This window comes from Pseudacidovorax sp. NFM-22 (assembly GCF_021401245.1).
In the GTDB taxonomy this organism is placed as follows: Bacteria; Pseudomonadota; Gammaproteobacteria; order Burkholderiales; family Burkholderiaceae_C; genus Xenophilus.
On record NZ_JACBFY010000013.1, the window covers coordinates 1 to 86,002 of the forward strand.

74 protein-coding genes and 2 tRNA genes are annotated in these 86,002 nt (G+C 70.6%); 29 read left to right on the plus strand and 47 right to left on the minus strand.

Going from position 1 to position 86,002, the window contains the following annotated elements; genetic code table 11:
* Positions 1-707 precede the first annotated feature (707 nt).
* The 5 genes from L0984_RS28925 (at position 708) to L0984_RS28945 (ending at position 7,716) form a co-directional block, all read left to right on the plus strand.
* Complete coding sequence (locus tag L0984_RS28925; protein WP_234197874.1) at positions 708-2,609, plus strand: ATP-binding cassette domain-containing protein; 1,902 nt, start codon at positions 708-710, stop codon at positions 2,607-2,609.
* Positions 2,610-2,775: 166 nt separating this feature from the next.
* A complete protein-coding gene (locus L0984_RS28930) occupies positions 2,776-4,536 on the plus strand; it encodes a phospholipase D-like domain-containing protein (RefSeq protein ID WP_370646229.1) in 1,761 nt (586 codons plus the stop codon).
* Between the two features lie 205 nt (positions 4,537-4,741).
* Complete coding sequence (locus L0984_RS28935; protein WP_234197876.1) at positions 4,742-5,962, plus strand: serine hydrolase; 1,221 nt, start codon at positions 4,742-4,744, stop codon at positions 5,960-5,962.
* The gene (locus L0984_RS28940) at positions 5,892-6,944 is read left to right on the plus strand and encodes a serine hydrolase (protein WP_234197877.1); all 1,053 of its coding nucleotides are present in this window, start codon (positions 5,892-5,894) and stop codon (positions 6,942-6,944) included. The genes L0984_RS28935 and L0984_RS28940 overlap by 71 nt, the downstream gene beginning before the upstream one ends.
* 55 nt (positions 6,945-6,999) lie before the next feature.
* On the plus strand, positions 7,000-7,716 hold the full coding sequence (locus tag L0984_RS28945) for an MgtC/SapB family protein (protein WP_234197878.1): 717 nt from the start codon (positions 7,000-7,002) through the stop codon (positions 7,714-7,716).
* On the opposite strand, the gene L0984_RS28950 is transcribed toward L0984_RS28945, so the two are convergent.
* Positions 7,717-9,153, minus strand: coding sequence for an aminotransferase-like domain-containing protein (locus tag L0984_RS28950; protein ID WP_234197879.1), 1,437 nt, complete (start codon positions 9,151-9,153; stop codon positions 7,717-7,719).
* Positions 9,154-9,245: 92 nt separating this feature from the next.
* Here L0984_RS28950 and L0984_RS28955 point away from each other — a divergent pair, with 92 nt between their 5' ends.
* From L0984_RS28955 to L0984_RS29000, 10 genes are all read left to right on the plus strand, one after another.
* Complete coding sequence (locus tag L0984_RS28955; protein WP_234197880.1) at positions 9,246-9,845, plus strand: LysE family translocator; 600 nt, start codon at positions 9,246-9,248, stop codon at positions 9,843-9,845.
* A gap of 202 nt (positions 9,846-10,047) precedes the next feature.
* The gene (locus L0984_RS28960) at positions 10,048-10,995 is read left to right on the plus strand and encodes a DMT family transporter (RefSeq protein WP_234197881.1); all 948 of its coding nucleotides are present in this window, start codon (positions 10,048-10,050) and stop codon (positions 10,993-10,995) included.
* Between the two features lie 68 nt (positions 10,996-11,063).
* The gene (locus L0984_RS28965; RefSeq protein ID WP_234197882.1) at positions 11,064-12,305 is read left to right on the plus strand and encodes an aminotransferase-like domain-containing protein; all 1,242 of its coding nucleotides are present in this window, start codon (positions 11,064-11,066) and stop codon (positions 12,303-12,305) included.
* A gap of 24 nt (positions 12,306-12,329) precedes the next feature.
* Positions 12,330-12,947 carry a DJ-1/PfpI family protein gene (locus L0984_RS28970; RefSeq protein ID WP_234197883.1) on the plus strand — a complete coding sequence of 206 codons (618 nt, stop codon included), beginning with the start codon at positions 12,330-12,332 and terminating at the stop codon, positions 12,945-12,947.
* 25 nt (positions 12,948-12,972) lie between these two features.
* Positions 12,973-13,614, plus strand: coding sequence for a glutathione S-transferase family protein (locus L0984_RS28975; RefSeq protein WP_234197884.1), 642 nt, complete (start codon positions 12,973-12,975; stop codon positions 13,612-13,614).
* A gap of 106 nt (positions 13,615-13,720) precedes the next feature.
* Complete coding sequence (locus L0984_RS28980) at positions 13,721-14,671, plus strand: PhzF family phenazine biosynthesis protein (RefSeq protein ID WP_234197885.1); 951 nt, start codon at positions 13,721-13,723, stop codon at positions 14,669-14,671.
* Positions 14,672-14,747: 76 nt separating this feature from the next.
* Positions 14,748-15,443, plus strand: coding sequence for a VOC family protein (locus L0984_RS28985; protein WP_234197886.1), 696 nt, complete (start codon positions 14,748-14,750; stop codon positions 15,441-15,443).
* Complete coding sequence (locus L0984_RS28990) at positions 15,443-16,075, plus strand: LysE family translocator (protein WP_234197887.1); 633 nt, start codon at positions 15,443-15,445, stop codon at positions 16,073-16,075. The genes L0984_RS28985 and L0984_RS28990 overlap by 1 nt, the downstream gene beginning before the upstream one ends.
* A 23-nt stretch (positions 16,076-16,098) precedes the next feature.
* On the plus strand, positions 16,099-17,082 hold the full coding sequence (locus tag L0984_RS28995; protein WP_234197888.1) for a threonine dehydratase: 984 nt from the start codon (positions 16,099-16,101) through the stop codon (positions 17,080-17,082).
* A gap of 123 nt (positions 17,083-17,205) precedes the next feature.
* Entirely contained in the window at positions 17,206-17,880 is a 675-nt protein-coding gene (locus L0984_RS29000; protein ID WP_114802098.1) for a histidine phosphatase family protein, read from the plus strand.
* Here the strand turns inward: L0984_RS29000 and cutA are convergent, their stop codons facing one another.
* From cutA to L0984_RS29015, 3 genes are read right to left on the minus strand one after another with little or no spacing between them, the layout of a single operon-like run.
* On the minus strand, positions 17,881-18,216 hold the full coding sequence (cutA, locus tag L0984_RS29005) for a divalent-cation tolerance protein CutA (RefSeq protein WP_234197889.1): 336 nt from the start codon (positions 18,214-18,216) through the stop codon (positions 17,881-17,883).
* Between the two features lie 4 nt (positions 18,217-18,220).
* Entirely contained in the window at positions 18,221-18,472 is a 252-nt protein-coding gene (locus L0984_RS29010; protein ID WP_234197890.1) for a GlsB/YeaQ/YmgE family stress response membrane protein, read from the minus strand.
* A gap of 50 nt (positions 18,473-18,522) precedes the next feature.
* The gene (locus L0984_RS29015; RefSeq protein ID WP_234197891.1) at positions 18,523-20,217 is read right to left on the minus strand and encodes a response regulator; all 1,695 of its coding nucleotides are present in this window, start codon (positions 20,215-20,217) and stop codon (positions 18,523-18,525) included.
* Between the two features lie 204 nt (positions 20,218-20,421).
* On the opposite strand from L0984_RS29015, the gene L0984_RS29020 reads away from it, so the two are divergent.
* The gene (locus tag L0984_RS29020; protein WP_234197892.1) at positions 20,422-21,042 is read left to right on the plus strand and encodes a YbhB/YbcL family Raf kinase inhibitor-like protein; all 621 of its coding nucleotides are present in this window, start codon (positions 20,422-20,424) and stop codon (positions 21,040-21,042) included.
* 67 nt (positions 21,043-21,109) lie between these two features.
* Here the strand turns inward: L0984_RS29020 and L0984_RS29025 are convergent, their stop codons facing one another.
* A complete protein-coding gene (locus tag L0984_RS29025) occupies positions 21,110-21,958 on the minus strand; it encodes a creatininase family protein (RefSeq protein ID WP_234197893.1) in 849 nt (282 codons plus the stop codon).
* The gene (locus L0984_RS29030) at positions 21,955-22,935 is read right to left on the minus strand and encodes a LysR family transcriptional regulator (RefSeq protein ID WP_234197894.1); all 981 of its coding nucleotides are present in this window, start codon (positions 22,933-22,935) and stop codon (positions 21,955-21,957) included. Before L0984_RS29030 ends, L0984_RS29025 begins: the two co-directional genes overlap by 4 nt.
* A gap of 91 nt (positions 22,936-23,026) precedes the next feature.
* On the opposite strand from L0984_RS29030, the gene L0984_RS29035 reads away from it, so the two are divergent.
* A complete protein-coding gene (locus L0984_RS29035; protein WP_234197895.1) occupies positions 23,027-24,037 on the plus strand; it encodes a zinc-binding alcohol dehydrogenase family protein in 1,011 nt (336 codons plus the stop codon).
* Between the two features lie 54 nt (positions 24,038-24,091).
* Here the strand turns inward: L0984_RS29035 and L0984_RS29040 are convergent, their stop codons facing one another.
* From L0984_RS29040 to L0984_RS29075, 8 genes are read right to left on the minus strand one after another with little or no spacing between them, the layout of a single operon-like run.
* A complete protein-coding gene (locus tag L0984_RS29040; protein ID WP_234197896.1) occupies positions 24,092-24,967 on the minus strand; it encodes an isocitrate lyase/PEP mutase family protein in 876 nt (291 codons plus the stop codon).
* A 21-nt stretch (positions 24,968-24,988) separates the two neighbouring features.
* Positions 24,989-26,197 (minus strand): ABC transporter substrate-binding protein, encoded by a 1,209-nt coding sequence (locus tag L0984_RS29045; protein WP_234197897.1) that lies wholly within the window; start codon positions 26,195-26,197, stop codon positions 24,989-24,991.
* A 58-nt stretch (positions 26,198-26,255) separates the two neighbouring features.
* A complete protein-coding gene (locus tag L0984_RS29050) occupies positions 26,256-26,999 on the minus strand; it encodes an ABC transporter ATP-binding protein (protein ID WP_017759436.1) in 744 nt (247 codons plus the stop codon).
* The gene (locus L0984_RS29055) at positions 26,983-27,840 is read right to left on the minus strand and encodes an ABC transporter ATP-binding protein (RefSeq protein WP_234197898.1); all 858 of its coding nucleotides are present in this window, start codon (positions 27,838-27,840) and stop codon (positions 26,983-26,985) included. Before L0984_RS29055 ends, L0984_RS29050 begins: the two co-directional genes overlap by 17 nt.
* Positions 27,837-28,814 (minus strand): branched-chain amino acid ABC transporter permease, encoded by a 978-nt coding sequence (locus tag L0984_RS29060; RefSeq protein ID WP_234197899.1) that lies wholly within the window; start codon positions 28,812-28,814, stop codon positions 27,837-27,839. Before L0984_RS29060 ends, L0984_RS29055 begins: the two co-directional genes overlap by 4 nt.
* Before the next feature lie 7 nt (positions 28,815-28,821).
* Positions 28,822-29,685 carry a branched-chain amino acid ABC transporter permease gene (locus tag L0984_RS29065; protein WP_076511697.1) on the minus strand — a complete coding sequence of 288 codons (864 nt, stop codon included), beginning with the start codon at positions 29,683-29,685 and terminating at the stop codon, positions 28,822-28,824.
* 11 nt (positions 29,686-29,696) lie between these two features.
* The gene (locus L0984_RS29070) at positions 29,697-30,266 is read right to left on the minus strand and encodes a 3-isopropylmalate dehydratase (protein ID WP_234197900.1); all 570 of its coding nucleotides are present in this window, start codon (positions 30,264-30,266) and stop codon (positions 29,697-29,699) included.
* Positions 30,263-31,549 carry a 3-isopropylmalate dehydratase large subunit gene (locus tag L0984_RS29075; protein ID WP_234197901.1) on the minus strand — a complete coding sequence of 429 codons (1,287 nt, stop codon included), beginning with the start codon at positions 31,547-31,549 and terminating at the stop codon, positions 30,263-30,265. Before L0984_RS29075 ends, L0984_RS29070 begins: the two co-directional genes overlap by 4 nt.
* Positions 31,550-31,684: 135 nt before the next feature.
* Here L0984_RS29075 and L0984_RS29080 point away from each other — a divergent pair, with 135 nt between their 5' ends.
* Positions 31,685-32,530, plus strand: a complete 846-nt coding sequence (locus L0984_RS29080) for an IclR family transcriptional regulator (RefSeq protein WP_234197902.1) — start codon at positions 31,685-31,687, stop codon at positions 32,528-32,530.
* A gap of 19 nt (positions 32,531-32,549) precedes the next feature.
* Here the strand turns inward: L0984_RS29080 and L0984_RS29085 are convergent, their stop codons facing one another.
* On the minus strand, positions 32,550-33,878 hold the full coding sequence (locus L0984_RS29085; protein ID WP_234197903.1) for a PQQ-dependent sugar dehydrogenase: 1,329 nt from the start codon (positions 33,876-33,878) through the stop codon (positions 32,550-32,552).
* 119 nt (positions 33,879-33,997) lie between these two features.
* Here L0984_RS29085 and L0984_RS29090 point away from each other — a divergent pair, with 119 nt between their 5' ends.
* Positions 33,998-34,816 (plus strand): alanyl-tRNA editing protein, encoded by an 819-nt coding sequence (locus tag L0984_RS29090; protein WP_234197904.1) that lies wholly within the window; start codon positions 33,998-34,000, stop codon positions 34,814-34,816.
* 188 nt (positions 34,817-35,004) lie between these two features.
* Complete coding sequence (locus L0984_RS29095; protein ID WP_234197935.1) at positions 35,005-37,224, plus strand: protein-disulfide reductase DsbD family protein; 2,220 nt, start codon at positions 35,005-35,007, stop codon at positions 37,222-37,224.
* Positions 37,225-37,377: 153 nt separating this feature from the next.
* Here the strand turns inward: L0984_RS29095 and L0984_RS29100 are convergent, their stop codons facing one another.
* The 6 genes from L0984_RS29100 to L0984_RS29125 form a co-directional block, all read right to left on the minus strand.
* Positions 37,378-38,061, minus strand: coding sequence for an HAD family hydrolase (locus L0984_RS29100; protein ID WP_234197905.1), 684 nt, complete (start codon positions 38,059-38,061; stop codon positions 37,378-37,380).
* A complete protein-coding gene (gene ptsP, locus L0984_RS29105) occupies positions 38,058-40,019 on the minus strand; it encodes a phosphoenolpyruvate--protein phosphotransferase (protein WP_234197906.1) in 1,962 nt (653 codons plus the stop codon). Before ptsP ends, L0984_RS29100 begins: the two co-directional genes overlap by 4 nt.
* A gap of 134 nt (positions 40,020-40,153) precedes the next feature.
* Positions 40,154-40,531: a PTS glucitol/sorbitol transporter subunit IIA gene (locus L0984_RS29110; RefSeq protein ID WP_017761672.1), complete on the minus strand. Its 378-nt coding sequence runs from the start codon at positions 40,529-40,531 to the stop codon at positions 40,154-40,156.
* 26 nt (positions 40,532-40,557) lie between these two features.
* Entirely contained in the window at positions 40,558-41,580 is a 1,023-nt protein-coding gene (gene srlE, locus L0984_RS29115) for a PTS glucitol/sorbitol transporter subunit IIB (protein WP_234197907.1), read from the minus strand.
* Positions 41,581-41,648: 68 nt separating this feature from the next.
* On the minus strand, positions 41,649-42,203 hold the full coding sequence (gene srlA / locus L0984_RS29120) for a PTS glucitol/sorbitol transporter subunit IIC (RefSeq protein WP_234197908.1): 555 nt from the start codon (positions 42,201-42,203) through the stop codon (positions 41,649-41,651).
* A gap of 87 nt (positions 42,204-42,290) precedes the next feature.
* Positions 42,291-42,755 (minus strand): transcriptional regulator GutM, encoded by a 465-nt coding sequence (locus L0984_RS29125; protein ID WP_234197909.1) that lies wholly within the window; start codon positions 42,753-42,755, stop codon positions 42,291-42,293.
* Between the two features lie 171 nt (positions 42,756-42,926).
* Between L0984_RS29125 and L0984_RS29130 the strand changes: the two genes are divergently transcribed.
* A complete protein-coding gene (locus L0984_RS29130) occupies positions 42,927-43,499 on the plus strand; it encodes a hypothetical protein (protein ID WP_234197910.1) in 573 nt (190 codons plus the stop codon).
* Between the two features lie 920 nt (positions 43,500-44,419).
* On the opposite strand, the gene L0984_RS29135 is transcribed toward L0984_RS29130, so the two are convergent.
* The 5 genes from L0984_RS29135 to L0984_RS29155 form a co-directional block, all read right to left on the minus strand.
* On the minus strand, positions 44,420-45,727 hold the full coding sequence (locus L0984_RS29135; RefSeq protein ID WP_234197911.1) for an acetoin dehydrogenase dihydrolipoyllysine-residue acetyltransferase subunit: 1,308 nt from the start codon (positions 45,725-45,727) through the stop codon (positions 44,420-44,422).
* Between the two features lie 2 nt (positions 45,728-45,729).
* The gene (locus L0984_RS29140) at positions 45,730-46,728 is read right to left on the minus strand and encodes an alpha-ketoacid dehydrogenase subunit beta (RefSeq protein ID WP_234197912.1); all 999 of its coding nucleotides are present in this window, start codon (positions 46,726-46,728) and stop codon (positions 45,730-45,732) included.
* Entirely contained in the window at positions 46,718-47,767 is a 1,050-nt protein-coding gene (locus L0984_RS29145; protein WP_234197913.1) for a thiamine pyrophosphate-dependent dehydrogenase E1 component subunit alpha, read from the minus strand. Before L0984_RS29145 ends, L0984_RS29140 begins: the two co-directional genes overlap by 11 nt.
* Complete coding sequence (locus tag L0984_RS29150; protein ID WP_017758324.1) at positions 47,764-49,095, minus strand: NAD(P)H-dependent oxidoreductase; 1,332 nt, start codon at positions 49,093-49,095, stop codon at positions 47,764-47,766. The genes L0984_RS29145 and L0984_RS29150 overlap by 4 nt, the downstream gene beginning before the upstream one ends.
* Positions 49,096-49,308: 213 nt before the next feature.
* The gene (locus L0984_RS29155) at positions 49,309-50,322 is read right to left on the minus strand and encodes a sugar-binding transcriptional regulator (protein WP_234197914.1); all 1,014 of its coding nucleotides are present in this window, start codon (positions 50,320-50,322) and stop codon (positions 49,309-49,311) included.
* Positions 50,323-50,406: 84 nt separating this feature from the next.
* Here L0984_RS29155 and L0984_RS29160 point away from each other — a divergent pair, with 84 nt between their 5' ends.
* The 4 genes from L0984_RS29160 to priA all read left to right on the plus strand — a co-directional run bounded on the left by L0984_RS29160 (position 50,407) and on the right by priA (position 55,784).
* Positions 50,407-51,213: a hypothetical protein gene (locus L0984_RS29160; protein WP_234197915.1), complete on the plus strand. Its 807-nt coding sequence runs from the start codon at positions 50,407-50,409 to the stop codon at positions 51,211-51,213.
* A gap of 182 nt (positions 51,214-51,395) precedes the next feature.
* Positions 51,396-52,106 carry a thioredoxin family protein gene (locus L0984_RS29165; RefSeq protein ID WP_234197916.1) on the plus strand — a complete coding sequence of 237 codons (711 nt, stop codon included), beginning with the start codon at positions 51,396-51,398 and terminating at the stop codon, positions 52,104-52,106.
* Between the two features lie 82 nt (positions 52,107-52,188).
* The gene (gene hemE / locus L0984_RS29170) at positions 52,189-53,298 is read left to right on the plus strand and encodes a uroporphyrinogen decarboxylase (protein WP_234197917.1); all 1,110 of its coding nucleotides are present in this window, start codon (positions 52,189-52,191) and stop codon (positions 53,296-53,298) included.
* Positions 53,299-53,657: 359 nt separating this feature from the next.
* A complete protein-coding gene (priA, locus tag L0984_RS29175) occupies positions 53,658-55,784 on the plus strand; it encodes a replication restart helicase PriA (RefSeq protein WP_234197918.1) in 2,127 nt (708 codons plus the stop codon).
* 73 nt (positions 55,785-55,857) lie between these two features.
* Here the strand turns inward: priA and L0984_RS29180 are convergent, their stop codons facing one another.
* Together L0984_RS29180 and L0984_RS29185 are read right to left on the minus strand one after the other, a co-directional pair.
* Positions 55,858-56,085, minus strand: a complete 228-nt coding sequence (locus L0984_RS29180) for a hypothetical protein (RefSeq protein WP_234197919.1) — start codon at positions 56,083-56,085, stop codon at positions 55,858-55,860.
* A gap of 116 nt (positions 56,086-56,201) precedes the next feature.
* Entirely contained in the window at positions 56,202-57,176 is a 975-nt protein-coding gene (locus L0984_RS29185; RefSeq protein ID WP_234197920.1) for an AEC family transporter, read from the minus strand.
* A 101-nt stretch (positions 57,177-57,277) separates the two neighbouring features.
* On the opposite strand from L0984_RS29185, the gene L0984_RS29190 reads away from it, so the two are divergent.
* From L0984_RS29190 to L0984_RS29205, 4 genes are read left to right on the plus strand one after another with little or no spacing between them, the layout of a single operon-like run.
* Entirely contained in the window at positions 57,278-59,350 is a 2,073-nt protein-coding gene (locus L0984_RS29190; protein WP_234197921.1) for an ATP-dependent helicase, read from the plus strand.
* Positions 59,351-59,370: 20 nt separating this feature from the next.
* Positions 59,371-59,796, plus strand: a complete 426-nt coding sequence (locus tag L0984_RS29195; protein ID WP_234197922.1) for a hypothetical protein — start codon at positions 59,371-59,373, stop codon at positions 59,794-59,796.
* Positions 59,733-60,980, plus strand: a complete 1,248-nt coding sequence (locus L0984_RS29200; RefSeq protein ID WP_234197923.1) for a phospholipase A — start codon at positions 59,733-59,735, stop codon at positions 60,978-60,980. Before L0984_RS29195 ends, L0984_RS29200 begins: the two co-directional genes overlap by 64 nt.
* A complete protein-coding gene (locus L0984_RS29205; protein ID WP_234197924.1) occupies positions 60,980-61,924 on the plus strand; it encodes a patatin-like phospholipase family protein in 945 nt (314 codons plus the stop codon). The genes L0984_RS29200 and L0984_RS29205 overlap by 1 nt, the downstream gene beginning before the upstream one ends.
* Before the next feature lie 151 nt (positions 61,925-62,075).
* Here the strand turns inward: L0984_RS29205 and L0984_RS29210 are convergent, their stop codons facing one another.
* From L0984_RS29210 to L0984_RS29300, 19 genes are all read right to left on the minus strand, one after another.
* Complete coding sequence (locus tag L0984_RS29210) at positions 62,076-64,106, minus strand: hybrid sensor histidine kinase/response regulator (protein WP_234197925.1); 2,031 nt, start codon at positions 64,104-64,106, stop codon at positions 62,076-62,078.
* Complete coding sequence (locus tag L0984_RS29215; RefSeq protein ID WP_017758603.1) at positions 64,099-64,557, minus strand: response regulator; 459 nt, start codon at positions 64,555-64,557, stop codon at positions 64,099-64,101. Before L0984_RS29215 ends, L0984_RS29210 begins: the two co-directional genes overlap by 8 nt.
* Positions 64,550-66,796 carry an ATP-binding protein gene (locus L0984_RS29220; RefSeq protein ID WP_234197926.1) on the minus strand — a complete coding sequence of 749 codons (2,247 nt, stop codon included), beginning with the start codon at positions 66,794-66,796 and terminating at the stop codon, positions 64,550-64,552. Before L0984_RS29220 ends, L0984_RS29215 begins: the two co-directional genes overlap by 8 nt.
* A gap of 736 nt (positions 66,797-67,532) precedes the next feature.
* Positions 67,533-67,608: transfer RNA gene (locus L0984_RS29225), tRNA-Phe, on the minus strand.
* 42 nt (positions 67,609-67,650) lie between these two features.
* Positions 67,651-68,349 carry a response regulator gene (locus tag L0984_RS29230; protein ID WP_234197927.1) on the minus strand — a complete coding sequence of 233 codons (699 nt, stop codon included), beginning with the start codon at positions 68,347-68,349 and terminating at the stop codon, positions 67,651-67,653.
* Positions 68,350-68,389: 40 nt separating this feature from the next.
* The gene (locus L0984_RS29235) at positions 68,390-70,702 is read right to left on the minus strand and encodes a sensor histidine kinase (protein WP_234197928.1); all 2,313 of its coding nucleotides are present in this window, start codon (positions 70,700-70,702) and stop codon (positions 68,390-68,392) included.
* The gene (locus L0984_RS29240) at positions 70,699-71,319 is read right to left on the minus strand and encodes a DUF4390 domain-containing protein (protein WP_234197929.1); all 621 of its coding nucleotides are present in this window, start codon (positions 71,317-71,319) and stop codon (positions 70,699-70,701) included. The genes L0984_RS29235 and L0984_RS29240 overlap by 4 nt, the downstream gene beginning before the upstream one ends.
* Positions 71,300-72,658 (minus strand): 16S rRNA (cytosine(967)-C(5))-methyltransferase RsmB, encoded by a 1,359-nt coding sequence (gene rsmB, locus L0984_RS29245; RefSeq protein ID WP_234197930.1) that lies wholly within the window; start codon positions 72,656-72,658, stop codon positions 71,300-71,302. The genes L0984_RS29240 and rsmB overlap by 20 nt, the downstream gene beginning before the upstream one ends.
* 97 nt (positions 72,659-72,755) lie before the next feature.
* Positions 72,756-73,310, minus strand: a complete 555-nt coding sequence (locus L0984_RS29250; protein ID WP_234197931.1) for a LemA family protein — start codon at positions 73,308-73,310, stop codon at positions 72,756-72,758.
* A 139-nt stretch (positions 73,311-73,449) separates the two neighbouring features.
* Entirely contained in the window at positions 73,450-77,685 is a 4,236-nt protein-coding gene (rpoC, locus tag L0984_RS29255; protein WP_234197932.1) for a DNA-directed RNA polymerase subunit beta', read from the minus strand.
* Positions 77,686-77,704: 19 nt separating this feature from the next.
* Positions 77,705-81,829 (minus strand): DNA-directed RNA polymerase subunit beta, encoded by a 4,125-nt coding sequence (rpoB, locus tag L0984_RS29260; RefSeq protein ID WP_234197933.1) that lies wholly within the window; start codon positions 81,827-81,829, stop codon positions 77,705-77,707.
* A 252-nt stretch (positions 81,830-82,081) separates the two neighbouring features.
* On the minus strand, positions 82,082-82,456 hold the full coding sequence (rplL, locus tag L0984_RS29265) for a 50S ribosomal protein L7/L12 (RefSeq protein WP_017762045.1): 375 nt from the start codon (positions 82,454-82,456) through the stop codon (positions 82,082-82,084).
* Positions 82,457-82,503: 47 nt separating this feature from the next.
* A complete protein-coding gene (gene rplJ / locus L0984_RS29270) occupies positions 82,504-83,031 on the minus strand; it encodes a 50S ribosomal protein L10 (RefSeq protein WP_043118149.1) in 528 nt (175 codons plus the stop codon).
* Between the two features lie 258 nt (positions 83,032-83,289).
* Positions 83,290-83,988, minus strand: coding sequence for a 50S ribosomal protein L1 (gene rplA / locus L0984_RS29275; protein WP_017762043.1), 699 nt, complete (start codon positions 83,986-83,988; stop codon positions 83,290-83,292).
* Position 83,989: 1 nt separating this feature from the next.
* Positions 83,990-84,421, minus strand: a complete 432-nt coding sequence (gene rplK, locus L0984_RS29280) for a 50S ribosomal protein L11 (RefSeq protein WP_017762042.1) — start codon at positions 84,419-84,421, stop codon at positions 83,990-83,992.
* A 146-nt stretch (positions 84,422-84,567) separates the two neighbouring features.
* Positions 84,568-85,152 carry a transcription termination/antitermination protein NusG gene (nusG, locus tag L0984_RS29285; RefSeq protein WP_234197934.1) on the minus strand — a complete coding sequence of 195 codons (585 nt, stop codon included), beginning with the start codon at positions 85,150-85,152 and terminating at the stop codon, positions 84,568-84,570.
* Positions 85,152-85,535: a preprotein translocase subunit SecE gene (gene secE / locus L0984_RS29290; protein WP_017762040.1), complete on the minus strand. Its 384-nt coding sequence runs from the start codon at positions 85,533-85,535 to the stop codon at positions 85,152-85,154. Before secE ends, nusG begins: the two co-directional genes overlap by 1 nt.
* A gap of 159 nt (positions 85,536-85,694) precedes the next feature.
* Positions 85,695-85,770, minus strand: a tRNA-Trp gene (locus tag L0984_RS29295).
* 59 nt (positions 85,771-85,829) lie between these two features.
* Positions 85,830-86,002: elongation factor Tu (locus tag L0984_RS29300; RefSeq protein WP_234197590.1), on the minus strand; the 173-nt coding region annotated here is incomplete at its 5' end.

The following is an 86,002-nucleotide window of genomic DNA, read 5'->3' on the forward strand; positions in this document are numbered from 1 at the left end:
ACACGCTTTTTTCTAAAAGCGCAACTTCTTTTTTCCAGAAGCTGCCGTCATTCTCTCAAACCCCTCACCAGCCAAACTCACAACAAAGATGCGTGTCAGTCAGCGAGCCCGCCAGTATACGGCGCTGACTGACAGGAATGCAAGTCCCGTGTGACAAGAAATCGCATCTCACCTCGGGTGCCCTGTGCGTGGCTCATGGCTGCAGCTTCGCCCCGGGGCCTGGAGGCTCTTTCTGGATGGTCTTAGTTGGCGGACGGGTTGGGCACCCGAACCTGTGACCAACACACGCAGCGCTCGGCATCCTGCGCGTATGCCCGCGCCACACAGCTGACGGGGCGCTGCGCGCCGCCCGTGCGTACGTCAGCAGGGGGATGAACAACCTCTTTTCGGGCCCGTTCTTCGTCAAAGTGGGTCGCCTACTTCCGCGTGGCGCCGCCGTGCAGGGCAAGTGACAAGCGCCATGGGTGCCCGAGTCTCATGGGCGTGCTGGTCGCTGTGCGCCACTGCTGCCGCTGCGCCATCCCGCGTAACGCGCAAAGTGGGCGGCCCACTGAGTACCTATATAGAGAGAGTCACGAGGGATGGATAAAGCGCCTCCGGTAGGTCAAGGGTGAGCGGGCTCTGCATCCACTCCACCCAATGGGCCGAGACACCTCCTACCCCGGCGCCCGGGCACCGCTGCGGCGCGCTTCGATAATCCGCGCCCAATGGCACTCATCACCTTACTGAACGCACAGTTGGCCTTCGGCCATGTGCCGCTTCTCGACCACGCCGATTTCTCGCTGCAGACGCAGGAGCGCGTCGGCCTGATCGGCCGCAATGGCGCAGGCAAGTCGTCGCTGCTCAAGATCCTCGGTGGGCTGGAGAAGACCGACGACGGCACGATGCAGGTGCAGCAGGGGCTGCGCGTGGCCTATGTGGCGCAGGAGCCGGTGCTCGACGCCGGCCACAGCGTGTTCGACGCCGTCAGCCACGGCCTGGCCGAGATCGTGAGCCTGCGCGCCCGCTACCTCGCGGGCGGCGAGGGCGAGGACCTCGACGCCCTCCAGTCCCAGATCGAGGCCCAGGCAGGCTGGAACTGGGAACAGCGTGTCGACGAGACCCTGCACCGCCTGAATCTGGCGCCCGACGCACGCATCGGCGCGCTCTCCGGCGGCATGCGCAAGCGCGTCGCCCTGGCCCAGGCCCTGGTGGCGGCGCCCGATGTGCTGCTGCTCGACGAACCCACCAACCACCTGGACCTCGAAGCCATCGAATGGCTCGAGCAGCTGCTGCTCGCCTTCAAAGGCAGCGTGGTCACGATCACCCACGACCGTGCATTCCTCGACGCCGTGGCCACGCGCATCGTCGAGCTGGACCGCGGCCAGCTGCGCAGCTATCCCGGCAACTTCGCGCGCTACCAGGTGCAGAAGGAAGAGCAGCTCGCCCAGGAAGCCGTGATCAACGCCAAGGCCGACAAGCTGCTCGCGCAGGAGGAGGTGTGGATCCGCAAGGGTGTCGAGGCCCGCCGCACGCGCAGCCAGAGCCGCATCGGCCGACTCGAGACGCTGCGCAGCCGCCGCACCAGCCGGCGCGAGGCGCTGGGCCGTGTGAAGATGGACGTGGCCAGCGGCCTGCCCAGCGGCAAGATCGTGGCCGAACTCACCGAGGTGACCAAGCGCTACGGCGAGCGCGCCGTGGTGCGCGACTTCTCGGCCACCATCCTGCGCGGTGACAAGGTGGGGCTGATCGGCCCCAACGGCGCCGGCAAGACCACGCTGCTCAAGCTGATCCTGGGCGAGATCGCCCCCGACGCCGGCCGGCTGCGCCAGGGCGCCAACCTGGAGGTCGCCTACTTCGACCAGATGCGCGACGCGCTGGACCTGGACGCCACGCTGGAGGACTTCATCAGCCCGGGCAGCGAGTGGATCGAGATCGGCAAGCAGCGCAAGCACGTCAAGAGCTACCTGTCCGACTTCCTCTTCTCCCCGGCCCGCTCGCAGTCGCCTGTGCGTTCGCTCAGCGGGGGCGAACGCAACCGGCTGCTGCTGGCCCGCCTGTTCGCGCGGCCCGCCAACGTGCTCGTGCTGGACGAGCCGACGAACGACCTGGACATCGACACCCTCGAACTGCTGGAAGAGCTGCTGCAGGACTACGAAGGCACCGTGTTTCTGGTGAGCCACGACCGCGCCTTCCTGGACAACGTGGTGACCAGCACCATCGCCGCCGAGGGCGATGGCCGCTGGCGCGAGTACGAAGGTGGCGTGCAGGACTGGCTGATCCAGTCGCGGCGCGCGCGCGAAATCGCGGCCGCATCGGCCGCCGCGACAACGTCGAGCGCCCCCGCGGCGGCGCCAGCTACGGCAACGCCGCCTGTCGCCGACGCCACCACGGCGGCCCCGCGCCGCAAGCTCAGCTACAAGGAGCAGCGCGAACTCGACGCGCTGCCCGCGCGCATCGCGGCCCTGGAAGCCGAGCAGAAGACGGTGCAGGCCGAACTCGAACGCGGCGGCGGCGCCATCTACGGCACCGACCCTGGACGGGGCGCCGAGCTGGCGCAACGCTTCGCGCAGATCGAGGAAGAACTGCTGGAAGCGCTGGAGCGCTGGGAAGTGCTCGAGGCCCGCTGAGCGCCGGAGACCGCGCCCAGGGCGCGATAAGCGGCAAGAGCGCGCTCGGCCACCCTGCGCCCCTCAGAAAAAGGCGCCTTCCGTCGCACGAAGCGCCCCCTTGTCCGACACGGCGACGCACCACCCCGGGCTATACCGCGGGCACCATGCCTGCCAGCCCCGTGCAATGCCACCTTCATTGACCCTTCGTCGCCGGACATTGCGCCGCGGCGTCGGTGCCGCCCTGCTCGCCGCGGCCGCCCTGCTGGGCGCCACCGTGGGGGGCTGCACCAGCCTGCCGGAGAACGTGGACCGGCCCGTTTCCAAGGCGCTGCCTCCGGCGACGAACGGCCCACTCGCTGCGTTCATCCAGCAGAACGGGTCGGACAAGCCGGCTGCCTCCGTCGCCGCGCCGCGCACCACCTCCGGCTTCATGCTCATCGACGGCCCGCAGGCCGCCTATTCCAGCCGGCTCGCTCTCGCCGAACAGGCCCAGCGCAGTCTGGACCTGCAGTACTACGCCATCCACGCCGACGCCAGCACCGGCCGCCTGATGCGTGCCGTGCAGGACGCCGCCCGGCGCGGCGTGCGGGTGCGCATCCTGATCGACGACTTCCACAGCGCCGGCCGCAATGCGCTGGTGCTGGGCCTGGCCGACACGCCCAATGTGCAGATCCGGCTGTTCAACCCGCTCGCTGGCGCACGCGCCTCGTCCATCGGCCGCATCGTCGTCTCCCTGGGCGACATGGGCCGCATCCAGCAGCGCATGCACAACAAGCTCTTCATCGCGGACAACACGCTGGGCATCACCGGCGGGCGCAACCTGGGCGATGCCTACTTCGGCCTGGGCGGCGACGCCGGCAACTTCGTCGACTTGGACGTGCTGGCCGCCGGCCCCATCGTGCAGCAGATGTCCAAGAGCTTCGACCAGTACTGGAACGACGAGCGCGCCTATCCCGTCGAGTCGCTGGTGGACCGCAAGGAGATGGACCGCATCCGCGAGAAGGCGGCCGAAAGCGGGCGTTCGGGCGCCAGCGGGGGCGCGCAAGGCACGCCCTCCCCGCCCGACGGCGAGCCGCGCCCGGATGCGCAAAGCGCCGCCGCCTTCGGCGACAGCAAGGCTGCCCAGCGCCCGGGCTGGGACGAGCAGCCCATGGACCTGAAGGCGGTGAAGTTCACGTGGGCGCCCGCGCTGCTGCTGGTCGACCGGCCCGGGAAGATCCCCGCCGACGATCAGGCCAAGGAAGGCCCCGCGCCCGCCAAGCCCGATGCGCCGCACGGCGAGATGCCGGCGGGCGAGACGGTGGTCGAGGGCGTGCTGCCCCTGATCGCCCAGGCCAGGCAGGACCTGGTCATCGTCTCGCCCTATTTCGTGCCGGGCGACGAGATCCGCAACGCCTTCGCCAAGGCCCGCGAGCGGGGCGTGCGCATCCGCGTGCTGACCAACTCGCTGGCGTCCAACGATGCGCCGGTGGCCCATGTGGGCTATGCGCGCCACCGCACCGACCTGCTGGACATGGGCGTGGAGCTCTACGAGATGCGTGCCGACCAGGCCGGCCTTCGCCAGGCGCTGGGCACGGGCAGCGGCGTGACGGGCAGCATGGGCGAATCCAAGGCCATGCTGCATTCCAAGTTCATCGTGCGCGACGGCCGGCTGCTGGCCATCGGTTCGATGAACCTCGATTTGCGCTCGCAGAAGCAGAACACCGAGATCGCGCTGGTGGTGCGCAGCCCCGAGCTGTCCGCCGAGGCCACGTCCATCGTCGAGAAGAGCCTCAAGGAAGGCGCCTGGAAGGTGGAGCGCGATCCATCGGCCGGCGGCGCCCTCGTCTGGCGGGCGCCGGCCGGCAGCGGTCTGCAGGATGCCCACACGGAGCCCGACACCAGCGCCAGCCTGCGCGCCCTGCTGTGGCTGATCGGCCCCCTCGCGCCCGACTCGATGTTGTGACCTGTCGCCAATGCCCGCGCCCGTCCAGTCGGCGCGTCGGGCCAGGCACCCCTTTCCGGCGCGAGCCGACAAGCTCACCCACCGCGCAAACCACCCTCGCCGACGCAATCCTGCTTCCGACTTCCGCCACCGACTCCCCACCGCCACCTTCGCGCAACCCGACGACCCGATGCGACCTTCCGTCCTCCATCGCCTGTGCCGCCTCATGCGCCTGCCCGGTGCCCCGGCCATTCTGCTTTCGCTGTGCGCAGCCGCGACCGCCCAGGTGCAGCCGCTCGCGCCGGCGCCCGTCACCGTGCCCGGCACGCCGTCCCATGTGGCGCCGGTGCCGTCGGTCGCGCCGGCCCTCCCTCCGACGTCGAGCACGGGCGCGGACTGGCGGGCCCGCATGGCCAGCGCCATGCAGCAGCTGGACGGAGGGCCACAGACCGGCATTGGCGTGTACGTGCTGGACCTCGCCAGCGGCCAGTCCTTCGGCCACCGGGCGGACGAGCGCTGGTACCTGGCCTCCATGGTCAAGGTGCCGGTGGCCATCGCCGTGCTGCAGGCCGTCGAGCGCGGCGAGATCACGCTGGACACCACCGTCACCTTCCGCGCCGGAGACCGCGTGGACGGCGCGGGCGCGACGCTGCGTCAGCCGCTGGGCAGTGCGCTCAGCGTGCGCTGGCTCATGGGCCAGATGATTATCTACAGCGACAACACGGCCACCGACATGCTGATCGACCTGGTCGGCCTGCAGGCCGTGAACGGCGTGGTGCGGGCGCTGGCGCCGAACGGCATCGCGCGCATCACGCCGCTGGCCGAGGTACGGCGCCAGGTCTATGGCCAGCTCACGCCCGCGGCCAGCCACCTGTCGGGCAGCGACCTGCTGGCCCTGCACCGCGCGGGCAGCGATGCGGCGAAGCGCCGCCAGCTCGCCGAGCTGCTGGCCCTGCCTCCGGGCCAGCTCAAGGCCGGCTCCCTCGATCCCGCCTACGACGCCTACTACGCCGAAGGCCTCAACAGCGGCCGGCTGGATGCCTATGCCCAGATCCTCGTCGCGCTGGCCGAGGGCCGCGCCCTGGGCGCCGAGGCCACGCAGACGCTGCTCAAGCTGATGGAAGACGTCGCCACCGGCCCGCAGCGGCTGCGCGCCGGCCTGCCGCCGCAGGCGCGCTTCGCCCACAAGACCGGCACCCAGCGCCGCCGCATCTGCGATGCCGGCCTGGTGCGCATGCCCGGCACCGATGCACGGCACCCGGTGGTGCTGGTGGCCTGCGTGCGCGACGCACCCAGCCTGACCCGCGCCGAACATCTTCTGGCCCAGACCGCCGCCGCCCTCTGCCGATCCGGATTGCTCACGCAAGGAACTCCCGATGCGCCCACCTGCCCTGCTTTCATGCCTGACGATCGCCACGGCGCTGCTGCTGCCGGCGTGGCGCGCTGAGGCCGCCGACGACGGCGCCTGGTCGCAGCGCCTGGCCGAGCGCATCGCGCGCATCGACCAGCAGACGCCCGGGCGCCTGGGCGTCTACGTCAAGCGCCTTTCGGACGGCAGCGAGATGAACCACGGCGCCGACCAGCGCTGGTACCTCGCCTCCATGGCCAAGGTGCCGGTGGCGCTGGCCGTGCTGCGCCAGGTGCAGGACGGCCGTCGCACGCTGGACGACGAACTGGCGCTGGAAGACGGCGACCGCATCGACGTCGGCAACATCGTCTGGAACGACACCGGCACCCGCTACAGCCTGCGAACGCTGGTCGAGCGCATGCTGCTGGAGAGCGACAACACGGCCGCCAACATGCTGATCCGCACGGTGACCGTGCAGACGCTCAACGACGGCACGCGCCAGGCCATGGGCACGCCCAACGTCACGCTGACCACCTTCGCGCAGGTGCGGCGCGACGTGTATGCCGAGGTGCATCCGAAGGCGCGCGACCTGGACAACCGCACGCTGGTGCGCATCGCCTCGGCGCGCAACGGGCCGGCGCGGGTGGAGGCCATCCGCCGCGCCGTCGACGCGCAGCGCGCCGACCTTGCCACCACGAGCATGGACGAGGCCTACGACCGCTATTACCGCCGCGACCTGAACACCACCACGCTGATCGCCTACGGCGCCATGCTGGAGCGGCTGGTGCGTGGGCAGGTGCTGCCCGATGGCCCGCCACGGGCCCTGCTCTACAAGGCGATGAAGCACGACATCTACACCGGCTACCGCCTGCAGGCCGGCCTGCCGCGCGACCATGCTTTCATCCACAAGACGGGCACCCAGCACCGGCGCGCCTGCCATGCCGGGGTGCTCGACCCGGACGACCTGCAGAAGGCACTGGTGATCGTGGCCTGCACGGCCGACCTGGACGAGCAGAAGCAGGCCGGGCCGGTGCTGGAATCGGTGGGGCGGGCGATCCGGCAGGTGGCGCTGGGCCGCTGAGCGCCGCCGTCACAGGGATGGGGGATGATGCGCGCCCACACGCCGCGTCCTCCCCATGCAAGCCCTCCAGAACTTCAACCTTCCGTCGCTGCTCGACACGCTCGTGAGCATCGGCTCGGCCTTCCTGCTGGGCGGCATGATCGGGCTGGAGCGGCAGATCCGGCAGCGCACCGCCGGCCTGCGCACCAACACGCTGGTGGCCGTGGGCGCGGCGGTGTTCGTGGACATGGCCAACCGCCTGCATGGCAGCGACGGCGCGGTGCACGTGGTGGCCTACGTGGTGTCGGGCATCGGCTTCCTGGGCGCGGGCGCGATCATGAAGGAAGGCGCCAACATCAGCGGGCTCAACACGGCGGCCACGCTGTGGGGCTCGGCGGCGGTGGGCGCATGCGCCGGCGCCGACCTGCTGGGCGAGGCCATCGTTGCGGCCCTGTTCGTGCTGGCCAGCAACACGCTGCTGCGGCCGGTGGTCAACCGCATCAACCGCCAGCCGGTGGTGGAAGAGATCACCGAGGCCGCGTACTCGGTCTACGTGATCTGCGCGCGCGCCGTGCAGGCGCAGATGCGCGAGGAACTGGTGGAGCGCCTGGCCGCCGCGAGCTACCCGGTGCGCGAGATCGACCAGCATCCCTTCGGCCAGGGCGATGCGGAGATCGAGGCGGTGCTCTATGCCACGGCGGTGGATGCGGACGAGCTGGACCGGGTCACGCATGCGCTGGAGTTGCTGCCCGGCGTGCACCAGGCCTTCTGGAGCGCCAGCGCCGAGGACTGACTACCGCATCGCGTCGCGCGTGCGGCCGAAGGCCTTCCAGAAACCGGCGTCCTGCGCGGTGGCGAAGTTGATGCGCATCAGCGTGGTGGGCTGGCGCCGCGCATGGAAGAGCGAGCCGGGCGCCAGCAGGTAGCCCTGGTCCAGCATGCGCTGGGTGAGGGTGTCGGTGTCCACGCCGGTGTCCAGCCAGCCGAACAGGCCCGCGGGCTCCGACGCCAGCGTGCAGCCATGGGCCAGCGCCAGCTTGACGGCCCGGCCGCGGGCGCCGTCAAGCCGCAGGCGGATGCGCTCCACATGACGGCGCAGCTGGCCCTGGTCGATGCACCAGGCCAGCGCCCGCTCGAACAGGGCCGGCGTGGTCAGCGTGGCGAGCAGCTTGGTCTCCAGCAGCCGCTCCACCAGCGGCGGCGCGGCCGCCAGGAAGCCGATGCGCCAGTTGGGCGCCAGCACCTTGGCAAAGCCGCTCACGTAGATCACGCGCTGCAGGCCGTCGAGCACGGCCAGCCGGGTCGCATGCTCGGGCGCGAGGTGTCCGTAGGTGTCGTCCTCGACGATGTGGAAGTCGTGCTGCGCCGCCAGCTGGAGCACGCGGTGCGCGCTGCCGGGCGACAGGCAATGGCCGGTGGGGTTGTGCAGCACGCTCACGCTGACGAAGAGCTTGGGCGCATGGGCCTCGCAGTAGCGCTGCATGACGGCCAGGTCGGGCCCGTCGGCGCGGCGGGGCACGGGCAGCACGCGCATGCCCAGGGCTTCGAGCCGGGCGAATTCGACCGCCCAGCCGGGCTCCTCGACCATCACCGGATCGCCAGCGCGCAGCAGGGTGCGGCTGACGATGTCCAGCGCATGGGTGGCGCCCACGGTGCTGACGATCTGCGACGGCGTCACCGGCAACTGCAGGCCGGCGAGCTTCTGCGCCAGGCTGGCGCGCAGCGTGGCGTCGCCGGCCGGGTCGCCGTACTGCAGCGAGAACTCGCGCAACGCCGCGGGGCCCGTCACCCGGCGCACGGCGGCGGGCATGAAGCTGCTGTCCAGCCAGTCCGGCGGCAGCACGCCCATGCCGGGCTGGGGCTTGTCGCTCTGGCGATGGAACATGCCGCGGATCAGCGTGCTGGCATCGGCCGGTGCGGCGGGCGGCGCGGCCAGCACGGTGGCGACCGGCGCGGCCGGTGCCGCACCGCGGGCATGGGGCTCCGCACGCTCGGCCGCCTCGGCCTGGCGCACGAAGAAGCCGCGCTGGCGCCGTGCCTCCACCAGGCCCTGCGCCAGCAATTGGTCGTAGGCGGCGACCACGGTGTGCGGGCTCACGCTGTGCTGGCGCGCGCATTCGCGCACCGAGGGCAGGCGCGCGCCCGGCGCCAGCAGGCGGTTGCGGATGCGCTCGGCAAACAGCGCGGCCAGCTGCTCGGTGAGGGTCTGGCTGTGGGTGCGGGTGAGCATGTGTGTTGGTGCGGCCACCAATACAGATGGGCCTGTTTGTTCGCGAAACTGTACTGCTTCTGTACTGGCGCCAAAGTGTAGAGTGGGCCTCCATGACCTGGCAAGAATTCACCGCGCTGCTGGTGCTGGCCTCGGCGATGAGCTTTTCGCCCGGCCCCAACACCACGCTCTCGACCACGCTGGCGGCCAATGGCGGCCTGCGCCGGGCGATGCGCTTCGTCTGCGCGGTGCCGGTGGGCTGGAGCCTGCTGCTGTTGCTGACGGCGGCTGGCCTGGGCGCCCTGGTGACCGCGGCACCGATGCTGCGCCTGGCCGTCAAGGCCGCGGGCATCGCCTACCTGCTGTGGATGGCCTGGCGCCTGTGGGGCGCGGACCGGATGGCGCAGGCCTCGGCCGCGCAGTTGCGGGTGGGCTTCTGGCAGGGCGTGGGCCTGCAGTTCGTCAACATCAAGGCCTGGCTGCTGGCCCTGGCCATCGTGGCCGGCTGGGTGAGCGGGCAGGCGCAGCCCATGCTGCGCACCGGCATCGTGACGGGCGTGATGATCCTGTTCGCACTCGCCAGCAACCTGGCCTATGCGGCCGCCGGCGCCCTGCTGCGCGGCTGGCTGGCGCAGGGGCGGCGGCTCTTGATGTTCAACCGCGCGATGGCGCTGCTGCTGGTGCTGACGGCGGCGTGGATGGTGAAGGCATGAGGACCAGGATGCGGATGCGGATGCGGATGCGGATGCGGATGCGGACGAGCATGAGCGAATCCCTTCCCCCATCCGTTCGTCCTGAGCTTGTCGAAGGGCGGAACGGCGCGCAGGAGATCGCGCCCCGGCTTCGACAGGCTCAGCCCGAACGGCCAGTGGGGGCATCCCAGTGAGCAACCCGCCGCAATCCGCGTCCGACCCAATGGCGCCCAGCCCCGAACGCCACGCCCGCGACCAGCGCCTGGGTCTGTGGCTCGGCATCCTGGGCGTCGCCGTGTTCGGCATCACGCTGCCCGCCACGCGCCTGGCCACGGGCACGGCCGAGGCGCCGCAGCTCTCGCCCTGGTTCGTGACCCTGGGCCGCGCGGCGCTGGCGGGGCTGCTGTCGGCGGCCTTCCTGCTGGTCACCCGCTCGCCGCTGCCGCAGCGCCACCACTGGCGACCGCTGGCCTTCGCCACGCTGGGCAATGCCCTGGGCTATCCGCTGCTGCTGGCGCTGGCGCTGCGCACGGTCACGGCGGGGCATGCGGCCGTGGTCACGGCGCTGCTGCCGCTGGTGACCGCCGTGATCGCCGCGATGGTGCTGCGCCAGCGGGCGCACTGGGGCTTCTGGCTGTGCGCCGTGGCCGGCAGCGCGCTGGTGATCGTGTTCTCGCTGCTGCGCGCCTCGCCGCAGGGCGGCTTCGGCCTGGACCCGGCCGACCTACTGCTGGTGGGCGGCGTGGTCGCGGCCTCGGCCGGCTACATCTATGGCGCGCAGGTCACGCCGGCGCTGGGTGCGGAGCGCGTGATCTGCTGGGTCTGCGTGCTGGCGCTGCCGGTGACGCTGCCGGCCACCTTCTTTCTGTGGCCCACCGCGCCTGTCGCGCCGGTCGCCTGGGGCGGCCTGGTGTACCTGGGCGTGTTCTCGATGTGGGCCGGCTTCTTCGCCTGGTACCGTGGCCTGGCGCTGGGCGGCGCGCTGCGCGTGAGCCAGGCGCAGCTGCTGCAGCCCTTCTTCTCCATCCTGGCGGCGGTGCCGATCCTGGGCGAGCGCATCGACGCCATGACGCTGGGCTTCGCCCTCGCCGTGGTGGCGACGGTGCTGCTCGGCAAGAAGCTCGCCCAGCCGCCGGCCGCGGCGCGCCCCGCCACCGACCGACCCCTCTGACTCTTTTGCAAGACCCCGCCCCGGCCCGCGTGAGGCCTGGCACACGACAACCCGACAAGGAGCCCACCATGACGACCTGGAAACTCGCCGCCCGCGCCGAGAAGATGAACCCCTCCGCCATCCGCGAGATCCTCAAGGTGACCGAGCGGCCGAATGTGATCAGCCTGGCCGGCGGCTTGCCCTCGCCCAAGACCTTTCCGGTGACGGAGTTCGCCGCCGCCTGCGCCGAGGTGCTGGCCACCGATGGCCAGGGCGCGCTGCAGTACGCGGCCAGCGAGGGCTATGCGCCGCTGCGCCAGGCGGTGGCCGACATGCTGCCCTGGGACGTGGAGGCCGACCAGGTGCTGATCACCACCGGCTCGCAGCAGGGCCTGGACCTGATCGCCAAGGTGCTGATCGACCCCGGCAGCAAGGTGCTGGTGGAGACGCCCACCTACCTCGGCGCCCTGCAGGCCTTCAGCCCCATGGAGCCGCAGGCCGTCAGCGTGGCCAGCGATGCCGAAGGCGTGCTGCCCGAGGACCTGAGCGCGAAGGCACGCGGCACCGAAGGGGCCGCTTTCGAGGACCGGGCACGCTTCATCTACCTGCTGCCCAACTTCCAGAACCCCACCGGCCGCACCATGAGCGAGGCGCGCCGCGCCGCGGTGTCGGCCGCCGCCCAGGCCGCGGGCCTGCCCATCATCGAAGACAACCCCTACGGCGAGCTGTGGTTCGACGAGGCGCCGCCGCTGCCCCTGACGGCGCGCAACCCCGAGGGCTGCATCTACCTCGGTTCCTTCTCCAAGGTGCTGGCGCCCGGCCTGCGGCTGGGCTTCCTGGTGGCGCCCAAGGCGCTGTACCCCAAGCTGCTGCAGGCCAAGCAGGCGGTGGACCTGCACACGCCCATCTTCACGCAGCGCATGGTGAGCACCGTGATGCAGGGCGGCTTCCTGGATCGGCATGTGCCCAAGATCCGCGCGCTCTACAAGGCGCAGCGCGACGCGATGGTGGGCGCGCTGCAGCGCGAGATGAAGGGACTGGATGTCGAGTTCAACGTGCCCAAGGGCGGCATGTTCCTGTGGCTGCGCATGCCCGAGGGCATCGACGCGACGGCGCTGCTGACCCAGGCGGTGGAGCGCAACGTCGCCTTCGTGCCCGGCGCGCCCTTCTATGCCGGCGAAGCCGATCCGCGCACGCTGCGGCTGTCCTTCGTGACCGCCACCGAGGCGCAGATCGCCACCGCCATCGCCGCCCTGGCCGAGACGGTGCGCGAGGCGCTGGCCCACCGCGCCGCGGCGCTGGTGCAGCAGCAGCTGGCCGCGGCCCACTGACGCCCGACGCCAAAGGCCCCCGCCATGCACACCGCCATCCTCACCTTCGACGGCTTCAACGAGCTCGACTCGCTGATCGCCCTGGGCGTGCTCAACCGCATCAAGCGCCCTGGCTGGCGCGTCACGCTGGCGGCGCCCACGGCGCGCGTCACCTCGATGAACGGGGTCACGCTCGACGCCACCGCCACGCTCGAAGAGGCCGCCCAGGCCGAGGCCGTGCTGGTGGGCAGCGGCATCCGCACCCGCGAGGTGGTGGCCGATGCGGCGCTGATGGCGCGGCTGAGGCTCGACCCGGCGCGCCAACTCATCGGCGCCCAGTGCTCCGGCACGCTGGTGCTGGCGCGTCTGGGCCTGCTGGGCACGGTGCCGGCCTGCACCGACCTCACCACCAAGCCCTGGGTGCAGGAGGCCGGCGTGCGCGTGCTCGACCAGCCCTTCTTCGCCGACGGCAACGTGGCCACGGCCGGCGGTTGCCTGGCCTCGCCCTACCTGGCCGCCTGGCTGATCGCGCGCAGCGAAGGCATCGCCGCCGCCCGCGACGCGCTGCATTACGTCGCGCCCGTCGGCGAGAAGGCCGACTACGTGGCCCGCGCGATGGCCGCCGTCGCGCCCTACCTGCCGGCGGCCGTCACCGCGGCCTGACCCGCTTCGACAAGGAACCCGACCCATGCTCAATCTCTGGGGCCGCATCAGCTCGATCAACGTGCGCAAGGTGGTGTGGTGCGCGCAGGAACTCGGCCTGGACTTCCAGCGCACCGAGGCCGGCGGCGCCCACGGCCTGGTGCACACGCCCGAATACCTGGCTCTCAATCCCAACGCGCTGGTGCCGCTGCTGCAGGACGGCGAGGACGACGCCCGCTTCGTGCTGTGGGAAAGCAACGTGATCGTGCGCTACCTCTGCGCCCGCCATTCGCACGGGCTCATGTACCCCGAGCCGCTGGAGGCGCGCTTCGACGCCGAGCGCTGGATGGACTGGCAGCAGACCACGCTCAATCCCGCCGGCCGCGACGCCTTCGTGCAACTGGTGCGCGTGCCCGCCGCCGAACGCGATGCGCAGGCCGTCGCCGCCTCCGTCGCCGCCACCGAGCCGCTGATGGCCATGCTGGATGCCCACCTGGCCGGCCGCGACTTCATGACCGGCGAGCGCTTCACCATGGCCGACATCCCGGTCGCCTGCGAAGTGCACCGCTGGTTCGGCCTGCCACCGGCCGAGTACCGCCGCCCTTCATGGCCCAACGTGGAGCGCTGGTTCGATGCCCTGCGCACCCGGCCGGCCGCCCTCGGCGTGCTGGATCTGGCGCTGGCCTGATCCGCCGCGGGCCCGCCCGCGGCACCGGGCGCCCGACCGGCGCCCGCAGGCGCCACGGCGCTGCCCTCTCCGCTTCCTCCTTCATTTCCGCTTCCCGAGCCCCGCCATGAGAACCCGCCCTTTCCGCCAGCCCGACGTCTTCACCGACACGCCCACCCGCGGCAATCCGGTCGCCGTGGTGCTGGACGGCCAGGACCTGGACGACGAAGCCATGCAGCGCTTCGCGCGCTGGACCAACCTGTCCGAGACCACCTTCGTGCTGCCGCCCACCGCCGAAGGCGCGGCCGGCGGTGCGGACTACCGGGTGCGCATCTTCACGCCCGGCGGCGAGCTGCCCTTCGCCGGCCATCCCACGCTGGGCACCTGCCGCGCCTGGCTGGCCCACGGCGGCCGGCCACGGCGGGCCGGAGGCATCGTGCAGGAATGCGCCATCGGCCTGGTGCCGATCCGCGCCGAGGGCGAACGCCTGGCCTTCGCCGCGCCGCCGCTCCAACGCAGCGCGCCCAGCCCCATGCTGCTGTCCAAGGTGGCCGCCGCCCTGGGCCTGAAGGCCTCGCAGATCGAGGCGGCGCAGTGCCTCAACAACGGCCCGGTCTGGCTGGGTCTGCTGCTGGACAGCCCCGACACCGTGCTGGCGCTGCGGCCGGATCACGCGGCGCTCAAGGCGCTGGGCCAGAAGGTGGGCGTGGCGGCGCGCACGGACGCGCAGGATGCCGGCGCACCGCCGCTGATCGGCCGCGCCAACCGCGAGGCCCGCGCCTTCGGGGCGCGCAGCAGCACGGCGGCGGCCGCAGCAGCGGCCGCGGCGTCGGTCGATCTGGAGGTGCGCGGCTTCGCCGCCCCCATCGGCGTGGAGGAAGACCCGGTGACCGGCAGCCTCAACGCCAGCCTGGCGCAGTGGCTCATCGCCGACGGCCTGATGCCGACGCGCTACGTCGCCGGCCAGGGCCAGTGCCTGGGCCGCGACGGCCGGGTGCATGTGACGCAGGACGAATCGGGCCAGGTCTGGATCGGCGGCGACGTGGCCGACTGCATCGAGGGCCAGGTGCTGCTCTGACGCGCCCTGGCCTTCGGCAAGCCCGCCCCGTCCCGCCCACCTCCCTCCTTGACTCCGCCCGACACCACGCCGCGCCATGACCACCGAAGTCGACCACCTCGTCGTCGCTGCCGCCTCGCTGGACCAGGGCATCGCCTGGTGCGAAGCCACGCTGGGACTCACCCCGGGCCCGGGCGGCGCGCATCCGCTCATGGGCACGCACAACCGCCTGCTGGCCCTCGCCGGTGCCGGCTTTGCGCGTTGCTACCTGGAGATCATCGCCATCGACCCGGCGGTGCGGCCGACGCGCGCGGCGGGGCTGCGCCGCTGGTTCGACCTGGACGATGGGACGCTGCAAGCCTCGCTGGCGCAGGATGGGCCGCGCCTGGTGCACTGGGTGGCACGCGTGCCCGACGTGCAGGCGGCCGTGCAGGCCCTGGCCGCCGCCCCATTGACCATCGACCGCGGCCCGCCGCTGGCCGCCTCGCGCGAGACGGGGGCCGGCCTGCTGCAGTGGCGCATCACGGTGCGCGACGACGGTCAGCGGCTCTTCGACGGCGCCCTCCCCACGCTGATCGAATGGGGCGAACGGCATCCGGCCGAGCACCTGCCGCCGGCCGGACTGGAACTGCTGGGCCTGGGCGCCACCCAGCCCGATCCGGCGCCGCTGCAGGCGGCGCTGGCGGTGCTGGGCCTCGGCGAACGCATGGCCGTCACGACCGGCGCGCCCGGGTTGCAGGCACACCTGTCCACGCCACGTGGCGTGGTCGTTCTCGACTCAAGGAGGCGTTGATGCTCGATCTGCACGACCTGCTGTTCTTTTCGCTGGCGGCCCTGGTGCTGGTGCTCACGCCGGGGCCCAACATGATCTATTGCGTGTCGCGCGCCCTGTGTCAGGGGCGGGCCGCGGGGCTGCTTTCGCTGGCGGGCGTGTTGCTGGGCTTCGTGGTGCACTTGGCCGCGGCCTCGCTCGGTCTCACCGCCCTGTTGCTGGCGGTGCCCTTCGCCTTCGACGCCATCCGCCTGGCCGGCGCGGCCTACCTGCTGTGGCTGGCTTGGCAGGCGGTGCGCCCAGGCGGCACGGCGCCCTTCCAGCCGCGGGCGCTGCCGGCCGACCCGCCGGCACGCCTCTTCGGCATGGGCTTCGTCACGAACGTGCTGAATCCGAAGGTGGCGATGTTCTACCTGTCCTTCTTTCCGCAGTTCCTGCATCCGCAAGCCGGCTCGGTGCTGGTGCAGACGCTGCAGCTGGGGGCGCTGCAGATCGGCATCAGCGGCGCCGTCAACTGTGCCCTGGTGCTGGGTGCTGCCCGCATCACGGCCTTCCTCTCCCGCAGCGAAGGCTGGCTGCGTGCCCAGCGCTGGGTGATGGGCAGCGTGCTGGCCGCCCTGGCGGTGCGCATCGCCCTGCCGGAGCGCCGCTGAACACCATCATTCCGAGGATTGCCATGCGTTTCTCTTCCGACGACATCGCCGCCGCGCTGGCCACGGTGCGCAGCGCCCTGCCACCCACGCCGCAGTACCGCTGGCCGCTGATCGAGCAGGCGCTGGGCGCCGAGGCCTGGATCAAGCACGAGAACCACACGCCCGTGGGCGCCTTCAAGGTGCGCGGCGGGCTCACCTACTTCGAGGAACTGCGCCGCACGCAGCCCGCGGTGCGGCACGTGATCAGCGCCACGCGCGGCAACCACGGCCAGTCGGTGGGCTTCGCGGCCCGGCGCCACGGCCTGCAGGCCACCATCGTGGTGCCGCACGGCAACTCGGTCGAGAAGAACGCTGCCATGCGCGCCCTGGGCGTGGAACTGGTCGAGCACGGCGAGGACTTCCAGGCCGCCGCCGACCATGCGGCCGCGCTGGCGGCGCAGCACGGGCTGCACCGCATTCCCTCCTTCCACCGTGACCTGGTGCGCGGCGTGGCCACGGCCTACGTGGAATTCTTCGAGGCGACGAAGGCGGCCGGCGGCGCGCCGGACGTGCTCTTCGTGCCCATCGGGCTGGGCTCGGGCTTCGCGGGTGCGGCGGCGGCGCGGGCCCACTGCGGCGTGTCCACGCGGTTGGTGGGCGTGGTGTCGGCGCATGCGGACGCCTGCCTGCAGTCGTGGCGCAGCGGCACGCTGGTGGAGTCGCCGGCCACCACGCGCATCGCCGACGGCATGGCCTGCCGCACACCGGTGGCCGAGTCGGTGGCCGTCGTGCGCGCGGAGGCGGAGGACGTGGTGGCCGTCACCGACGACGAGGTGGCCGGCGCGATGCGCCTGCTCCACACCGCCACGCACAACGTGGCCGAAGGTGCTGGCGCCGCCGCGCTGGCCGCGGCGCTGCAGCAACGGGGCCGCTGGGCAGGCCGGCGCATCGGGCTTGCGCTCACGGGCGGCAATGTGGATGCGCCGCTGTTCGCCGAGGTGCTGGCCGCAGGCGCCGACAAGGGCTGAGGTTTACCTCCCCTCTCCCCTCGCGGGAGAGGGAACGAGGCCGGGTCACCGAAGCGACGGGCGGCACGTCCGCCGTCCCACGCGCGACAAGCGCCGCCGGCCTGCTTTGGACAATCGCCCGCCATGGGAACGCTCTACCTCGTGCGCCACGGCCAGGCCTCCTTCGGCTCCGACGACTACGACCGCCTCAGCGAGCTCGGCCACCGGCAGGCCGAGCGGCTGGGCGAATACTGGCGCGAGCGCGGCATGCGCTTCGATGCCGTCATCACCGGCACCCTGCGCCGCCACCGCGAGACCTGGGAAGGCATCGCCCGCGGCATGCAGCTGCCGCCGCAGGACGTGCTGCCCTGGCCGGGCCTGAACGAATACGACAGCGAGGCTGTCGTCGCCACCATCCATCCGGAGAAACTGCCCAAGGCCGACACGCCCGAGCTGTACAAGGCCCACTTCCGCCTGCTGCGCCAGGGCCTGTCGGCCTGGATGAACGGGCAGGCGGCACCAGTCGGCATGCCGAGCTATGTGGACTTCCTGGCGGGCGTGACCACCGCGCTGGACCATGTGCGCGACCGCCACCATGGCGCGAAGGTGCTGGTGGTGAGCAGCGGCGGGCCGATCTCGACGGCGGTGGGCCATGTGCTGGGCACCTCGCCCGAGACCACCATCGAGCTGAACCTGCGCATCCGCAACACCGCGGTCACGGAGTTCGCGTTCACGCCCAAGCGGCACATGCTGGTGACGTACAACACCTTGCCGCATCTGGACGGCCCCGACTACGAGAAGTGGGTGACGTACGCGTGATCAGGCGGCCGCCGGCGGCTCGGCGGTGGCCTCGGCCAGCCAGCGCAGGTAGGCCGGCGAGCCGGCCGTGATGGGCAGTTGCACCACCTCGGGCACGGCATAGCTGTGCCTCTCCTGGATCAATGCCTGCAGCGCCTCGAAGCGGCCGGCGCGCGTCTTGCAGATCAGCAGCCACTCGGGCTCGCGGCGGGTCTCGCCTTCCCAGCGGTAGACGCTGCGCACCCGCTGGATCTGCACGCAGGCCGCCAGGCCCGCCTCGACCATCGCGCCGGCCAGGTCCTCAGCCTCTTCCTCGGTGCCGGCCGTGGTCATCACCACGCATGCGGTGTCGGTCATGGCTTCAGCGGCGGCGGCCGGCCACCATGCCCCAGACGAACAGCAGGAGGATGGCGCCGATGACGGAGGCGATGAAGCCGGCCGGCTGGCCCACCGTGTACCAGCCCATCGCCTGGCCCAGGTAGGTGGCGATGAAGGAGCCCACGATGCCGATCAGCGTGGTGACGATGAAGCCCGCCGAGTCGTTGCCCGGCTTGATGGCGCGCGCCACGAGTCCGACGATGAAGCCGATGAGGATGGTGCCGATGATGCCCATGGTGATCTCCTGGAAGGTATGGAAAGGGATGAAGGAAAAGCGGGTGTCGCTCAGTGCAGGGTACCGGGGTTGCCGCCCCGCGCTGCAGGCGCCAGCGCCTGCGCCACGCAGGCCGCCAGCGCAGAGATCTCGAAGGGCTTGATGAGGATGGACTGCGTGCCCAGCACGCGCCCCACCTGCGCCATGTCCGCGTAGCCGGTGGCCAGCACCACGGGCACGGCGCCCACGCGCTGGCGCGCATGCACGATGAACTCCGCGCCGGTCATGCCGGGCATGGCGTAGTCCACCACCATCAGGTCGGGCCGGGCCTGCGCGCCCAGGATCTCCAGCCCCTGGCGACCGTCGGCCGCCTGCGTGACGCGGCAGCCCAGCAGGGCGAGGCTGTCGGCGATGACGCGGCGCACCTCGGCGTCGTCCTCCACCACCAGCACCGAGCGGCCCGCGGCCAGGGCCTGCACCTCGGCTTCGGGCGGCGGGGGCGCGTCCGCGGCCGGCGCGGCCACGGCGGGAAAGAGCAGGGCGACGCGGGTGCCGCGGCCTTCCTCGCTGTCGATGGTGGCTTCGCCGCCCGACTGGCGGGCGAAGCCGTAGACCTGGCTCAGGCCCAGCCCGCTGCCGCTGCCCAGCGGCTTGGTGGTGAAGAAGGGATCGAAGACCTGGCCCAGCACGCCGGCCGGGATGCCGGCACCGGTGTCCTGCACCCGCACCGCCACGAAGTCGCCCGCCGGCAGGCTGCCTGCGGCCTCGCGCTGCACATGCTCGGTGCGCACCGTGAGCACGCCGCCGGCCGCCATGGCCTCGCGCGCATTCACGGCCAGGTTGATCAGCGCCATCTCCAGCTGGCTCGCGTCGAGTACGGCCCAGCAGGGCGACGGGTCCAGCGCCAGCTCCACCCGAACGGCCGAGCCGACCGAGACGGCAATGAGCTCGCGCATGCCCTCGATCAGCGCATTCACGTCCGACAGCCGCGGCAGCAGCGACTGCTTGCGCGAGAAGGACAGCAACTGGCTGGTCAGCCGCGCGCCCTTGGCCACGGCGCCACGCGCCCGGCCGCTGATCTCCTGCACCTTGGCCTCCTTGGAGATGCGACCCAGCAGGTCGAGGTTCATCTGCACCACATGCAGCAGGTTGTTGAAGTCGTGCGCGATGCCACCGGTGAGCCGACCCACGGCTTCCATCTTCTGGGCATGCAGCAGGGCGGTCTGGGCGCGCTCGCGCTCGCCGATCTCGGCCGTGAGCCGGTCGTTGGCGCCGGCCAGCTCGCGCGTGCGCTCGGCGATGCGCGCCTCCAGCCCGGTGTTCAGGCGCTGCACCTCGGCGCGCGCCGCCTCCAGCTGGTCGATCTGCTGGCGCATCGTGTACTGGCGGTGGCGCTGGCGCACGGCGGCATGGACGGCACGGGTGAGCGTCTCGTCGCAGGCGGGATGGTCGACCACCACCACATTGCCCAGCTCGCGCAGGCGCGCCATGGCCTGCGGGGTGTGGCCATCCTGGCCCATCAGCACGACGAAGGGAAAGTCCGACCAGGCCGGCTGCGCCGACAGCCAGGACTGCAGCGCCGCATCGGGCAGCAACGCGAGCGACGGACCGGTGAGCAGGGCAGCGGCGGCGCCTTCCTGCAGATGCGCCATGAGCACCGACATCGACGGGCAGGCCACGGCATTGAGGCCCAGCCCGCGCGTCGTGCGGGCCAGCGCATCGGCGTCTGCCGGCTCCGGCGCATGGATGAGGACGCGGCGCTCCATGGTTCAGCGCCCGGCCACCGCCACGGAATCGACAAGGAAGACGGCGGGGCAGCTGGACATGGAGGCAGGCGACGAAAGGAAGCGATGCGGGGCGCCGGGTCGCGAGGACAAGCGCAGACCCAGCCAATGTAGGGAGGGCGTCCGGCGCGGCGTGTCGCCGGAAGTCCTACATGCGTGTGGGTCAGTTGCGCCTACGGTCACACCATGCTCGAAAAACTTCCTGGGGCCATCGGCCAGGCGCTGGCCGGCGTGCGTGCCGGCCTGGACGACATCGTCTTCAACACGGTGGGCCTGCGCGCGGGCCACGGCACGCTGCAGTTGACCAGCCTGGCCTTCGGGGACCATGCACCGATTCCGCAGCGCTACACCGCCGATGGCGAGGGCTTTTCCCCGCCGCTGGCCTGGACCGGCGTGCCGGCGGGCACGGCCGAGCTGGTGTTGATCGTGGAGGACGCCGACTCGCCCACTCCGCATCCGCTGGTGCATGCGATCGCGGTGGGCCTGCCGCCGGAGGACGGCCACCTGGCCGAAGGTGCCTGGCCCAGTCCGGACCACGACGGCCTGGCGTTGCATGCCGGCCGCAATTCCTACCTGCAGGCCGCCTGGCTGCCGCCCGACCCGCCGCCGGGCCACGGTCCGCACCGCTATGCCTTCCAGCTCTATGCCCTGGCCGAAGGCGAGGCGCTGGGCGAGACGCCCGGCCGCGATGCGCTGGTGGAGGCGATCCAGGCACGGGCCGTGGCCAGCGGCCTGCTGATCGGCACCTACGAGCGGGGCGACGGCAGCATTCCTGTGGGTGACGCGCCAGCGGTGGCCGCGGGCTGAGGGTCCAACGGCCTGCACCGGCCGCACACGGCCCGGTCCGGCAACCGCTCCGTTTGCCGCGGCGGATTCAGCGGCGCGGCGGATCGGCGCCCAGCGTCGCCAGCGGCAGCCGCGACACCTCGGCAAGCGCCTGGACCAAGCCCCGTGCCGCCGCATCGAGCAGCGCGCGGCCCTGCGCCTCTGTGGCGGCCGCCGCATTGCCGGCGGCGCCTTCCGGGTGGTAGTCCTGCATGGCCCAGCCCAGCTTGGCACTGCGGCCGTTGCCCAGGATGGCGTAGTCCCGCGCCCGCTCCCGCGAGGTGGAGGGGAAGTCCTTCACCGCCTCGCGCCGCACCTGCTGCGGTGCCAGCGCCAGCATCAGCGACGTCTCGAATTCGCCCGCGTGCACATCGAAGCGATCCGGCACCAGCGGCTGGCCGGTGGTGGCGTCCGTCAACGGCAGGTTGAACCAGCTCAGGCTGTAGACGATCAGGTCGTGCGCCTCGCGCAGCTCGCGCGCGGCGATGTCCATCGCGCCGGTGTGGCCGCCGTGGGCGTTGAAGAGCACCAGCTTGCGCACGCCGGCGCGGGCGACGCCGGCGCCGATCTCCTTCCACAGGCGCAGCACCGTCTCCGACGACAGGGTGAGCGTGCCGGCGAAGCGGGCATGTTCGGGGCTCAGGCCCACGGGCAGCGTGGGCAGGAAGAGCGCAGGCAGTTCGGCCGGCAGCAGCGGCAGCGCGGCCTGCACGATGCCGTCGGCGATGACGGTGTCCACGCCCAGGGGCAGGTGCGGGCCGTGCTGCTCGGTGGCGCCCAGCGGCAGCACCGCGACGGTGGTGGCCGGGTCCAGCATGGCGAAGTCGCGGGTCCCGAGTTCGGCCCAGAAACGGGGGAGCGTCGGCGACAGGGGCGGCTTGGCGGGCGTGGCGGTCATGCGGCGATGTTAGGCCGGCCCGCCGCCCTGCCAGCGCCGGTGCTGCCCCCGGCGCTGGCGATGCCGGCCGGGTCGTCGGCCAGCCAGTGCGCCAGCCAGTCGGCCAGGAAGTCCACCAGCGCCCGCACTCGCGCCGGCACGAAGCGGTTGCTGGGCAGCAGGGCATGCAGCGGATAGGGCTCGGTGTCCCAGTCGGGCAGCAGGCGCACCAGGGCGCCGCTGTCCAGGTCGGCCCGCACGTCCAGGTAGGACTTGAAGGTGATGCCCACGCCGGCCACCGCCCATTCGCGCGCCAGCGAGGCATCGTCGGCATGGCGGTCGCCGTCGATGCGCACCGCCACCCATTGGCCGCCCTGGCCGAAGCGCCATTCGCGCTGACGGCGCCCACCGCGGTGGAAGCTCAGGCAGTTGTGCTGCGCCAGGTCCTGCGGCGTGCGGGGTGTGCCGCGCCGCTGCAGGTAGGCGGGCGCGGCGCAGAGCACGGGCCGGGTCTGCGCCAGCGGGCGCGCCACCAGCCGCGAGTCGGCCAGCGGGCCGTAGCGCAGGGCCAGGTCCACCTCGTCGCGCATCACGTCCAGCGGGCGGTCGCCCACCGACAGCGCCAATTGCACGCCAGGGTGCCGGGCCAGGAACTCGTCGAAGGCGGGCAGCAGCACGCGGCGGGTGAGGTCCGAAGGCGCCGCCACCCGCAGCGTGCCGACCAGCTCGCCACGGCCGGCCGTCACCTGCGCCTCGGCCTCGGCCAGCAGTTCGAAGGCGCGGCCGGCGTAGTCGAGCAGGGTCTGGCCCTCGGCGGTGAGCCGCAGCGCGCGTGTGGAGCGCTCGAAGAGCCGCGCACCCAGTTGTGCCTCCACCCGCTTGAGCGCCGCGCTGGCCGCGGCCGGCGTCAGGCCCAGCGTGCGGCCCGCGGCGCTCAGCGAGCCGCTGCGCGCCGCCTCTTGCACCAGGCGGAGGTCGGCCAGATTTTCAATTCCCATTTGAAGATGATGCCACCGGCGGGCGGCTTATCAATGCAGGGCGCGGAACCTAGAGTGGAGCCATCCCCCTCTTCCTTGCCTGGAGAACCCCATGAAAGCCGTCGGCTACCGCCAGAACCTGCCCATCGAACAACCGGAGTCGCTGATCGACCTCGACCTTCCCGAGCCGCAGCCCGGCCCGCGCGACCTGCGCGTGCGGGTGGCCGCCATCTCGGTGAACCCCGTCGACACCAAGGTGCGCCGCAATGCCGCCCCCGAGGCCGGCCAGGCCCGTGTGCTCGGCTGGGACGCCGTGGGCACCGTCGATGCCGTCGGCAGCGCCGTCACCGGCTTCGCGCCCGGCGACCGCGTGTACTACGCCGGCTCCATCGTGCGGCCGGGTGCCAACAGCGAGCTGCACCTGGTGGACGAGCGCATCGTCGCCCGGGCCCCCGCCACGCTGGGCGATGCCGAGGCCGCGGCCTTGCCGCTCACGGCCATCACCGCCTGGGAACTGCTCTTCGACCGCCTGCAGGTGCCACGCGGCGGCGGCGCGGGCCAGACGCTGCTGGTCACCGGCGGCGCGGGCGGCGTGGGCTCGATCCTGATCCAGCTCGCGCGGCAGCTGACGCAGTTGCGGGTGGTGGCCACCGCCTCGCGGCCGCAGACCCGCCAGTGGTGCCTGGACCTCGGCGCCCATGTCGTGGTCGACCACAGTCGCCCGCTCGCCGCCGAGCTGAAGGCCGCCGGCATCGAGGCCGTGGACCTGGCCGCCAGCCTCACGCAGACCGCGCAGCACTACACCCAGCTGATCGAGGCGCTCAAGCCCCAGGGCCGCCTGGGCGTGATCGACGACATGCCGCAGCTCGACGCCATGCCGCTGAAGACCAAGGCCATCTCGCTGCACTGGGAGATGATGTTCACCCGCTCGCGCTTCGAGACGCCCGACATGGCCGAGCAGGGTGCGTTGCTGGCCGAGGTGGCCGCATTGGTCGACGCCGGCCGCCTGCGCACCACGCTGGGCGAACACTACGGCCGCATCGACGCCGCCAACCTGCGCCGCGCCCATGCCTTCGTCGAGAGCGGCCAGGCGCGGGGCAAGGTGGTGCTGGAAGGCTTCTGAGCCGCCGGCCCGGGCGCGGCGCGGGTGCCACGCCGGCGGGGCGCGGCGCGTGGCTCAGCCGTGCTGCTCGTAGTGCGCCTGCCGCGCCTCCATCTCCGCCCAGCCGATCACGCGCTTGAACTCGGCCATGGGCACCTGGCCGGCCGGCAGGCCCTCCACCTCGCCGCTGCGGCGGGCGGCCAGCGTGGCCAGGTTGGCCTGCAGCGCATGCACCGTGCTCATCAGCGTGACGATGGGATAGGTGGCGAAGGCCGCCACCGACTCCACCTGCTCGCGCGAGAGCTTCTCCATCCACAGGCCCTGCATCAGCTGCAGCGAGAGGCGGCGGCCCGACACCTCGCGCAGCTTCACCAGGTCCTCGTAGCCCTTGAAGGTGCGCGAGATCGGCTGGATGAGGTCGGCGCCCGCCTCGGCATAGCGCGCGGCGCGGTCCATGGCCTCGGCCGGGTCGAGCACATCGGTGCGCGCCACGATCAGGAAGTCCGGGTCCTGCCGCGCGTCGACCGCGGCGCGGATGCGCGCCACCGCGTCCTTGACCGGCACCACCGGCATCACCGAGGCGGCGGCGGGGCAGCGCTTGGGGCTGATCTGGTCTTCGATGGAGATGGCCGCCACGCCTGCCTTCTCGAACTCGCGCACGGTGCGGGCCACGTTGATCACGTTGCCGTAGCCGGTGTCGGCGTCCGCGAAGATGGGCTTCTTCACGACGTTGGCGATGCGGTTGACCACCGCCACGTTCTCGGTGAGGGTGTAGACCTCCATGTCCGGCTGGCCGAGCAGCGAGGCCGAGATGCCGAAGCCGGTGGTGAAGATGCCGTCGAAGTCCGACTGGTCCACGAGCAGGGCCGACAGGGCGTCCTGCACGCCGGCCATCCAGAAGGTGGGGCCGTCGGTGATGCGTTGGCGAAGGGTCTGGCGCAGAGTGGGCATGGTTGTTCCTTTCGCGGGCGTTCAGCGCTTCACCGGATCGATGTAGCCGCCCAAGGGCGCGAACTTGTCGCCCTTGAGCTCCATCAGCGCCACGCCGGTCTGGCCGCGGCGCGAATAGGGGCCGGCGTTGAGCGGCTGGAAGGTGATCTTGGGACCGATCTTCTGGTCGAAGTCCTTCAGGCCGTCCAGCGCCGCCACCACCTTGGCGCGCGAGGGCTCGTTGCCCGCGCGCTGCAGCGCCTCCACGGCGACGGCCGCGGCCGAGTAGCCCATCAGCGCATTCGACGACGGCGCCGACTTGGGATAGGTCTTGGTGTAGCGCGCGAAGAAGGCCTGGATCGCCGGGTTGTCGCCCTCGATGGCGTCGTAGTAGGAGGCCACGTAGAGCTTGGACTGCGTCTTGCCCAGCAGCTCCACGAACTTGGGATCGTTCAGGCCGCCGGCACCGAAGACGGTGGGCTTCCAGCCCAGCTTCTCGGCGCTGCGGAAGAACTGCACCGCCTCCTGGCCCAGTGCATAGACCACCACCACATCGGGCTCGGCCTGCTTCAGCTTGAAGACCTGCGAGGTGAGGTCGGTGGCGAAGCGCTCGAAGCTCTGCGCCTCGACCAGCTTCATGCCGTGCTTCTCCAGCTGCTTGACGGCGATGTCGTAGGCCGGTTTGCCCCAGCCGTCGTTCTGGTAGAGCATGGCCACCTTCTTGGCCTTGAGCGTGCCCACGGCATAGTCGATGTAGGCGGCCGTCTCGGTGGACTGCGGCGAGGGCAGCACATAGAGCAGCTCGCGCGGCGGCGTGCTGGTCAGGTCCGAGATGGACAGCGCGCCGATGGTCGGCACCTTCTTGGTCGAGCTGTATTCGTAGGCGCTCACGTTGGTGGCATGGCCGATGTTGCCCACCATGGCCAGCACGTTGTCGCGCTCGATCAGCAGCTTGGCATTGGCCACCGACTTGGCGGGCTTGAGCTCGTCGTCGTAGGTGATCAGCTTGATCTTGCGGCCGTTGACGCCGCCCTTCTCGTTGACCATGTCGAAGTAGGTGCGCATGCCCTCGTCCACGGCCTTGCCCATGTAGGCCAGCGTGCCGGACAGCGGCTGCGAGGAGCCGAGCACGATCTCCTTCTCCAGCACGCCTTCGTCCTTGTTCTCGAAGGCGGCGGCCGGCAGCGCGGCGGCGGCCAGCGCACAGGCGGCCGCGGCGATCAGGGTGCGGCGGGAATGCAGCGTCATCATGGGTGTGTCTCCTTGGAGTGGGTTTGTCGCGGAAGGAAGAAGCGCAAGGGCCGTGGCATCAGCCGCCCAGGTAGGCGCGGCGCACGTCCTCGTTGCCGGCCAGCTCGGCCGCGCTGGCCTGCATGACCACGCGGCCGGTCTCGATCACATAGCCCTCGTCCGAAATGTCCAGGGCGATGTCGGCGTCCTGCTCCACCACCAGCAGCGTCAGGCGCTCGCGGTCGCGGATGTCGCGCAGGGTGGAGAAGATGGCGTCCTTGAGGATGGGGGCCACGCCCATCGAGGGCTCGTCCAGCATCAGCAGCCGGGGCCGGGCCAGCAGGCCGCGGGCGATGGCCAGCATCTGCTGCTCGCCGCCCGAGAGGGTGCCGGCGCGCGAGCCGATGCGCTCCTTGAGCCGCGGAAAGTAGTCCAGCACATGGGTGATGTGGTCGCGCACCTCGCCGGCGGGGCGGGTGTAGCCGCCGAGCATCAGGTTCTCGCGCACGCTCAGCTGCGCGAACACCATGCGGCCCTGCGGCACATGCACGATGCCGCGGCGCACCAGCGTCTCGGCCGGCACGTTGGCGATGGACTGGCCGTCGAACTGCACCGTGCCGTCCATGACCGGCAGCAGGCCCGAGAGCACGCGCATCAGCGTGGTCTTGCCGGCGCCGTTGGCGCCAAGCACGCAGACGATGCGGGCCTCGTGCACCGTGAGGCCGATGCCGTGCAGCGCGCGGATCTTGCCGTAGCCGGCCGCGAGCCGCTCCACCTGCAGCAGCGGGCGCCCGGCGCCCGTGGGTTCAGCGACGTTGGCCACTCTTGCCTCCTCCCAGGTAGGCCTCGATCACGGCCGGATGCGATTCGATCTCCCGCGGCGTGCCCTGCGCCAGGAAGGCGCCGTTGTGCATCACGGTGATGGTGTCGGAGATGGACATGACCAGCGGCATGCTGTGCTCGATGAGCAGCAGCGTGGCGCCGGTGCGTGCCTGCAGCGTGCGCAGCGTGTCGCCCAGGGCGTCGATCTCGCGGTTGTTCATGCCGGCCGCGGGCTCGTCCAGCAGCATCAGCACGGGCTCCAGCGCCATGGCGCGGGCCAACTCGACGAGCTTCTGCGTGCCATAGGGCAGGTCGCGCACCAGCGTGTGGGCATGGGGCGCGAGGCGCAGCTCTTCCAGCAGGGCCTGCACGCGCTCGCGCTCGGCGCGCTCCTCGCGGCGCTGGCGCGGCAGGTTGAGCAGGGCCTCGGCCAGCGTGGCGCGCATGGCCTGCGAGCGGGCGATGAGCACGTTGTCGAACACCGTCAGCTCGGCGAAGAGCTCCAGGTTCTGGAAGGTGCGGGCGATGCCCAGGCGCGAGATCTGGTGCGCCTTCAGGCGCAGCAGATCGTGCTCGCCCTGCACCGTGCGCAGCACCATGCGGCCCTGCTGCGGCGTGTAGAAGCGGCTGATGCAGTTGAGCATCGTCGTCTTGCCGGCACCGTTGGGGCCGATGAGCGCATGCACGGTGCCGGGCATGACGTCGAAGCCCACGTCCTGCACGGCCACGATGCCGCCGAAGCTCATGCGCACACCGGCCAGCGACAGCAGCGGTGCAGCGGCACCGGCCGGCCGCGCCCCGCCCCGTGCGGGCGTGGCCTGGGCGTCGATCGCGCGCATCATGTGCCCTCCTTGCCGGGCGCGTCGGCGCCGGGCAGGCGGCGCGTCTTGAACAGGCTGGCCAGCCCGTCGGGCAGGAACATCAGCGCCAGGATCATGGCCACGCCATAGAGCGCGCGCTGGAACTGGTCGAAGCCGAAGTAGGTGAGCAGTTGCGGAGCGCCGATGACGAAGATGGCCCCCAGCACCGAGCCCAGGATGGAGCCGAGGCCGCCGACGATCACCATCGACACGAAGCTGATCGACACCATGATGTTGAACAGCGACGGGTCGATGAAGCGCACCAGCGGCGCATAGAGCGCGCCCGACAGGCCCGTGTAGAAGGCGCAGACGCCGAAGGCCACCAGCTTGAGGCCCGTGGTGTTGAGGCCCAGCGCGCGGGCCGCCGTCTCGCTGCCCTTGATGGCCAGGAAGCCGCGGCCGAAGCGGCTGCGCGCCAGGTTGCGCGCCAGCCAGAGGGCCGCGCCCAGCACGCAGGCGGCCAGCAGGTGGTAGGCACGCTCGTCCAGCGCCAGCCCGAAGAGCGTGGGGCCGGGCGCGCCCATGCCGTTCTCGCCGCCCGTCAGGTCGCCGCCGGACTTGGCGATCTCCACCGAGATCATCACGAAGCCCAGCGTGGCGATGGCGAGGAACACCTCCTCCAGCCGCAGCACCGGCAGCGCCAGCACCAGGCCGACCACCGTGGCGATGGCCGCCGCGATGAGCATGGCCAGCAGCATCGGCACGCCGAACTGCTGCGTCAGGATGGCGGCGCCGTAGGCGCCGATGCCGAAGAACACCGCGCCCGCCATCGAGATGAGGTTGGTGTAGCCGGTGAGGATGTTGGTGCCGAACGAGGCCAGCGTGTAGATGAGCACCAGCGTGGCGATGTAGAGCACGTAGCCGCCCGGCACCAGCGGCGCCAGCACCAGCAGGGCCACGAACAGGGCGGGGGCCAGCCAGGGGCGGCCGTCGAGCAGATGGGTCATGCGCGTCATCGCTTACTCAGACCTTCTTGACCTGCCGGCGCGCCAGCAGCCCGTGCGGCCGCAGCACCAGGATGGCCAGCATCACGATGAAGGGCACGGCGTCCTTCCAGGCCGAGGACACATAGGCGCCGGTGAGGTTGCTGCTCACGCCGATGATCACGCCGCCCAGCAGCGCGCCCGGCATGCTGCCGATGCCGCCCAGCACCGCCGCCGCGAAGGCGAAGTGCAGGGCGTGCTGCATCATCGAGAAGTGCACGAAGGTCAGCGGCGCGATCAGCAGCCCCGCCGCCGCCGCGATGACGTGCGACAGCGCCCAGGCCAGCGCATAGATGCGCTTGATGGGAATGCCCATCAGCCGTGCCGCCACCGGGTTCTCCATGGTGGCCTGCATGGCGATGCCCAGCCGCGTGAAGCGGAAGAAGGCGAACAGCGCCGCGGCCAGCGTGGCGCACACGCCCACGATGCCCAGGTCGATGCCCGACACCACCGCATCGCCCACCTGCAGCGGCGTGCTCGGGAAGATGCTCGGCAGCTCCTGCGTGTCCTTGCCCCAGATCCAGATGGCCATGTCGCCGAACAGCAGGAACAGCCCCAGCGTGCAGATGGCGGAGGACAGCAGCGCCTTGCCGATGAAGCGCCGGATGATGAAGCGCTCGATCGCCATGCCCAGGGCCGCGCCGAACAGCAGCGTGAGCGGCACCACCGCCCACATCGGCAGGCCCAGGCGCACCAGCGTGCAGGCGGTGAAGGCCGACAGCATGGCGGCCTCGCCATGCGCGAAGTTGAGGATGCCCGTGGCCTTGAACACCATCACGATGCCCAGGGCGATGAGCCCGTAGATGGCGCCCAGGGCGACGCCGCTGACGATCATCTGCAGCATGCGCGGCGCCCTCAGCCTGCCGTGGCGCCGGTGGTGGTGGCGTCGGCGGCCGCCTTCTGCGCCGCCTCGCGCGCCAGCCGTGCCTTCAGGTAGGGCACGAAGCCGCCGGCCGCCAGCGTGCCGCGCTCGACCGAGGACAGCGGCTCGAAGGGCAGCTCGGCGCCGGTGTCGAGGTTGAGCACGCGGCCGAGCGCCCAGTCCACGCGCAGCCGCTGCCAGCGCGCGCTGGCGGCGCGGATGCCCGGGCAGGTGACGAGCGGAAAGCCCATGCTGATCTCGCCGCGGAAGAAGCCGGGCGAGAAGGATTCGGCGATCACGCCCGCCACGCCCAGGTGGCGCATCGCGCGCATGGCCGGGTAGTGCGGATGGCCGTAGCCGAAGTTGTGCCCGCCCACCAGCAGGTCGCCCTTCTGGACGCTGGCGGCGAACTGCGGGTCGTAGCTGGTCATGGTGACCGCGGCCAGCTCGTGGATGTCGGTGATCTTGATGTTCTTGATGCCGACGATGAGGTCGATGTCGTAGTCGTCCTCGGTGAAGATCCAGGCCGCGCGGCCTTCGAGGTTGGGCAGGTTCGCGCTCATGCCGCGCTCCCTTCGGCCGCAGCGGCCGCCAGGTAGGGCCGCGGGTCGGCGATGCGGCCCTCCAGGGCCGAGGCGGCGACCACCGCCGCATTGCACAGGAAGATCTCGGTGTCGGCACTGCCCATGCGGCCGGGGGTGTTGAGCGTGCCCGTGGACACCGCGCGCTGGCCGTCGGCCATGGTGGCGATGCGGCCGTAGCAGTAGTCGCAGCTCGACGAGCTGATGAAGGCGCCCGCATCCACCAGGGTGGCGATCAGGCCCTCGCGCGCGGCCTGCGACATGATGGCCTGCGAGGTGGGCACCACATGCAGCTGGAAGCCGGGCTTGATGCGCTTGCCGCGCAGCACGTCGGCGGCGGCGCGCAGGTCCTCCAGCCGGCCGCTGGCGCAGGAGCCCAGGTAGCCGGTGTGCACCTCCAGGCCCGCGTACTCGGCCAGGTCGCGGGTGTTGGCGGGGCTGGGCGGCGCCACGACGATGGGCTCCAGCGCCGAGATGTCGATCTGCACCACGCGCTCGTACACCGCGTCGGCATCGGGATACACCGGGTCGAGCGCGATCTTGGCCCGCTCGCGGGTGTACGCCAACGTCTTGGCGTCGGGCGCGATCAGCATGGTGGTGGCGCCCAGGAACATGGCCTGGCCGCAGATGGTCTGGCGGCCCTCGATGCTCATGGCGTCGATCACCGGGCCGCTGAGTTCCACCACCTTGAAGCGGCAGGAGGACGGGCCCATCACCCGCACCATGTGGTGGAACACGTCCCGCGCCATCACGCCCGGCTGCAGCGTGCCGGTGAGTTCGACCTTGACGGTGGCGGGCACGGTGAGCGCCATCTTCTCGCTCACGAAGGTCTCGAGCACGCTCTTGCGCGCGCCGAAGGCCAGGGTGCCGAAGGCGCCCAGCTGGCTCACGTGGCCGTCGAAATGCACGGCGAAGGCGCCCGGCGTGGCATAGCCCAGCTCGGCCGACACCTGGTGGCCGATGCCCTCGCGCTCGTGCACCGGCACGCCCTGCTCGGCGCCCCAGGCGCGGGTGACGCGGTGCAGTTCTTCTTCCTTGGGCGCGGCGGCCGGGACCATGTGGTCGATGAAGAGCACGAAGCGCTCGGGGCTCGTGACCTTCTCGACGCCGAATTCCTCGCGGGCCTCCTTGAAGAACACGTCGGTGTAGCCGGGGAAGTCGTAGGCGATCACGAAATCCGGCCGGGCCAGGATCTCGTCGCCCGCCTTCACGGTGGGCAGCCCGGCCACGCGGGCCAGGATCTTCTCGGTCATCGTCTGGGGCATGGCGCCTCGTCTCCTTATCCACAATGTGGCGCCTTGTTCGACGCCTTTGGATGAATTACAGAGCGCCCACCCGGCTCACCCTGATGCGGTTAACCCTAGATTGCCCACAATGTGGATGCAAACTACAAAGCCCGCATGAGTGAAGAGAACGAGGAAGCCGCCGAAGGCACAGATGGACCGCCACAAGGTGGACAGCCGCGCACCGGCACGCAGAGCATCGAACGGGTGGTGAACATGCTCCGCGTTGTGGCGTCCCGGGGCCGCAACGGCATGCGCATCGGCGAGGTGGCGGCCACCAGCGGGCTGCCGCAGAGCACCTGCTTCCGCATGCTGGCGCGGCTGGAGCTCGAGGGCCTGGTGGACCGCGATGCGCGCACCCGCAAGTACTACCTGGGGCCGCTGCTGCACGAGCTGGGCCTGCTGGCGCGCCCCCGCTACCGGCTCAGCGAGATGTGCGACGCGGCCCTGCACCGGCTGGCCGAGACCACGCAGGACACGCTCTACCTGAGCGAGCGCAGCGGCCTGGAGGCGGTGTGCACCAACCGTGCGCTGGGCGACTACCCGATCAAGGCATTGCCGCTGGACATCGGCATCCGCCGGCCGCTGGGCGTGGGCGCGGGCGGGCTGGCCATGCTGTGCGCCATGCCGGCCGCCGAGGCGGAGTCGATCATCCAGGCCAACGGCCACCGCTACGAGAAGTACGCCTCCTTCTCGGCCGACTTCCTGCGCGAGGTCGTGGCGCAGGGGCGGCAGCAGGGCTACTCGTTCCTGGACAGCGTGGTGACGCCCGGCACGGCGGCCATCGGCGTGGCCTTTCCGCCGGACAACCCGGTCGCGGCCATCAGCGTGGCCGCGATCTCGGGGCGGCTGACGGCCGAGCGGCGCGAGGAGATCGCCCGCGAGGTGCAGCGGCAGGTGCGGCTGATCTGCGCCGACATGACGGCGCATGCGCTGCTGTCGCCGGAAGCGGGCGGCAGCTAGGGCTCGAGAGACGCCACCGTCAACGCGCGCGGGAGACGCGCCAGACCGCGCCGCCCACGTCGTCGGCCACCAGCAGCGCGCCCGACGTGTCCAGCGCCACGCCCACCGGCCGGCCCAGCGCCTTGCCGTCGGCCGAGAGGAAGCCGGTGAGGAACTCGCGCGGCGCCCCGCTGGGCTTGCCGCCGATGAAGGGCACGAAGCTCACGCGGTAGCCCGAGGGCGGGCTGCGGTTCCAGGAGCCGTGCTCGCCGATGAAGGCGCCGTTGGCGAACGCCTCCGGCATGCCGCGCGCGCTGGAGAAGGCCAGGCCCAGCGGCGCGACGTGGTTGCCCAGCGCGTAGTCGGGGCGGATGGCGGTGGCCACCTTCTCGGGTTGCTGCGGCTGCACGCGGGTGTCGACCACGCCGCCCCAGTAGCTCCAGGGCCAGCCGTAGAAGCCGCCGTCGCGCACCGAGGTCAGGTAGTCGGGCACCAGATCGCTGCCGATCTCGTCGCGCTCGTTGACCACGGTCCACAGCACGTTCGTGTCGGGCTCCCAGGCCATGCCGTTGGGATTGCGCAGGCCGCTGGCCATCAAGCGTTTGGCGCCGGTGGCGCGGTCCACCTCCCAGATGGCGGCGCGGCCTTCTTCGTGCTGCATGCCGTAGTCGGCGATGTTGCTGTTGCTGCCCACGGTGACGTAGAGCTTGGCGCCGTCGCGGCTGGCGATGACGTTCTTGGTCCAGTGGTGGTTGAAGCTGGCGGGCAGGTCCGTCACCTTCACGGCCGCGCCACCCGCCTGGGTCTGGCCTTCGGTGTAGGGCAGCTTGACCAGCGCATCGGCATTGGCCACGAACAGCTCGTTGCCCACCAGCGCCATGCCGAAGGGCGAGGTCAGGCCGCTGGCGAAGACGGTGCGCGTCTCGGCCACGCCGTCGCCGTCGGCATCGCGCAGCAGGGTGATGCGGTCGGCGCTGGGCACGCCCGAGCCAGCGCGCTTCATGACCAGGCCGGTGATCTTTTCCTTGATCTTGTCGAAGAAGCCGCCCGGCTTGGGGTCGGCGTTGCGGGGACGGTCGCTTTCGGCCACCAGCACATCGCCGTTGGGCAACGTGTAGACCCAGCGCGGATGGTCCAGGCCGCGTGCCAGGGCCGTCACCTTGAAGCCGGGCAGCGGCGTGGGCGCGGCGGTGTCCTGCCAGCCGGTGGCGGGCGCCACCTTCATGGTGGGCAGCAGCGTCTTGTTGGGCGCGGGCAGCTGCGGGTTGGGGCCGGTGCCGGCCTCGAAGGGCAGCTTGGCGGTGTCGCCGCAGCCGGCGAGGGCCAGCACCGCGGCGGCGGCAAGGGTGAGGGTGGCGGTGCGCATCATGGGTGCGGATGATCGGGGCCACGCACCCCGGGCGGTGTAGTCGCACGCCGCGCCTGACCCGCTGGCAGACGGTGCGTACGCACACCGACGGGCTGCGGCCCCAGGGCTACCATCGCAGGATGACCGCCGATGCCCCTGCGGCTGCGCCCTCGCCGGCCGCGCCCGCCCTTCCGCCCACGACCACCGACGACCTGTTCCGCGCCGACGCCTACCTGCGCGAATGCCCCGCCCGCGTGCTGCGCGTGGACGCCGCGACCGGCACCGTGGTGCTGGACCGCACCGTCTTCTATCCGATGGGCGGCGGCCAGGCGGGCGACAGCGGCGTGCTGCGGCTGGCCGATGGCGCCGAGCTGACCATCGCCGACACCCGCAAGGGCAAGGACGCGGACGGCAAGCCCACCGCCGAGATCTGGCACCTGGCCGCGCCGGGACAGGACGCCCTGCTGGCCCGACTGGTGCCCGGCGACACCGTCACCGCCGCCATCGACTGGGAGCGCCGCCACCGCATGATGCGGCTGCACACCGCCAGCCACCTGCTCTGCCATCTCGTGGCGCAGCCGGTCAACGGTTGCGCCATCACGCCCGAGGCGGTGCGCGTCGATTTCCACATGAGCGAGGCGCTGGACGCCGCCGCGCTGGCCCAGGGCCTGGCCGCGCTGGTGGCCCAGGCCCTGCCGGTGACCGTGGGCAGCGTCACCGATGCCGAGCTGGACGCCAACCCCGGCCTGGTCAAGAGCATGAGCGTGCAGCCGCCGCGCGGCAGCGGCACGGTGCGCACCATCCGCGTCGGCAGCGCCGAGGCGCCCATCGACCTGCAGCCCTGCGGCGGCACGCATGTGGCCAACATCGCCGAGATCGGCGCGCTGCGCGTGGCCAAGGTCGAGAAGAAGGGCGCGCAGGCCCGGCGCGTGGTGCTGGCCTTCGCCGAGGCAACCTGATGACGGCCTGGCGGCACGCGGCGGCCTGCGCCGAGGACGGATGCGCCGCGGCTGGCGGCAAGAACGGATCCACGACCCTGGCGGCCGGAACTTCAGGCGTGGGCCTCGCTCCGACCCGGCGCATGCGCCCCACCCCCTTCTCTCTTCCTGCCCGCTGGCTGCTGCCGCTGCTGGCGGCCTTCGCGCTGATGGCGGGCCTGCTTGCGCCCGCCGCCGCCCAGCTCACGCCCGGCAGCAACGGCGGCGGCAGTGCCGTCGTCACCACGCCGCACGTGCGGGCCGAACTGGTGGCCCAGGCGCCGCAGGGCGTGGGCCCCGGCGCCACCGTCTGGCTGGGCCTGAAGATCAGCCACCAGCCCGAGTGGCACACCTACTGGAAGAACGCGGGCGATTCCGGCCTGCCCACCGAGCTGCGCTGGCAGTTGCCGCCCGGCCTGGACGCCGGCGAGGTCGACTGGCCGGTGCCGCACAAGCTCTTCATCGGCAGCCTGGCCAACTACGGCTACGAGAACGAGGTGCTGCTGCCGGTGCCCGTGACGGTGGCGCCGGACTTCCGCCCGCCCACCACGCTCACCGGCACGGCCACGCTGCCGATCCGCCTGTCGGCCACCTGGCTGGTGTGCCGCAAGGAATGCATCCCCGAGGACGGCGAGTTCCGCCTCGACCTGCCCGTGCGCAGTTCCACCGCGGGTCATGGGGCCGAGTTCGACGCTGCCTGGGCCGCACGGCCGGTGACGGTCGAAGCGCCCGCCACCGCCAAGCTCGCCACCGATACCCGCAGCCTGGCGCTGCGCGTCGAGGGGCTGCCCGCCGCCGCCCAGGGCCGCACGCTGGAGCTGATGCCCGAGACCGCCGAGGTGCTGCGCAACGGCGCCGTCGCCGGTACCGACTGGCAGCAGCGCTGGGAGGGCGGCGTGTGGACGGCGCAGTTCCCGGTGGCCGACCAGCGCTCGGCCAGCCCGGCGCGCATGCCGCTGGTGCTGGCCCTCACCGGCGAGGAGCGGCGCCAGGCCGAGGCCGCCGGCCAGCCCGTCGGCTGGCGCGTCGATGCCGCGGTCGACGGCCAATGGCCCGCCGTGGGCGCACCCGCCACCGTCTCGCCCGCGCTGCAGGCCGCGCTGGACGCCAATGCCCGCCCGGCCGCGCCCGTGGCCCCCACCTCGGTCGCGCCGACAGGACTGCTGCTGGCCCTGCTGGGCGCCTTCGTCGGCGGGCTGCTGCTGAACCTGATGCCCTGCGTCTTCCCGGTGCTGGCGATCAAGGTGCTGGGCTTCACCCGCAATGCCGACGACCGGCGCGGCCATCGGCGCGCCGCCCTGGCCTACAGCGCGGGCGTGGTGCTGAGCCTGCTGGCCCTGGGCGGCCTGCTGATCGCGCTGCGCGCGGCGGGCGCGCAACTGGGCTGGGGCTTCCAGCTGCAGTCGCCGGGCATGGTGGCGGCGCTGGCGGCGCTGTTCACGCTGCTGGGGCTCAATCTGGCGGGCGTGTTCGAGGTGGGCATGCTGGCACCGGCGCGGCTGGCCGGGGCGCAGGTGCGCCATCCAGTGCTCAACGACTTCCTTTCCGGCGTGCTGGCGGTGCTGGTGGCCTCGCCCTGCACGGCGCCGTTCATGGGCGCCTCGCTGGGGCTGGCCATCGGCCTGCCGGCAGCGCAGGCGCTGCTGCTCTTCGCCGCGCTGGGGTTGGGCCTGGCCCTGCCCTACCTGCTGGCCGGCTTCGTGCCGGCGGTGGCACGGCTGCTGCCGAAGCCCGGGCCCTGGATGGACACGCTGCGCCGGCTGCTGGCCTTCCCGATGTTCGCGACAGTGGCCTGGCTGGTGTGGGTGCTCGGCCAGCAGGCCGGCATCGACGGCGCGGGCGCGCTGCTGGCGCTGCTGGTGGCCGGTAGCGCGGTGGTCTGGGCGCTGGGCACGCTCGCCGGCCGCACCCGGCTGCTGCTGGGCGGGGCGCTGGCGCTGGGCTTCGCGGCGCTGGCGGCCAGCATCGGGCCGCTGCTGGTGCAGATGGCGCCGGCCGCGGCGTCCACGGCGGGCGGCGTGTCGGGCGAGGCGCGCTGGCAGCCCTGGTCGGCCGAGCGCGTGGCGCAGCTGCAGGCCGAGGGCAAACCGGTGTTCATCGACTTCACGGCCGCCTGGTGCGTCACCTGCCAGGTCAACAAGAAGACCACGCTGGGCAATGCCGAGCTGCTGGCCGACTTCGACGCCCGCGGCGTGCAGCTGCTGCGCGCCGACTGGACCCGGCGCGACCCGGCCATCGCGGCCGCGCTGAATGCGTTGGGCCGCAATGGCGTGCCGGTGTACGTGCTGCAGGCACCGGGGCAGGCACCGGTGGTGCTGAGCGAGCTGCTGTCGCCGGCGGAGGTGCGCGAGGCGCTGCGCGCGTTGCCAGGCGGGGCGGGCAAGTCCTGAGAAGCGGATCGCCGGAAGACCAGAGCGCAACGCAGGGCTTCGACACGCTCAGCCCGAACGGTCGTTGATTCAAGGGTTGCCAGTGCGCCCCAGCCGGCCGTTGCCCGGCAAAGGCGGCGCGATCAGCCTGCCACCGCCCGGCCGCCCCGTCCCTCAGGCCGCCAGCGCTGGCCAGTCGCGCACCAGCGCCGGCAGCTGTTCCATCCGCTCGAACAGGCCCAGCGCGCCGGCCTCGGTGAGCCAGCGGCCATGGTCCGCATCCACATGGCTGCCGCCCAGGAAGCCCAGCACCGCCATGCCCGCCGCGCGGGCGGCCAGCACGCCGGTGGCGCTGTCCTCGACCACCAGGCAGCCGGCCGGCGGCACGCCCAGCTGGCGGGCGGCATGCAGGTAGGCATCGGGCGCGGGCTTGGGCCGGCCCACGTCCTCGGCGGCATAGACGTGGCGGCCGGCGAGCGGCAGCAGGCCCGAGGCCTCCACGCTGCGGTGGAGCCGGTCGAAGGCGCTGTTGGAGACGATGGCCAGCGGCAGGCCGATCCCGGCGTAGGCCTCGCACACGCCCGGCATGGCCGGCGCCAGGCAGGCCACGCGGGCATCGATGTCGCGCTGCAGGGCCGCGCGGTGCTCGTCGGTCAGCGGGCGCTCCAGCCGCTGCTCCACCAGCCGGATGATGTCGATCACCCGACGGCCGAACAGGCCGGCGAGGGCCGGCTCGACGTCGACGCCGCCGAAGGCGCCGGCCAGCACCTCGCGCATGGCGCGATCGGCCACCACCTCGCTGTCGACGATGACGCCGTCGCAGTCGCTGAGCAGGGCGCGCAGGGCCGCCGCGCTCACAGCTCCGTCACCCGCTTCTTGGCCGCGAGGATGGAGGCCGGGCTCATGCTCAGCTCGGTCACGCCCATCTCGACGAAGCGCGGGATCAGGTCCAGGTTGGCCGCGGCCTCGCCGCACAGGCCCACCCAGATGCCGGCAGCGCGGGCCGCCTCGCAGGTCAGGGCGATGGCGCGCATGACGGCCGGATGCTCGGTGCGGTAGAGCGAGGCGATCTGCGCATTGGCGCGGTCGGTGGCCATCACGTACTGCGTGAGGTCGTTGGTGCCGATGGAGAAGAAGCTCACCTCGGCCGCCAGCGCGTCGGCCTGCAGCACGGCGGCCGGCGTCTCGACCATGATGCCCAGCTCGAAGCGGGCATGGGCCACGCCGGCGGCGGTCAGCTCGGCGCTGCATTCGTCGACCAGCGCGCGCACGCGGCGCACCTCGTCGAGGTCGCTGATCATCGGGATCATCACCCGCACGTTGCCCACGGTGGCGGCACGCAGCAGCGCCCGCAGCTGGGGCTTGAAGACCTCGGGCCGGTCCAGGCACATGCGCACGCCGCGCCAGCCCAGGAAGGGGTTCTCTTCCTTGGGGAAGTCGATGCCGGCCACCGGCTTGTCGCCGCCGATGTCCAGCGTGCGGATGATCACGGGCCGGGGGTGGAAGGCCTCGGCCAGGCGCTGGTAGACCTCGGCCTGCTCGTCCTCGGTGGGCAGGCTGCGGCGCTGCATGAACAGCAGCTCGGTGCGGAACAGGCCCACGCCCATGGCGCCGGCGGCCTGCGCCAGCGGGATCTCGTCCAGGCCGCCCAGGTTGGCCACCACCTCGATCTCGCGGCCGTCGCGGGTGCGCGGATGCAGGTCGCGGTAGCGGTCGAGGGCGGCGCGGGCCTCCCGCTCGGCGGCCATGCGGCGTTCGGCATGGCGCTGCTGCGCGGTGTCGGGGTTGACGATGACGCGGCCGCGCGTGCCGTCCACCACCAGCGTGTCGGCGGCCTTGAGCTGGGCCTCGCCCAGCGGCACGCCCAGCACGGCCGGCACGCCATGGGTGCGGGCCATGATGGCCACGTGCGAGGTGGCCGAGCCGCCGGTGCACACCAGGCCGCGCACATGGCGGATGGGCACCTGCGCGAACTCCCAGGCGCTCAGGTCGGCGGCCACCAGCACGCAGGGCCCGTGGATGCCGCGCAGGTCGGGCAGCGACTGGCCCAGCAGCCGCGCCGCCAGGTGGCGCGTGACGCCGCGGATGTCCTCTGCCCGGGCGCGCATGTAGTCGTCGGCCATGGCGTTGAAGCTGTCGGCCAGCACCTGGCCGACGCGCAGCGTGACGGCCGCCGCATCGCCGCGGCCCTCGATGCCGCGGATGATGGCGCCCACGTATTCCTCGTCCTGCGCCAGGTCGATCAGGGCCTGGAGGATGGCCCGGTCCTGCTCGCTGGCGGCGCCGTCGGGCACGCCGCCGCCGGCCGGCTGCACGAAGTCGGCCAGCGTGCGGCGGAAGCGGTCCAGCTCGGCCGGCACCTCGGCGGCGTCGATCACCTGGCGGCTGGCCACCAGCGGCTGCGGCAGGTAGACATAGGCCGGTGCCAGGGCGGTGCCGCGGCTGCCGGCCACGCCGCAGAAGCAGTTGTCGGCGATGGCCTCGTCGGCATCGTCGGCCCCGCAGTCCTGCGCGGCGGCGTGCGGGGCGGGGGCGATCAGTGCGCCCTCTTCCAGGCCGGCGCGCGGGTCCTGCAGGTACTGCACCAGGCGCGCGAGCGCGTCCTGCTCGTCGCTGCCGTCGGCGCGCAGCAGCACTTCCTCGCCCTCCTTCACGCCCAGCAGCATCAGCTTGACCGAGCTCTTGGCGTCCGCCGGGTTGCCCTGGCGGACCAGGTGGATGCTGGACTTGAAGCCCTTGGCCAGCTTGGCCATCTGGGCGGCGGGACGCGTGTGGAGGCCTTCCACCACACGGACAACGGTGGATAACTCGATCATGGGGAGCTCGGGGCGCGGGAGGTCGGAGGGCGTACCGCCGCGCGCGCTGAAGGCGGCGGCAGGACGGGCCGGGCGCTGCGCCCGACGCCCCGCGGCCGTGCCGGCGCAGGCGGGGAACGCAGGCGAGGGAAGCGTCAGTCGGCGATGGTGATGCGGCTGCCGGCGCCGATCTCGCGGCGCAGGGCGTTGGCGTCCAGGGCCTCGACGCAGATCTCGCCGGGCCGCTCGGCGGCGGTGGCGCCGTTGAAGCTGATGACCACGTGCCCCATGTCGCGCACCTTGTCCCAGGCCGTGCTGCCGACGGCGGTGACGCGGGTGTCGATGCCGCCCAGCGTGATGCGCGCGCCCACCGGCGGGCATTGCAGCGGCACCTCGGCCGCCACGCGGTGCTGCACCGACACCTCGGCCAGGGCCGGCGGGGCGCCGTCGGCGTAGAGGATCAGCACGCCGCCGTCCAGCAGGTCGGGCACCTCCTCGCCGATGGCGGTCACGGTGGTGGAGTAATAGATCATGGGGTCTCCGTACAGGTCTTGGATGCTCAAAGAAGGAAGCTGGCCGCCCAGGCGATCACGACCGAGGTCGGGCCCATGATCTGGCGCGAGATCAGCACCGCCGGGACGCCGACGCGGATCGTATCGGGCTTGGCCTCGCCCAGCGCCAGGCCCACGGGCACGAAGTCGCAGCCGACCTGCGCGTCGTAGGCGAACAGGGCAGGCAGCGCCATGGCCGGCGAGATGGTGCCGTTGGCGATGGCCGGGCCGATGATGGCCGCGCCGATCACCTGCGCGATCACGGCGCCGGGCCCCAGGATGGGCGAGAGGAAGGGCAGCGCACAGATGGCCGACAGCACCAGCAGGCCGATCACGTTGCCGGCCAGCGGCTCCAGCAGGTGGGCCAGTACGCCGCCGATGCCCGTCTCGTTGATCAGGCCGATCAGCATGGTCACGAAGGCCATGAAGGGCAGCACGTTGCGCAGCACCTGGTCGATGGACTTGCGGCCGCTGTTGAACAGCACGCCGATCACGCCGCCCATGCCGCGGCCGATGGAGGTGATCAGGCCCACCACCCCACCCTGCGGCGGCTGGCTGTCGGCCGCGCGGCTGGAGGCCGCCATGACGGCCGCGCCGCCGAAGGCACCGCCCATGGCCGCTGCGGCCGGGGCGGCCGCAGTGGCCGCGCCGCCGGCGGGCTGCAGCTGCTCCACCTTCACGCCCGAGACGTAGATGTCCTCCGCGATGAAGTCGGCCAGCGGGCCCGACTTGCCCACCGGCGTCAGGTTGATGGTGGGGATGCGCTTGCGCGGATAGACGCCGCAGCGGGCCGTGCCGCCGCAGTCGATGACCACGGCCGCGACCTCGCTCTCGGGCGGCGGGGCGCGGAAGCCGTCCACCACCGTGGCGCCGGTCATCTCGGCCAGGCGGCGCGCCACCTCGGGGATGTCGCCGCCGGTGACGGCCATGATCTTGTCGCGCTCGGGCGTCGGCGTGATGGTGAGCGGGCCGCCCCAGCCGCCGGGGCCGGCGGAAACGGTGACGGAACGGAACGCGGAAGTGCTGGACATGGCGCGGGTCTCCTCGGGTCGGGTCTTGTTGTGCTTGTCGGTCGGGCGGGCGGGCGGGTCGCGTCGGCTTACAGCGCGACGCCGTCGCGCTTGGCGATGAGCATCGTGATCTTCTCGGTGACGATGCCCTTGAGCAGGTTCACCACCAGGCCCACCAGCAGGTAGGCCAGGGCCAGCTTGGGCAGCGAGAAGGGCGCATGGCCCTGCTCGGCCAGCTTGGTGATGGCGGTGGCCACGCCCAGCCAGACGAACAGCTCGCCGGGGTTGCAATGCGGGAACAGGCCGGTGATGGGATGGCACAGCGACACCGCCGAGTCGTAGAAGGCGGGCTTGTGCTTTTCTTCCACGAACATCCCGAAGGTGTAGGCCATCGGGTTGGTCAGGAAGAACATGGCCAGGAAGGGCAGCACCGTGTAGCGGGTGATCGCGTTGCCGGCGGCGAAGCGCGCCAGCCGATGCACCCGCTGCTCGCCCACCAGGGCGATCACGGTGTAGACCGCGGTGAGCAGCACGATCAGCGTCGGCAGGATGCCCGTGACGAAGCCGACGAAGGTCTTGCCACCGGCGTTGAACACGCCGATGAACGCCTCCGCTGCGCGGGCGAGGAATTCGAAAGTCTCCATGGAATGTCTCCGTTGTGGTTGTGGAGTGGACGGGGGGAAATCGGGGGCGGCGCGCGTCGACAGCGCGGCGCGCGGGGCGTCGGGGTGTCAGGCGGCCTGGGGCCGGGGCTGCGGTGCCGCCTGGCCTTCGGGGGCGGCGGGCCCTGCCGGCGCCTCGGCGGCGCACTCGGTCTGGCGCCGATGGACGGCCTCGACCTGGGCGATGGCCTGGCGGATGGCCAGGGCCTGGGGCGTGCTGCCCTCGGCCTGGGCGGCCAGCTGCTGCAGCGTCAGGCCTTCGGCGCCTTCCTGCGGCTTGAAGCGGGCGAAGATGCTGATGCCGCCCAGCAGCTGCAGGCGGCGCACGCGCAGGGCCGGATCGACCTCCAGCAGCGCCACGGCACCGCCGCGCAGGCGGCGGCGGGACTGGCCCACGCCCAGGTAGCCGTCGGACCAGCGGCGCGTGGCCTCGCCCATCGCGCCGCGGTAGTGGCGGTACTGCACCCAGGACGCCGCCACCTGTAGGGCCCAGAACAGGGTCAGCAGAAGCAGCAGTTGTTGCGTTGTGGGCATGGTGTCTCCAGGTTGTTGTCGGCGGCCGGTCATCCGGTTCCGGCGCGCTTCACCATCGATCGTTGGCGATGGGGAAAATGGTACATTTGTCCATCGACTAGTCAATATGTTCACGCATAAGGGTGTTCACTAGGTGCCAGGCCCGGGCGCCGGTGCCATCGTCCGACCCCCATGCTCGACACCGAACTCGCCCACCTCTGGAGCGTCCAGCCCGACTTTCCTGCGCAACTGCGCCGCTGGCACTGGTGCCGCGACGCCCATGCCGCGTTGCTGCTGGGCCGCGCCCGCGCCCTGGGGCCTGACGGCGTCGATGCGACGGTGGACCGCCCTGCCCTCGCGCAGGCCTTCTGGACCTGGGCGGCGCTGCTGGAGCAGGCCCAGCCGCTCGAAGCCCGCGATGCCGTGGACGTGGCCCACTTCGCCAGCGGTGCGTTGCTGTGGCAATGGCTGCGCCACCCGCCGCTGGTGCTGCCGCGTGCGACGCACGAGGCCGCGCAGGTGCGTGTGCTGACCGACGCGGCGCTGACGCTGCTGCAGGCCTGGCGTGTGGCGCGCGGCGCGGCGCCGCTGGACGCCGGACTGGAGGCGCGCGTGGCGCAGCACTGGGCCAGCTACCTGGAGAACGTGCGCGAAGACGCCAGGCAGGCCATCGCTTTCCTGGACCTGTTCAGTGGCGCCACGCCGGTCTGGCGCTATCCCACGCATCCGCAACTGCGGCCCGCCTTCGTCGCCGTGCCCGCCTGAATGACGCCGCTTCAGGGGCGGCGGTGCGATGCACGGGGCCCATTGGCGGCTTGCTTGACGAATGGGGCGCCAACCGGCAGGGAGGCCCAACGACTTGGGTGCCAACCGACGGGAAGGCTCGATGACAGGGGTGCTAACCGGCGGGGGGCTCGAACGACTGAGGCGCTAACAGGCGGGGAGGCTCAACGACTGGGGAGCTAACAGGCGGGGAGGCGCAACGACTGGGGTGCTAACCGGTGGAGGACGCCGGCATGCGTGCTCCCGGTGCACGCTCGCGCTGTCCGGCTTGTTGCACAGCGCGGGTGCTCGCTCTCCACCGACGCGCCTGCCGCACTGCAAGGCGCCGCGAATGGCACCTCCGCACGCACACCGGCATCCTCCACCTCGACGTTGGGCGTGAACAGCCGGATCGGGTCGGGTGCCTTGGTACTTGCCGAGCGTCGCGCGGACGGCCTGAGGACCGGGAACCTTGGCTCCCCTCTCCCCTCGCGGGAGAGGGGCTGGGGGAGAGGGGGTGCCTCACCAGGGACTTGCCGGTCGTTGACGCCGTCGCCCCCTCTCCCCAACCCTCTCCCGCAAGGGGAGAGGGAGTCCATGCAGACGCGGCGTCACCACCTGGGGGTTCGCGCGCAGCGTCGAGGCGGAGGGTGCCGGTGTGCGTGCGGAGGTGCCATTCGCGGCGCCGTGCAGTGCGGCAAGCACGTCGGTGGAGAGCGAGCACCCGTCCCATGCAACAAGCCGGACAGCGCGAGCGTGCACCGGGAGCGCGCATGCCGGCGCCCTCTGCCGGGTTAGCGCCCACCCGCCCCGCGCCGCCCTCAAGCAGTCACCTGACCCGACACGACCCAACCTGAAGCCCAAGCCCAAGCCCAAGCCAAGCCAAGACCCAGCCACCAATGTCGAGGTGCTCTGACCAGCGCCTAAGCCTGCGCCGCCGACCCGACCGCACCGCACTGCAGCGCGGCCACCTGCCCCACCCACGCGCCGGCCTCGACCTGCGGCAGATGGCCCACGCCCGGCAGCAGGTGCAGGCCCACCGACGGCGGCAGGGCTTCGACCTGGGCCCAGGGCAGGATGCGGTCCTCGCGGCCCCACAACACATGCACCGGCACGTCGGCCTGCGCCAGCACCGCGTGCAGCGACGATGCAGGCCCGTCCGCCGGCAGCAGCCGTTCGGCCAGCGTCCGCAGCGCCTCGCGGCGGCCGGGCCGCTGCAACTGCTGCAAGGCGGTGGCGACGAAGGAGCCGGTGATCCAGCGGGCCTCGTGCACCAGCCGCCCCATCACGGCCTTGAGCATGGATTCGTCCTCGGCCTGCGTGAGCCCGTCGATGAACGCGGCATCGGCCCGGCCGCCCAGCCCCAGCGGCGCCAGCAGCGTGAGCGAACGCACCCGCACCGCCGCCTGCTGCAGCAGCGCCAGCGCCACGCCACCGCCGAGCGAATGGCCCAGCACATGGGCCGTCTCCACGCCCTCGTGGGTGAGCCGGTCCAGCACCTCGGCCGCCACGCCCGCCAGGTCCACGGATGCGGATTCGGGCGACTTGCCATGCGACGGCAGGTCCAGCGCCAGCACCGGCAACGTGGCCGGCAGGTGCGCCAGCAGCGGTCGCCAGGAGCCCAGGTCGGCACCGAAGCCATGGATCAGCACCAGCGGCGCGCCCTGCCCCGTGCGCAGCCACTGCAGGTGCAGGCCCGGCGCATCCGCCGGCGCACCGGCGCCGCCCAGCAGGTCGGCAGCGAGGATGCGGCCGTCGGGCCCGCTGCCGCGCACGGTGGCGAGGTCGATGCCACGCTGGCGCGCCAGGCTGCGGGCCAGGGGCGTGGCGCGCAGCAGGCCGCCTTCCGCCACAAGGGGCGCCGCGGCGGCGGCGGCGGCGGCGGCGATGGCCGCGGGCTGGGCGATGGCCTGCGCCACCGGCTCGTCCGGCAGGGCCTCGGCATGGGCGTCGGGGGCGGCAACCGGGCCCGACTCCGCCGGCGGCGCCTCGCCCGCCGCCAGGATCCAGCCCACGATCTCGCCCACCGGCATCGACACGCCGATCTCGCCGCGGATGCCGTGCATCGTGCCGTCGGCCGGTGCGTCGACTTCCATCGTGGCTTTGTCGGTCTCGATCTCGAACAGCACCTGGCCCTTGCGCACCGCGTCGCCGTCCTTGACATACCAATGGGCGATCTTGCCCTCGGCCATGTCCATGTCGACGCGCGGGAGGATGACTTCGGTGGCCATGCTCAGCCCCTCGCGCGCACGCTGCGGCGCACCGCGGCCACGATGTCGGGCGTCTGCGGCACGGCCGCGCGCTCCAGCTGCGGGTTGTAGGGCAGCGGGCAGTCGGCCCCGCCCAGGCGGATGATGGGCGCGTCCAGCCGGTCGAAGGCGGCGCTCTCGGCGATGGCGGCCGACACCTCGGCGCCGATGCCCAGCTCCTTGGTGCCTTCGTAGACGCAGACCAGGCGCGTGGTGCGGCTGACGCTGTCCACCAGCGTGGACAGGTCCAGCGGCCGCAGCGAGCGCAGGTCCACCACCTCGGCCGAGATGCCCTCGGCGGCCAGCTCGGCCGCGGCCTCCAGCGCCTTGTGCACCATGATCGCGTTGGCGGCGATGGTCACGTGCTCGCCGGCGCGGCGGATGCGCGCCTCGTGCAGCGGCTCGGTGTAGTAGCCCTCGGGCACCGGGCCCTTCATCTTGTAGAGCAGCTTGTGCTCGTAGAACATGACCGGGTCCGGGTCCTCGATGGCGGCCAGCAGCATGCCCTTGGCGTCGTGCGGCGTGGAGGGCTGCACCACCTTCAGGCCGGGCACGTGCGCCAGCCAGGCCTCCAGGCTCTGGCTGTGCTGCGCGGCGGCGCCGGTGCCCGAGCCACTCGGAAAGCGCATCACCAGCGGCACCGAGGCCTTGCCGCCCAGCATGTAGCGGATCTTCGCGGCCTGGTTGACGATCTGCTCCATGGCCAGCGTGGCGAAGTCCGAGAACTGGAATTCGTACACCGGCCGCTGCCCCATGAGCGCGGCGCCCACGGCCACGCCGGCGCCGGCCAGCTCGGAGATGGGCGTGTCCATCACGCGCGACTCGCCGAAGCGATGCACCAGATCGCCCGTGACCTGGAAGGCGCCGCCATAGACGCCGATGTCCTCGCCCATCAGGAACACGCGCGGGTCGCGCTCCATGGCGATGGCCAGCGCCTCCTGGATGGCCTGCGCGTAGCTCAGCTCGCGGCTCTCAACGGACATGGGCGGCCTCCTTGGGCGAGCGCGTGTAGACGAAGTCGGTGACGGATGCGGCGTCGGGGGCCGGGCTGTTCTTGGCGTACTCCACCGCCTCGGCGATCTCGCGCGCCACGTCGTCGACGAGGGCCGACACCTGCTCGGGCGTGATCAGGCCGCAGGACTGCAGCGCCTGCTCGTAGCGGCCGATGGGGTCGCGCGCGATCCAGGACTCGATCTCCTCCTTGGTGCGGTAGCGGTTGCGGTCGCTCTTGGAATGGCCGCGGTGGCGGTAGGTCAGGCACTCCAGCAGCGTGGGGCCCTGGCCGCTGCGGGCGCGCTCCACCGCCTCGATGGCGGCCTCGGCGACGGCGGCGAATTCATTGCCGTCCACCGTCACGCCGGGGAAGTCGTAGGCCTGCGCGCGCTGGGCGATGCGGCGCACGGCCGTGGAGCGCTCGGTGGAGGTGGACATGCCGTACTGGTTGTTCTCGCACACGAACACCACCGGCAGCTTCCACACGGCGGCCATGTTCAGGCTCTCGTGGAAGGCGCCTTCGTTGTTGGCGCCATCGCCGAAGAAGCACACGGCCACGTTGGGCTTGCCCTGCTGGCGCAGCGCCAGGGCCGCGCCCACCGCGATGGGCAGGCCGCCGCCCACGATGCCGTTGGCGCCCAGGTTGCCGCTGGCCACATCGGCGATGTGCATGGAGCCGCCGCGGCCGCGGCAGTAGCCGGTGTCCTTGCCAAAGAACTCGGCGAACATGAACTTCGGGTCCGCGCCCTTGGCGATGCAGTGGCCGTGGCCGCGGTGGGTGGAGGTGATCACGTCGCCCTCGCGCAGCGCGGCGCCGACACCGGTGGCGCTGACCTCCTGGCCGATGGACAGGTGCATGGTGCCGTGCACCAGGCCGCGCATGTAGGCCTGCTCGGCGCCTTCCTCGAACTGGCGGATCAGGTGCATCTGCCGCAGGAAGCCGTGCAGCTGCTCGACGCTGAAGCGCTCGAACACGCGCGGCACGCCCTCGGCACCGACGGCGCCGCCCTGGACGGAAGGCGTCGTCATGCTGCGAGCTCCAGTTCGCCGTACACCAGGCGGTCCTGGCGGCGGCGGAACTCGACGATGCGCGAACTCTGGTCGACGGCCACATTGGCCGAGGTCAGCAGCTCGCCCTTGCGGATCGGCTGCGTGACCTTGCCGCGTTCCAGCAGGCCGCAGGGCACGGCGCGCTGGCGGCGGGCGTCCTCGGCCGTCATGGCCCAGGCGCGGTAGGTGTACTCGCCGATGGCGTCCAGCGTGTCGCCGGGGCGCAGGTCGCGCTTGGCCACGGCGCACACCTCGGCCGTGGGCCGGGCGATGGGCGCCATGTCGGCGCGGTTGTAGAGCACGGCGCGCACGCAGGTCAGCGGCACTTCCAGGCTGCACAGGTGGTAGGGCCGGTAGAAGGTGTAGTACGGGCCCTTGCCGAGCTTGAGGTAGTCCATGCGCTCGCGCAGGCGCGGGTGCGCCATCTCGGCCACCACGAACACGCCCGGGGCCACGCCCTTGCCGATGGTGTAGTCGACCACGCCCTTGCGGCCGAGCACGCCGCCGTCCTCGCGCGGGACCAGCACCTGGCTCAGCTCCTCCAGCGAGCAGGACGGGCCGTGCATGCCGGGCACGTCGGGCACCAGGCCGGTGGCGTTGGCGATGGCGGACATTTCCACCGCCGTCTTGGAGCCGTCCACGAACTCCACCAGCATGCGCGGGTTGAGGTTCTTGGAATGCGCCTCGGCCGCGTAGTCGTCGGGCGTGGCGTCGATGTTGAGCGGGTTGTTCTTGCCCTTGCCGGCGGCGATGACCGGGTAGCCCAGGGCCGAGACGAACTGGATCAGCTCGATGGTGGAGCTGGGCTCATCGCCAGCGCCCAGCGAATAGATCACGCCCAGGCGGTCGGCCTCGTGCTTGAGGTAGGCGCCGATGGTGACGTCGGCCTCGACGTTCATCATGACCAGGTGCTTGCCGTGCTCCATGGCGGTCAGGCCGATCTCGGCGCCCACCGCGGGCTTGCCGGTGGCGTCCACCACCACGTCGATCAGGCCGCTGCGGCAGACCAGCTGCGCATCGGGCGTGACGGCCACGCGGCCGGCCTCGACGGCGCGGTCGAAGTCGCTCTGCGTCTCCACCACGCGATGGGCGTCGCCGCCGTGGCCGGCCTCCTGCAGCGCGCGCAGGGCGGCGGGCACGTGGATGTCGGCAATGGCCGCCACCACCACGCCGCGCATCTGCAGCACCTGCGTGACGATGTCCCCGCCCATCATTCCCGAGCCGATCAGGCCGATGCGGATGGGCTTGCCCGTCAGGGCACGGGTTTCGAGATCGGCCGCCAGGCCGCTGGGAATGAATCCGCTCAAGGGAGTCTCCTGAAAGTGTGGGGGGAGGAGGACCGGCTCGGCCCATGACTGAACATTTGATTTTTATTTTGTCATTATGTTCATCACACAGCAAGACCGGGCGGCGCGGACCACGGATCGGGGAAACCCGGAGGCAGCAAAAAGCCCCGCGTCGCGGTGCGAGGCGGGGCCTGGGGGCGCGCCGGAAGGCGCGCGGCATCGGCGTGGGGAGGGTCAGCCTTCCTGGTCGATCTCCAGCATGCGGGCGGCGGCATGCTCGTCGGTGATCAGCACCGTGGGCTTGAACAGGCGCATGGTGGCGTGCAGCGCCCGTGCCTTGCCGACACCGCCGGAGGCCACGATGCGCTGCGGCACCTGGCGGATGGTGTCGGGCGGGATGGCCATCACGCACTCGTGGATGGGGTGGTCGATCAGCTGGCCGCGCGCGTCGTAGAAGTGGAACAGCGACTCGCCCACCGCCCCCAGGCGCAGCATCGAGCGGCGCACCTCGTCAGAAAGGTAGCCGTCGCGGAAGGCGGTGGCCGTCGGCGCCAGGTCGCCCACGCTCAGCAGTACGGCGTCGAGCTCCCTGGCCTTGTCGAAGACCTCGCCCAGGCCGCAGCCCTCGATCAGCATGCGGCGCGAGGCCGGGCTGTCCACCAGCGCCGGCGCATTCATCTGCAGGCATTCGGCCTGGAACAGGCTGGAGAAGCGCCAGGCGAATTCCGAGGGGTTGTAGCGCTTGATCTTGGTGATGCCGCCCAGCATCGAGACCACCGACAGGTCGGGCACCGGCGTCGTGCGGATGTAGCGCAGCGATTCGAGCAGCGTGCGGCCCCAGCCCAGGCCCAGCTTCATGCCCGGGCGCACCAGCTCCGACATGTACTGGCCGGTGGCCGCGCTCACGGCCAGGGCGGCGTCGGCCTCGGGGCTGGACAGCGGCGCCACCACCGCCTCGGCCAGGCCGAAGCGCCGCTCCAGCGCCCGCTCGAGGTTGACGCATTCGGGCACGCCGCTCTCGATGGTGAACTTGACCTCGTGCCGCTCCAGTGCGTCGTTGAGCAGGCGCACGACGGTCACCCGGCCCAGGCCCAGGCGCTGGGCGATGTCGTTCTGGGTCATGTCCTCGATGTAGTACATCCAGGCGGCGCGCAGACGCATGCGCCGGTTGCGGGCATTGGCGGTGACCTTGTCGGCGCCACCGTCCTGCGCCGCCGCTTCATCCGTCGACGTGGCTTTACGGTTCAATGGAGGGACCTCTTGCTTGGCGGACACCCCTTGCGTCCAGCCGGTATGCTACCCCCTGTACATAGTGCCTTGCCGGAGTCGCAAATGTCTCGCAAACCCCAGGATGCCGCTGCCGCCAGTCCGGACAAGGCGCTGGCGCTCAAGGACGGCCTGCGCGAAGTGCGCTTCAACGTGAAGCAGGGCGTGCGCAAGCTGACCGAGGCGGTGGACGCCATGGCCTCGGCGCGCGACCTGCCGGCGCCCGGTCCGCTTGCCATGCTGGGCGAGCCCCTGGGCTTGGCCCTGCGCACCACCGCCTCGCTGCTGAGCAACGTGGACCACGCGGCCGTCAGCCTGCTGGCCGACGATGCGCCGCTGCGCGCCATGCAGGCGCCGCCCCTGCCCACGGCCCGCTATTTCGGCGGCAGCGCCGAGCCTGCGTTGTCGCTGCATGCCTTCACGGTGGACCACGGCTGGCGGCAGCGCCACTGGCTGAAGCGCTCGGGCCACGACCGCGTGTTCGTGCACGAAGCGGCGATCGAAGCCGCCGGCCTGCAGGCGCGGGACGACCTGGCCGCCGGCGGCGAGGGCGCCACGGCCTCGCAGGTGTTGGCCACGGTGGCGGCCGCCATGGTGGCGCAGGGCGCGCTGAGCGGGCCGATCATTCCCGCAGGCGAATGCGGCGACGACCTGCAGCGCCTGACGGCGCGCGGCGCCATCGTCGCCATGCTCGTCGGGGAAACCTACCCGCTGACCCCGGCGCAGGACCCGGCCCGGCGCTACCGTGACGCGCTGGACATGGCCGACGACATCATGCGGGCCCAGGAGGAGGCATGGCTGCAGGCGCTCCGGTCCGACGATGCCGTCGGCGCACTCACCCGTTGGTTCGGCTTCGTGGCCCGGCATCTCTGACGCGGCGCCGGGCGCCACCACGCCTGCATGCGCGGTCTGGATTTCCCCCGACCAGTACAGGTTGTCGCGCCGGCTTCAAGAAAGCGGTCTAAGCTCCCGCTGCGCTTCATCATTCAACCCGGCCGACACGGCGCCCGACGCCCGTGCAAAGGCCCATTCCGTCATGAGGAGCTGATCCATCCATGTCGACCTCGCCGTCGCCATCCAAACTTTCGCGCACCGAGCGCGCCGCGCGCAATGTCCGCGCGGCCCGTGCCGCCCTCTCCCGTGCCTCGCGCCGCGCCGTGATGACGGCCGCCATGGCCCTGGGCGCCAGCCTGCTGATCAATGCCCAGGCGCATGCCGCCCCGACCGTGGGCCAGAAGGCGCCCGACTTCGTCGCCGTGGACACCAACGGCCAGCGCCACCAGCTGTCCGACTTCGCCGGCAAGTACGTGGTGCTGGAATGGACCAACCCCGGCTGCCCCTTCGTGCGCAAGCACTACGGCAGCGGGAACATGCCCGCCACGCAGAAGGCCGCCACCGCGCGGGGCGCGGTCTGGCTGGCCATCAACTCCACCGAGCGCGCCGCCAGCGACTACCTGCCGCCGGCCGAACTGGCCGCGTGGATGAAGGCCCAGTCGGGCGCCCCCACCGCCGTGCTCATGGACGAGGACGGCATCGTGGGCCAGGCCTACGGCGCGCGCACCACGCCGCACATCTTCATCATCGATCCCCAGGGCGTGCTGGTGTACGCCGGCGGCATCGACAGCATCGCCTCGGCGCGGCCCGACGACATCAAGGCCGCGACCAACTACGTGAACCAGGCGTTGGCCGATGCCTTCGGCGGCCGCCCGATCTCGGTGGCGAGCACCAAGCCCTACGGTTGCTCGATCAAGTACCGCACGGGCTGAGCGAGGCCGGCGGCGTCGGGGCGCCAGCCACCGCCGCCGCCAAGTCCGTCACGCACACGGGCCCCGCTGCGACAATCCGGCGATGCCCTTCGCCCCCCTCCAGAACGACAGCTTCCTGCGCGCCTGCTGGCGTCAGGCCACCGACCACACGCCCATCTGGCTGATGCGCCAGGCCGGCCGCTACCTGCCGGAGTACGTCGCCACCCGCGCCCGGGCCGGCAGCTTCATGGGCTTGGCCACCAACGTCGACTACGCGACCGAGGTCACGCTGCAGCCGCTGGACCGCTTTCCGCTGGACGCGGCGATCCTGTTCTCCGACATCCTGACCGTGCCCGACGCCATGGGGCTGGGGCTGTCCTTCGAGGCCGGCGAAGGCCCGCGCTTCGCGCGCACCGTGCGCGACGAGGCGGCGGTCGACGCCCTGCAGGTGCCCGACCTGGAGCGCTTGCGCTATGTGTTCGATGCAGTGGCCTCCATCCGCCGCGCGCTGGCCGGCCGCGTGCCGCTGATCGGCTTCTCGGGCAGCCCGTGGACGCTGGCCTGCTACATGGTCGAAGGCAGCGGCTCCAGCGACTGGCGGCATGCCAAGGCGCTGATGTACGGCCGCCCGGACCTGATGCACCGCATGCTGGCCGTCAACGCCGACGCCGTGGCGGCCTACCTCAACGCCCAGATCGACGCCGGCGCGCAGGCCGTGATGGTGTTCGACAGCTGGGGCGGGGCCCTGGCCGACGGGGCCTTCCACGAATTCAGCCTGGCCTACACCGCGCGCGTGCTGTCGCAACTCAAGCGCGAGGGCGCGGACGGCCAGCGCGTGCCGCGCATCGTGTTCACCAAGGGCGGCGGCCTGTGGCTGGAGGCCATGGCGTCCACGCTCGACTGCGAGGTGCTGGGCCTGGACTGGACGGTCGACCTGGCCGTGGCCCGCGCCCGCGTGGGCGAAGGCCCGAAGGGCAAGGCGCTGCAGGGCAACCTCGACCCCAATGTGCTGTTCGCGCCGCCCGGCCGGGTGGCGGCCGAGGCCGTGCGCCTGCTCGACCGTTTCGGGGCGCCGCACCGCGATCCGGCCACCACCGGCCCGACCCACATCTTCAACCTGGGCCACGGCATCAGCCAGTTCACGCCGCCCGAGCATGTCGCCGCGCTGGTGGAGGCCGTTCATCGGCATTCGCGCGCCCAGCGGACTGCATGACGGCCGGCCGCCGCTGCACGCATTGAGGGAGCAGCCAGCCCGCATGGGACGGGCACCGGCAGGGTTTTGTCGCTTTGTCAAGCCTCGGTGCCACTACTTATGCACAAAGTTCGTGCTGCGGTGCGCCATAACACCGGGCCTCTGCCACGGCGGAGCCCCTGCCGTCCAGCACTGCTAAGTGATTGATTCCTAGGGATTCGTCACCCTGCCCTTTTTACGGGCAATCTGGCCAAGGCCTTGATTTGACGGGCTTTGGCGGCCTTCGCAGCCGCCTATCAACAAAGTTATCCACAGGAACTCTGGATGACTGCCAAACTCCCGAAAAATCAAACACTTAGATGTTGCTTGTCGAAACAAGCATGAACGAAGCGTCCCAAACCGGGGTTCGCGTGCGGGTGGCGGTGCAGACACCGGCCCACAGCGGCATCTCCGAACCTTTGACTTACGTCACGCCAAGCCCGGTGCCGGCGGGGGCGCTGGTGCGCGTGCCGCTGGGCCAGCGCGAGGTGCTGGGTGTGGTGTGGGGCGAGGCCGGGGAAGAGCCGGCAGGCACCACCCTGCGCGCCGTGGCCGCCGTGCTGGAGGGCCTGCCGCCCCTGCCGGCCGGCTGGCGCGACCTGGTGGAATTCGCGGCCCGCTATTACCAGCGCGCCATCGGCGAAGTGGCGCTGGCCGGCCTGCCGCCCCAGTTGCGGGAGCTGGGTGCCGACCAGCTCGCGCGGCGGCTGGCCCGCCAGCCGAAGGCTGCGGCGGCGCCCGTGGAAGGCGACGCGCCCCGCCCGCCCACCGCCGAGCAGGCGGCCGTGCTGGCCGAACTGCGCGCGGGCGATGCGGGCGTCTTCCTGCTGCACGGCAGCACCGGCAGCGGCAAGACCGAGGTCTACCTGCAGGCCGTGGCCGAGCTGCTGGAGGCCGACCCCGAGGCGCAGGCCCTGGTGATGGTGCCGGAGATCAACCTCACGCCCCAGCTGGAGGCCCGCTTCGTCGCCCGCTTCGCGCCGGTCTACGGCCCGGGCGCGGTGGTGTCGATGCACAGCGGCATGACGAATCCCCAGCGCCTGGCCAGCTGGCTGGCGGCACACCTGGGCCGCGCCCGCATCGTGCTGGGCACGCGCATGGCCATCTTCGCCAGCCTGCCCCGGCTGGCGCTGCTCGTCGTCGACGAGGAACACGACCCCAGCTACAAGCAGCAGGAAGGCGCCCGCTATTCCGCCCGCGACCTCGCCGTGTGGCGGGGCCGGCGCGAAGGCGCCCGGGTGCTGCTGGGCTCGGCCACGCCGTCGCTGGAAAGCTGGTGGGGCAGCCGCCCGGCGTCGGACGGCGATGCCGGCGGCCGCTACCGGCGCCTGTCCATGCCCACCCGCGTCGGGGCCGGCGACCTGCCCACCGTCCGGCTGGTGGACATGAACCTGCAGCCGCCGCGCACCCGGCTGTCGGCGGCGCTGGTGGACGCCATCGCCCAGCGCGTGGCCCGCGGCGAGCAGAGCATGCTGCTGCTCAACCGCCGCGGCTATGCCCCGGTGCTGGCCTGCGGCGACTGCGGCTGGAAGAGCGAATGCCCGCACTGCAGCGCCTACCGCGTCTTCCACAAGATCGACCGCAGCCTGCGCTGCCACCACTGCGGCTTTGCCGAACGCGTGCCGCGCGCCTGCCCGGCCTGCGGCAACCTGGACATCGCCCCCGTGGGCCGCGGCACCGAACGGCTGGAGGAGGAACTGGCCGAATTGCTGGCGGGCGTGCAGCGGCCCGAGGGCGAAGGCGGCGGGCCGGTGCGCATCGCCCGCATCGATGCCGACAGCACCCGGCACGAGGGCGCCCTGGCCCAGCAGCTGGCGCAGGTGCACGACGGCGCCGTGGACGTGCTGGTGGGGACGCAGATGATCGCCAAGGGGCATGACTTCCGGCGCATCACGCTGGTGGCGGCCATCAACCCCGACGGCGCGCTGTTCTCCAGCGACTTCCGGGCGCCGGAGCGGCTGTTCTCGCTGCTCATGCAGTCGGGCGGCCGCGCGGGCCGCGACAGCGCCTGGCTGGCGGCGCAGGGCAGCCGGGCGGAGATGTGGATCCAGAGCTTCCATCCGCAGCATCCGCTCTTCGCGGCACTGCGGCGGCACGACTATGCGGCCTTTGCCGAACAGCAGCTGGAGGAGCGGCGCGCCGCCAGCCTGCCGCCCTTCGCCTTCCAGGCGCTGCTGCGTGCGGATGCGCGGACGCAGGAGGCCGCCCAGGCCTTCCTGACGGCGGCCAGCGCGGCGGTGGACGATCTGCCCGAGGCGGCCGCCGTGCAGCGCTATCCGGCGGTGCCGCTGGCGATCCAGCGCGTGGCCAATGTGGAACGGGCGCAGATGCTGGTCGAAAGCGAATCACGGGTGGCGCTGCAGCGCCTGCTGGCGCACTGGCATCCGCGGCTGCATGCGCTGCGGCGCGGTCCGGAGGGGCAGGGGATCATCCGGTGGCTGATCGACGTGGATCCCCAGGCGATCTGAGGCGCGCTCCCGCGGCTTCGCTGCCTTTCACCGCGGGGCGGTCACCCCAGCCCGTGGGGTGTGCCGGCGTCCCTCAGGCCTGACGGTGCTCGATGTGCCCGAGCGGCGGCTTGATGACCTGCACGTAGGAAAGCACCCGCCGGCGCGTCGAGCGCAGGCGGACGGCCCACGCGCCGATCGCGAGCAGCACGGCGCCAGCCGCCAGGAGGGCGGCGGCCCATCGCACCTGGCCGTGCGCGGCCATTGCACCCACCGCGGCCAGTGCCGCCACGGCGACCATCACGCGAACCCATGTTTGCATGATCAGAACCTCTGAAACATGCGCTCACATTAGGCCGGACGGCGGCTGCGCGGCGTAGGAATACCTCGCATGCCGAGGGTGACGAAAGGCCTATGGCGCTCGGCCGCGGCCGCCGATCAGCGCAGGAGGGCCACCGCGAGCGGGAAGCTCAGGAAGGCGCCGACGGTCGTCCACAGGATGATCCGCGCCACCCGGCCGGTGTCCGCGCCGTAGCGCTCGGCCAGCATCGAGACGTTGCTGGCGCTGGGCAGCGCCGCCGTGAGCACCAGCGCCACGCCGGCCAGCGGCGACAGCCCGGTGCCTGCAGCCGCCAGCGCCGTCACCAGTCCGAGCACCAGCAGCGGATGCACCAGCAGCTTGAAGCCCACCACCGGCAGCAGGTCGCGCAGCGCGGCGCGCCACGGCGGCTGCGCGCCGCCCTCGCGCGCCCGCAGGGCCGAGCGTGCCAGCACCGCGCCGATGGTGAACAGCGCCGCCGGCGACGCCGCGTCCGCCAGCATGCCCACCGTGCGGTCGACCGGCGCCGGCAGCCGCCACTGCAGCGCGGAGGCCAGCGCGCCCAGCACCATCGACCAGGGCATCGGGTTGCGCACGATGCCGCCCAGCGCGCGCCGCACGGCCTGCGCCGCCGCGCCGCCCTCGTGCGTGTCCAGCCGCGACAGGGCGATGCACAGCGAGGAGGTCAGCACCATGTCGAAGGCGATGGTGACGATCACCGGCCCGGCCACCGCGGGCCCCAGCAGGGCTGCCAGCAAGGGCACGCCCATGAAGCCGGTGTTGGGAAAGGCGGCCACCAGCGCGCCGAAGGCGGCGTCGTTCCAGGGGTGTCCGGTGCGCCGCGCGGCGGCGGTGGCCAGCGCCACCATCGCCAGTGCGGCCACGCCCCACGCCAGCGCCACCCGTGCATCGAGCAGCTGCGCCAGCGGCGTGCCGGCCGCGAAGCGGAACAGCATGCAGGGCAGCGCGAAGTACAGGACGAAGACGTTCAGGCCCGGAATCGCCTCCAGGGGCATCAGGCCGCGCCGGGCGGCCAGGTAGCCCAGGGCGATGAGCGCAAAGAAGGGGAAGGTGGCGGCGAAGACGGCGAGCACGGCCGCGCATTCTCGTCGCTGGCCCCCCGCCAGTATCATTGCGCGCTTTTGCGTCCGGCCGATCCAGCGTCGCGGCGCGTGCAGCCCTCCCCCCTCTCGCCATGTCCTCCGGCCTCAATCTCGCCCAGCAGGAAGCGGTCAACTACCTCCACGGGCCCTGCCTGGTGCTCGCCGGCGCGGGTTCGGGCAAGACGCGGGTGATCACCCACAAGATCGCACGCCTGATCCAGGCCGGGCTGGAGCCCAAGCGCATCGCGGCCATCACCTTCACCAACAAGGCGGCGGCCGAGATGCGCGAGCGGGCCAAGGGCCTGATCGGCCGCGACGCCAAGCAGGTGGTGGTGTGCACCTTCCACGCCCTGGGCGTGCGCATGATGCGCGAGGACGGCGGCGTGCTCGGCCTCAAGCCGCAGTTCAGCATCCTGGACGCGGACGACGTCACCAAGATCCTCAAGGACGCTGGCGGCACCACCGACACGGCCACCGCCCGCACCTGGCAGTGGACGATCAGCAAGTGGAAGAACATGGGCCTCAACTCGGCCGAGGCCGAGGCTCAGGCGGTGGACGACAACGAGCGCATCACCGCGAAGATCATGGCCCGCTACGAGGAGCGCCTCACGGCCTACCAGAGCGTGGACTTCGACGACCTGATCGGCATGCCGCTGCAGCTGCTGCACAAGCACGAGGCGGTGCGCGAGAAGTGGCAGAAGCTGCTGGGCCACATCCTGGTGGACGAATACCAGGACACCAACGCCACGCAGTACGAGGTGCTCAAGCTGCTGGCCGGCGAGCGGGGCCGCTTCACCGCCGTGGGCGACGACGACCAGTCCATCTACGGCTGGCGCGGCGCCACGCTGGACAACCTCAAGAAGCTGCCGATCGACTATCCGCAGCTCAAGGTCATCAAGCTGGAGCAGAACTACCGCTCCACCAGCGCCATCCTGCGCGCGGCCAACAACGTGATCGGGCCCAACCCCAAGCTCTTTCCCAAGACGCTGTTCAGCGAGCTGGGCGAGGGCGAGCCGGTGCGTGTGGTGGACTGCGACAACGAGCAGCACGAGGCCGAGCGCACCGTGGCCCGCATCCAGGGCCTGCGCGAAAGCTCCACGCACAAGGAATGGCGCGACTTCGCCATCCTCTACCGCGCCAACCACCAGGCGCGCATCTTCGAGCAGGCGCTGCGCCGCGCCAACATTCCCTACAAGGTGTCGGGCGGCCAGAGCTTCTTCGACCGTGCCGAGATCAAGGACCTGTGCGGCTGGTTCCGGCTGTGGGTCAACAACGACGACGACCCGGCCTTCCTGCGCGCGGTGACCACGCCCAAGCGCGGCATCGGCCACACCACGCTGCAGCAGCTGGGCGTGTTCGCCAGCCAGTACAAGATCAGCCTGTTCGAGGCGCTGTTCTCGCCCTCGCTGCCCAGCGCCGTGCCCAGGCGCGGCATCGAGGGGCTGCACGAGTTCGGCCGCTACATCAACGACCTCGAATACCGCGCCCGCCACACCGTCGGCGCCGAGGGCGCACGGGCCTTCCTGATGGACTGGCTCAAGGACATCGAGTACGAGAAGCACCTCTACGACGGCGAGGACAGCGAGCAGGCCGCGGCCAGCCGCTGGACCAACGTGCTGGAGTTCTGCGACTGGATGTCGCAGCGCTGCGGCGGCCAGGTGGAGGACGCCTCGGGCGCCACCACCGGCCCCGAGGCCAAGAGCCTGCTGGAAGTCGCGCAGACCATCTCGCTGCTGTCCACCATCAGCGAGCGCGAGCAGGACCAGAACGTGCTGACCCTCTCCACGCTGCATGCGTCCAAAGGCCTGGAGTGGCCGCACGTGATGCTGGTCGGCGTGAACGAGGGCCTGCTGCCCTTCAAGCTGGACGACGACGAAGGCCGGCAGGAGAAGGTCACGGAGAACATCGCCGAGCGCCTGCAGGAAGAGCGCCGCCTGATGTACGTGGGCATCACCCGCGCCCAGCGCACGCTGGCCGTGAGCTGGATGAAGCGCCGCAAGAAGGGCCGCGAGATGGTGCAGGCCGCGCCCAGCCGCTTCATCGCCGAGATGGCGCTGGACAAGACCACCGCCAAGGAAGACCCGCGCGAGAAGCTCAAGGCCCTGCGCGCCGAGTTCGCGCGCCGCGCCGCCGCGGCCGCCTCGGCCGCCGAGCCCTCGAACTGATACCGCCCCAAGGAGCCGCGATGCGCCTGCTGCCCCCTCTGCTGATCGCGCTGGCCGCCGCCGGCTGCGCGGGCACCCGCGTGCCGCCCGGCTGTCCGGCCACGGCCAGCGACATGAAGCCCTCGGACCTCTATGGCTGGTGGGATGCGCGCTTCCAGAACGACGCGGCGCCCGCTGACGTCGAATTGCGCCCGCATCCGGAATACGCCGGCAGCGTGCGTGGCACCATCGCCAGGGCCGGCTCCCCGCTGGCCCAGCTGGCCGGCGACATCAATGCCGACGGCCAGTTCAGCCTCGACGAATCCCGGGACGGCCGCACGATCAGCGCGGTCTGGACCACAGACCTGCAGCCCGCCTCGTGCGGCAAGGAGTTCACTGGAACATGGCGCAACACCGCCACCGAGCAGAGCGTGCCCGTCGTTCTGCGCAAACGCCCCTCACCCTGAGCTTCCTGACGCTGGCCGCCCTGGCCAGCCCTTTCGCAGTCCAGGCCCAGACACGCGCGCTGGCACAGGCCGCCCCCGCCCCGGGCCTTCCGCCCAGCCCGCTGGCGGACGCCCAACTCACCTGGCAGCAGTGCGCGCGCCTTTCCGCCGACAACGCCGCCCGGCTGGCCTGCTTCGACCGCTGGGCCCTGCAGCAGCAGACACCGGCCGCCACGCTGCCACCGGCCCCGCCCGCGCTCGCCTCTGCGCAGCCGCCGGACGCACCGGCCGTGGACAAGCCCGTGGACGTGGCCCAGCCCGCCACGCGCGTGATCGCCGTGGCCGACACCGAAGGCTGCCGCGACCGCCAGTACTCCGCGCTCTCGCGCTTCTGGGAGCTGGAGGAAGGCAGCAGCTGCGGCACCTTCACCTTCCGCGGCTACCGGCCGCTGAACGTGTCGATCTCCACGGCCGACGGCCGGCCGCAAACGCCCACCTCGCCCGCCGAGGGGCACACCGGCACGGCCATGGCCTACCAGCCCAGCGAGATGCGCATCGGGCTTTCGGTGCGCACCAAGCTGGCCGAGGGCCTGCTCACGCGTGGCGACCCACTGCGCCGCGACTCGCTCTGGTTCGGCTACACGCAGCAGTCGACCTGGCAGGTCTTCAACTCGGACCTGTCGCGGCCCTTCCGCACCACGGACCATGAGCCCGAGCTCATGTACGCCTACCCGCTGGACCTGAGCCTGCCCGGCGGCTGGCGCTGGCGCTATGCGGGCCTGGGGCTGGTGCACCAGTCCAACGGTCAGAGCCTGCCGCTGTCGCGCAGCTGGAACCGCGTCTACCTGATGGGCGGGGTGGAGCTGGACAACCGCTTCGCCATCACCGCCCGCGTGTGGCACCGCGTGCACGAAAGCGCGGCCGACGACGACAACCCGGACATCACCAACTACCTGGGCCACAGCGAGATCATCGGCACCTGGAACGTGGACCCGGTCAACACGCTGCGCGGCACCGCACGCGGACTCATCGGCGGCAGCGGCAAGGGCTCGGTGCGGCTCGAATGGCTGCGCGCCATCGGTGATCCGGCCAAGAGCGACCTGCGCTTCCATGTGCAGCTGTTCCACGGCTACGGCGACACGCTGGTGGACTACAACCGCAAGCGCACCGTCCTGTCCGTCGGCCTGAGCCTCGTGGACTTCTGATGCCGCGGCGGTCCCGCATCGGCCTGGCGCTGGGCAGTGGCTCGGCGCGGGGCTGGTCGCACATCGGGGTGATCCGCACGCTGGAAGAGGCCGGCTACGCGCCCGACGTGGTCTGCGGCACCTCCATCGGCGCACTGGTGGGTGCCATCTATGCGGCCGGCCGGCTCGACTGGCTCGAAGACTGGGTGCGCAAGCTCACCTGGTCGGGCACGGTCGCCATGCTGGACCTCAAGATGGGCGGCGGCCTGATCGAAGGCGGCAAGCTGCTCCGGTTCTTCCGCGAGCATTCGCAGGACCCCGACTTCGCCGACCTGCCCAAGGCCTTCGGCTGCGTGGCCACCGAGTTGGCCACCGGCCGCGAGGTGTGGCTGCGCGAAGGGCCGGTGATCGATGCGGTGCGTGCCTCGATGGCCCTGCCGGGCCTGTTCACGCCGACCCAGCAGGAGGACCGCCTGCTGGTGGACGGCGGGCTGGTCAACCCGATCCCGGTGTCGCTGTGCCGCGCCATGGGCGCCGACCTGGTGATCGCCGTGGACCTGAACTGGGACCTGATCGGCCGGCGCAACCGCACCGCCTCCACCGACGGGACGGCCGTGGCCGAGCTGCCCAAGGCCGGCGTGCTGGCGACGGTGCTGGGCAAGCTGCGGCCGGCGCCGCGTGCACCCGCCGGCAGCGGGACGGAGATGCCCTCGCTGCTGGACGTGCTGGGCACCAGCCTCAACATCATGCAGGTGCGCATCACCCAGAGCCGCATGGCGGGCGAGCCCGCCGACGTGCTCGTGCGCCCGCGCCTGTCGGACATCGCGGCGATGGACTTCCACCGTGCCGCCGCCGCCATCGCCGAGGGCGAGCGCGCGGCCCAGCAGGTGCTGCCGCTGCTGGCCGACTTGGCGGTGCCGCTCAAGGACGGCGGCAGCCTGCCGCCGGTGACCGTCCAGGGCTGACCGACGCCGGAGGACGGGGCAGGCCGAGGGCCGGACAATGCCGTTCCGTCCACGCCCGGCTTGGCCACACCGGGTCAGGCCTGGCCTGGCGGCGCAGTCGATCACGCTCCCGATCCACGCCTGACCGCGCGGCGCGGCGTGACGTGGCCGCTCAGGCGGTGCGGCGCAACGCGGCCTGCAGCGTCTCGTGCACCGCCTCCGGGTCCGCCGGCTTGACCAGGTGCGCCGCGAAGCCGGCCGCCTGCGTGCGCTGGCGGTCGATCGGGCTGCCATAGCCGCTCAGTGCCACCACGGGCAGACGGGCACCGAGGGCGCGGCCGATCTCCACGCCGCTGCCGTCGGGCAGGCCCAGGTCGGTCAGCACGATGTCGAATTCATTCTGCGCCGCGCAGGCCAGGCCCTCGGCCACCGTGGCGGCGTGGGTGATGGCGTAGCCATAGTCCTGCAGGAAGAGCATCAGCAGCTCCGCGGCCTGGCGGTTGTCCTCCACCATCAGCACGCGGGCGCCCTGCGCGGCGGCGGCGGGGGGCGGCGGCAGGCTGGGCGCGGCACGCAGGGGCTGGGTCTCCTCGCGGTCGGCCAGCGGCAGGCGCATCTCGAAGGTGGCGCCCTGGCCGGGGCCGGCGCTGGTGGCGGTGAGCATGCCCCCATGCTCGATGACCAGGTGCCGCGCGATGGCCAGGCCCAGGCCCAGCCCGCCGAACTGGCGTGCGACCTCGCGGTCGGCCTGCTCGAAGGCCTTGAAGATGCGCTCCAGCGCGTCGGGCGCGATGCCGATGCCGTGGTCGACCACGCGCACGACGAAATGCCCGTCATTCACCTCGGACTCCAGCCGGATGGTGGCGCCGGCCGGACTGAACTTGATGGCGTTGCGCAGCAGGTTGGCGATCACCTGCTTGATGCGCGCCGCATCGGCCCGCACCCAGGCCCCCTCGGCCACGCCCCGCACGCTGAGCTTGAGCTTCTTGTCGGCCAGCGCGCCGCGCATCATCTCGCCCACCTCGGCGGGCAGCGATGCCGCGTCCAGCCGGTCGGCCCGCAGGCTCAGCTTGCCGCTGGTGATGGTGGAGACGTCCAGCAGGTCGTCGATGAGGCGCGCCTCCAGCTCGACGTTGCGACGGATGCCGGGGATCAGGTCCTTGTGGCGCTCGGGCACGGTGGCCAGGCGCTGCAGCAGCTGGGCGGCGAAGGAGACCGCCGCCAGCGGATTGCGCAGCTCGTGCGACACGATGGCCAGGAAGCGATCCTTGGCCTCGTTGGCGCGGGCCATTTCTTCCTGCGCCGCTTCGGCCCGGGCCACGGCGGCACGCAGGGCTTCGGCATTGCGGTGCTCGGCGGTGCGGTCGCGGATGATCAGGCAATAGCGCACGCGGCTGGTGGCCACGGGCGGCGCCGCGGCCGAGGCCTGGGCATCCAGGCAGGCCACGACCACGTCGGCCCAGCAGGGCTCGCCGTGCAGGGGCTGAAGCCACAGCTGCGCGTTGAAACTGCCGCCGGCGCAGCTGGCATGCAGCCATTCCATGGGCTGCGGCCCTTCGCGGCTGGTGAGGAATTCATGCAGGCCGCGGCCCAGGGCCTCGGACTCGGCGGCACCGAAGATCTGCCGGGCGCCCAGGTTCCAGCGCAGCACGCGCGCCTGGGCGTCGAGCAGCACCACCGCATAGTCCGCCAGCGAATCGACCAGGCGGCCGAAGAGCAGGTCGTTGTCCTGCAGCGCACGCTCGGCACGCACCCGCCCGTCGCGCACGGCCACCTCGCGCAGCGCGCGGTCCACCACCATGGGCAGGCGCGAGAGGCGACCCTTGCTCACATAGTCGGTGGCGCCCTGGCGCAGCAGCTCGACGGCGTTGTCCTCGCCGATCACGCCCGAGACGAAGACGAAGGGCACCTGCGGCGCCAGGCTGCGCGCCAACTCCAGGGCCTGCTGGCCCGAATAGCCGGGCAGCTCGAAGTCGGACAGGATGAGCTCGAAGCGCGCCTGCCGCAGCGCCGCGATGTAGCCCGCCTCGTCGCGCACCGTCTTGATTTGCGCCTGCGGATAGGCCCGCAGCAGCGCCTCGGTCAGCAGTTCGGCGTCGAAGACCGAGTCTTCCAGCATCAGCACCCGCAAGGGCGCCACGCCGCCGCCCACCGCGGGGGACCGGGCGGCGAGGCCCGCGCCGGCGGCCGGCCGTTCACTCATAGCGGCGCGAGGTCTTGACCGAGCCGGGCGGCGGCTCGTTGAGCACCGCCCAGAACACGCCCAGGTCGGCGATGGCCGAGACGAACTGCTTGAAGTCCACCGGCTTGACCACGTAGGCATTCACGCCCAGCTCGTAGCTGCGCAGCACGTCGGATTCCTGCTGCGAGGAGGTGAGCATCACCACCGGCACGCTGCGCAGGCTGGGGTTGGCGCGCACCTGTTCGAGCACTTCCAGGCCGTCCACCTTGGGCAGCTTGAGGTCCAGCAGGATCACGGCCGGGTTGCCCGTGCCGCGGTCGGCGAACTCGCCTTCCTGGTTGAGGTAGGCCAGCGCCTGGGCGCCGTCGCGCACGGTGATCACCTCGTTGGCCAACTGGCTGCGTTCGAGCGCCATCAGGGTGAGTTCGAGGTCCCGCTTGTCGTCCTCGACCAGCAAGATGGGCTTAAGCATGCAGTTCTCCGTGCGTGTCCGACGCAGGATGGGGGGGTGTGGGGGGAAGCACGAAACCGAAGCGGGCGCCGCGTCCGGGTTCGCCATGCGCCCAGACACGTCCGCCATGGCGCTCGACGATGCGCTTGACGTTGGCCAGGCCGATGCCGGTGCCCTCGAATTCCTCCGCGGCGTGCAGGCGCTGGAACACGCCAAAGAGCTTGCCCGCGTACTTCATCTCGAAGCCGACGCCATTGTCCTCGACCTCGATGCCGCAGCCGTCCGCCTCGCGGATGGCACGCACCTGGATCACCGCCGGGCTGGCATCGCGGGTGTACTTGAGCGCATTGGCCAGCAGGTTGCGGGTGGCCACCTGCAGCAGCAGCGGGTCGGCCTCCAGCACGGGCAAGGGGGCGTCCACCTTCCACTGCACGCCCCGGGCGGCATCGGCGCGCGAGAGCTCGTGGATCAGCCCCTCGATCAGATCCGCCATCTTGACCGGCCGCAGCTTGAGCGCCGTGCGACCCATGCGCGAGAAGTCGAGCAGCGCGTCGACCAGTTCGCCCGCGAAGGCCGCCGCATCCTTGACGTTGGAGAGGTAGCGCAGCGCGCGCTCCGACAGCTGACGGCCTTCCATGTCCACCACCAGGTCCACGAAGCCCGCAATGTGGCGCATGGGCGCGCGCAGGTCGTGCGAGACGGTGTACGAGAAGGCCTCCAGCTCGCGGTTGACGCGGCTGAGCTCCGTGGCCACCGCGGCCATCTCCTCGGCGCGCCGCAGCACGATGCCGATGAGGGCCTGGCGCAGTTCGTCGGCCGCGGCGCGCTCCTCCGCCGTCCAGGGCCGGCTGCGGCCGCGGATCTTCTGCGCCCAGCTGGAGAAGCTGCGCCGCGGATGGATGCGGCCGTCCTCCGGCCGCACTTCCTTGCGCGGGTCGCCTGCCCAGGTGATGGTGCGCACATGCTCGGGCCGGAACCACAGCACCAGGTGGCGGTGCACCTGCGAGATCGACACCGCCAGGCAGCCGGCGACCTCCTGCCCCGCCGCCCAGGACGGCACCGTGTGCGGGCTCAGGGCGTCGTTGGCGTAGACGGGCTCTTCGAGGCCGGCGATCCAGCTGGCCAAGGCCAGCACCTCGGACTTGGGCGGCGTCTCGCCGGTGGTCCAGACCTCGTCGTCCAGCACCACGGCCGCGCCGGCCGCGCGCGCCAGCCGCAGCAGCGGCGCGGGCTCGGCCAGCAGGCGCTGGAGGCTCGCATCGCTGTCGGAGAGGTGGGAGACGATCTCCAGGATCAGCTTGCGCAGTTCCAGCCGCTGGGCTGCCGAGGCATTGCTTTCCTTGGCCTGGATCTGCAGCGACACCAGCCGCCCCAGGTGCTCGCAGGCCAGGCGCGTGGTGGGCGCCAGGTGGCGCGGCTGGTGGTTGTGGCAGGAGATCAGGCCCCACAGGCGCCCCTGCACCACCAGCGACACCGACATCGACGCCAACGTGCCCATGTTGCGCATGTACTCGAGGTGCACCGGGGAGACGCTGCGCAGGCCCGACTGCGACAGGTCCACCGGCCGCTCGTCGCCCGGGCCGATCAGCGGGACCGGCGTGTAGTTGGCGTCGGGGATGATGCGGAAGTGGTTGAGCGTGTACAGGTCGCGCGCCTGCGCCGGGATGTCGGAGGCAGGGAAATGGTGGCCGGTGTAGCGCTCGTAGCCCTCGTCGGCCAGTTCAGCCAGCACGCGGCCGTCGTTGTTCTCGTCGAAGCGGTAGAGCAGGCAGCGGCCGAAGCCGCTGAGCTGCTTCATCTCGGCGACGGCCAGCACGGCCAGCTCCTCGATGTCGTCCACCGCCTGCAGCCGCGGCATGAAGGCGCGTGCCACCGTGTAGATGGAGGTGCTTCCGTGGGCGGGCTCTTCCTGCGGCGGCTCGAATTCCACGATGAGCCGGCCATCGCGGGCATGGGCCGAGGCGTGCATGTGGCCGCCCTCGCCCACCGCGAAGCTGCCCAGCGGCACGGGGAAGGCCTGCTCCGGCAGGGCCTGCAGCCCGCGGGCCAGCAGCTCGGCCACGGCCGCGTGGCGCTCATGCTCCGGCCAATTGGCGCTCCATGCGGACTGCCGGCCGGTGGCGATGTCGATCACCAGCAACCGGCCATGCGGCTGGATGGCCCCGGGAATGCGGATCGGCTCGTCCTCGCAGCGCGCCAGGTCGGCGGACTCCGGACCCGGGGTTGGCGTGAGCGCGGGAGAGGCAGGGGGCGAAGTCATGCGGATGGATGGGCGCGCTCACGGCGAAGGTGGCAGACCGGGGAATCGGGGGCGGACAAAAGGTGGTGGAGCTTCTCAGCTTTTGCGGGGTGGCCTTGTAGGCACAGGCCGACACGCGACGGCGATTCCTGGAACATCACGCCCGGCGCGCCGTGCTGGGCAGTCACTTCGCATGGACAGACGCGGCCGAACGCCCAGGCCGCCGTCGTGGTCAGCCGAAAGAGGAGGACCCATGCGGCGCGTCCCCGGGCGCGGGCACTTGCCGGGCTGCCCTGCAGGTAACAGCCGCAGGCCGCGATGCGATGCGGCAACGGCCAAAAAAAGGCCTCCCGAAGGAGGCCAGAAAAAGCAGGGCGATGCCTTCCGAAGAAGGCGAGGGAGGAAAGATTGCGCCCTGCCGGTTCGTCCACGTCGAAGCGCCTGTCGAGCAGCTGCCCCCCGGATACGCCTCGGGCCCCGAGGCGTCCTCCCGACTGGGGCAGTCGCACGGTATGCCTGCGCCGCCGGACACCGGCATGGGACACACCCCGACCCCAAGGCGATCCCTGTGCGGGACTGCGCGTTTCGACCGGTTGAACGGCCCAGACCGCCCTGCGTGACGCGCGCCGCACGGCCGGATGCGCGGACGACGGCTTCGGCGCCAGCACGCTCGGCGCGTGAGGGCCTCGGCCTCCAGTTCGGGCTGCGCGCCGGCATGAAAAAAGCCCCTGACCGGTGGGGTCAGGGGCTTGGGATTTGGTGGCCTGGGGCGGAATCGAACCACCGACACGCGGATTTTCAATCCGCTGCTCTACCAACTGAGCTACCGGGCCTAGAGGCTCGCCTGATGCGTTGAACATCAGGCGAGCCTCAGATTATAGCGCAGGTTTCTTCCCCTTGGACAAGTCCACACCCAATTGTTTGAGTTTTCTGTAGAGATGGGTCCGCTCCAGCCCGGTCTTCTCGGCGACGCGGGTCATCGAGCCGCTCTCCATCGCAAGGTGGAACTCGAAGTAGGCCTTCTCGAAGGCATCGCGCACTTCCCGCAGGGGACGGTCCAGGTCGAAGGTCTGCCGGGCTTGGGGCCCCGGATCGGGTGCCGCCGGATGCAGCACCGCGAGTATGGGAGGGACGGCGGCTGCCACCGGGCTGCTGGCCGGCACGGCGCTCACCGGCTGCTGCACTGGCGAGGCGACGGCGCGGCGCCCCTCGTCGCGCATGAGGCCCTTCTCGACCTCCTTGAGCAGCTTCTGCAGCGTGATGGGCTTTTCGAGGAAGGCGGCGGCGCCGATGCGCGTGGCCTCGACGGCGGTGTCGATGGTGGCATGGCCGCTCATCATGATCACCGGCATGTTGAGCAGGCCCGCCGCCGACCATTCCTTGAGCAGTGTGACGCCGTCGGTGTCGGGCATCCAGATGTCGAGCAGCACCAGATCGGGACGCTCGCGCTGCCGCGCTGCACGGGCGGCGGAGGCGTTTTCGGCCAGTTCGACGTTATGCCCTTCGTCGTTGAGGATCTCGGACAGCAGGTCGCGAATGCCCAGTTCGTCGTCGACCACCAGGATGTTTGCCATGAATGCGAAGGGTTCTCTTGCTTGCTGCGGCCTGCGGCGCTCAGGCAGGCGATGAGGCCGCGGAGGCCGTGTTGCCGCCCGAGGGTGCGACAGCGATGGCAAATGATAGCGACACTTGCGCACCGGCCACTGCGCCGTCGACCATGCGATTGGACAGGTCGATGCGCGCGCCATGTTCGTCGGCAATCTTCTTGACCACGGCCAGGCCCAGGCCGGTGCCCTTGCTCTTGGTCGTCACGTAGGGCTCGAAGGCACGCTGGAGGATGTTCTCCGCGAAGCCGTGGCCACCGTCCTGCACCACGAGGCGCACCCGCTGGCCCGAGTCGGCAAGCCGCGTGCGCAGCAGCACCGGCGACGCGCGATGCGCAGCCTCGGTGGCGTCTTGCGCGTTCTGGAGCAGGTTGTGGATCACCTGGCGCAGCTGCTGCGCATCACCGCGGATGGGCGGACAGCGGGGGTCCAGCTCCGTCTGCACCGGCACGCCGGCATGTTCGGCGGCGTACAGGTGCAGCACGTCGGTCACCAGGGCATTGAGGTCCAGCGGCTTGAGCTCGGCGGCGGGCAGCCGCGCGTAGTCGCGGAATTCGTTCACCAGCCGCTTCATCGCGTCGACCTGCTCGACGATGGTCCTCACGGACTTGTGCAGCACCGCCGCTTCGGGGGGCGCGACCTTGCCGGTGAGCTTGAGTTCGAGCCGCTCGGCCGACAGCTGGATGGGCGTGAGCGGGTTCTTGATCTCGTGCGCCAGCCGGCGTGCGACCTCGCCCCAGGCCTGGCTGCGCTGCGCCGAGACGATCTCGGAGATGTCGTCGAACACCAGCAGGCGGGCCGCTCCCGGCAGCTGTGCGCCGCGGGCGACGATGTTGACGGCGTTGCGCTCCACGCCCGTGCCCATGGCGTGCAGCTCGTAGGCATGCTGCCAGTGGTCGAGGCCATGCTGGCGCGCATCGGCTTCGAGTTCATCGAACTGGCGCTGTACGGCCAGCCCGAATTCGGCCAGGCCCGGCACCTCCGCCAGCGGGCGCCCTTCGTACGCTGCGAGCGGCGCCCGCAGCACGCGGGTGGCGCCCGGGTTGCTCGACAGCACCGTGCCGGCCACGTCCAGCACGATGACGCCCGAGGTGAGGTTGTCGAGGATGGTCTGCAGATTGGCACGGGCCGCGTCGAGTTGCTTCATGCTCTGCTCGACGGCCGCGCGCGCCTCGGCCAGTTGCTGCGTCATCTCGGCGAAGGAGCGGGTGAGGCCGCCCAGCTCGTCGCGCGCCCGCGAGACCTGTGTCGGCCGCAGGTCGCCGGCGGCCACCTGGCGCACGCCCTCGGCCAGCACCAGCAACGGCCGGGCCAGCTGGTTGCCGAAGAGCACCGCGAGCAGCACGGCCCCGAAGACGGCCAGGAACAGGCACAGCGTGAGCGTGCCGATGTACATGCGGCGCAGGCCGTCGCGGGCCAGGGCGCGCTCCTGGTACTCGCGGTTGGCCTCCTGCACCGCCAGGGCGTTGGCGACGATGGCCGGCGGCAGTGGCTGGACGATCTGCAGGAAGCGCGGCTCGTTCAGCTCGAAGCCGGGTCGTGGCACCAGGGCCATGGCCTTGACCACCGCCCGCGAGGACGCTGCCGATGCCGTCGCAGCCGCCTCGGCGGTCTCGTCGAGCCCTTCGATGCGCGCCGTGGCGCGGTCGGCGCGCACCTGCCGCAGCTGCTGCGGGCTGGGCCGCTCGGGACTCAGCTCGAAGCGCAGCGACCCCGCGCTGGCCACCAGTTGGCCGGTGGAGGACCACACCTGCACGCTGTTGGCGCCCAGTTGTTCGCGCAGCCGGTCCAGCGCCACGGGCAATGCCGTCTCGGGCGTGTTGGCCAGCTGGTTGCCCGCGGTACGGGCCTTGGCCGCCAAGTCGTCCGACAGGGAATCGAGCGTGGCCCGGCCGAGGTTGAGGCCTGCATCGAGTGCGCCCTCGACCTTCACGTCGAACCAGCTCTCGATGGAGCGGGCGACGAACTGGTAGGAGACGGCATACACCAGGATGCCGGGCACCACCCCGACGAGCGCGAAGATCGCCGCGAGCTTGATCAGCAGGCGGCTGCCGAACTTGCCCTGACGGAGCCGGCGCGTCAGGCGGAAGCCCACCCACACCAGCACCAGCATGAGCAGCGAGGCCACGACCACGTTGACGGCAAAGAGCCGCGCATAGTTCTGCTCGTAGAGGGCGCGGTTGTTGGTGGACTGGGCCAGCAGGAACATCAGCACCAGGCCCAGCGCCGTGATGGCGGCCGCTCCCACCCCCACGCCCCATCGCCGCGCGCGCGAGCGCCGGCGGGGCGCGTTGCCCAGGCCGCCGGGCTGCGTCTGCGTCATCGCGCCGGCTCCAGCGGCAGTCGCGTGCTGCGCTCCACAGACACGTTCCACTCGGACTGGCCTACCAGCCCGATCTGGAAGGGCCGGGGCAGTTGGGAGGTGTCGAGCCGGAAGCGGAACACCACCGGGTGCGAGCCCCCCTCGCCGATCTCGCCGGCATCTGCCAGACGCAGGCGGCCGATGCGGCGCACCGCGTCCAGGGCCTCCTCCAGGGTGTCGAAATGCTGCCCGAGCACGACGCTCGACGCGAGCGGCGTGATGGGCGTGGGCGACACATTGAGGCGCCAGCGGCGCATCAGCGGCTGGTACGCGAGCCGCATGTAGCGGGTGGCCTGCCCGATGCGCTGGTCGGTCCAGTACCAGCGTTCGCGGAAGAGCTCGGCCTCGGCCACGAAATGCAGGGCGATGCCCTTGTCCAGCACGTCGGACACCGCCGCCGGCAACTCGAAGCGCACCGCGGCGCTCAGGTAGATGCCGTCGTCGGTCGCCTCGAGGCGCAGTTGCGTGAGCTCGGCGCGCGTCTGCTGGGCGAAGGCAGGCACGACGGCGAGCATGCCCGCCCCGAGCACGCCCGCCAGCAGCTGCCGCCGCCCCGGCTCAGGAGGCGTGCTTTTCAAGCAGCGCGTAGAAGAATCCGTCGTGCTCACCCAATGCATTGTCCGGGAGGCCACGGGGGCCAGCACCACCTTGGGGCAGCAAATGGCCGGGGGACGGCAGCAGGCGGGCGTTGGTGTTGTGTGCAAGAAACGCGTCGATCTGGCGCGAGCCTTCCTCACGGAACACCGAACAGGTGCAATACAGCAGCCGGCCGCCGACCCGCACTAGCGGCCACAGCGCCGCCAGCAACATCGCCTGCTGCAGTGCCAGTTGCTCCACGTCACTCTCGCGGCGCAGCCAGCGCACATCGGGATGGCGGCGCACGATGCCCGAGGCCGTGCAGGGGGCATCGAGCAGGATGCCGTCGTAGGGTTGTCCGTCCCACCAGCTTTCGGGACGGGCCGCATCGGCCACCCGGACATCGGCCTGCAGGCCCAGCCGGGCCAAGTTCTCGTCGATGCGCCGGGCGCGTTGCGGATCGATTTCCAGCGCCGTGACCTGGACCGGCACGGCGGCGGCCCGTTCGAGCAGATGCGCCGTCTTGCCGCCCGGCGCGGCGCAGGCGTCGAGCACATGCAGCGCCGGACCGGCCGGTTTGAGGCCTTCGAGCAGCAGCGGCGCGGCCAGTTGGGCCGCCGCATCCTGCACCGAGAACTCGCCGGCCTCGAAGCCGGGCAGTTGCTGGACGGGGCGCGCCTCGCGCAGCTCCAGCCCCTGCTCCGCGACCTTGCGGGCCGGCAGTTGCAGGGCCGCCAACGCGGGCAGGTAGCGGGCGACCGAGGTCCTGCTTGCATTGATGCGCAGCGTCAGGGGCGCCGGGCCGTTGTCGGCCATGAGCACGCGCTGCCAGGCCTGGGGATGGTCGCGGCGCAGCCGCTCGATCCACCAACGGGGATGGTTCCACTGGGCCACGGGCTCCCGCTCGGTGGCGGCGACCAGTTCGTCGCGCTCGCGCAGGAAGCGGCGCAGGCAGGCATTGATGAAGCTGGCCTGCGCGCGGGTGTGGGGCTGGCGCTTGGCGGCTTCGACGGTCTGGTCGACCAGCGTGAACGGCTCGTAAGGTGCACGCTCGGGGTCCCACGCCAGGGCCAGCGCCGTGCACAGCAGGGCGTCCGCGGCCGGCGGCGGGGTGCGCTTGGCCAAGTGGCGCCGCAGCGCCTCGCCACGGCCCAGCCAGCGCATGGTCTGGAAGGCGATCGCCTGCACGCCGGGGCGCAGGCCAGGCTCGACCTCGTCGAGCGCAGCCGTGCCGGACGTGCCGCCACGGACGGCCGCGAGCACGCCGGCCACCAGCTGGAGCTGGCGCCACAGCGGAGGCCCGAGAGGGGCGGAAGGGGAAATGGGATCTCCGACGGACATCGGTGTGGGACAGGAAGACGGCGATGGTAATGGGTGCCCGTGCGCTGCCCAGGCAGCGCTCCGGCGGAAGACGGCGGCGCCCTGCGCCCGAGACGGGTCAGGCCAGCGGTGCCGCCACCTTGAAGCGGGCCAGCCAGGCCACCAGGATGGCCGGGAACTGGCGGACCGCCGCGTTGTACTGCGTCACCGCGGCATTGAACTGGGCCTGCGCCACTTCGACATGGGTGGGCGGCAGCGGCCATGCCGTGCCGGCAAGCAAATCGCCGGCCAGCAGGGCCGGCAGGGCCTGGCCCGCGGCCTGGGCATGCTGGTGCCAAGCCGCCGCCCAGGCCCGCACGGCGGTCGCCAGCGCGGCCATGGTGGGGGCATGCAGCGGCCGGAGCCGGGCCGCACCCAGCGAGGTCGCCAGCTGTCCGCAGGCGCCACGCAGCGTGGCATCCAGGCCCCGCTGGACTTCGTCGGCAGACACCGGCGCCTGGGCGAGGAGTGCCTGCACATGCTGTACCTGCGCCATCAGCGCGGCATCGAGCTGCGCATAGGCCTGAACGGCCGTCGAACGCAGGCGCACGAGCCGGTTGTGGGCACCGACATACCAGAACACGCCGATGGCGATCACGCCCCAGCTGGTCAGCGAACTGGCCCAGCCGGTCATGGCGAACCCCCGGCGGTCGGTGAATGAAGAAACGCCCTCGCGCCGATGAGGGCGGGAGGGCGTCGGGACGCGATCATGGAAGCGATGCGGTCGTCTTGCGCGGCAGGCGCATGGCCCTGCGGGCCATGCGCGTCACGGCTTATTCGCCAGCCGGGGCTTGGCCCGCGTCGGCCGTGGCGTCGGCCGATTCGTCCGAGGTGGACGCCGCCAGTTCGGCGGCTTCCGCATCGGCGATGGCGCGGCGCTCGGCCTCGTCCATGGCTTCCTTGGCCTTGCGGGCCTGGTGGTACGCCAGACCGGTGCCTGCGGGGATCAGGCGGCCGACGATGACGTTTTCCTTCAGGCCACGCAGCTCGTCGCGCTTGCCCATGATGGCCGCTTCGGTCAGCACGCGCGTCGTTTCCTGGAAGGAGGCCGCGGAGATGAACGAGTCGGTGGACAGCGACGCCTTGGTGATGCCCAGCAGCAGGTTGCTGTAGACCGCCGGGAGCTTGCCTTCGCGCTGGAGACGCTCGTTGGTGTTGAGGATCTCCGAACGCTCGACCTGCTCACCCTGGATGTAGCCCGACTCGCCGGCGTTCTCGACCACGACGCGGCGCAGCATCTGGCGAACGATCACCTCGATGTGCTTGTCGTTGATCTTCACACCCTGCAGGCGGTACACGTCCTGGACTTCGTCCACGATGTAGCGGGCCAGCTCTTCGGAACCCAGCAGGCGCAGGATGTCCTGCGGATCGGCCGGGCCGTCGACCACGACTTCGCCCTTGTTCACCACCTGGCCTTCGTGCACCAGGATGTTCTTCTCCTTGGGCACGAGCTCTTCCCAGACCTTGCCTTCGGGATCGGTGATCTGCAGGCGGATCTTGCCCTTGGTCTCCTTGCCGAAGGAAATGGTGCCGGTCATCTCGGCCAGCAGGCCCTTGTCCTTGGGCGAGCGGGCTTCGAACAGCTCGGCCACGCGGGGCAGACCGCCCGTGATGTCACGGGTCTTCTGGCCTTCGACCGGGATGCGGGCCAGCACTTCGCCGGGGCCCACGTCCTGGCCGTCGCGCACCTGGATCAGCGCGCCCACCTGGAAGCCGATGGCCACCGAGTGGTCGGTGCCCGGGATCTTGACTTCCTGGCCCTGCGCGTCGAGCAGCTTGACCAGCGGACGCACCACCTTGGCGGCGCCGCGGCGCTTCGGATCGATCACCACCAGCGTGGACAGGCCGGTCACTTCGTCGACCTGCTTGGCCACGGTGACGCCCTCTTCCACGTTCTCGAACTTCGTCTGGCCGGCGAATTCCGTGATGATGGGTCGGGTCAGCGGATCCCAGTTGGCCAGGATCGTGCCGGCCTTGATCTGCTGGTCGGCCTTGATCGTCAGCGTCGCGCCATACGGCACCTTGTGACGCTCGCGCTCGCGGCCGTGCTCGTCCTGGATGATGATCTCGCCCGAACGGGCAATCACCACCAGCTCGCCCTTGGAGTTGGTCACGTAGCGCATCGTGGCGTTGAAGCCGATGATGCCGTTCGACTTGGCTTCCACGCTCGAGGCGATGGCAGCACGCGAAGCGGCACCGCCGATGTGGAAGGTCCGCATCGTCAGCTGCGTGCCGGGCTCGCCGATCGACTGGGCGGCGATCACGCCGACCGCTTCGCCGATATTCACCAGGCCGCCGCGGCCCAGGTCGCGACCGTAGCACTTGGCGCACAGGCCGTAGCGGGTGGCGCAGGTCAGCGCGGTGCGCACCTTCACCTCGTCCACGCCGGCGGCTTCGAGCACCTCGATGACGTCCTCGTCCAGCATCTCGCCGGCCTTGACCAGCACGCTGCGGTTTTCGGGATGCAGCACGTCGTCGGCCGTGGTGCGGCCGAGGATTCGGTCGCGCAGCGACTCGATCACTTCGCCGCCTTCCACGATGGCGCGCATCGCGGTGCCGTCGCTGGTGCCGCAATCCGGATCGGTCACGACCAGATCCTGCGTCACGTCCACCAGACGGCGGGTCAGGTAACCCGAGTTGGCCGTCTTCAGGGCCGTGTCGGCCAGACCCTTACGGGCACCGTGCGTGGAGATGAAGTACTCCAGCACGTTCAGGCCTTCGCGGAAGTTGGCCGTGATGGGCGTCTCGATGATCGAGCCGTCCGGCTTGGCCATCAGGCCCCGCATGCCGGCCACCTGGCGGATCTGGGCGGCGGAACCCCGCGCGCCCGAATCGGCCATCATGTAGATGGAGTTGAAGGACTCCTGGTCCACTTCCTTGCCGTGGCGGTCGGTGACCTTCTGCTTGGACAGCTGGGCCATCATCACCTTGGAGACGGCGTCACCCGCGCGGCCCCAGATGTCCACGACCTTGTTGTAGCGCTCGCCGGCCGTGACCAGGCCCGAGACGTACTGCTGCTCGATCTCCTTCACCTCGCGCGAGGCGTCGTCGATGATCTTTTCCTTCTCCGGCGGCACCAGCATGTCGTCGATGGCGATCGAGATGCCGGCCTTGGTCGCGAGGCGGAAGCCGTTCTGCAGCAGCTTGTCGGCGAAGACCACCGTCTCCTTCAGGCCGCAGCGGCGGAAGGAGGCGTTGATCAGCTTGGAGATCTCCTTCTTCTTCAGCGCCTTGTTGATGTTGCTGAAGGGCAGGCCCTTGGGCAGGATCTCCGACAGCAGCGCGCGGCCGACGGTCGTGTCCACCAGGGAGGTCGAGGGCTCGAACTCGTTGGTGTCCTTGTTGCGGTTCCACTCGGTGATGCGCACCGCCACCTTGGCGGTGAGCTCGACCTGGCCGGCGTCCAGCGCGCGCTGCACTTCACCGATGTCGGAGAAGATCAGGCCCTCGCCCTTGCCGTTGATGCGGTCGCGGGTGGTGTAGTACAGGCCCAGCACCACGTCCTGCGAAGGCACGATGGAGGGCTCGCCCGAAGCCGGGAACAGCACGTTGTTGGAGGCCAGCATCAGCGTGCGGGCTTCCACCTGCGCCTCGACCGACAGCGGCACGTGGACGGCCATCTGGTCGCCGTCGAAGTCGGCGTTGAAGGCGGCGCAGACCAGCGGGTGCAGTTGGATGGCCTTGCCTTCGATCAGGATCGGCTCGAAGGCCTGGATGCCCAGGCGGTGCAGCGTGGGGGCGCGGTTCAGCAGGACGGGGTGCTCCTTGATCACCTCTTCCAGAATGTCCCACACCACCGGCGTGCCGGCTTCGACTTCCTTCTTGGCCGCCTTGATCGTCGTCGCGATGCCCATGGCTTCGAGGCGCGAGAAGATGAAGGGCTTGAACAGTTCGAGCGCCATCAGCTTGGGCAGGCCGCACTGGTGCAGCTTGAGCGTCGGGCCCACCACGATGACCGAACGGCCCGAGTAGTCGACGCGCTTGCCCAGCAGGTTCTGGCGGAAACGACCGCTCTTGCCCTTGATCATGTCGGCCAGCGACTTGAGGGCGCGCTTGTTGGCGCCCGTCATGGCCTTGCCGCGGCGGCCGTTGTCCAGCAGCGAATCCACGGCTTCCTGCAGCATCCGCTTCTCGTTGCGCGCGATGATTTCCGGAGCCTTCAGCTCCAGCAGGCGGCGCAGACGCGAGTTGCGGTTGATGACGCGGCGGTACAGGTCGTTCAGGTCGGAGGTGGCGAAGCGGCCACCGTCCAGCGGCACCAGCGGACGCAGGTCCGGCGGCAGCACGGGCAGCACATCCAGCACCATCCACTCGGGCTTGATGCCCGACTTGCGGAAGGCCTCGAGCACCTTCAGGCGCTTGGAGTTCTTCTTGACCTTGACTTCGGAGCCGGTCAGGTCGCCGCGCAGGCGCTCGATCTCGGTGTCGAGCTCGATGGACTGCAGCAGGTCCTTGATGCCTTCGGCGCCCATCTTGGCGATGAACTCGTCACCGTATTCAGTGCGCTTCGCCTCGTAGTCGTCCTCGGTCATGATGCCGAACTTCTTCAGCGGGGTCATGCCCGGATCGACGATCACATAGGCTTCGAAATACAGCACGCGCTCGATGTCGCGCAGCGTCATGTCGAGCACCAGGCCCAGACGCGACGGCAGCGACTTCAGGAACCAGATGTGTGCGCAGGGCGCGGCCAGGTCGATGTGGCCCATGCGCTCGCGGCGCACCTTGGTCTGCGTGACTTCGACGCCGCACTTCTCGCAGATGACGCCGCGGTGCTTCAGGCGCTTGTACTTGCCGCACAGGCACTCGTAGTCCTTGATGGGCCCGAAGATCTTGGCGCAGAACAGGCCGTCGCGCTCGGGCTTGAAGGTGCGGTAGTTGATGGTCTCGGGCTTCTTCACCTCACCGAAGGACCACGAACGGATCTTCTCGGGCGAAGCCATGCCGATCTTGATGGCATCGAAATGCTCATCCGGCGTGAACTGCTTGAACAGGTCGAGTAGCGATTTCATGTGACTCTTTCCCTTTCAATTACGAGCGCTCGAGCTCGATGTCGAGACCCAGCGAGCGGATTTCCTTGACCAGCACGTTGAACGATTCCGGCATGCCGGCCTCGATGGCGTGCTCGCCCTTGACGATGTTCTCGTAGACCTTGGTACGGCCCTGGACGTCGTCGGACTTGACCGTGAGCATTTCCTGCAGCACGTAGGAGGCGCCATAGGCTTCCAGCGCCCACACTTCCATTTCACCGAAGCGCTGGCCGCCGAACTGGGCCTTGCCGCCCAGCGGCTGCTGCGTGACGAGCGAGTACGGACCCGTGGAGCGGGCGTGCATCTTGTCGTCGACCAAGTGGTGCAGCTTCAGGAAGTGCATGTAGCCGACGGTCACGGGACGGTCGAAGCGATCGCCGGTGCGGCCGTCGTAGAGGTAGGCCTGGGTACGGCTGTCGGTCAGGCCCTTGAGCTTGGCGATGTCGTCAGGGAAGGCCAGCTTCAGCATCGCGCGGATGTCCTCTTCGGTCGCGCCGTCGAACACCGGGGTGGCGAAGGACACACCGTTTTGCAGGTTGTGCGCCATCTCCACGATGTCGGTGTCGCTCAGTGCGTCCAGGTTCTCCTTGCGGCCGGTGCTGTTGTAGAACTGCTCCAGGAACTGGCGCAGCTCGGCCACCTTGGCCTGCGTCTGCAGCAGGTCGCCGATACGCTGGCCGATGCCCTTGCCGGCCCAGCCCAGGTGCACTTCCAGCACCTGACCCACGTTCATCCGCGAAGGCACGCCCAGCGGGTTCAGGCAGATGTCGCACGGCGTGCCGTCGGCCATGTGGGGCATGTCCTCGACCGGGACGATCTTCGACACCACACCCTTGTTGCCGTGGCGGCCGGCCATCTTGTCGCCAGGCTGCAGGCGGCGCTTGACGGCCAGGTACACCTTGACCATCTTGAGCACGCCCGCGGGCAGCTCGTCGCCCTGCGTGAGCTTCTTGCGCTTCTCTTCGAAGGCCAGGTCGAAGCTGTGGCGAGTCTGCTCCAGCGAGTTCTTGATCGACTCCAACTGCATGGCGACCTCGTCCTCGGCGGGACGGATGTCGAACCAGTGGAATTTCTCGACCGACGACAGGTAGGCCTTGTCCAGCTTGGTGCCCTTGGCCAGCTTGTTCGGGCCGCCGTTGGCGACACGGCCGGTCAGCAGCTTCTCGATCCGGTCGAAGGCGTCGGCCTCGACGATGCGCAGCTGGTCGTTCAGGTCCAGGCGGAAGCGCTTGAGTTCGTCGTCGATGATCTGCTGGGCGCGCTTGTCGCGCTGGATGCCTTCGCGGGTGAAGACCTGCACGTCGATGACGGTGCCGGACGAGCCCTGGTCCACGCGCAGCGAGGTGTCCTTCACGTCGGAGGCCTTCTCGCCGAAGATGGCACGCAGAAGCTTCTCTTCCGGCGTCAGCGTGGTCTCGCCCTTGGGCGTGACCTTGCCCACCAGCACGTCGCCGGGGGTGACTTCGGCACCCACGTAGATGATGCCGGACTCGTCCAGGCGGTTGAGCTGCTGCTCGGCCAGGTTCGGGATGTCGCGGGTGATTTCCTCGGCGCCCAGCTTGGTGTCGCGGGCCATGACCACCAGTTCCTCGATGTGGATCGAGGTGTAGCGGTCGTCGGCCACCACGCGTTCGGAGATCAGGATCGAGTCTTCGAAGTTGTAGCCGTTCCACGGCATGAAGCCGATCAGCATGTTCTGGCCCAGGGCCAGCTCACCCAGGTCGGTGGAGGCACCGTCGGCCACCACGTCGCCCTTGGCCAGCTTGTCGCCGCGTTTGACGATGGGACGCTGGTGGATGTTGGTGTTCTGGTTCGAACGCTGGTACTTGATGAGGTTGTAGATGTCCACACCCACCTCGCCGGCCTGCGCTTCGTCGTCGTTGACGCGCACCACGATGCGGGTCGCGTCCACGTAATCGACGATGCCGCCGCGCGTGGCCGTCACCACGGTGCCCGAGTCCACGGCCGAGACGCGCTCGATGCCCGTGCCTACGAAGGGCTTCTCGGGACGCAGCACGGGCACAGCCTGGCGCTGCATGTTGGCGCCCATCAGTGCGCGGTTCGCGTCATCGTGCTCCAGGAAGGGCACGAGCGAAGCGGCCACCGACACGATCTGCGCGGGCGACACGTCCATGTACTGGATGCGGTCGGCGCCGACCAGGATCGACTCGCCCTTCTCGCGGGCCGACACCAGGTCGCCGGTCAGGCGGCCTTCTTCGTCCAGCGCGGCGTTGGCCTGGGCGATGACGTACTTGCCTTCCTCGATGGCCGACAGGTAGTCGATGTCCATCGTGACCTTGCCATCCACCACGCGGCGGTACGGCGTCTCGATGAAGCCGTACTCGTTCAGGCGGGCGTACAGGGCCAGCGAGTTGATCAGACCGATGTTCGGGCCTTCCGGCGTTTCGATCGGGCACACGCGGCCGTAGTGGGTGACGTGCACGTCGCGCACTTCGAAGCCGGCGCGTTCGCGCGTCAGACCGCCCGGGCCCAGGGCCGAGACGCGACGCTTGTGCGTGATCTCGGACAGCGGGTTGGTCTGGTCCATGAACTGCGACAGCTGCGAGGCGCCGAAGAATTCCTTCAGTGCCGCCGAGATCGGCTTGCTGTTGATCAGGTCATGGGGCATGAGCGGCTCTTGCTCGGCCTGGCCCAGACGCTCCTTGACGGCCTTCTCGATGCGGGCGAGGCCGGTGCGGTACTGGTTCTCGGCCAGTTCGCCGACGCAACGCACACGACGGTTGCCCAGGTGGTCGATGTCGTCGACTTCGCCGCGGCCGTTGCGCAGGTCGACCAGGATCTTGACCACGGCCAGGATGTCCTCGTTGGTCAGGACCATCGGACCGGTGGACTCTTCGCGGCCGATCTTGGCGTTGAACTTCATCCGGCCCACACGCGACAGGTCGTAGGTGTCCGGGTTGTAGAACAGGCGCTGGAACAGGGCCTGCACGGCGTCCTCGGTCGGCGGCTCGCCGGGGCGCATCATGCGGTAGATGGCCACGCGGGCGGCGAACTCGTCGGCCGTCTCGTCGATGCGCAGGGTCTGGCTGATGTAGGCACCCTGGTCCAGCTCATTCGTGTAGATGCACTGGATCTCCTGCACACCGGCGGTGCGCAGCTTCTTGAGCACGGTCTCGGTCAGCTCATCGTTGGCCTTGGCCAGCACCTCGCCCGTGTCGGGGTCGATGATGTTGCGGGCCAGCACGCGGCCGACCAGGAAGTCTTCCGGCACGCTGATGTGCGTGGTGCCCGACTGCTCCAGCTCGCGGGTGTGGCGGGCCGTGACGCGCTTGTCCTTGGCCACGATCACCTTGCCGGCCTTGTCGGTGATGTCGAAGCGGGCGACTTCGCCGCGCAGCCGCTCGGAGACGAACTCCATCTGGCCGCCGCTGTCCATCAGGCGGAAGTTGTCGTTGACGAAGAAGTTCGCCAGGATCGATTCCGGGTTCAGGCCGATGGCCTTCAGCAGGATCGTGACCGGCATCTTGCGGCGGCGGTCGACGCGGAAGTACAGGATGTCCTTCGGGTCGAACTCGAAGTCCAGCCAGGAGCCGCGGTAGGGGATCACGCGGGCCGAGAACAGCAGCTTGCCCGAGCTGTGCGTCTTGCCCTTGTCATGCTCGAAGAACACACCGGGGGAGCGGTGCAGCTGCGACACGATCACGCGTTCGGTGCCGTTGATGATGAAGGAGCCCTTGTCGGTCATCAGGGGCACTTCGCCCATGTAGACCTCTTGTTCCTTCACTTCCTTGACCACCTTGGACTGCGAGGTCGAGGACTCGCGGTCGTAGATGATCAGTTGCACCTTGGCGCGCACGGCCGAGGCGAAGGTCAAACCCCGGGTCTGGCACTCGCGCACGTCGAAGGCGGGCTTGGCCAGGTTGTACTCCAGGAACTTCATCTCCACGAAACCGTTGTGGGAGACGATCGGGAAGGCGGCGTTGAAGGCGGCTTGCAGGCCTTCGTCGCTGCGTTTCTGGGGCGCCGAGGCGGCTTGCAGGAAGGCGGTGTAGGCGTCCTTCTGCATCTGCAGAAGGTAGGGAATCTGGACGACGCTGTCGCGGTTGCCGAAGCTTTTGCGGATTCGCTTGCGTTCGGTATAACTGTAGGTCGATGCTTGGGCCATGAGAGCTCCGGGGCTTGAGATCATCAGCGACTAGGGTCAGCAACGCGCGTGCGTTCCTGCTTGGCGGCTGGCCACTACCAGCCGATGGCGGACGGCGATGCATTGCACATCGCCCGAACCAAGAGTCCTTCTGCAGTCGGGGTCAGAAGACACTCGAAAGCCACCGCATCGATGCGGCTTTCGGGTGCGCTCTGAAAGCGGCAAAGGCTGGAAGGCCCGCGAGGGCACTTCCAGCCTCCAGAGGGGCCTGAATTACTTCAGTTCCACCTTGGCGCCGGCTTCTTCCAGCTTCTTCTTGGCGGCTTCGGCGTCGGCCTTGGCCAGGCCTTCCTTCACGGCCTTGGGAGCGGCTTCCACCAGGTCCTTGGCTTCCTTCAGGCCCAGGCCGGTGATTTCGCGCACGGCCTTGATGACCGACACCTTGTTCGCGCCGGCTTCGGTCAGCACGACGTTGAACTCGGTCTTCTCTTCGGCGGCCGGAGCGGCAGCGGCGCCACCAGCAGCCGGAGCGGCCATTGCAGCGGCGCTCACGCCGAACTTCTCTTCGATGGCCTTGACCAGGTCGTTGAGCTCGAGGACCGTCATGCTGTCCAGAGCGGTCAGGAATGCGTCTTTATCGAATGCCATGTTGATTTCCTAAAACAGATTGGGTTGATTGCCGCGCGATCAATGGATCAGGCCGCGGCGGCCTCGGCTGCAGGTTCTTCTGCAGCGCCTTCGCCACGCTTGGCCGCCAGGGCACCCAGCACCACGGCGGTGCGGGAGATCGGCGACATCAGCAAGCCGCACAGCTGGGCCAGCAGCACTTCCTTGGTAGGAATGTTGGCCAGTTGCTTCACGCCTTCCACGTCCAGGGCCTTGCCACCGAAAGCGCCACCGCGAATCACCAACTTGTCGTTGGTCTTCGCGAAGTCGGCCACCACCTTGGCGGCAGCGACGGCGTCTTCGGAGAAGCCATAGATCAGCGGACCGGTCATCTGGTCGCCGACGACTTCGAATGCGCTGCCAGCCACGGCACGGCGGGCCAGCGTGTTCTTCAGAACACTCAGGCTCACACCCTTGTCGCGGGCTGCGTTGCGCAGACGGGTCATGTCGGCCACCGTGATGCCACGGTATTCCGCCAGGACGAGCGTTTGAGCTTTAGCGGCGAGGCCGGTCACTTCAGCAATGACCGCTTCTTTCTCACTGCGATTCAGACTCAAGGTCTACTCCTTTTCAATGTCGCCCGGTTGCCCGGACGACGCCTTCATGCAGCGACCAACTGTTTCGGAACCGGAATTCCTTGCAGTGGGATCGCCATCTGCGCTGGCCGACCTTCGGTCGATTAAGGCGGCGGGGTTCGCACCCCGACCGCCGCCAGCGGTCTTGGATGGCCCGGAGCCCCTTCCCATGGGAAGAAGGCCCCGGCCCACCACATCCGCCGAGCGGTCCGAAGACAGCCCGGCAAATCACGTTCAGGCTCAGGCCTGGGCGATGGACTGCGTGTCCACGCGCACGCCCACACCCATGGTGGACGAGACGGCGACCTTGCGCAGGTACACGCCCTTGCTGGTGGCCGGCTTGGCCTTGTTCAGCGCGTCGATCAGCGCCACCAGGTTGCCCTGCAGCTTGTCGCTGTCGAAGGAGCGGCGGCCGATGGTGCCGTGGATGATGCCGGCCTTGTCGACACGGAACTGCACCTGGCCAGCCTTGGCGTTCTTCACGGCCGTGGCGACGTCGGGGGTCACGGTGCCGACCTTGGGGTTCGGCATCAGGCCGCGCGGGCCGAGGATCTGACCCAGCGTACCGACCACGCGCATCGCGTCGGGGGCGGCGATCACCACGTCGAAGGGCATGTCGCCCGCCTTCACCTGGGCAGCCAGGTCGTCCATGCCGACGATGTCGGCACCGGCGGCCTTGGCTTCCTCGGCCTTGGCACCCTGGGCGAACACGGCCACGCGCTTGGTCTTGCCGGTGCCGTTGGGCATCACGACGGCACCACGCACCACCTGGTCCGACTTCTTGGCGTCGATGCCCAGCTGCACGGCCACGTCGATGGACTCATCGAACTTGGCGGTGGCATGCTCCTTCACCAGCGCCAGCGCGTCGGCCAGCGGGTACAGCTTGGTGGTCTCGACCTTGCCCTGCAGGGCCTTTGCCTTCTTGGTCAGCTTGGCCATCTCACACGCCCTCCACGTTCACGCCCATCGAGCGGGCCGAGCCGGCGATGGTGCGCACGGCGGCGTCCAGATCGGCGGCGGTCAGATCCTTCATCTTGGCCTTGGCGATCTCCTCGAGCTGAGCGCGGGTGATCTTGCCGACCTTGTCGGTATGCGGCTTGGCCGAGCCCTTGTCCAGCTTGATCGCCTTCTTGATCAGCGTGGTCGCCGGGGGCGTCTTGATGATGAAGGTGAAGCTCTTGTCCGCGAAGGCGGTGATCACCACCGGCAGCGGCAGACCGGGCTCGACGCCCTGGGTCTGGGCGTTGAACGCCTTGCAGAACTCCATGATGTTCAGGCCACGCTGACCCAGCGCGGGACCGATCGGCGGCGAGGGGTTGGCCTTGCCTGCCGGCACTTGCAGCTTGATGAAGCCGACGATTTTCTTCGCCATGCTTGACTCCTTGCGGGTAATAGCGCCACGGATGTTTCCGCAGCTCCCCGGGGTTGCGACTCAGGAAAAAGGCGGACCGCCGAGTCGAAAGGCGCGGACCACCCGAAGCCGCGGCTGGCGCTGCCAGCCGCGTTCTTGTCTCTGTCTCAGGTCTTCTCGACCTCGGCGAAGCCCAGCTCCACCGGCGTTGCGCGGCCGAAGATCATCACGGACACGCGCAGCTTGTTCTTTTCGTAGTTGACTTCCTCGACAGTGCCGTTGAAGTCGGTGAACGGGCCTTCCTTGACACGCACCAGCTCGCCCACCATGAACTCCACCTTGTGGCGGGGCTTCTCGGTGCCTTGCTGCATCTGGTTGACGATCTCGTCCACCTCGCGCTGCGAGATCGGCGCAGGCCGGTTCTTGGCACCGCCCACGAAGCCCGTCACCTTGCTCGTGTGCTTGACCAGGTGCCAGGTGTCGTCATCCATCACCATCTCGACCAGCACATAGCCGGGGAAGAGGCGGCGCTCCATGGTGCGCTTCTGGCCGTTCTTGACGTCCACCACCTCTTCGCTGGGCACCAGGATGCGGCCGAACTTGCCTTGCATGCCCGCGCGGTTGATGCGCTCGGTGATATTGCGCTCGACGGCCTTCTCCATGCCCGAGTAGGCATGGACGACATACCAACGCAGGTCCGGATTGGCCGGCTGCGCCGGGGCGGTGGTGTCGTTGTCGACGGTGTCGTTCATTACTTTTTCCAGCCCAGCAGCAGGTCGTAGAAGAACCACTCCAGGGTCTTGTCCGTCACCCACAGGAACAGCGCCATGATCACCGCAAAGGCGAAGACGTAGGCGGTCATCTGGATGGCTTCCTTGCGCGTCGGCCACACGACCTTGCGCACTTCGCGCCAGGCGTCACGACCAAAGCCGTAAAGACGCTTTCCGCTCTCGGACACGGCGAAGACGGCCACGGCCGCAGCCATGCCCACCAGCAGCACGCCCCATTGAACCCATGCCCCCTGCCGGGCCAGCATGTAGAACGCCACCAGCGAACCCAGCAGCAGCACCACGGCTGCCGCCAGCTTGGCCTTGTCGGCGCCCGTCTGGACCGTTTCGATTTGAGTTGTGGCCATCTCGGCAAATTCCTGGCCCTGCGGCCTGTATAGACGCCTGTTCGGAAGACGCCGAAGCCCGCCGGAGCGCGGCGGGCTTGAATCTGTTCGTTTTCGCCGAATCGGAGTCGGCTGGATCCGTTTTGTGAGGTTCCGGACCCATCGCCACCCACTAGGAGGTGGCAGGGGCAGTAGGAATCGAACCTACAACCTTCGGTTTTGGAGACCGACGCTCTGCCAATTGAGCTATACCCCTAAGACCTGATCAACAGGCTTCGAGACGCCACCACGACGGTGAGCGTCCCGGAACACCGATTACTCGATGATCTTGGCCACGACGCCGGCGCCGACGGTACGACCGCCTTCACGGATGGCGAAGCGCAGGCCTTCTTCCATGGCGATCGGAGCGATCAGCTTGACCGTGATCGACACGTTGTCGCCAGGCATCACCATTTCCTTGTCCTTCGGCAGCTCGATCGCGCCGGTCA

Excerpts from the sequence above, each read along its gene's own strand:
- srlA (WP_234197908.1), bottom strand. The coding sequence starts at position 42,203 with ATGGAGACTTTCGAATTCCTCGCCCGCGCAGCGGAGGCGTTCATCGGC.
- secE (WP_017762040.1), bottom strand. The coding sequence starts at position 85,535 with ATGGCCACAACTCAAATCGAAACGGTCCAGACGGGCGCCGACAAGGCC.
- L0984_RS29145 (WP_234197913.1), bottom strand. The coding sequence starts at position 47,767 with ATGACGACGCCTTCCGTCCAGGGCGGCGCCGTCGGTGCCGAGGGCGTG.
- rsmB (WP_234197930.1), bottom strand. The coding sequence starts at position 72,658 with ATGTCCGTCGGAGATCCCATTTCCCCTTCCGCCCCTCTCGGGCCTCCG.
- L0984_RS29035 (WP_234197895.1), top strand. The coding sequence starts at position 23,027 with ATGAAAGCCGTCGGCTACCGCCAGAACCTGCCCATCGAACAACCGGAG.
- L0984_RS28995 (WP_234197888.1), top strand. The coding sequence starts at position 16,099 with ATGCGTTTCTCTTCCGACGACATCGCCGCCGCGCTGGCCACGGTGCGC.
- L0984_RS29055 (WP_234197898.1), bottom strand. The coding sequence starts at position 27,840 with ATGATGCGCGCGATCGACGCCCAGGCCACGCCCGCACGGGGCGGGGCG.
- L0984_RS29235 (WP_234197928.1), bottom strand. The coding sequence starts at position 70,702 with ATGACGCAGACGCAGCCCGGCGGCCTGGGCAACGCGCCCCGCCGGCGC.
- L0984_RS29045 (WP_234197897.1), bottom strand. The coding sequence starts at position 26,197 with ATGATGACGCTGCATTCCCGCCGCACCCTGATCGCCGCGGCCGCCTGT.
- L0984_RS28980 (WP_234197885.1), top strand. The coding sequence starts at position 13,721 with ATGAGAACCCGCCCTTTCCGCCAGCCCGACGTCTTCACCGACACGCCC.
- L0984_RS29130 (WP_234197910.1), top strand. The coding sequence starts at position 42,927 with ATGCTCGACACCGAACTCGCCCACCTCTGGAGCGTCCAGCCCGACTTT.
- L0984_RS28990 (WP_234197887.1), top strand. The coding sequence starts at position 15,443 with ATGCTCGATCTGCACGACCTGCTGTTCTTTTCGCTGGCGGCCCTGGTG.
- L0984_RS29070 (WP_234197900.1), bottom strand. The coding sequence starts at position 30,266 with ATGAGCGCGAACCTGCCCAACCTCGAAGGCCGCGCGGCCTGGATCTTC.
- L0984_RS29110 (WP_017761672.1), bottom strand. The coding sequence starts at position 40,531 with ATGATCTATTACTCCACCACCGTGACCGCCATCGGCGAGGAGGTGCCC.
- L0984_RS29095 (WP_234197935.1), top strand. The coding sequence starts at position 35,005 with ATGGCGGGCCTGCTTGCGCCCGCCGCCGCCCAGCTCACGCCCGGCAGC.
- nusG (WP_234197934.1), bottom strand. The coding sequence starts at position 85,152 with ATGAACGACACCGTCGACAACGACACCACCGCCCCGGCGCAGCCGGCC.
- L0984_RS29135 (WP_234197911.1), bottom strand. The coding sequence starts at position 45,727 with ATGGCCACCGAAGTCATCCTCCCGCGCGTCGACATGGACATGGCCGAG.
- L0984_RS28970 (WP_234197883.1), top strand. The coding sequence starts at position 12,330 with ATGCACACCGCCATCCTCACCTTCGACGGCTTCAACGAGCTCGACTCG.
- L0984_RS28975 (WP_234197884.1), top strand. The coding sequence starts at position 12,973 with ATGCTCAATCTCTGGGGCCGCATCAGCTCGATCAACGTGCGCAAGGTG.
- L0984_RS28950 (WP_234197879.1), bottom strand. The coding sequence starts at position 9,153 with ATGCTCACCCGCACCCACAGCCAGACCCTCACCGAGCAGCTGGCCGCG.
- L0984_RS29080 (WP_234197902.1), top strand. The coding sequence starts at position 31,685 with ATGAGTGAAGAGAACGAGGAAGCCGCCGAAGGCACAGATGGACCGCCA.
- L0984_RS29020 (WP_234197892.1), top strand. The coding sequence starts at position 20,422 with ATGCTCGAAAAACTTCCTGGGGCCATCGGCCAGGCGCTGGCCGGCGTG.
- L0984_RS29015 (WP_234197891.1), bottom strand. The coding sequence starts at position 20,217 with ATGGAGCGCCGCGTCCTCATCCATGCGCCGGAGCCGGCAGACGCCGAT.
- L0984_RS29180 (WP_234197919.1), bottom strand. The coding sequence starts at position 56,085 with ATGCAAACATGGGTTCGCGTGATGGTCGCCGTGGCGGCACTGGCCGCG.
- L0984_RS28985 (WP_234197886.1), top strand. The coding sequence starts at position 14,748 with ATGACCACCGAAGTCGACCACCTCGTCGTCGCTGCCGCCTCGCTGGAC.
- rpoB (WP_234197933.1), bottom strand. The coding sequence starts at position 81,829 with ATGGCCCAAGCATCGACCTACAGTTATACCGAACGCAAGCGAATCCGC.
- L0984_RS28925 (WP_234197874.1), top strand. The coding sequence starts at position 708 with ATGGCACTCATCACCTTACTGAACGCACAGTTGGCCTTCGGCCATGTG.
- L0984_RS29085 (WP_234197903.1), bottom strand. The coding sequence starts at position 33,878 with ATGATGCGCACCGCCACCCTCACCCTTGCCGCCGCCGCGGTGCTGGCC.
- L0984_RS29210 (WP_234197925.1), bottom strand. The coding sequence starts at position 64,106 with ATGAGTGAACGGCCGGCCGCCGGCGCGGGCCTCGCCGCCCGGTCCCCC.
- L0984_RS29215 (WP_017758603.1), bottom strand. The coding sequence starts at position 64,557 with ATGCTTAAGCCCATCTTGCTGGTCGAGGACGACAAGCGGGACCTCGAA.
- L0984_RS29140 (WP_234197912.1), bottom strand. The coding sequence starts at position 46,728 with ATGTCCGTTGAGAGCCGCGAGCTGAGCTACGCGCAGGCCATCCAGGAG.
- rplL (WP_017762045.1), bottom strand. The coding sequence starts at position 82,456 with ATGGCATTCGATAAAGACGCATTCCTGACCGCTCTGGACAGCATGACG.
- L0984_RS28945 (WP_234197878.1), top strand. The coding sequence starts at position 7,000 with ATGCAAGCCCTCCAGAACTTCAACCTTCCGTCGCTGCTCGACACGCTC.
- L0984_RS29075 (WP_234197901.1), bottom strand. The coding sequence starts at position 31,549 with ATGCCCCAGACGATGACCGAGAAGATCCTGGCCCGCGTGGCCGGGCTG.
- L0984_RS29125 (WP_234197909.1), bottom strand. The coding sequence starts at position 42,755 with ATGCCCACAACGCAACAACTGCTGCTTCTGCTGACCCTGTTCTGGGCC.
- L0984_RS29230 (WP_234197927.1), bottom strand. The coding sequence starts at position 68,349 with ATGGCAAACATCCTGGTGGTCGACGACGAACTGGGCATTCGCGACCTG.
- L0984_RS29010 (WP_234197890.1), bottom strand. The coding sequence starts at position 18,472 with ATGGGCATCATCGGCACCATCCTCATCGGCTTCATCGTCGGACTCGTG.
- rplK (WP_017762042.1), bottom strand. The coding sequence starts at position 84,421 with ATGGCGAAGAAAATCGTCGGCTTCATCAAGCTGCAAGTGCCGGCAGGC.
- L0984_RS28955 (WP_234197880.1), top strand. The coding sequence starts at position 9,246 with ATGACCTGGCAAGAATTCACCGCGCTGCTGGTGCTGGCCTCGGCGATG.
- L0984_RS29000 (WP_114802098.1), top strand. The coding sequence starts at position 17,206 with ATGGGAACGCTCTACCTCGTGCGCCACGGCCAGGCCTCCTTCGGCTCC.
- L0984_RS28935 (WP_234197876.1), top strand. The coding sequence starts at position 4,742 with ATGCGCCTGCCCGGTGCCCCGGCCATTCTGCTTTCGCTGTGCGCAGCC.
- L0984_RS29160 (WP_234197915.1), top strand. The coding sequence starts at position 50,407 with ATGTCTCGCAAACCCCAGGATGCCGCTGCCGCCAGTCCGGACAAGGCG.
- L0984_RS28940 (WP_234197877.1), top strand. The coding sequence starts at position 5,892 with ATGCGCCCACCTGCCCTGCTTTCATGCCTGACGATCGCCACGGCGCTG.
- L0984_RS29165 (WP_234197916.1), top strand. The coding sequence starts at position 51,396 with ATGTCGACCTCGCCGTCGCCATCCAAACTTTCGCGCACCGAGCGCGCC.
- L0984_RS29205 (WP_234197924.1), top strand. The coding sequence starts at position 60,980 with ATGCCGCGGCGGTCCCGCATCGGCCTGGCGCTGGGCAGTGGCTCGGCG.
- hemE (WP_234197917.1), top strand. The coding sequence starts at position 52,189 with ATGCCCTTCGCCCCCCTCCAGAACGACAGCTTCCTGCGCGCCTGCTGG.
- rpoC (WP_234197932.1), bottom strand. The coding sequence starts at position 77,685 with ATGAAATCGCTACTCGACCTGTTCAAGCAGTTCACGCCGGATGAGCAT.
- L0984_RS29025 (WP_234197893.1), bottom strand. The coding sequence starts at position 21,958 with ATGACCGCCACGCCCGCCAAGCCGCCCCTGTCGCCGACGCTCCCCCGT.
- L0984_RS29250 (WP_234197931.1), bottom strand. The coding sequence starts at position 73,310 with ATGACCGGCTGGGCCAGTTCGCTGACCAGCTGGGGCGTGATCGCCATC.
- L0984_RS29065 (WP_076511697.1), bottom strand. The coding sequence starts at position 29,685 with ATGCTGCAGATGATCGTCAGCGGCGTCGCCCTGGGCGCCATCTACGGG.
- ptsP (WP_234197906.1), bottom strand. The coding sequence starts at position 40,019 with ATGATCGAGTTATCCACCGTTGTCCGTGTGGTGGAAGGCCTCCACACG.
- L0984_RS28965 (WP_234197882.1), top strand. The coding sequence starts at position 11,064 with ATGACGACCTGGAAACTCGCCGCCCGCGCCGAGAAGATGAACCCCTCC.
- rplA (WP_017762043.1), bottom strand. The coding sequence starts at position 83,988 with ATGGCCAAGCTGACCAAGAAGGCAAAGGCCCTGCAGGGCAAGGTCGAG.
- srlE (WP_234197907.1), bottom strand. The coding sequence starts at position 41,580 with ATGTCCAGCACTTCCGCGTTCCGTTCCGTCACCGTTTCCGCCGGCCCC.
- L0984_RS29190 (WP_234197921.1), top strand. The coding sequence starts at position 57,278 with ATGTCCTCCGGCCTCAATCTCGCCCAGCAGGAAGCGGTCAACTACCTC.
- cutA (WP_234197889.1), bottom strand. The coding sequence starts at position 18,216 with ATGACCGACACCGCATGCGTGGTGATGACCACGGCCGGCACCGAGGAA.
- L0984_RS29200 (WP_234197923.1), top strand. The coding sequence starts at position 59,733 with ATGGCGCAACACCGCCACCGAGCAGAGCGTGCCCGTCGTTCTGCGCAA.
- L0984_RS29090 (WP_234197904.1), top strand. The coding sequence starts at position 33,998 with ATGACCGCCGATGCCCCTGCGGCTGCGCCCTCGCCGGCCGCGCCCGCC.
- priA (WP_234197918.1), top strand. The coding sequence starts at position 53,658 with ATGAACGAAGCGTCCCAAACCGGGGTTCGCGTGCGGGTGGCGGTGCAG.
- L0984_RS29040 (WP_234197896.1), bottom strand. The coding sequence starts at position 24,967 with ATGCCCACTCTGCGCCAGACCCTTCGCCAACGCATCACCGACGGCCCC.
- L0984_RS28930 (WP_370646229.1), top strand. The coding sequence starts at position 2,776 with ATGCCACCTTCATTGACCCTTCGTCGCCGGACATTGCGCCGCGGCGTC.
- L0984_RS29030 (WP_234197894.1), bottom strand. The coding sequence starts at position 22,935 with ATGGGAATTGAAAATCTGGCCGACCTCCGCCTGGTGCAAGAGGCGGCG.
- L0984_RS29195 (WP_234197922.1), top strand. The coding sequence starts at position 59,371 with ATGCGCCTGCTGCCCCCTCTGCTGATCGCGCTGGCCGCCGCCGGCTGC.
- L0984_RS29060 (WP_234197899.1), bottom strand. The coding sequence starts at position 28,814 with ATGACGCGCATGACCCATCTGCTCGACGGCCGCCCCTGGCTGGCCCCC.
- L0984_RS29220 (WP_234197926.1), bottom strand. The coding sequence starts at position 66,796 with ATGACTTCGCCCCCTGCCTCTCCCGCGCTCACGCCAACCCCGGGTCCG.
- L0984_RS28960 (WP_234197881.1), top strand. The coding sequence starts at position 10,048 with ATGGCGCCCAGCCCCGAACGCCACGCCCGCGACCAGCGCCTGGGTCTG.